This is a genomic window from Pseudomonas grandcourensis, assembly GCF_039909015.1.
Classification (GTDB): Bacteria; Pseudomonadota; Gammaproteobacteria; order Pseudomonadales; family Pseudomonadaceae; genus Aquipseudomonas; species Aquipseudomonas grandcourensis.
Window position 1 is genome coordinate 5,092,467 of sequence record NZ_CP150919.1, and the last position, 115,343, is coordinate 5,207,809.

At 58.5% G+C, this 115,343-nt stretch carries 106 protein-coding genes and 1 pseudogene; 22 read left to right on the top strand and 85 right to left on the bottom strand.

From position 1 onward, the window contains the following. Positions 1-118 precede the first annotated feature (118 nt). From AABM52_RS22690 to AABM52_RS22700, 3 genes are all read left to right on the top strand, one after another. A complete protein-coding gene (locus AABM52_RS22690) occupies positions 119-925 on the top strand; it encodes a TatD family hydrolase (RefSeq protein WP_223456267.1) in 807 nt (268 codons plus the stop codon). Positions 926-1,038: 113 nt separating this feature from the next. Continuing rightward, on the top strand, positions 1,039-2,520 hold the full coding sequence (locus tag AABM52_RS22695) for a methyl-accepting chemotaxis protein (RefSeq protein WP_347908116.1): 1,482 nt from the start codon (positions 1,039-1,041) through the stop codon (positions 2,518-2,520). 229 nt (positions 2,521-2,749) lie between these two features. Continuing rightward, positions 2,750-3,115: a terminase gene (locus AABM52_RS22700; RefSeq protein ID WP_347908118.1), complete on the top strand. Its 366-nt coding sequence runs from the start codon at positions 2,750-2,752 to the stop codon at positions 3,113-3,115. Here AABM52_RS22700 and AABM52_RS22705 read toward each other — a convergent pair whose 3' ends face one another. The 3 genes from AABM52_RS22705 to AABM52_RS22715 form a co-directional block, all read right to left on the bottom strand. Continuing rightward, positions 3,116-3,913 carry an acyl-CoA thioesterase domain-containing protein gene (locus tag AABM52_RS22705; protein ID WP_347908120.1) on the bottom strand — a complete coding sequence of 266 codons (798 nt, stop codon included), beginning with the start codon at positions 3,911-3,913 and terminating at the stop codon, positions 3,116-3,118. 169 nt (positions 3,914-4,082) lie between these two features. Beyond that, a complete protein-coding gene (locus tag AABM52_RS22710) occupies positions 4,083-4,841 on the bottom strand; it encodes a CHAD domain-containing protein (protein ID WP_347908122.1) in 759 nt (252 codons plus the stop codon). A 100-nt stretch (positions 4,842-4,941) separates the two neighbouring features. After that, positions 4,942-5,220 carry a hypothetical protein gene (locus AABM52_RS22715; RefSeq protein WP_008000319.1) on the bottom strand — a complete coding sequence of 93 codons (279 nt, stop codon included), beginning with the start codon at positions 5,218-5,220 and terminating at the stop codon, positions 4,942-4,944. A gap of 221 nt (positions 5,221-5,441) precedes the next feature. On the opposite strand from AABM52_RS22715, the gene AABM52_RS22720 reads away from it, so the two are divergent. Next, on the top strand, positions 5,442-6,479 hold the full coding sequence (locus tag AABM52_RS22720; RefSeq protein ID WP_347908124.1) for a patatin-like phospholipase family protein: 1,038 nt from the start codon (positions 5,442-5,444) through the stop codon (positions 6,477-6,479). A gap of 87 nt (positions 6,480-6,566) precedes the next feature. Here AABM52_RS22720 and AABM52_RS22725 read toward each other — a convergent pair whose 3' ends face one another. The 6 genes from AABM52_RS22725 to kdpF form a co-directional block, all read right to left on the bottom strand. Next, the gene (locus AABM52_RS22725; RefSeq protein WP_347908126.1) at positions 6,567-7,256 is read right to left on the bottom strand and encodes a response regulator; all 690 of its coding nucleotides are present in this window, start codon (positions 7,254-7,256) and stop codon (positions 6,567-6,569) included. Positions 7,257-7,304: 48 nt separating this feature from the next. After that, positions 7,305-9,956 carry a sensor histidine kinase KdpD gene (locus tag AABM52_RS22730; RefSeq protein WP_347908128.1) on the bottom strand — a complete coding sequence of 884 codons (2,652 nt, stop codon included), beginning with the start codon at positions 9,954-9,956 and terminating at the stop codon, positions 7,305-7,307. A gap of 117 nt (positions 9,957-10,073) precedes the next feature. After that, the gene (kdpC, locus tag AABM52_RS22735) at positions 10,074-10,619 is read right to left on the bottom strand and encodes a potassium-transporting ATPase subunit KdpC (RefSeq protein ID WP_347908130.1); all 546 of its coding nucleotides are present in this window, start codon (positions 10,617-10,619) and stop codon (positions 10,074-10,076) included. Between the two features lie 113 nt (positions 10,620-10,732). Next, entirely contained in the window at positions 10,733-12,790 is a 2,058-nt protein-coding gene (gene kdpB, locus AABM52_RS22740; protein ID WP_347908132.1) for a potassium-transporting ATPase subunit KdpB, read from the bottom strand. Between the two features lie 10 nt (positions 12,791-12,800). Continuing rightward, positions 12,801-14,495 (bottom strand): potassium-transporting ATPase subunit KdpA, encoded by a 1,695-nt coding sequence (kdpA, locus tag AABM52_RS22745; RefSeq protein ID WP_347908134.1) that lies wholly within the window; start codon positions 14,493-14,495, stop codon positions 12,801-12,803. 8 nt (positions 14,496-14,503) lie between these two features. Then, positions 14,504-14,593: a K(+)-transporting ATPase subunit F gene (gene kdpF / locus AABM52_RS22750; protein ID WP_007899818.1), complete on the bottom strand. Its 90-nt coding sequence runs from the start codon at positions 14,591-14,593 to the stop codon at positions 14,504-14,506. 397 nt (positions 14,594-14,990) lie between these two features. Between kdpF and eat the strand changes: the two genes are divergently transcribed. The 3 genes from eat to AABM52_RS22765 all read left to right on the top strand — a co-directional run bounded on the left by eat (position 14,991) and on the right by AABM52_RS22765 (position 17,388). Continuing rightward, on the top strand, positions 14,991-16,355 hold the full coding sequence (gene eat, locus AABM52_RS22755; protein ID WP_347908136.1) for an ethanolamine permease: 1,365 nt from the start codon (positions 14,991-14,993) through the stop codon (positions 16,353-16,355). Positions 16,356-16,496: 141 nt separating this feature from the next. After that, positions 16,497-16,664, top strand: a complete 168-nt coding sequence (locus tag AABM52_RS22760; protein ID WP_007985427.1) for a DUF2897 family protein — start codon at positions 16,497-16,499, stop codon at positions 16,662-16,664. A gap of 166 nt (positions 16,665-16,830) precedes the next feature. Further along, on the top strand, positions 16,831-17,388 hold the full coding sequence (locus AABM52_RS22765) for a TetR/AcrR family transcriptional regulator (protein ID WP_347908138.1): 558 nt from the start codon (positions 16,831-16,833) through the stop codon (positions 17,386-17,388). On the opposite strand, the gene fabF (AABM52_RS22770) is transcribed toward AABM52_RS22765, so the two are convergent. The 28 genes and pseudogenes from fabF (AABM52_RS22770) to mtnA form a co-directional block, all read right to left on the bottom strand. Beyond that, complete coding sequence (gene fabF / locus AABM52_RS22770; protein WP_347908140.1) at positions 17,385-18,659, bottom strand: beta-ketoacyl-ACP synthase II; 1,275 nt, start codon at positions 18,657-18,659, stop codon at positions 17,385-17,387. The genes AABM52_RS22765 and fabF (AABM52_RS22770) overlap by 4 nt on opposite strands. A 31-nt stretch (positions 18,660-18,690) precedes the next feature. Then, positions 18,691-19,485, bottom strand: a complete 795-nt coding sequence (locus tag AABM52_RS22775; protein WP_347908142.1) for an SDR family oxidoreductase — start codon at positions 19,483-19,485, stop codon at positions 18,691-18,693. 240 nt (positions 19,486-19,725) lie between these two features. Beyond that, positions 19,726-20,061: a ComEA family DNA-binding protein gene (locus tag AABM52_RS22780; protein ID WP_347908144.1), complete on the bottom strand. Its 336-nt coding sequence runs from the start codon at positions 20,059-20,061 to the stop codon at positions 19,726-19,728. Positions 20,062-20,173: 112 nt separating this feature from the next. Further along, positions 20,174-22,162: a nucleoside-diphosphate sugar epimerase/dehydratase gene (locus AABM52_RS22785; RefSeq protein ID WP_347912675.1), complete on the bottom strand. Its 1,989-nt coding sequence runs from the start codon at positions 22,160-22,162 to the stop codon at positions 20,174-20,176. A 79-nt stretch (positions 22,163-22,241) separates the two neighbouring features. After that, positions 22,242-23,258 (bottom strand): glycosyltransferase family 4 protein, encoded by a 1,017-nt coding sequence (locus AABM52_RS22790; RefSeq protein ID WP_347912676.1) that lies wholly within the window; start codon positions 23,256-23,258, stop codon positions 22,242-22,244. Further along, positions 23,258-24,241 carry an SDR family oxidoreductase gene (locus tag AABM52_RS22795; protein ID WP_347908146.1) on the bottom strand — a complete coding sequence of 328 codons (984 nt, stop codon included), beginning with the start codon at positions 24,239-24,241 and terminating at the stop codon, positions 23,258-23,260. The genes AABM52_RS22790 and AABM52_RS22795 overlap by 1 nt, the downstream gene beginning before the upstream one ends. After that, entirely contained in the window at positions 24,238-25,428 is a 1,191-nt protein-coding gene (locus tag AABM52_RS22800) for a glycosyltransferase (RefSeq protein ID WP_347908147.1), read from the bottom strand. Before AABM52_RS22800 ends, AABM52_RS22795 begins: the two co-directional genes overlap by 4 nt. A 108-nt stretch (positions 25,429-25,536) precedes the next feature. Next, positions 25,537-26,499, bottom strand: coding sequence for an NAD-dependent epimerase/dehydratase family protein (locus tag AABM52_RS22805; RefSeq protein WP_347908149.1), 963 nt, complete (start codon positions 26,497-26,499; stop codon positions 25,537-25,539). Positions 26,500-26,513: 14 nt separating this feature from the next. Beyond that, positions 26,514-27,587 carry an EpsG family protein gene (locus AABM52_RS22810; protein ID WP_347908151.1) on the bottom strand — a complete coding sequence of 358 codons (1,074 nt, stop codon included), beginning with the start codon at positions 27,585-27,587 and terminating at the stop codon, positions 26,514-26,516. Between the two features lie 40 nt (positions 27,588-27,627). Then, the gene (locus tag AABM52_RS22815; protein ID WP_347908153.1) at positions 27,628-28,536 is read right to left on the bottom strand and encodes a glycosyltransferase; all 909 of its coding nucleotides are present in this window, start codon (positions 28,534-28,536) and stop codon (positions 27,628-27,630) included. After that, positions 28,536-29,831 (bottom strand): O-antigen translocase, encoded by a 1,296-nt coding sequence (locus tag AABM52_RS22820; protein WP_347908155.1) that lies wholly within the window; start codon positions 29,829-29,831, stop codon positions 28,536-28,538. Before AABM52_RS22820 ends, AABM52_RS22815 begins: the two co-directional genes overlap by 1 nt. After that, a complete protein-coding gene (gene rffA, locus AABM52_RS22825) occupies positions 29,815-30,960 on the bottom strand; it encodes a dTDP-4-amino-4,6-dideoxygalactose transaminase (protein WP_347908157.1) in 1,146 nt (381 codons plus the stop codon). The genes AABM52_RS22820 and rffA overlap by 17 nt, the downstream gene beginning before the upstream one ends. After that, positions 30,957-31,517, bottom strand: a complete 561-nt coding sequence (locus AABM52_RS22830; protein ID WP_347908159.1) for an acyltransferase — start codon at positions 31,515-31,517, stop codon at positions 30,957-30,959. Before AABM52_RS22830 ends, rffA begins: the two co-directional genes overlap by 4 nt. Before the next feature lie 39 nt (positions 31,518-31,556). After that, complete coding sequence (gene rfbA / locus AABM52_RS22835; RefSeq protein WP_347908161.1) at positions 31,557-32,435, bottom strand: glucose-1-phosphate thymidylyltransferase RfbA; 879 nt, start codon at positions 32,433-32,435, stop codon at positions 31,557-31,559. A 214-nt stretch (positions 32,436-32,649) separates the two neighbouring features. Continuing rightward, positions 32,650-33,711 carry a Wzz/FepE/Etk N-terminal domain-containing protein gene (locus AABM52_RS22840; protein WP_347908163.1) on the bottom strand — a complete coding sequence of 354 codons (1,062 nt, stop codon included), beginning with the start codon at positions 33,709-33,711 and terminating at the stop codon, positions 32,650-32,652. 431 nt (positions 33,712-34,142) lie between these two features. Then, positions 34,143-34,265 (bottom strand): annotated as a pseudogene (locus AABM52_RS22845) (dTDP-4-dehydrorhamnose reductase); the annotation flags it as partial. After that, a complete protein-coding gene (gene rfbB / locus AABM52_RS22850) occupies positions 34,262-35,338 on the bottom strand; it encodes a dTDP-glucose 4,6-dehydratase (protein WP_347908164.1) in 1,077 nt (358 codons plus the stop codon). The pseudogene AABM52_RS22845 and the gene rfbB, both read right to left, overlap by 4 nt. Positions 35,339-35,562: 224 nt before the next feature. Beyond that, the gene (locus AABM52_RS22855; protein WP_347908165.1) at positions 35,563-35,802 is read right to left on the bottom strand and encodes a lipopolysaccharide assembly protein LapA domain-containing protein; all 240 of its coding nucleotides are present in this window, start codon (positions 35,800-35,802) and stop codon (positions 35,563-35,565) included. Positions 35,803-35,829: 27 nt separating this feature from the next. Continuing rightward, entirely contained in the window at positions 35,830-36,126 is a 297-nt protein-coding gene (ihfB, locus tag AABM52_RS22860; protein WP_150673561.1) for an integration host factor subunit beta, read from the bottom strand. 149 nt (positions 36,127-36,275) lie between these two features. Next, positions 36,276-36,563, bottom strand: a complete 288-nt coding sequence (locus AABM52_RS22865; RefSeq protein WP_347908167.1) for a hypothetical protein — start codon at positions 36,561-36,563, stop codon at positions 36,276-36,278. Positions 36,564-36,773: 210 nt separating this feature from the next. Beyond that, positions 36,774-38,465: a 30S ribosomal protein S1 gene (rpsA, locus tag AABM52_RS22870; RefSeq protein WP_007973639.1), complete on the bottom strand. Its 1,692-nt coding sequence runs from the start codon at positions 38,463-38,465 to the stop codon at positions 36,774-36,776. 120 nt (positions 38,466-38,585) lie between these two features. Then, positions 38,586-39,275 carry a (d)CMP kinase gene (gene cmk, locus AABM52_RS22875; RefSeq protein WP_007973641.1) on the bottom strand — a complete coding sequence of 230 codons (690 nt, stop codon included), beginning with the start codon at positions 39,273-39,275 and terminating at the stop codon, positions 38,586-38,588. Continuing rightward, on the bottom strand, positions 39,272-41,479 hold the full coding sequence (locus AABM52_RS22880) for a bifunctional prephenate dehydrogenase/3-phosphoshikimate 1-carboxyvinyltransferase (protein ID WP_347912677.1): 2,208 nt from the start codon (positions 41,477-41,479) through the stop codon (positions 39,272-39,274). Before AABM52_RS22880 ends, cmk begins: the two co-directional genes overlap by 4 nt. Positions 41,480-41,507: 28 nt before the next feature. Continuing rightward, positions 41,508-42,620: a histidinol-phosphate transaminase gene (gene hisC, locus AABM52_RS22885; RefSeq protein ID WP_150726238.1), complete on the bottom strand. Its 1,113-nt coding sequence runs from the start codon at positions 42,618-42,620 to the stop codon at positions 41,508-41,510. A gap of 13 nt (positions 42,621-42,633) precedes the next feature. Continuing rightward, positions 42,634-43,728 carry a prephenate dehydratase gene (gene pheA / locus AABM52_RS22890; protein ID WP_007939916.1) on the bottom strand — a complete coding sequence of 365 codons (1,095 nt, stop codon included), beginning with the start codon at positions 43,726-43,728 and terminating at the stop codon, positions 42,634-42,636. Next, positions 43,728-44,813 carry a 3-phosphoserine/phosphohydroxythreonine transaminase gene (gene serC / locus AABM52_RS22895; protein WP_347908170.1) on the bottom strand — a complete coding sequence of 362 codons (1,086 nt, stop codon included), beginning with the start codon at positions 44,811-44,813 and terminating at the stop codon, positions 43,728-43,730. The genes pheA and serC overlap by 1 nt, the downstream gene beginning before the upstream one ends. A 312-nt stretch (positions 44,814-45,125) precedes the next feature. After that, entirely contained in the window at positions 45,126-47,780 is a 2,655-nt protein-coding gene (gene gyrA / locus AABM52_RS22900; protein WP_347908172.1) for a DNA gyrase subunit A, read from the bottom strand. 425 nt (positions 47,781-48,205) lie between these two features. Continuing rightward, a complete protein-coding gene (mtnA, locus tag AABM52_RS22905) occupies positions 48,206-49,282 on the bottom strand; it encodes an S-methyl-5-thioribose-1-phosphate isomerase (RefSeq protein ID WP_347908173.1) in 1,077 nt (358 codons plus the stop codon). Between the two features lie 108 nt (positions 49,283-49,390). On the opposite strand from mtnA, the gene AABM52_RS22910 reads away from it, so the two are divergent. From AABM52_RS22910 to AABM52_RS22930, 5 genes are all read left to right on the top strand, one after another. Next, the gene (locus AABM52_RS22910) at positions 49,391-50,725 is read left to right on the top strand and encodes a TRZ/ATZ family hydrolase (RefSeq protein WP_347908174.1); all 1,335 of its coding nucleotides are present in this window, start codon (positions 49,391-49,393) and stop codon (positions 50,723-50,725) included. Between the two features lie 58 nt (positions 50,726-50,783). Next, positions 50,784-51,482 carry a bifunctional 2-polyprenyl-6-hydroxyphenol methylase/3-demethylubiquinol 3-O-methyltransferase UbiG gene (gene ubiG / locus AABM52_RS22915; protein ID WP_103397011.1) on the top strand — a complete coding sequence of 233 codons (699 nt, stop codon included), beginning with the start codon at positions 50,784-50,786 and terminating at the stop codon, positions 51,480-51,482. 4 nt (positions 51,483-51,486) lie between these two features. Next, positions 51,487-52,158, top strand: coding sequence for an N-acetylmuramic acid 6-phosphate phosphatase MupP (gene mupP, locus AABM52_RS22920; protein WP_347908177.1), 672 nt, complete (start codon positions 51,487-51,489; stop codon positions 52,156-52,158). A gap of 111 nt (positions 52,159-52,269) precedes the next feature. Then, a complete protein-coding gene (locus tag AABM52_RS22925) occupies positions 52,270-53,010 on the top strand; it encodes a YciK family oxidoreductase (protein ID WP_007999919.1) in 741 nt (246 codons plus the stop codon). A gap of 377 nt (positions 53,011-53,387) precedes the next feature. Further along, entirely contained in the window at positions 53,388-54,314 is a 927-nt protein-coding gene (locus tag AABM52_RS22930; protein WP_347908178.1) for a GGDEF domain-containing protein, read from the top strand. 135 nt (positions 54,315-54,449) lie between these two features. Here the strand turns inward: AABM52_RS22930 and AABM52_RS22935 are convergent, their stop codons facing one another. From AABM52_RS22935 to AABM52_RS22965, 7 genes are all read right to left on the bottom strand, one after another. Continuing rightward, the gene (locus AABM52_RS22935; RefSeq protein WP_347908180.1) at positions 54,450-55,244 is read right to left on the bottom strand and encodes an iron-containing redox enzyme family protein; all 795 of its coding nucleotides are present in this window, start codon (positions 55,242-55,244) and stop codon (positions 54,450-54,452) included. Positions 55,245-55,287: 43 nt separating this feature from the next. Continuing rightward, on the bottom strand, positions 55,288-57,747 hold the full coding sequence (locus AABM52_RS22940) for an EAL domain-containing protein (protein WP_347908182.1): 2,460 nt from the start codon (positions 57,745-57,747) through the stop codon (positions 55,288-55,290). A 188-nt stretch (positions 57,748-57,935) separates the two neighbouring features. Next, positions 57,936-59,753 carry an ABC transporter ATP-binding protein gene (locus AABM52_RS22945; RefSeq protein WP_347908184.1) on the bottom strand — a complete coding sequence of 606 codons (1,818 nt, stop codon included), beginning with the start codon at positions 59,751-59,753 and terminating at the stop codon, positions 57,936-57,938. Next, positions 59,746-60,381, bottom strand: a complete 636-nt coding sequence (locus AABM52_RS22950; RefSeq protein WP_347908185.1) for a DsbA family protein — start codon at positions 60,379-60,381, stop codon at positions 59,746-59,748. Before AABM52_RS22950 ends, AABM52_RS22945 begins: the two co-directional genes overlap by 8 nt. A gap of 3 nt (positions 60,382-60,384) precedes the next feature. After that, entirely contained in the window at positions 60,385-61,326 is a 942-nt protein-coding gene (locus AABM52_RS22955; RefSeq protein ID WP_223456217.1) for a rhodanese-related sulfurtransferase, read from the bottom strand. Positions 61,327-61,428: 102 nt separating this feature from the next. After that, complete coding sequence (locus AABM52_RS22960; RefSeq protein ID WP_218427580.1) at positions 61,429-61,728, bottom strand: BolA family transcriptional regulator; 300 nt, start codon at positions 61,726-61,728, stop codon at positions 61,429-61,431. A 12-nt stretch (positions 61,729-61,740) separates the two neighbouring features. Beyond that, positions 61,741-62,265: a DUF2059 domain-containing protein gene (locus AABM52_RS22965; RefSeq protein WP_007997268.1), complete on the bottom strand. Its 525-nt coding sequence runs from the start codon at positions 62,263-62,265 to the stop codon at positions 61,741-61,743. A gap of 191 nt (positions 62,266-62,456) precedes the next feature. Between AABM52_RS22965 and AABM52_RS22970 the strand changes: the two genes are divergently transcribed. Beyond that, positions 62,457-63,851, top strand: coding sequence for a class II fumarate hydratase (locus AABM52_RS22970; protein WP_347908187.1), 1,395 nt, complete (start codon positions 62,457-62,459; stop codon positions 63,849-63,851). A 97-nt stretch (positions 63,852-63,948) separates the two neighbouring features. Here AABM52_RS22970 and AABM52_RS22975 read toward each other — a convergent pair whose 3' ends face one another. From AABM52_RS22975 to pap, 3 genes are all read right to left on the bottom strand, one after another. Beyond that, positions 63,949-64,902: a DMT family transporter gene (locus AABM52_RS22975; RefSeq protein ID WP_223541102.1), complete on the bottom strand. Its 954-nt coding sequence runs from the start codon at positions 64,900-64,902 to the stop codon at positions 63,949-63,951. A gap of 195 nt (positions 64,903-65,097) precedes the next feature. Then, positions 65,098-66,282 (bottom strand): thiolase family protein, encoded by a 1,185-nt coding sequence (locus AABM52_RS22980; RefSeq protein WP_347908189.1) that lies wholly within the window; start codon positions 66,280-66,282, stop codon positions 65,098-65,100. A gap of 102 nt (positions 66,283-66,384) precedes the next feature. Continuing rightward, entirely contained in the window at positions 66,385-67,908 is a 1,524-nt protein-coding gene (gene pap / locus AABM52_RS22985; RefSeq protein WP_347908190.1) for a polyphosphate:AMP phosphotransferase, read from the bottom strand. 152 nt (positions 67,909-68,060) lie between these two features. Here pap and mnmC point away from each other — a divergent pair, with 152 nt between their 5' ends. From mnmC to AABM52_RS23010, 5 genes are all read left to right on the top strand, one after another. Next, on the top strand, positions 68,061-70,040 hold the full coding sequence (gene mnmC / locus AABM52_RS22990) for a bifunctional tRNA (5-methylaminomethyl-2-thiouridine)(34)-methyltransferase MnmD/FAD-dependent 5-carboxymethylaminomethyl-2-thiouridine(34) oxidoreductase MnmC (protein ID WP_347908192.1): 1,980 nt from the start codon (positions 68,061-68,063) through the stop codon (positions 70,038-70,040). 170 nt (positions 70,041-70,210) lie between these two features. After that, on the top strand, positions 70,211-71,983 hold the full coding sequence (locus tag AABM52_RS22995; protein WP_347908194.1) for an N-acetylglutaminylglutamine amidotransferase: 1,773 nt from the start codon (positions 70,211-70,213) through the stop codon (positions 71,981-71,983). A 3-nt stretch (positions 71,984-71,986) separates the two neighbouring features. Further along, positions 71,987-73,732, top strand: a complete 1,746-nt coding sequence (gene ngg, locus AABM52_RS23000) for an N-acetylglutaminylglutamine synthetase (RefSeq protein WP_347908196.1) — start codon at positions 71,987-71,989, stop codon at positions 73,730-73,732. Between the two features lie 96 nt (positions 73,733-73,828). Beyond that, the gene (locus tag AABM52_RS23005) at positions 73,829-75,016 is read left to right on the top strand and encodes an osmoprotectant NAGGN system M42 family peptidase (protein WP_347912678.1); all 1,188 of its coding nucleotides are present in this window, start codon (positions 73,829-73,831) and stop codon (positions 75,014-75,016) included. A 211-nt stretch (positions 75,017-75,227) separates the two neighbouring features. Further along, positions 75,228-75,455, top strand: coding sequence for a YheU family protein (locus tag AABM52_RS23010; RefSeq protein WP_347908197.1), 228 nt, complete (start codon positions 75,228-75,230; stop codon positions 75,453-75,455). Between the two features lie 5 nt (positions 75,456-75,460). On the opposite strand, the gene csrA is transcribed toward AABM52_RS23010, so the two are convergent. From csrA to AABM52_RS23025, 3 genes are all read right to left on the bottom strand, one after another. Further along, the gene (gene csrA / locus AABM52_RS23015; RefSeq protein WP_046042574.1) at positions 75,461-75,646 is read right to left on the bottom strand and encodes a carbon storage regulator CsrA; all 186 of its coding nucleotides are present in this window, start codon (positions 75,644-75,646) and stop codon (positions 75,461-75,463) included. A 154-nt stretch (positions 75,647-75,800) separates the two neighbouring features. After that, entirely contained in the window at positions 75,801-76,133 is a 333-nt protein-coding gene (locus tag AABM52_RS23020; protein ID WP_008004345.1) for a YnfA family protein, read from the bottom strand. 64 nt (positions 76,134-76,197) lie between these two features. Next, positions 76,198-77,013, bottom strand: a complete 816-nt coding sequence (locus tag AABM52_RS23025; protein ID WP_008048965.1) for an SDR family oxidoreductase — start codon at positions 77,011-77,013, stop codon at positions 76,198-76,200. Between the two features lie 279 nt (positions 77,014-77,292). Here AABM52_RS23025 and AABM52_RS23030 point away from each other — a divergent pair, with 279 nt between their 5' ends. Further along, the gene (locus AABM52_RS23030; RefSeq protein WP_177318803.1) at positions 77,293-77,451 is read left to right on the top strand and encodes a DUF3309 family protein; all 159 of its coding nucleotides are present in this window, start codon (positions 77,293-77,295) and stop codon (positions 77,449-77,451) included. Between the two features lie 59 nt (positions 77,452-77,510). Here AABM52_RS23030 and AABM52_RS23035 read toward each other — a convergent pair whose 3' ends face one another. The 10 genes from AABM52_RS23035 to AABM52_RS23080 form a co-directional block, all read right to left on the bottom strand. Continuing rightward, positions 77,511-79,604 carry an LTA synthase family protein gene (locus tag AABM52_RS23035; protein ID WP_347908200.1) on the bottom strand — a complete coding sequence of 698 codons (2,094 nt, stop codon included), beginning with the start codon at positions 79,602-79,604 and terminating at the stop codon, positions 77,511-77,513. Positions 79,605-79,941: 337 nt separating this feature from the next. Then, positions 79,942-80,547 carry an START domain-containing protein gene (locus tag AABM52_RS23040; protein ID WP_347908202.1) on the bottom strand — a complete coding sequence of 202 codons (606 nt, stop codon included), beginning with the start codon at positions 80,545-80,547 and terminating at the stop codon, positions 79,942-79,944. A gap of 96 nt (positions 80,548-80,643) precedes the next feature. After that, positions 80,644-80,898 (bottom strand): YkgJ family cysteine cluster protein, encoded by a 255-nt coding sequence (locus tag AABM52_RS23045; RefSeq protein ID WP_347908203.1) that lies wholly within the window; start codon positions 80,896-80,898, stop codon positions 80,644-80,646. A gap of 166 nt (positions 80,899-81,064) precedes the next feature. Beyond that, a complete protein-coding gene (locus tag AABM52_RS23050; RefSeq protein WP_347908205.1) occupies positions 81,065-81,544 on the bottom strand; it encodes a translation initiation factor 2 in 480 nt (159 codons plus the stop codon). Positions 81,545-81,624: 80 nt separating this feature from the next. Next, positions 81,625-83,064 (bottom strand): PLP-dependent aminotransferase family protein, encoded by a 1,440-nt coding sequence (locus tag AABM52_RS23055; protein ID WP_347908207.1) that lies wholly within the window; start codon positions 83,062-83,064, stop codon positions 81,625-81,627. Positions 83,065-83,265: 201 nt separating this feature from the next. After that, positions 83,266-84,078 (bottom strand): OmpA family protein, encoded by an 813-nt coding sequence (locus tag AABM52_RS23060; protein WP_347908209.1) that lies wholly within the window; start codon positions 84,076-84,078, stop codon positions 83,266-83,268. Next, positions 84,075-84,431 carry a DUF4398 domain-containing protein gene (locus AABM52_RS23065; protein ID WP_150726212.1) on the bottom strand — a complete coding sequence of 119 codons (357 nt, stop codon included), beginning with the start codon at positions 84,429-84,431 and terminating at the stop codon, positions 84,075-84,077. Before AABM52_RS23065 ends, AABM52_RS23060 begins: the two co-directional genes overlap by 4 nt. 9 nt (positions 84,432-84,440) lie before the next feature. Then, the gene (locus tag AABM52_RS23070; protein WP_347908210.1) at positions 84,441-85,289 is read right to left on the bottom strand and encodes a transporter substrate-binding domain-containing protein; all 849 of its coding nucleotides are present in this window, start codon (positions 85,287-85,289) and stop codon (positions 84,441-84,443) included. A gap of 80 nt (positions 85,290-85,369) precedes the next feature. After that, positions 85,370-86,299: an FAD-binding protein gene (locus AABM52_RS23075; RefSeq protein WP_347908212.1), complete on the bottom strand. Its 930-nt coding sequence runs from the start codon at positions 86,297-86,299 to the stop codon at positions 85,370-85,372. A 16-nt stretch (positions 86,300-86,315) separates the two neighbouring features. Beyond that, positions 86,316-87,065, bottom strand: a complete 750-nt coding sequence (locus tag AABM52_RS23080) for an electron transfer flavoprotein subunit beta/FixA family protein (RefSeq protein WP_150744440.1) — start codon at positions 87,063-87,065, stop codon at positions 86,316-86,318. Between the two features lie 548 nt (positions 87,066-87,613). Here AABM52_RS23080 and AABM52_RS23085 point away from each other — a divergent pair. Then, entirely contained in the window at positions 87,614-89,278 is a 1,665-nt protein-coding gene (locus AABM52_RS23085) for an electron transfer flavoprotein-ubiquinone oxidoreductase (protein WP_347908215.1), read from the top strand. Positions 89,279-89,398: 120 nt separating this feature from the next. Here AABM52_RS23085 and AABM52_RS23090 read toward each other — a convergent pair whose 3' ends face one another. The 6 genes from AABM52_RS23090 to AABM52_RS23115 all read right to left on the bottom strand — a co-directional run bounded on the left by AABM52_RS23090 (position 89,399) and on the right by AABM52_RS23115 (position 95,202). Next, complete coding sequence (locus AABM52_RS23090) at positions 89,399-90,202, bottom strand: IclR family transcriptional regulator (RefSeq protein ID WP_056727198.1); 804 nt, start codon at positions 90,200-90,202, stop codon at positions 89,399-89,401. A gap of 60 nt (positions 90,203-90,262) precedes the next feature. Beyond that, positions 90,263-91,573, bottom strand: a complete 1,311-nt coding sequence (locus AABM52_RS23095) for an MFS transporter (RefSeq protein ID WP_347908217.1) — start codon at positions 91,571-91,573, stop codon at positions 90,263-90,265. A gap of 171 nt (positions 91,574-91,744) precedes the next feature. Further along, positions 91,745-92,893: a galactonate dehydratase gene (dgoD, locus tag AABM52_RS23100; RefSeq protein WP_102671668.1), complete on the bottom strand. Its 1,149-nt coding sequence runs from the start codon at positions 92,891-92,893 to the stop codon at positions 91,745-91,747. 48 nt (positions 92,894-92,941) lie between these two features. Next, positions 92,942-93,562 carry a 2-dehydro-3-deoxy-6-phosphogalactonate aldolase gene (locus tag AABM52_RS23105; protein ID WP_347908220.1) on the bottom strand — a complete coding sequence of 207 codons (621 nt, stop codon included), beginning with the start codon at positions 93,560-93,562 and terminating at the stop codon, positions 92,942-92,944. Between the two features lie 19 nt (positions 93,563-93,581). Next, positions 93,582-94,574: a 2-dehydro-3-deoxygalactonokinase gene (locus AABM52_RS23110; RefSeq protein ID WP_347908222.1), complete on the bottom strand. Its 993-nt coding sequence runs from the start codon at positions 94,572-94,574 to the stop codon at positions 93,582-93,584. A 145-nt stretch (positions 94,575-94,719) separates the two neighbouring features. After that, entirely contained in the window at positions 94,720-95,202 is a 483-nt protein-coding gene (locus tag AABM52_RS23115) for a GNAT family N-acetyltransferase (RefSeq protein WP_008047047.1), read from the bottom strand. 215 nt (positions 95,203-95,417) lie between these two features. On the opposite strand from AABM52_RS23115, the gene AABM52_RS23120 reads away from it, so the two are divergent. Together AABM52_RS23120 and AABM52_RS23125 are read left to right on the top strand one after the other, a co-directional pair. Further along, on the top strand, positions 95,418-96,623 hold the full coding sequence (locus AABM52_RS23120; RefSeq protein WP_347908224.1) for an MFS transporter: 1,206 nt from the start codon (positions 95,418-95,420) through the stop codon (positions 96,621-96,623). An 81-nt stretch (positions 96,624-96,704) separates the two neighbouring features. Further along, complete coding sequence (locus tag AABM52_RS23125) at positions 96,705-97,034, top strand: hypothetical protein (RefSeq protein WP_347908226.1); 330 nt, start codon at positions 96,705-96,707, stop codon at positions 97,032-97,034. A 205-nt stretch (positions 97,035-97,239) separates the two neighbouring features. Here the strand turns inward: AABM52_RS23125 and araH are convergent, their stop codons facing one another. The 19 genes from araH to fabD all read right to left on the bottom strand — a co-directional run bounded on the left by araH (position 97,240) and on the right by fabD (position 115,275). After that, a complete protein-coding gene (gene araH / locus AABM52_RS23130) occupies positions 97,240-98,208 on the bottom strand; it encodes an L-arabinose ABC transporter permease AraH (RefSeq protein ID WP_347908228.1) in 969 nt (322 codons plus the stop codon). A 12-nt stretch (positions 98,209-98,220) separates the two neighbouring features. Next, on the bottom strand, positions 98,221-99,765 hold the full coding sequence (gene araG, locus AABM52_RS23135; RefSeq protein WP_347908230.1) for an L-arabinose ABC transporter ATP-binding protein AraG: 1,545 nt from the start codon (positions 99,763-99,765) through the stop codon (positions 98,221-98,223). A 64-nt stretch (positions 99,766-99,829) separates the two neighbouring features. Continuing rightward, entirely contained in the window at positions 99,830-100,834 is a 1,005-nt protein-coding gene (locus AABM52_RS23140) for a substrate-binding domain-containing protein (RefSeq protein WP_347908232.1), read from the bottom strand. 143 nt (positions 100,835-100,977) lie between these two features. After that, positions 100,978-101,796: an SDR family oxidoreductase gene (locus tag AABM52_RS23145; protein WP_095944005.1), complete on the bottom strand. Its 819-nt coding sequence runs from the start codon at positions 101,794-101,796 to the stop codon at positions 100,978-100,980. A gap of 273 nt (positions 101,797-102,069) precedes the next feature. Next, positions 102,070-102,945 carry an SMP-30/gluconolactonase/LRE family protein gene (locus AABM52_RS23150; protein ID WP_347908234.1) on the bottom strand — a complete coding sequence of 292 codons (876 nt, stop codon included), beginning with the start codon at positions 102,943-102,945 and terminating at the stop codon, positions 102,070-102,072. A gap of 45 nt (positions 102,946-102,990) precedes the next feature. Beyond that, positions 102,991-103,707, bottom strand: coding sequence for a FadR/GntR family transcriptional regulator (locus AABM52_RS23155; protein ID WP_347908236.1), 717 nt, complete (start codon positions 103,705-103,707; stop codon positions 102,991-102,993). Positions 103,708-103,808: 101 nt separating this feature from the next. Then, positions 103,809-104,369: a DUF1285 domain-containing protein gene (locus tag AABM52_RS23160; protein WP_347908238.1), complete on the bottom strand. Its 561-nt coding sequence runs from the start codon at positions 104,367-104,369 to the stop codon at positions 103,809-103,811. 16 nt (positions 104,370-104,385) lie between these two features. Continuing rightward, a complete protein-coding gene (locus tag AABM52_RS23165) occupies positions 104,386-104,994 on the bottom strand; it encodes a DUF4823 domain-containing protein (RefSeq protein ID WP_223545539.1) in 609 nt (202 codons plus the stop codon). A gap of 171 nt (positions 104,995-105,165) precedes the next feature. Then, positions 105,166-106,134, bottom strand: coding sequence for a radical SAM protein (locus AABM52_RS23170; protein ID WP_347908240.1), 969 nt, complete (start codon positions 106,132-106,134; stop codon positions 105,166-105,168). Between the two features lie 137 nt (positions 106,135-106,271). Beyond that, positions 106,272-106,910, bottom strand: coding sequence for a TetR/AcrR family transcriptional regulator (locus tag AABM52_RS23175; RefSeq protein WP_007977040.1), 639 nt, complete (start codon positions 106,908-106,910; stop codon positions 106,272-106,274). 342 nt (positions 106,911-107,252) lie between these two features. Continuing rightward, the gene (locus AABM52_RS23180; RefSeq protein WP_347908242.1) at positions 107,253-108,038 is read right to left on the bottom strand and encodes a TatD family hydrolase; all 786 of its coding nucleotides are present in this window, start codon (positions 108,036-108,038) and stop codon (positions 107,253-107,255) included. Between the two features lie 72 nt (positions 108,039-108,110). Next, the gene (locus AABM52_RS23185) at positions 108,111-109,097 is read right to left on the bottom strand and encodes a DNA polymerase III subunit delta' (protein ID WP_347908244.1); all 987 of its coding nucleotides are present in this window, start codon (positions 109,095-109,097) and stop codon (positions 108,111-108,113) included. After that, on the bottom strand, positions 109,090-109,722 hold the full coding sequence (gene tmk / locus AABM52_RS23190) for a dTMP kinase (protein ID WP_347908246.1): 633 nt from the start codon (positions 109,720-109,722) through the stop codon (positions 109,090-109,092). The genes AABM52_RS23185 and tmk overlap by 8 nt, the downstream gene beginning before the upstream one ends. 19 nt (positions 109,723-109,741) lie before the next feature. Next, positions 109,742-110,974, bottom strand: coding sequence for an endolytic transglycosylase MltG (gene mltG / locus AABM52_RS23195; RefSeq protein WP_347908248.1), 1,233 nt, complete (start codon positions 110,972-110,974; stop codon positions 109,742-109,744). 3 nt (positions 110,975-110,977) lie between these two features. After that, positions 110,978-111,793 (bottom strand): aminodeoxychorismate lyase, encoded by an 816-nt coding sequence (gene pabC, locus AABM52_RS23200; RefSeq protein WP_347908250.1) that lies wholly within the window; start codon positions 111,791-111,793, stop codon positions 110,978-110,980. Next, a complete protein-coding gene (gene fabF / locus AABM52_RS23205) occupies positions 111,793-113,037 on the bottom strand; it encodes a beta-ketoacyl-ACP synthase II (RefSeq protein WP_150717480.1) in 1,245 nt (414 codons plus the stop codon). The genes pabC and fabF (AABM52_RS23205) overlap by 1 nt, the downstream gene beginning before the upstream one ends. Before the next feature lie 109 nt (positions 113,038-113,146). Then, positions 113,147-113,383, bottom strand: coding sequence for an acyl carrier protein (gene acpP, locus AABM52_RS23210; protein WP_003175607.1), 237 nt, complete (start codon positions 113,381-113,383; stop codon positions 113,147-113,149). 196 nt (positions 113,384-113,579) lie between these two features. After that, positions 113,580-114,320: a 3-oxoacyl-ACP reductase FabG gene (fabG, locus tag AABM52_RS23215; RefSeq protein ID WP_007997043.1), complete on the bottom strand. Its 741-nt coding sequence runs from the start codon at positions 114,318-114,320 to the stop codon at positions 113,580-113,582. 16 nt (positions 114,321-114,336) lie between these two features. Next, positions 114,337-115,275: an ACP S-malonyltransferase gene (fabD, locus tag AABM52_RS23220; RefSeq protein ID WP_347908252.1), complete on the bottom strand. Its 939-nt coding sequence runs from the start codon at positions 115,273-115,275 to the stop codon at positions 114,337-114,339. Between the last annotated feature and the right edge of the window lie 68 nt (positions 115,276-115,343).

Sequence of the window (115,343 nt, forward strand, 5' to 3'; positions counted from 1 at the left end):
CTACCAACCCTGCCTGGTCCACGGCTCAAGAGACAGCGTTAACCCGTTGTAGTTCTTGGCTTTTCTTATAAATCCACGGCTCTGATATGCTTTCCGGCCTTTGGGCCGAGGTAGCACCATGCAACTCATCGATATCGGCGTCAACCTGACCAACGCCAGTTTTGCCGACAAACACCAGGCTGTGCTCGACCGCGCCTACGCGGCCGGCGTGTGCCAACTGGTGCTGACCGGCACCAGTGTCGAGGGCAGTGAACAGGCCCTTGAGCTGTGCCAGCAACTGGACGAAAGCGCCCAGCGCCTGTTCGCCACCGCCGGTATTCACCCCCACTGCGCCAGCGACTGGAACGCCGACAGCGCCCGACGTTTGCGCAGCTTGCTCAACGAACCGAATGTAGTGGCCGTGGGTGAATGCGGGCTGGATTTCAACCGTGATTTCTCGCCGCGCCCGCAACAGGAGAAGGTCCTCGAAGAACATCTGGCCATGGCCGTCGAATTGCAGCTGCCGGTTTTTCTGCACGAACGCGACGCCAGCCAGCGTTTGCTGGAAATCCTGCGCGACTTCCGCGACCGACTGCCGGCCGCGGTGGTGCACTGCTTCACCGGGGAGCAGAAAGCACTGTTCAGCTATCTCGACCTGGATTTGCACATCGGCATTACCGGCTGGATCTGCGACGAGCGCCGGGGCACGCATTTGCATCCGCTGGTCAAGGAGATCAAGCGCGGGCGCCTGATGCTCGAAAGCGATGCACCGTACCTGCTGCCGCGCAGCCTGCGCCCCAAGCCGAAAAACGGGCGAAACGAGCCGGCGTACCTGACCGAAGTACTGCGCGAAGTGGCACTGCATCGCGGGGAAAGCCAGGAAGATCTGGCGGCGCACACCACAGCCTGTGCGCGAGCGTTTTATGGCCTGCCATTGATCTCCTGATCACCATAAATCCCACAGACTTGAAGTTGATCTGCATCAAGAATCAGCCACCTGAGTAGCGGCACAATGATGGCACCTTGCCAAAACTGTTTCCGCTATCAGAGAAGACCTCCATGGGTGCCTGGCTTAGCAATATCTCGCTGAAATACAAATTCTGGGCGGTCAACGCTGTCGCTTTCATCACCACCCTGTTGCTGGTGCTGTACGCCGTGCAACTCGAACAGCAGGCCCGCAGTCACGCCGCCCAGGCTTCGGTCCAGGCCCAGGCGCGATTGCTCGAAACCTGGCCCGCCGGGCAACCCCTGCCCCACGCCGACAACCTGCTGACGTTCAATCGCGGACAGGCGCCGTCGCTGAATGAACAACCCGTTCCGGAACTCATCAATGCAAACGGCTGGGTCGAGATCAACTTGATGCCGCTGTTCGGTGACAATCCGTTGATGGGTGCCGAAGTGTTTACCCGTGCCGACGGCCAGCAGGTCGCCGTAATTGCCCACGGCCCAAGCCTGAGCCAGGTATTCAATGAGCGTTTTGCCAACTACGCAGCGGCCGTGTTCATCCTGATGCTGGCAATGCTCGGCGCATCGCAGTTATTGATCCGCTTCCTGCTCAGCCAGCTCAACACCTTGAAAGACGTCATGTTGCACGTGGAGAAAACCGGCGACCTGTCGGCCCGCGTGCCATTGGCTTGCAGCGACGAAGTCGGGCAAATGGCCAACGCCTTCAACGCCATGCAAGCCGGTTATCAACGTGTGGTCAACACCGTCGCCAGCACCGCCCGGCAACTGGACATCGGCGCCGCGCGGCTGGCGGCCAGCATGAATGAAGTGCGCCACGGCATGCTGGGCCAGCAAAGCGAAACCGATCAGGCCGCCACGGCGATCAATGAAATGACCGCCACGGTCTATCACATCGCCCAACACGCGGGTGCCACCCGTGACCTTTCGCAATCGGCCAATACCCTGGCCGGCAGCGGGCAGGAGGTCGTGACACGGGTGCAGCGCTCGATTGCCGGATTGTCCACTGGCGTCCAGCAGACCGCCGAGATGATTCAACGCCTGGCCGAGGACAGCCAGAAGATCAACGGCGTGGTCAACGTGATTCACAGCATCGCCGAGCAGACCAACCTGTTGGCATTGAATGCCGCCATCGAAGCGGCCCGGGCCGGCGAAATGGGTCGCGGCTTCGCGGTGGTCGCCGATGAAGTACGCAACCTCGCCAAGCGCGTGCAGGCCTCCACGGATGAAATCACCCTCATGGTCTCGGCGTTGCAGGCCGGCACGCGAGACGCCGTGGACTTCATGCAAGAGAGCTCGTTCAAGGCCGACGACTGCGTACAACAGGCGCAAGAGGCCGGCGCGGCATTGGCCGAGATCACCGGCGCAGTGGCGCAGATGCGTGAAAGCAACACGCAGATCGCCGTGGCGGCCGAACAGCAGAGCCAGGTGGCGGAAGAGATGAACCGGGCGGTGGTGAGCATCCGTGACGTGACCGAGAACACGGTGCAGCAGACGGTGACGTCGGCGACCACCAGCAATGAGCTGGCGGCGTTGGCTGGGGAGTTGAGCAAGGCTATCGGTCAGCTGAAACTTTGAGGGCCTCTTCGCGAGCAAGCCCGCTCCCACAAGGGATCTATGTATGCCCAGAATCTGATGGTCACCGAAGATCAATGTAGGAGCGAGCCTGCTCGCGAAGGCGTCAGAACCGGCACCATCAACTCCAGTCATGGCACCTATCAAGTCAATAGCCAGCCTTGATTCGCCGCCAGCAAGGACCGGGCCTATTCTTCCTGCATGTATTCAACATGGATCGAGGATCGGCATCATGGGCAAACGTCACCCCAACCTTCCCGCCTGGCAATGGCGAGCGTACCCGAACAATCATCAGCACCCGACCAATCTGGTGTTGCACCTGATCGCGGTGCCGCTGTTCATCGTGGCATTTCTGCTGATTGTGTCCGGGGTGTTCAGCCTGAGCCTGGCAAACATCGCCATCGGTGTGATCGGTGTGATTGCAGCGCTGGCCTTGCAACGCCACGGCCACAGCCTGGAAACCCAAGCCGCCGAACCCTTCAGCGATCGCAAGGATGCGGTATCGCGCCTGTTGGTCGAGCAGTTCCTGACGTTCCCGCGGTTCTTCCTCAGCGGCGGCTGGTGGCGCGCCTGGCGTGAGCGCCACCGCCGTCACTGATCAGGCGAACACCGTCACCGTCTGCCGGCTCATGGCGATCAACCGGCCATCCGCGCTCCACATTTTTGCGGCGGCATGCCCGTAGCCGTCGGCGGCGTATTCGGTTTCGACGAGGTATTTGCACCAGTCCAGTGTGGTCAGCTCCAGCAGCGGTTGCACGAACTCGATGGTCCAGGTCAGCGTGCTGCCCATTGCCGGTTTCTTCAAAAACGGCATCAGGGCCGGCGGCCAGGCGTCCACCAGCGCGAGGATATGCGCCTCGCCGATAGCTTCTTCCTTTACGTCGCCGCGCAAGCGTACCCAGCCACCCATTTGCCGGGATGTGCTACCGCTGAACGGCAGCCCGCCGACACTCCAGCGCATCGCCAGATGCCGCATGAATTCCGGGATGACACCTTCGACGAAAGGCAATTCCTGGCATTCGTCCCAGTGCTTCATTTCCGGTGCCGGTTCAGCGGCCACCGCCACTTCCGAAGGGCGCGAGGCGCCGAAACTGCCTTGGATCAACGTCACTACCTGACCCCTCTGCACCACCCGGCCCAGCACCTGGCTGACGGCCTTGCCTTCGCGCAGTACGTCGACTTCAAAACTGACCGGCACCTCGGGCTCTACCGGGCCGACAAAGGTGATCGCCAACGAACGCACGGGCCGATCCGCCGGAACCCGGGCGCGCATGGCTTCGTACTGCAAAGCCGCTACCAGGCCACCGAAGCTGGCCCGACCCTGGGCCCAGGAGGCCGGGATAGAGAGCTCCAGTGGCTGGCTGCGGACAGCGTCGAGCAGTTCGGAAAAACGCATGAAAACCTCAGGGATCGGAAAAAGATGAAGGGATCTTAACCATCTGGCGAAGTTGATACATCGCCTATTCCGGCCAAATTGACTGACAGATGAGCCGCACAAGGCTCGTGCCGAACATAAAACCTGTAGGAGCGAGCCTGCTCGCTCCCACAATGGATCTCGAGAGGTCTCAGGATTTGAAGCAATCGCGACTGAGTTTTTCCAGCACCCGGTCCGCACGGCTTTCAGCCTCGGCCATGGTGGCTTGCCACACGGCAACGCAAGGCTTCAAATCCGCTTCCCGTTCAGCCATCGCCAGCCATTGCACGCAATCGTGCCAGTCACCCAGCGCGCCCTGGGCCGATTTCAACCGGGGCATGGCCGCTTTCGGCAAACGGTCCAGCTCGGGGTAAGCGTCAATGCCATAGCGCACGCGCTTGATCAGCAGGCGCAGCCGATGACGATCGTGGGTTGGGTCGTGCAGTGCCTCGTCGAGTTTTTTCCACTGCTTGCCCAGGCGTTTTTCGATGCGCTTGCGTAGGCCCTTGAGCAATCCCTGGCGCTGGGCGGCACGCAGAAATCGCGGAAACGCATCAAGGACGATCAGCATTTGCGCGAGTTCGGGACTGGCCGCCACGGCCGGATAGGCCTCGGCCATTTGCGCCATGCGCCACTGTGCGGCTTGGGGTTGATGGTGCTGGAGCAAGTACGCCGCCAGCACTTCGCGATCACGTAATGGCGTGGTCAGATCACCTACCCGGGAGGCCGCCGCCTCCAGTTGTTCGACACCGGGCAGCCCGCGCAAGGGCCGCAACAGGCTGCGTAACCGCCGCATGGTTGTGCGCAGATCGTGTAACGCTTCAGGGTCTGTACGCTCTTTCAAGCGGGCCTGACAGGCCAGCAGACGAACTTCCAGGCCCAGTACCTGAGCCACCAACCGATCGATCATGGGGGTTCACTCCGTAAACAGCGCCAGGTTGCAAGCTCCGGGCTGCAAGCTCGATGGCTCTTGCAGTTTGCAGCTTAGAGCTTGTAACCGCTTTCCGCTTTTAACGCCCCGCGCGCGACTCACGAATATAGAAACGAGCCTTCTCGGCTTTGGTGGTGCAGCCTTCGAACCCCTCGAATTGCTGCTGGGTCTTGGCCGCGGTCAACAGCGACAGGGCCTTGGAGTAGCTGACGGTCCCGGCGAAACCTTCGGCTTTGGCCAGGTCCAGTTCGTGCCATGCCGCATCCAGGTTACTACCGCAGCTATCGCGGTACGCGGTTTTGCCGGCACAACCGGCGAGCGCCAGGGCAATCAATGGCACGCAGATCCAGGCTTTCATCACTCACTCCTCAAGAATAGGTCAACAGTCATGCAGGTAAGACGTTGTGGCACCTGAAAAGTGCCGTTGGTCCGCTGTGCAAACTATAGCGCCGACGAGAATAACCATGTGCCGCCATGGAGTGTCGAAAATACGACGCTCTTGCCCCATCGAACGACCATGGCGATTGAAGCATGGCCCTCGATGGGTGCATTGTTGAACCATTCAAACGAGGGCGATTCATGAAAAAGCGTGTCGCACTGGTATTGGGCTCGGGTGGAGCCCGGGGTTATGCACATATCGGGGTCATTGAAGAGATCGAACGGCGCGGCTATGACATTGCCTGTATCGCCGGATGCTCCATGGGCGCGGTGGTGGGGGGGATCTACGCCGCCGGCAAACTCAATGAATACCGCGACTGGATCGAGAGCCTGGATTATCTCGACGTGTTGCGTCTGGTGGACGTCAGTTTTCGTCTGGGGGCAATTCGCGGCGAGAAAGTCTTCGGGCAGATCCGCAAGATCGTCGGCGAGATCAACATCGAAGATTTGCGCATCCCCTACACCGCCGTTGCCGCCGACCTGACCAACCAGCAGGAGATCTGGTTCCAGGAAGGTTGCCTGCACCAGGCCATGCGCGCCTCGGCAGCGATTCCCAGCCTGTTCACCCCGGTGATGCAGGGCAACCGCATGCTGGTCGATGGCGGCATTCTCAACCCGCTGCCGATTGTGCCGGTGGTGTCGAGCCATTGCGACTTGATCATCGCCGTCAACCTCAACTCCACCAACCAGCGTCACTACCAATTGCCGGTCATCCAGCGCCCCGCCGCGTTCAAGACCCGCTTCGACAGCCTGATCAACTCACTCGGCTCGAAGCTGCCGTTTCGCCGCAAACAGGCCGAGCAATTGTTGATCCTCGAGCAGGAAGCCCTGAGGGCCGAAGGGGCGGACCTCAATCCGTGGATCGAATCCGCCGAGCCCGAAGCGCAACAACCCGCCGCCGCTCCGGAAGCCAGTGGCGCGCCCCGCTCCGCCACCGGTTCGTTCATCATCGACAACGTCGGGCCGGCGTCCTTGCTGGATTTGATCAACCAGAGTTTCGAGGTGATGCAGACGTCGCTGGCGCAGTACAAGATTGCCGGGTATCCACCGGACATCCTGATCAACGTGCCCAAGCGCGTGTGTCGGTTTTTCGAGTTCTACAAGGCGCCAGAGCTGATCGCGCTGGGACGGGAGATTGCGCGGGATACGCTGGACCGGTATGAGAATGAGCAGAACTGAACGTCTGAAAACTCTCGATTGAATGCAAGGGCCTCATCGCGAGCAAGCTCGCGATGAGGCCAGATCAGTCACCACAAGATTTCAAAACTATTCACTCAACAACCGATACCCCACCCCTGCCTCAGTGACGATGAACCTGGGTTGGGTCGGGTCATCCGCCAGTTTCTGGCGCAAGTGCCCGACCACGATACGCAGGTAGTGAGTGTCTTCGGTATGGGTCGGCCCCCAGATGTCCTTGAGCAATTGCTGCTGGGTGATCACCCGTCCGGGATGCCGCGCCAGTTGCGCCAGCACGGCGTATTCCTTGCGGGTCAGCGCGACTTCGACATCGTCGAGCAGCACCCGTCGATACGCCAGGTCGACCGTCAACGGACCGAAGTTCAGCGCGGCTAGTTGCGCCTCGCCTGCGGGCGCCTGGCGCAACAACGCACGGATCCGCGCGAGGAATTCCTGAATGCCGAAAGGCTTGGTCACGTAGTCATTGGCGCCGCCATCCAGGGCCTCGACTTTCTGCCCTTCACTGGCGCGCACGGAGAGCACCAGCACCGGCACCGTCGACCACTCGCGAAAGTCGCGCAATACCTGTTGGCCGTCCATGTCCGGCAAGCCGAGGTCGAGCACCAGCAAGTCCGGTTTGTTCAACGCGGCTTGCGCCAATCCTTCGCTGCCGGTGCCCGCCTCCAGCACTTTGTAGCCCTGGGAAGCGAGGCTGATGCGCAGGAATTTACGGATCTGCGGTTCGTCGTCAATGACCAAAATGGTCGCGGTCTGGCTCATGAATTCACATCAACACAAAGAAGTGGCAAGAGAGTAGCGCAAGCGCGATCAGGCTTCACTTTCGTATCCCGGCTGAGCCTGTAGCGGCAGGTGCAACGTGATGCAGGTGCCGCGCCCCTCAATGCCGTCGGCGACGCTGATACGCCCGCCATGGGCACCGACCATGCCCTGACAAATCGCCAGCCCCAGCCCGGTACCCTGCCCGCCGCGATCACCCCGCGCGGCGGTGTAAAACATGTCGAAAATCTTCGCCCGCTCCTCTTCCGGTATCCCCGGGCCCTCATCGCAGACCGAGAAAAACAGCTCAGTGTCATCGGCCCCGGCACGCAATTGCAAGCGCCCGTGGGGTGGCGAAAACCGCGCGGCGTTTTCCATCACGTTGATCAGTGCCTGTTCGATCAGCGCGGCATGCACGTACAGCAGCGGTAATTCGGCCGGCACCTCGGTGTTGACCTGCAACGACGCAAGGACTGCCCGCAGGCGATTGAGCGCACTGCCGACGATGTCCGCCGGCGACACCCAGTCCCGCGCCAGCTTCAAGGCACCGTGGCCGAGGCGGGTCATGTCGAGCAGGTTTTGAATGTAGCGGTCCAGGCGCTCGGCTTCATCGCGGGTGCCTTCGAGCAGTTCACGTCTGTCCTCCAGCGGGATCGCTTCACCCAGGGCCAGCAGGCTGTCGATACTGCCGCGCATGGATGTCAGCGGTGTACGCAAATCGTGGGACACCGACGCCAGCAAGGCACTGCGCAGTTGCTCGGTTTCGCCGTGCAGCCGTGCCGCCTCCAGATCATCGGCCAGTTGCGCCCGGGCCAGCGCCTGGGCCAGCGGCTGGCTCAGGGCAGTCAACAAGCGTCGGCGCTGGCCGCTCAGGGTCTGGCCTTCCCTGGCGCACACGCCAAGCAACGCCAGCGGGCCGTCTTCCACCGACAATGGCCACCACCACCAGCGGCCGAACGGCAAGGTGCCGGTGCCCGCACCCGCGGGTTGATCGTGCTGCCAGGCCCAGTCGGCGGCGGCGCGCTCGGCTTCGTTGAACTCCAGGGGGCCACCGGTTTCGACTTTCCAGCCGTTTTGCCCGTCGCGATTGAGCAGGCACAGTTGCACATCGCTCCAACCGTTGAGGTGCTGGGCGGCCGCACTGACCACGGCCTGGCGGTCGGTGGCGGCGGTGAGTTTGCGTGACAGGTCGAGCAGTTCGGTGGTCTCTTCCTGGGTATCGCGCAATGCCTGCAATTGCCTGCGCTGGCGCGCCGCGAGGTTGCCGGTGAGGGCCGCCATCAGCAGGAAGAACAGCAGGGTCAGCACGTCTTCTTCGCGCTGGATTCTGAAAGAGAAATTCGGTGGAATGAACAGGAAGTCATAGGTCAGGAACGACAGCGCCGCACAGGCCAGCGCCGGCCCGAGGCTGCTGCGCACCGCCACCAGCAACACCGCCGCAAGGAACACCAGGGAGATGTTCGGCAGTGGCAGAACGCTCGCCACGGCCCAGGCCAGAGCGCTGGCCAGAACCGTCGCGACCACGGCCAATGCGTAGTCGAACCAGACCAGTGAATGCATCGACCGCTGATGGGGTTGATGCTGTTGTTGATCGCTGTCGAGAACGTTGATCTCCAGTCCGCGTGCATTACGCAGCAGTCGCGCCGCCAACCCGCCTCCGAACAGACGTCGGCGCAAACGTGGCCGGGACTGGCCGACCAGCACCAGGCTGGCGCGGCGTTCGGCGGCATGCTGGATCAGGGTTTTCGCCACTTCACCGGCGCGCAGCAACACCACTTCGCCGCCCAGGCGCTCGGCCAGTTGCTGGGCGCTCTGCAGTCGCAGGCGGGACTGCTCGTCACGCACTCTGCCGTTGTCCACGTGCACCAGGCTCCAGGGCAGGTGCCGCCGCTGGGCCACGCGACTGGCATGCCGTACCAGGCGCTCGGCCTGGGCATCGCCGTCGACCCCAACAAGCAAACGCCCGCGCACGGCCGGCGCCGCTTGCCCCAACTGACGATACCCTTGGGCCAGATCGTTATCGACCTGAGCTGCCGCGGTTTGCATCGCCAGTTCGCGCAGGGCCGTGAGGTTAGTCTGGGAAAAGAACGCGTCGATGGCCGCCCGCGCTTGCTCCGGCACATAGACCTTGCCGTCGCGCAGGCGCTCCAGCAGTTCCCGAGGCGGCAAGTCGATCAGCAGCAGTTCGTAGGCTTCCTGCAGCACCCAGTCCGGCAGGGTCTCGCGGACCTGCACGCCCGTGATGCCGCGCACCTGGTCGTTGAGGCTTTCCAGGTGCTGGACGTTGACCGTGGTGTACACATCGATGCCGGCGGCAAGCAGTTCCTGAATGTCCTGCCAGCGCTTTTCGTGACGGCTGCCCGGTGCGTTGGTGTGCGCCAGTTCGTCGACCAGCACCAGCTTCGGTTTGGCGAGGAGCAGACCGTCGAGGTCCATTTCTTCGAGCAACACGCCACGGTACTCGGAGCGTACCAACGGCTGCTGCGACAAGCCGCCGAGCAATGCTTCAGTTTCGGCCCGGCCGTGGGTTTCGACGACGCCGGCAATGACTTTCACCCCTTGGCGCAGCTGGGTGTGGGCCGCTTGCAGCATGGCGTAGGTCTTGCCGACACCCGGCGCGGCGCCGAGAAATACCTTGAGCCGGCCACGGCCATCGCGGGGCAGGTCTGCTAACAGCGCGTCGGCGCGGCCGGAGTTGCTCATGTTTGAAGTTCTCGTTCTTCTGATGTTGATGTAGTGCCTTTCAGGCCGTCATCGCGAGCAGGCTCGCTCCTACATTTGGAATGCGTACTCCTGCTCGCGAATGGCAGCACCGCGGACCTAAAGTTTTTCCAGCGCCCGATTCAACTCAAGCACATTCACCACCGGCGGGCCTATCAGTGGTTGCTCGATGTGGGCGTCCAGCAGTTGCTGCAGTGTCGCTACCGGCAGATTGCGCGCCGTCGCGACACGCGCCAGTTGATAGGCAATCGCCGCCGGTGGCAAGTGCGGATCGAGTCCGCTGCCGGAGGTAGTGAGCAGCGCTAGGGGCACGGGTCCCTGGCCGGGCACCAGCAGTTTGCTGGCATCGTCGATCACCCGCGTCGCCAGCGCCGGATTGCTCGGCGACAGGTTGCTGGCACTGCTCGACACGGTGGCAAAGGCACCGGCCGAAGGGCGCGGGTGGAACCAGGCGTCGCCGACGAAATCCTGGGCGATCAGCGAGGAACCGCGGACCCTGCCCTCGGCATCCCGCAACAGGCTGCCGTTGGCCTGATCCGGGAACGCGACCTGGGCCACGCCAGTGACCACCAGTGGATAGGCGACGCCGGTGATCAGCGTCATCAGGACCAGCAGGCTCAGGGCCGGGCGTATCAATGTGGACATTTCACAATCCTCGAATTCGTAAAGTCAGGTGCACCACAGAACCCTGTGGGAGCGGGCTTGCTCCGGGCGGCGTTCCGACGAAGGCGGTGTGACTGACACACCGCCATTCAAGGTCAAACCAGATGCAACGCCGTTAACAGCATGTCGATCGCCTTGATGCCCACGAACGGCACCAGGATCCCGCCCAGGCCGTAGATCAGCAGATTGCGTCGCAACAACGCCGCCGCACTCGCCGCGTGAACCCGCACACCACGCAGCGCCAGCGGAATCAGCACCACAATGATCAGGGCGTTGAACACGATCGCCGAGAGAATCGCGCTCTGGGGACTGCTCAGGTGCATCACGTTGAGCACGCCTAGTTGCGGGTAGATCGCGGCGAACAGCGCCGGCAGGATCGCGAAGTACTTGGCCACGTCGTTGGCGATGGAGAAGGTCGTCAGCGCACCGCGGGTGACCAATAACTCCTTGCCGATCTGCACCACGTCCAGCAGCTTGGTCGGGTCGCTGTCGAGGTCGACCATGTTGGCCGCTTCACGGGCCGCTTGCGTGCCGTCGTTCATCGCCATGCCGACGTCCGCCTGGGCCAGGGCCGGGGCATCGTTGGCGCCGTCGCCGCACATGGCGACCAGACGACCGTCGTTTTGCTCATGACGAATGCGCGCCAGTTTTTTCTCCGGCGTGGCTTCGGCCAGCACATCGTCCACACCCGCTTCAGCGGCGATGGCAGCGGCGGTCAACGGGTTGTCGCCGGTGACCATGACGGTGCGGATCCCCAGCTTGCGCAACTCGGCGAAACGTTCGCGGATACCGGGCTTGACCACGTCCTTGAGGTGGATCGCACCCAGCAACTTGCCGTCGGCACACACCAGCAACGGGGTGCCGCCGCTTTGGGCGATCTTGTCGATTTCACGGGACAAGGCCGGTGCCAGGTCAGCACGCTTGAGGCCAACGAACGCCAGCAACGAATCCACCGCGCCCTTGCGGTACACGCGCCCTTGATAGTCGACACCGGACAAGCGGGTTTCGGCACTGAAAGGCACGGCTGTCAGCACGTCAGCGGATGGTTCCGGTTGCGGATGGGTGCCGCGCAGGTATTCGACGATCGACTTGCCTTCCGCGGTGTCGTCGGCCAGCGAGGCAAACAACGCGCCTTCAGCCAGTTCCTTGGCTGTGACGCCCGGCGCGGCATACACCGCTGAGCAACGACGGTTACCGAAGGTGATGGTGCCGGTCTTGTCCAGCAGCAGAACGTGCACGTCCCCCGCCGCTTCCACCGCACGACCGGACTTGGCGATCACGTTCAGGCGCACCAGGCGATCCATCCCGGCGATACCGATGGCCGACAGCAAACCGCCAATGGTGGTCGGAATCAACGTGACCAACAGCGCCACAAGGAACACCAGCGGCAGGCTGCCGTTGGCGAAGTGGGCGAATGGTTGCAGGGTCACCACGACCAGCAGGAAGATCAGGGTCAGGCCGATCAGCAGGATATCGAGCGCCACTTCGTTTGGAGTCTTCTGGCGTTTGGCGCCTTCGACCAGGGCAATCATGCGGTCCAGGGTCGACTCGCCGGGGTTGGCAGTAATCTTCACCAGTAGCCAGTCGGACACCAGCCGTGTGTTGCCGGTAACGGCCGAGCGGTCGCCGCCGGACTCACGAATCACCGGGGCCGATTCACCGGTAATCGCCGCTTCGTTGACCGCCGCGATGCCTTCGATCACCTCCCCGTCACCGGGGATCATCTCCCCTGCTTCGACGCGCACCACATCGCCTTTGCGCAGGTTTGCGGCGGGCACCACTTGAAAGCTGCCGTTGCCGGTTCTACGCCGGGCGCTGAGGCCTTCGCTGCCGGCCTTGAGGCTATCGGCGCGAGCCTTGCCACGGCCTTCGGCCAAGGCTTCGGCAAAGTTGGCGAACAGCACGGTGAACCAGAGCCACACCGCGATTTGCGCGGCAACGAAGGTCGGTACTGCCGTGTCGGGAATGAAGCACAACACGGTGGTCAGGATCGCCGTCAGTTCGACCACCAGCATCACCGGCGCACGCTGTAATTGCCGTGGGTCGAGCTTGACGAAGGCTTGCACTAGCGCCGGGCGCCACAAGGCCGAGATCGCGGTTTTCGTTTGTTCCGGTGCCTTGGTGGCGACGGTTTTGATTACGGGCATATTCATCATTGACTCCTTAGAAGCCCATGCTCAGGTGTTCGGCGATTGGACCTAGCGCCAAAGTCGGCAAGAAGGTCAGGCCGCCCACCAGCAAAATGGTCACGGTCAGCAGGGTGACGAACAGCGGGCCGTGGGTCGGAAAGCTGTTCTGGCCAATCGGCGCGGTTTTCTTCATCGCCAGGCTGCCGGCCAAGGCCAGAACCGGGAGGATGTAGCCAAAGCGACCGATCAACATGCCCAGGCCCAGCATCAGGTTGTGGAAAGGTGTGTTGGCGCCGAAGCCAGCGAAGGCGGAACCGTTGTTGGCGCTGGCCGAGGTGTAGGCGTAGAGCAGCTGACTGAATCCGTGAGGCCCAGGGTTGCTCACCGCGGCCACCGGGCCAGGCAGGCTGGCGGCAATCGCGCCGAGCACCAGTACGCCAATCGGCATGACCATCAGGGTCACCACCAGCAATTGCACTTCCCTGGCTTGCAGTTTCTTGCCGAGGTATTCCGGAGTACGACCGATCATCAGGCCGGCGAGGAACACCGCGATCAGCACGTTGAGCAACATGCCGTAGAGCCCGGCGCCAACGCCGCCGAAAATCACTTCGCCCACCATCATGTTGACCAGCGCCACCATGCCGCTCAGCGGGTTGAGGCTGTCGTGCATACCGTTCACCGAACCGTTCGAGGCAGCAGTGGTGGTCACCGACCACAACACTGTGGCGGTAGTGCCGAAGCGCGCTTCCTTGCCTTCGAGCGGCGCAGTCTGTTCGACGGCGACATTGTTCAGGGCCGGGTTCGGCTGGTATTCAGCCCACAACGAGGTGGCGCCGCCGATCAGGAACAACGCCAGCATGCAGGCGATGATCGCCCGGCTCTGGCGCAGGTCCTTCACGTAATGGCCGAAGGTGAACACCAGCGCGACGGGGATCAGAATGATCGAGGCCATTTCGAACAGATTGCTCCAGGCCGTCGGGTTCTCGAACGGATGCGCCGAGTTCACGCCGAAGAAACCACCACCGTTGGTGCCCAGTTGCTTGATCGCAATCTGACTGGCAGCAGGTCCCAGCGGTATCACCTGGTCAACACCCTGCATCGTCACCGCATTTACGTACTGCGCGAAGGTTTGCGGCACGCCCTGCCAGACCAGATACAGCGCCAGCATCACGCACAGCGGCAGCAAGCCGTAGAGGGTGGCACGGGTCATGTCGACCCAGAAGTTGCCCAGGGTCCGGGTGGACTTGCGACCGATGCCGCGACACAGCGCGACCAGTACCGCCAGGCCGGTGGCGGCGCTGACGAAGTTCTGCACGGTGAGGCCGACCATCTGGCTCAAGTAGCTCAGGGACGCTTCGCCGCTGTAGGCCTGCCAGTTGGTGTTGGTCATGAAGCTGACAGCGGTGTTGAACGCCAGCGTCCACTCCTGACCCGGCAGGTTCTGCGGGTTCAGCGGCAGGTGGTCCTGGAACAGCAGGATCGCGAACAGCAGCAGGAAACCCGCGAGGTTGAAGGCGAGCAAGGCCAGCGTGTATTTCTGCCAGCTCTGTTCGGCCTGCGGATCGACGCCGGCCAGACGATAACAACCGCGTTCGACCGGACCGAGAACCGGCGTCAGCCAGGTGCGCTGCCCTTCCATCACCTTGTAGTAGAAGCGCCCGAGAAACGGCGCCGGGACCAATACCAGGGCGAAAAACCCGAGGATCAGCCAATAGTCATAACTGTGCATAGCCGCTCCTAGTTCCGGTCCGCGCGCAGCAGCGCAACCAACAGATAAATGAACAGCCCCACTGCCAGCAGCAGCGACACCCCATCCAGAACGCTCATGGAAGTTCTCCGTGTTACGGCGTATTGCCGCGTGTGGAGTCATTGTCGGAAAGGAGGCTGTAAAGGAACGAGACCGAGGGTGCCTGCGGGGCATAAAGAAAGCGTAAAGAGTGGGTTTATGGCTTTGTTACAGCGAGGGTTGATGGCGGATGCAAGCTCGCTCCCACATTTGAGATGCGTCAGCCCATATGACATGGCTCCACTGTGGGAGCGAGCTTGCTCGCGATGGCGGCAAAACAGACAAAAACGCACCCAACTGGCGCATCAAAAAGCATGCATCCAGCAGCGATCATCCCCGATACGACAGCTTTCAGCGCTTTACGACGCAACATCACAAAATGGCACGCCCACTGCACTGCCCTCCCCGAGCTTTCCAAACCACTCAGGGAGCAACCCCATGAACACACAACTCAAACCCACTCTGGGCACCTTGCACCTTTGGGGCATTGCGGTCGGGCTGGTGATTTCCGGAGAGTATTTCGGCTGGAGCTATGGCTGGGGCGTGGCCGGAACCCTGGGCTTTCTGGTGACCTCATTCATGGTCGCCACCATGTACACCTGCTTCATCTTCAGCTTCACCGAACTGACCACCGCCATTCCCCATGCCGGCGGTCCCTTTGCCTACAGCCGTCGCGCCTTTGGCGAGAAAGGCGGATTGATCGCCGGGCTGGCGACACTGATCGAATTCGTCTTTGCCCCACCGGCGATTGCCCTGGCCATTGGCGCCTACCTCAATGTCCAGTTTCCAGCCCTGGACCCGAAACACGCTGCAGTCGGTGCCTACATCGTCTTCATGGGCCTCAACATCCTCGGCGTGAAACTGGCAGCCACCTTCGAACTGGTGGTCTGCGTGTTGGCGGTCGCCGAACTGCTGGTGTTCATGGGCGTGGTCGCCCCGGCATTCAGCTTCAGCCATTTCGCCCTCAATGGCTGGGCCGGTTCCGATGTATTCGGTGCTCCGGCGATTGCCGGGATGTTTGCGGCGATCCCCTTCGCCATCTGGTTTTTCCTCGCCATCGAAGGCGCAGCCATGGCCGCCGAAGAAGCCAAGGACCCGAAACGCACGATTCCCAAGGCTTACATCAGCGGTATCCTGACCCTGGTGCTGCTGGCGATGGGGGTGATGTTCTTCGCCGGTGGCGTCGGCGACTGGCGCACCCTGTCGAACATCAACGACCCGCTGCCCCAGGCGATGAAAACCGTGGTCGGCGAAAGCTCGGGCTGGCTGCACATGCTGGTGTGGATCGGCCTGTTTGGTCTGGTGGCGAGCTTCCACGGGATCATCCTTGGCTACTCGCGGCAGTTCTTCGCCCTCGCCCGGGCCGGTTACCTGCCGGCGTCCCTGGCCAGACTGTCACGTTTTCAAACCCCGCACCGGGCGATCATCGCCGGCGGTGTCATCGGCATTGCAGCCATCTACAGCGACGGCTTGATCAACCTCGGCGGCATGACGTTGACCGCCGCGATGATCACCATGGCCGTGTTCGGCGCCATCGTGATGTACATCATGAGCATGCTCAGCCTGTTCAAACTGCGTAAAACCGAGCCGAACTTGGAGCGCACCTTCCGCGCCCCTTGCTACCCGCTGGTGCCGTTCATTGCACTGATGCTGGCGGTGGTGTGCCTGGTGGCGATGGCCTGGTTCAACACGTTGATCGGCCTGATCTTCCTGGGCTTCATGGCGGCAGGTTTCGTGTACTTCATGCTCACCGCACAACTACGCGCCGACGCGCCGGCAGATGCGATGCTGACCGGACATTGAAAGCGTTCGAGTGAACCTCGAGCAACAGGCATAGAATGGGGATGATAGCGATGGAACTGCGATGAAACCCCATCACTCAAAACGGTATGCACGTTCGGTTGGCGAACCCTCGCCGACCGCCTGCTTTTCAAGGAGAGTCCTATGCCCTGGTATGCCTGGTTGATTCTGGTCGTTGCCATCGGCTCGATCGTTGGTGGTCTGATGCTGCTGCGCGACACCGCCAACAAGGTCGAACTGACCGAAGAACAACGCAAGCGCGTCGCCGAACGCAATGCGGAAATGGACGCCAAGGAAGCGCAAGACCGCTGACTGAAAACCCCGCCTTGCACGGCGGGGTTTGTTTTTGCGTGGAAACTCCCGAAATCACGCCGCTTTGCACCCATATCGAAGCATCTGCATGTTTTTTAGAAGTAGAAGTACAGTCACCATGCAATTTTCATTGGTTAATATGGCCGCATTGATGCGGAGATATCAGATGCGTTACTCGCAGGACCATAAAGCCCAGACCCACAAACGCATAATCAAGGAAGCTTCAGCGCGATTTCGACGCGACGGTATCGGCGCGACCGGACTGCAACCCCTGATGAAAGCACTGGGCCTGACCCACGGTGGCTTTTACTCGCACTTCAAGTCCAAAGACGAACTGGTAGAAAAAGCCTTGCAGGAGGCTGGCGCACAAGTCGACGAGTTGTGCGCGCAAATCTTCGCCGAAGAACAGCCACTCAAAGCCTTCATCGACACCTACCTGTCCGAATGGCATCAATCCTCCCCCCACGAAGGTTGCCCGCTGCTGACCATTTCTTCGGAACTGGGACTGCGTGGTCAACCGAGTCCGACCAGCGACGTCGTGCTCCAGGCGCGACTCGATCAGATCCAGCACACCCTTGAGGGTGAGCGCAGCGCCGATCGCAGCATCGTCATCATGTCTACGCTGGTCGGCGCCTTGCTGTTATCGCGCAGCGTTGCCGACGCCGAGTTTGCCCAACGGATTCTCGACGTCGCACGCGAACACCTCAAGCACTCGCAGGATTAACCCTGCCAACGCTTGAACAGTACACTGGCATTGACCCCGCCAAATCCGAAGCCGTTGGACAACGCGTACTCGATGGCCATTGGCCGCGCTTTGCCATGAACGATATCCACGCCTTCAGTGGCAGGATCCGGGTTCTCGAAATTGAGGGTCGCCGGTGCCACCTGGTCACGGATCGCCAGCAGCGTGAAGATCGCCTCGATTCCCCCCGCAGCACCGAGCAAATGCCCGGTTGCCGACTTGGTCGATGTCACGGCAATGCCGTTTTGCGCACCGAACAACGCCTTGATCGCCGCCAGCTCACCCAGATCCCCCACCGGAGTCGAGGTTGCATGAGCATTCAGATGCTGAACCTGAGCCGGTGAAACACCAGCCTGTGCCAATGCCAACGACATCGCCCGCCGCGCACCGTTGCCGTCCTCGGGGCCGGCGGTCAGGTGATAGGCATCGGCGCTGGTGCCGTAGCCGACCAGCTCCGCCAGGGGCTGGGCGCCCCGGGCCAGCGCATGGTCCAGAGACTCGATGACCAGCAGCCCGGCCCCCTCTCCCATGACAAAGCCATCGCGACCACTGTCGAAAGGTCGCGAAGCGCGCTCAGGCGTTTCGTTGTAAGCGCTGGACAAGGCGCGAGCAGCCGCGAACCCGGCAAGGCTGACCCGATCGATCGCCGCTTCCGCGCCACCGCACACCGCGATATCCGCCTCACCCGCACGAATCAGCCGCGCCGCATCGCCAATCGCCTGAACCCCGGCGGCGCATGCCGTGACCGGCGCGCCCAATGGCCCCTTGAAGCCATGCTGGATTGACACATGACCTGCCGCGAGATTGACCAGAAATGAAGGGATAGTGAATGGAGACAAACGCCTCGGACCACGGCTATCAGTGGTGCGCACCGCGTCGGCAATCGCGCCGAAGCCACCCACACCCGAACCGATGATGGTGGCCGTGCGCTCCTGGGCATTGGCATCCAGCGCTTGCCAACCAGCTTGCTCCAGTGCCTGACGCGCCGCTTCCATGGCGAACAGGATGAAGCGGTCCATCTTCTTCTGCTCCTTGGGTGGGGTTGCCCGGTCCGGATCGAACCCTGCCTCCGGATCGTCAGCCAGCGCAGGCACTGCACCGCCGACCTTGGCCGGCAGATCGGCAACCACGTCATCCGGCAAGTTACGCAGGCCGGAGCGCCCGGCCAGCAGCCGCGCCCAGACTGCTTCGACACCGCTCCCCAATGGCGACACCAGGCCCATGCCCGTTACAACCACTCGACGATCACTCATACCAAATACACCTCAAACCGATTGATGGCGCTTACCGATAACGGGCTGCGGCCTTGCTTTTCGAAAGGTTAGGCGCCATCACATGACGCGCCGCCACGAACGCATCCCAATCCGCCGCATCAGGCAGCGAAGGAATGGTGATCAGTTCACCCTGATCCAGACCCGACAACGCAGCATCGACCATCTCGCCCGCCTCCATCACCATCTCCTCAGGGATTTGCGATGCATCGATACCGGAGCGCTCCCAGATCTCGGTTCGTGTCACACCGGGCAGCACCGCCTGGATCTTCACTCCAGTGCCATTCAGCTCGGCGTTCAACGATTGAGTCAAGCTCAATACATAGGCCTTGCTGGCGCTGTACGTCGCGTTGAAACGCTCGGGAAACAATGCCACCACCGATGCGATATTGATGATCGTGCAGCGCCCGGCCTTGGTAAAGCTGGCCGCAGCCGCCGAGGCCAACCGCGTAACCGCCGTGATGTTAAGTTGAATCAAGCGCTCGAGTTGGTCCATATCGGCATTGGCCAACAAACCATCCGCCGCCACACCTGCGTTATTGAGTAGCAGGCTGATGCTCGAATCACTTCGCAGACGCTGCTCGAGCTTGAGTAGGTCCTCCTTTTGAGTCAGGTCCGCTTTAAGCACCTCTACCCAAACACCATACTCGGCGCGCAGCTTGCTCGCTGCAGACTCCAATCGATCCTGATCGCGAGCAACCAGTAGCAGATCAAGACCGCGTGCCGCCAAACGCTCGGCGTAAACCGCACCGATACCCGACGAAGCACCGGTGACGAGGGCCGTACCTGGGGACTGAACAGAATTCATGGCAGTGCTCCTGAGAAACGCAAAGAGAAAACCAGCGCCTGTGTTTCAGGACGCGGTGTCGAAAGGCCAATTGATTATAGGCATAATTTATTCACCATATGATAGTCGTAATTTTATACTGCTGCCAAAGGGTGAGTCTCAATGATCGGGGCCAGGAACAGTCAACGCGCGGAGTGTTCCCATTTGCCAAAATGCAAAAAGGCCGGTCAATGACCGGCCCCTTGGCGTTGATTTACAAGCTTAGTTCACCTCAAGCTTCTCGCGGTTTCTATCGAGAATGGCTTTGCCGATACCCTTGACCTCAAGCAGTTCGTCAATTGAAGCAAATGGCCCATTATCCTCACGATACGTAACAATCGCTTTCGCCTTGGCCTCGCCCACACCAGACAGTTCGCGGTGCAGTGTCGCTGCATCCGCCGCATTGAGGTTGATTTTGCCGGACTGCTCTTTCTCTGAAGCTTCCATCACCACAGGAGGATTTCCAGCTTCCTGTTTGACTGCAGGTGCAGCTACGACTGCAATTGAAGTGCTGGTCAGCAGGGCAAAAACGAGAGAGTAGAAATAGCCAGTACGCATAAATGACGCTCCATGACATCGATTGAGAAGGCAGCTTTTCCAAAGCTGCCCTCAAAACTTAGGTGATGTCTGGAGCGTGTCAAAAATGTGTCTGTTGCAGAATGTGAAACAATCAGGGTTCGAGGCGACGCTGCTGATAGATCCAGTCAACAATCTCGCCGTCTGGGGTATAGCCGCTGACGGTTTCGCGCAGGAGTTGGCGGACGCAGGAGTAGTCATCCTGCTCAACTGCGGCCAGCAATTCCGCCAGCTTGACTTTGAGAACCTCCCAGGAAAGGTAGTCCTCAGTGGCGGTCATGATCATTGGATGAGGAGTTGCGGCTACGTTGTCGCCGATCAACAACTCTTCATACAGCTTTTCACCAGGGCGAAGTCCGGTGAACTCAATGGAGATATCTCCATGGGGATTTCTCTCCGAGCGCACACTGAGACCGGACAGATGGATCATTTTTTCCGCCAACTCGACAATCTTTACCGGTTCGCCCATATCCAGAACGAAAACGTCGCCTCCCTGCCCCATTGAACCAGCCTGAATCACAAGCTGGGCCGCTTCGGGGATCGTCATGAAATAGCGAGTGATCTTCGGATGCGTAACCGTCAGTGGGCCACCGAGTTGAATCTGCTTGTGAAATAGCGGGATGACTGATCCTGAAGAGCCCAGGACGTTGCCGAATCGAACCATCGTAAAACGGGTTTTATTCACCCGCGAAACATTCGAGGCGTCCCCGAACAAAACAGGTGCCAACTCCTGGCTCAATGCCTGAAGCGTCATCTCAGCCAAACGCTTGGTGCTACCCATGACGTTCGTAGGCCGTACTGCCTTGTCCGTTGAGATGAGTACAAAATTGGCAACATTGGACTGCAACGCAGCTTGCGCAGTATTGAGCGTACCGATGACGTTGTTGAGTACGCCTTCAGCGATGTTGTGCTCAACCATTGGGACATGCTTGTAAGCTGCAGCGTGGTAAACCGTATCGACACGCCACGTCTTCATCACGTCCAGCAGTTTTTCCTGATTACGGACAGAGCCAAGGATCGGCAGCAACTTTACAGGTAAAGACTCGCGTGCAACCCGCTGCTCCAATTCGGACATAATGCTGTAAAGATTGAACTCACTATGCTCAAACAGCAAAAGAGTAGTGGGTCGCAGCACCAGTATCTGCCGGCAAAGCTCAGAACCGATCGATCCACCTGCCCCCGTCACCAGCACGACCTGGCCCCTGATGCAGTGCTCGAGCAGATCGCTTTGCGCAGGCACGGCATCGCGCCCGAGCAGGTCCGCAATATCCACTTCCTGAATGTCGTCTACTTTTACACGACCGCTCGCCAGATCCATAAAGCCGGGAACACTTCGGACATGCAGCGGAAAGCCTTCCAGGTACCCCAATATTTCACGACGCCGCGCGCGATTTGCCGACGGGATGGCCAAAAGGATTTCCTGAGCCCCGGTAACATCGATCATCTTCTCAATATGCTTGGGCTCGTAGACATGCAATCCCGAAATGACCCTGTCAGCAATACTGGTGTCGTCATCGATGAACGCGACAGGTCTCATTAATCGTCCCATGCGAAGCGCCGCTACCAACTGGTTTCCCGCGGCTCCTGCGCCGTAGATTGCAACCTTTGGCAACCCCTTGTCTCTATTCGTAAACGGGACATGCTGAGCAGCAGTAAGCCAATCGCCAAGAAAATACTGGCGCATTGCTAGTCGCAACCCACCAATCATCAATAAGCTTAGCCACCAATAGTTAAAAATGATCGAGCGGGGAATAACAGTCTGATGATTGCTATACCAATAAACCACGAGCCCGAGGATCAGCGACGAGAGACTAACCGCCTTCACGATTTCAATCAGTGCGTCGTTTCCGAAGTAGCGTAAAACCGCCCGATACAATCCGAAACGAATGAACAGCGGAATCGCGATAATCGGTGCACACAGGAATAACCAGGTGTGCGCTTTCAGCGGATTTACGATCTCGTCAATACCCAAGCGAACGACGAATGCCAACCAAAGCGCAGCCCAGACCAGGAAAATATCGGTCGCAACTTGCATCAGCCTTTTTTGGCGTCGCGGAAGCTGCAGTAGCCATTGGCGAAGCATCTCAATATCCTTTTCAAATAAAGCAAACGACAAGCTTAAAGCTCAAGCGTGTTTATCTCAAACAACTTCAAGCGACACATCACACTTCGCGCTGACCAGCTTTGAATCGCAATGCCAGCAGAAGCAAGGGGGCATAAGCTACCAACAATCCGACGAGGCCATCGAGCAGGCCTATCGCCACTAACATGGCAATAGGTAACAGCCAAACCACATTTATGCCGGTTACCGAAAGCGTTACAGGTAAATGGCTGCCGTACTGTCGTGACGCGTACTGATAAGCGTGACTGCGATGCGCCTCGTAGACCTTGTCGCCTCTAATCAGTCGAACGAAAAGCGTGCATGTCGCATCGACAATGAATGCTCCCAGGAGAATCAGCCATCCCCAGAACAAGGCAGGGTTTACCCACGCTGCCTGCAATGACAGAAAACCTAGCGTTATGCCCAGGAATCCGCTACCGGCATCGCCCATGAAAATTCGCGCCGGAGGAAAATTCCAATACAAGAAACCGGCAACAGCCAGCGCGAGCGCAACCGGCCCCCACACAAAACCGGGATTTCCTGAAAGGATGTACAGGACTGCTCCACCCAGGCAAACAAAAATGGCTTCCATACTCGCCAACCCATCGATCCCGTCCATAAAGTTGTACAGGTTCAATAACCAGACCAGATAGAAGCTTCCAAACAAATACGCCGCCCACCCTAGATCAATGGCCATGCCGAACAGGTGAATCGCCGGCATTCCATTGAAAATCACCATCCCGATGATTGCCGAAGAAAAATGGCCGAGCAGTCTCCAACGTGCCGGGACATGACCGTGATCGTCGAGAAAACCAATGATCGCGACAAACCCGCCGGGCACCAGGACAGCCAAGGCGACGGACCATTGAATCTGTTCAGTTACAGCAAGAAAAATCGCACTCAAAAGGAAGGAAACCACGATCGCGACCCCTCCTCCCCTGGGGGTGGGCAGCACGTGCGAGCTCCGCGCGTTAGGGACATCAATAAGGCTATTGGACAATGCGTATCGACGTAGAACAGCAGTGCCTACCAGAGCGCCAACAAACGCCAAAGGTAAAATCCAATATAAATTCGTCATCATTGATGTTCCAAAAATTCTTTGGCTGTTTTGTCTAGAGCGTCTTCGACTGATACTGCTGGGTGCCATCCAAGAAGATGCCGGGTCTTGTGTATGTCGACTTGTAGTGATCCACACAAACGCTGGGAAAGTGATCGACGTCCCAAGGCAACAGCAAAAAATGCCAACATCTTTGCAGGTACCGGAACCAGCCGACTCTTGACCCCTAGCGCCTTGGCAGTGCGTTGTAATAATTCAGTTGTAGACAAATCAATACCATCACTGACCAAAAATGTTTGTCCAGCGGCATTGGGGTGTTCAACGCAAACCATGATCAAACTGACGAGATTATCGAGTGAAACCAAACTTCGTTTGTTATGAATAGAACCAAATGGCAGCGGAACACCCTTGTGGAGCCAAGTCATCATATTTCTAAAATTAGCTTTTACACCTGGGCCATAAACCAAGGTAGGCCGAATGATGACAACCTCCATACCCGTTTCTTTCGAAATAACACGCAATGCGTCTTCGGCTTCTTTTTTGGAGACACCATAGGCATCGGATGGGGCAGGCTTATCGTCAGCGGTAAACGGTTTACCGAAATCTGTCTGTTCCCCATTTACCTTTATGGAACTGATGAAAATAAAACGTTTAACTCCCGCGGCAGCGGCCTGCCGAGCAAGATTGATTGTGCCTTCAACATTAACCCTCCTGAATTCGGCTAATGCATCCCGTTCTACTTCCTTCATCACGTGAACCCGTGCGGCAGCATGAACAACTACAGCAGCGTCCTTTACTCCAGCACTCCAATCGGTTGCAGAGGATATATCCGGAACTGAGAACACCGATGAAGAATGTTTTTGGCTATCTTTTTTTGAACGTACGACAGCCACTGGAAAATATCGCTCAACTTTATCCAGCGCGCGTACCACCGCGGATCCGACAAAGCCACTTGCCCCGGTAATTACGATACGCTGGGGGACCTGAACTGAATCAATAGTCAATTAAAAAACCTCTTATATTCGTTAATCAACAGTTCGGAGCAGGTACTCGCACTGAATTCGGTAATGGCCCGCACCCTGGCAGCCTCCCCCATCGCCTCCAATATACGAGCATCACTCAATATCGAAACAATGGCTTGCTCAAGTGAAGCAGGATCCCTGACAGGAACCAAAATTCCCGTCTCACCATTTACTATCGCGTCAGACAAACCGTAAATATCGGTACCTACCGTTGGTGTCCCCATAGCCGCAGCCTCAATGACAACGGTGCCGAAACCTTCGCGATAGCTGGGTAGACATAGCAAGTCCGCCAGCGCCATATACTTTTCAGGCTCGTTTGAATAACCGATAATTTTAAGGTTGCGACTTAAGTCATCCGTAGAGGCACTAGCGACAATTTCTTCGGCATCGGCTTCAAATGGTCCTACCAGAATGAGAAATACACTTCTATCGGCTCGTACAATTTCACCAAACGCAGACAAAAGCTCTCTGATACCTTTGTCCGGAGTAACTCTCCCGACAAACAAAAGTATTTTGCTACCCTCTGGAATACCAAGACCACTTCGCAAATCGGCCAACTCCTCCTCGCCATAACGAGAAGAATCAAACCGATCAAGATTTATGCCTGCCAAGGATCCACTTCCTAGAACGGAAATTTTTTCAGCTTTTATTATACCGTTGGAAACAAGAAAATTCTTTTGGCTTATACTATCGGCATAACAGTGTGTATTCAGCACCCCTATGATTTTATCACAAAACTTCAGTATTGATTTTTTGACTCCGCCCATCGTTACCCAAGGCTGTCCAGTAAAGGTATGCAGACGAACTTCAGTGCCCGATAAAAAACCTGCAATTGCACAAAGCAATCCAGCCTTTGGCGTCGTAGAATGAATGACATTGAATTTTTTGTTTCTGAAAACCTTAATCAGCGATATCAAACTTAACAAATCCTTTACAGGATCTATCTTACGCTCAATATTTACTGGTATATAATTCGTACTTTCCGCTAGCTGATTACTCATTTCATCGTGACTAGCAATAACAGTAACCGCAGCACCAGAAGCAGCCAATGCGTCAATCTGCGCTTTCAACTGCGTTAGAACAAAAAAAGGAACAGTTGAAACTCGAGCAATTTTTAAGTTTTTATCCTGCACTATGAATCCCTCTCTTAACACCTTGGCTACGTCCATTACCCCGCGTCGAGACAATCAAACCAATAGCTGCACCCATAGGCTGCAAAAAAATACGAACGATATTTTGGAGTGCTTGGTTGCGAAACATAAAGACTACTCCATTTATCAGGCTATCGGCCGTTTTGTAAAAAGCTCACTGATAGCCTCTGGCACATTTTTTTCAGGAACAAAACCGAGAGTGTCACGAATCTTGGTGGCTGGATAAGTTGTTTTGGACACCAGTGCGTCAATACGTGCTGGAGTGACGGGCAGACGCAAAAAACGATTGGCGACGGTAACCATTACGCGTAGCAGAGTTTCTGAAACGCTCCATTTCGGACGAGATACATGTTGTGCGTCGGCCATTCCGTTTATCAAATCAGACAATGGACAGTCATTAGAAATATTAAAAATCTCACCTCTAGCCAAGGGGTGAAATCCACAAAGCATCAAAGCAGAGGCAACGTCCTCAACATGGATATATGTAGCGACGGCATCTCTCCTGGCAGTTCCGATGTAAAAAAACAAGCCTTTCTGTACAATTCTACCAAGCTGACGAAGTGAATTGTTCGTCATGTTTTCACCAAATACGTTAGAAGGCCTCAATATCGAGTAACTAAAAAACTCACTACCCCCACTTTTCATTACCAGTGAGTCGGCTACCGTCTTGGTTTCTTCGTAGGCTCCTTGAGGATTTTCTTTTGTTGTTTCACTTACAATACGGAGCGCACCCTGGGCAGGGCCATATGCTCCAACACTACTTAATTGAACAAAGTGAATGGGGTGCTCCGGAGATGCCTGACGATTAACAGCTGCAATCAAACGACCGGTGGCATCGACATGAAGTGATCGCATGGCCTTTTCATCGCGGATTTCACCCGCGCAATTGAAAACGACCTCACAACCGGATACCAAAGAGTCGTAATTCGTATCAGGGTTCGTCAGATCAGCCAGCACAACCTCCACGCCGCTGAAACTACTTTCAAAGGAGGTACGGGTTACAACCCTGACTTTATGACCCGATGCACACAGGCGCGCGAGCAATTGGCTTCCAATAAAACCCTTAGCACCTGTCAGTAATACAAACATCTCACCTCCCCCTATTACAAAAACACATTTTCGTTTCCAGCTTTTTTTGGTCGTTTTCCAGTTGCTAAACTGGCACATGCGAGGCGAATGACGTACCCGATCTCCAAGGGGTAAAAAATCCAGGCATAAATGCCAAATCTGTCATTATAAGCCACATCAAACATCGCGATATGCAAACAAGAAAGAAACGCACAGATATAAAATATATACGTTTCATTTTTTCGCTCTCTTTCTAGCAGTTTAAGCACCATCAACAACATAATGGAAAACGATGAAAACGCCCAGAAATCCCATCTAAACCCTATGAGATAGTCAATATTATCGACATCAGTATAGTTTATTGACAAACCATAACCTGACAACAACTCAAACAACATGGTCACCAACAAAGAAAAAATCTTAAAATAGGATGCCATAGACACCAACACCCAAAAAACCACTACACCGAAAACACCAATACTCATAATTTGCTTTCGAAAAAGCACAAAGGGAAAGTAAACCAATGAGGACTTATGAAATAATGTTGCCAACAACGAAAAAACTAGACCTCGACGCCAATAATCCTTCACACAACAAACCAAGGCAAAGTTCACAAAGCAAAGAGCAAAACCTTGACGAATAATGTTTGCCGTCAATGAAAAGAAGAATGGATAAAATAACAAAAATCCAAAAACAGGGAGCGCCCAACTAGAGCCATTGCCAAATACAACTTTCAGCAAAAGGTAATAGGACCATAAAAACATAAACGCAACAAAGAAGAAAAAACACTGATAGCTCAAACCAAGAAAACCAAAAAAACTGACTACCCCGATAAAGCCAGGCTCAAAGGTTTGAAATGGATTTTCAAGACCAGAATTAAAACCGTTATAAAAATTTATATAGACCTCAGTATCACCCTCCATATCAAATGGTCGATTAGATATATAATAGGACGCTATGACAATCGCAAGAAAAACGATAGAAGCCTCTAGCGTGCGAAACAGATTGTCCGCCCTATTATCAGGCACCAACGCTCTCACTGCAGTCAATAAAAGCAGGAAAACACTTATTACATACAGTGGCGTGCCATACAACTCTAAACCTGCCATTCTCTCGCCTCGATCAGCCTCATATCGCACCGCTCTCTAGTCAACGAACTTTGCTCTCAGGGCCTACATGCTTTCTGACGCTTACCGTATCCATAAATTTGTGTAGTCGAAAGTAGTAAAAATTCCGCAATAGAAAAATCACCCCCTTGAATGTGCATTTATGAGTAGATTTCGCCATCGCCAGAAACGTGACAACAAAATTAGAATATAGATCTTTTCTCAGCTCTGGTAGCTGATAAAAATATCGATACAAATCATCAAAATAAATCGTATACGATTTTATTTTCCCTTTGGTCGTCGACAAATAAGAACCCGCAGATGGATTACACCGATATTTGACTAACGGAGAATTTATGTAGGCCGCCCTACCATTAGGAAGTAAAGAATCGATAACGAAGAACCACTCCATAAATTCTCGAGTAATGACTGCCTTCCTGGAAGTTCGACGATAGGCGTAAGAACTGTGAACCGCGATCGCTCCCCACCGAGCCATTTCCTGAAGCGAGATAAAAGAAACCAGGCCTGCGTCAGAACTTGGGTACTGAGTTTCAGAAGCGTAAGAACCGTCATCAGAAAAATAAATGGCTTTGTGGAACACGACATTTACATCCGCATTCTCTTTAAAAATATTATACTGCTGCTGAAGCTTCCCCGGCAGCATGACATCATCACCATCAAAATGATAAACAACATCTCCGGACGCCATCTTGTGGACACCATGGTAATTCAAGGCGGCGCCAACGTTTTTCTCTCTCAGCAGCAGCTTTATTCTACCTTCGTGCTTGCTTGAGTACTCACGAAGTATTTCCTGCGTTCGATCGGTTGAGCAATCATCCGAGACAATAATTTCGCAGTCAAAATCTATATCCTGAGAAAGGATACTATCCAGACACTCCTCTATGTAATCCTGCTGATTATAACAAGATACAACTACACTCCCGGATAACATCAGGCATTTCTCCTTTTATAAATCACAAAACCAAAAACCGAAACGATAAAATAAATTACATTCATTATTAAATTAGCGATAAAAGCGCCTTCGACGCCCTGTCCACTATTCAAAAAAAACAGACTTAAACTGCAAAACACTACACCCTGAGTCAGTTCACTTAGCAAGTATATTTTGAGTGCCGCCCGTGCTACTACGACGAAGCTTATCACGTACGTGATAACACGGAAAAAATCTGCTAGCAGTTGATACTTAATAAGACCTTCAAGCTCGGAAAACTCGGATGAAAGCAGTAATGGAATTACGTATTGACGAAGAGCGAAAAACACCGCTCCACCCAGTACGAAAAGCACCATAACGAGCTTCATAAACTTAAAAACCAGAGGTGTAATGTCCGACACTCTGCTCTTTTCTGAAACCATTGGCATAAAATAAACAGCGAGAAAAATCGTAAAAAAACCCATATATGCACTGGATATCTTTATCGATGCCTGCCAAATACCTGCTGCTACAAATCCAACATGCTCAATAATTTGCTCACGAATAATAATTTCGACCAATGGAACACTGATTGCTCCAACTGTTGCCATCAATGTAAAGGACAGCAATCGTTTAAAACCTTGTTTCTCAAACTTGAAACCGATGGGCAACTTCAAGAAAATAGATTTACAGTAAAAATACAGTGCCGGTATCGAATAAAACGAGAAAAAAAGCACCATCGATATTGCTGCACCGACAAAATTAAATCTCTGAATCAAGATCCAACTTACCGGGAGAACCAATATATTTCCGACTATTTGAATGACCGCAAAAGTCTTGGTATCGCGAAGACCATTTGCGACGCCCGTCACTAGATTGGTAAAAGCAAACCCAAACTGAGAAACAGAAAGAAATACTACAATCCAATAATAATCAGGCGTCTTAAAAATATAGCTAGAGATAACCCTGGAAAAAGAAATCCCCAACAAACACACAACAACACAAAAAGTTAAGGAGTAAGCTTTGGAAACCGCGATCGTCTTCAGCAGTTCCTTCGGTTGTTTTTTGTACTGTGCAACATATTTAATAAGGCCGTTTACAATCCCTCCTCCCGCAAGAAGAGAAAGCATGGTGACAGCACTCATAAAATGCCCCAACTGCCCCATACCCTCTGCACCAAGGTATACAGCAACAAGCTTAATGAAGGCGAAACCTACTCCGATTTTCGAAATTTGGGCAAGAGTAGTTAAAGCGGCGCTAATTAGCGCACGCTTACTATCAGAGAATTTTTTTGCTACTTTACTGGTCGGATGCATGAACCGCACCGATGACAACAGAAGTTACTCGATCTATGTCCTTCTTTTGCATTCCGTACCAAATTGGCAGACGAATCAGGCGCTCACTCTCAACTGTGGTGCAGACATCTTTGCCATGAAAACGACCAAGCCGCAATCCCGCAGGCGCTGAGTGGAGTGGAATGTAATGGAAAACTGCACCGATCTCTTGATCTTTGAGTAAGCCCAGTACTTTTGTTCGAACGTCGATATTCCGAACTTTTATATAGAACATATGGGCATTGCCGACACATCCATCAGGTGTCGTGGGGAGTTCGATATAGCCAGCATCGGAGAGTTCTTTTAATGCCAGATAATAACTTTCCCAGATATGACGTCTTGCACTATTTATCTCGTCAACTTTTTCGAGTTGACCGAATAGATAAGCCGCTTGCAGTTCTCCTGGGAGATAACTACTACCCACATCGACCCAGGTATATTTATCAATCATGCCGCGGAAAAACAGGCTGCGATTAGTTCCTTTCTCTCGAATGATCTCTGCCCGCACTATAAACTGTTCATCATTTATCAGCAGCAGTCCTCCCTCACCGCCACTTGTATAGTTCTTTGTTTCATGAAAACTATAGGCTGCCATGTGGCCAATGGTACCTAACGCCTTGCCTTTATAGGTCGACATCATACCTTGTGCGGCATCTTCGATGACAAACAAGTTATGTTGCTTTGCGATGGACATAATTGTGTCCATTTCGCATGCAACCCCCGCGTAATGGACAGGCACAATAGCTTTGGTTTTGTCGGTAATTGCAGCCTCAATAAGCGTCTCATCAATATTCATAGTGTCAGGGCGAATATCAACAAATACGATTTTTGCACCGCGCAATACAAAAGCATTAGCTGTGCTAACAAACGTATAACTAGGCATGATCACTTCATCGCCCGGCTGAATATCGATCAGCAGAGCAGCCATTTCAAGCGCCTGAGTACACGAAGGTGTTAACAATGCTTTTTTGCAGTGTAGTTTTCCTTCAAACCAACGCTGACAACGAAGGGTGAACTCCCCGTCACCAGACATCTTTCCGCTGCGCATTGCGGAAATGACGTATTGGTCTTCATTTCCGGTATAAGGTGGTTTATTAAATGGAATAGTCATTTTTGTTCATCCAGAAACATTTGTTCGAGTGCCAGGAGATCTCGCTTACGCTCCTTCACTCGCTCAGCAGGAACACCAACGTAAATCCCCCATGGATCAGTGCTTTTCGTAACCAGTGCCATAGCACCTATCGAGCAGCCCTCTTTAATAGTGACTCCAGGCATCACTATTGCTCCCGCACCGACTATTACATGACGCTCCAGCTTAACCTTCTCGAATATTTCATTTTTATACCTCTTTGGAACCAACGAGTTAGTAAGTGTGGCACCACTGTAATCGTCTGATTGCGAGAAAATTTTGACACCATAAGCCAACGTGCAGAAGTCGGAAAATTCAATACCTGGCACTCCACCAGCAACGAGGCACATTGGTGTAATATGATTGTACTTACCAAACACCACGCGCCCCGACACCACGCAAAAATCATCTATTCGCGTGTAATCCCCAAGGTCAATCAACTCTGGATTATAGATAGCAGCCTTATCACTGATTTTTACTTCTTTCCCGAGGGTTCTGAAACCTAGTTCACTCAACTGTATTGCGCTCAAGTATGCCATAGGCCACCCATGTAGAACTTAACTCAAACTCTAAACAAATTACTTTTCATCAATCTCGTCAACCAGACTCAACAAGTACTGCCCATAACTGTTTTTCTTCAGTTCATTGCCAGTACTTTTGAGTTCTGCAACGGTCAACCATCCATTATTAAAGGCAATTTCCTCTAAACAGGCGACCTTGTAACCCTGGCGTTTTTCTATTGTTTCAACAAAATGCGAAGCCTCGAGCAAGCTTTCGTGCGTACCGGTATCCAGCCACGCAAATCCTCGCCCCAGAAGTTCAACGTGCAAACTTCCTCGTTCCAGATATGCCTGGTTTATGCAGGTAATTTCCAACTCGCCGCGTGCAGAAGGCTTGACGTGCTTTGCAATTTCAATCACGTCATTGTCGTAGAAATACAACCCGGTTACTGCGAAATTGGACTTTGGCTTGAGTGGCTTTTCTTCAATTGAGATCGCTTTACGATTTTCATCGAACTGAACTACACCAAATCGCTCCGGATCCTTCACCTGATAACCGAATACTGTTGCGCCGCTTTTACGCTTCGTTGCCTCTTGAAGCATGGGCGTAAACCCCTGACCATAAAAAATATTATCGCCAAGTACCAAACATACCGAATCCTTACCAATAAATTCTTCACCGATAAGAAATGCTTGTGCAAGACCATCGGGACTTGCTTGAACTGCATATGTGAGGTTGACACCGAACTGCTTGCCATCAGCAAGCAGACGTTGAAATCCAGCTTGATCTTCAGACGTCGTGATAATCAGGATGTCACGGATCCCGGCGAGCATGAGCACAGAAAGCGGGTAAAAAATCATCGGCTTGTCGTAAATCGGAAGCAGCTGCTTGGATACCCCTTTCGTCAGAGGGTACAAACGAGTTCCCGAACCGCCTGCCAGAATGATGCCTTTCATACTCTTCCCTCGTGCCTGATCCTAGGCTTCTGATCAACATTGATACAAACAATCTACCGGCTAAACATAATCGTACACCTGTTTAGTGCTATTTTTCCGATAGACGAACATAAGGCCGTCCCGCAATACGATCAGCGCCACTCAATAGCCCCGACAAAACCAAACACCCATCACGATAAATAAAATCTATCAAAATCAGCGAAATCGCTGTGTGTTATAGGCCTTTCTGTACGGACACCTTATTGGCCACAAGAAAGTCCCGAACAACTGCAACAACCATCCCAAAAACAAGACCTAAAAACATACCTGCCAGGATTACAAATAAGAATTTTGGCTTGACTGGTGCGCCCGATTTTTCTACGAGCCCATCTATCCTGAAAGCTTTAGCTTCTCGATGGCCTTTTGAAAGTCGACTATAAAAATTGTACTTCGTTTCTATCTCTCGCAATTTGCCGATAAATGGATCGTCAGACTTCCTTGCTTTCAAATTTTCTATTTCAGCCGTCAGTGCTTTCGTGCCGCGCATATAGGTAAGATCACCCTCCATGTTACCTACAATACCCATCGAGGCTTTCGAGTCGCTGCCAACGGCAGGTGGCTTTTCAAGACCAATCGCTTGGGCAACTACCAGGGCCTCACGAAGTTTAATCAAGCTATCTTCTCTTGTCTTGTCTCCAACTTCCCGCAGCGAGACTATTTCTTGAAGAAGATTTTGAGATTCAATATCATACTCACTAGAGATATTTTTATTAATCTCTTGCATCGCTAATTGCTGCGCACGCTCCAACAATTGCTCAACCCACTTGGCGCCGATTTCCGGATCATTATTCAGGATAACAACAGAGTATCGATCCATCGCATCTTTACCAACTATGGAGACAACAAGATTCTTCGAAAGCTTCTCATATAACTTTCCCTTGGGATCCTCATTCTTACCCTGTGCAGCTAAATATGTACTTTTGAAAAACTCACGACGAAGTGATTCACTTTGCAAGTTTTTCAAAAAAACCGAATAAACTTCTTTTACCGTAAACTGAGGCAACTTTGACTGATCGATGCGACCGTAGTTTAAGTTCTCGATGTCATTTTGGGTAGGCGGGATCACAAAAGCCTTCGCTTCGTACAAAGGCTCTGCGAGGAATGCATAGGTAGCGGCTACGAATGCCCCCAGCAGCGCAGCACACAAAATCACCAGCTTTTGTCGCCAAAGTGTATAAGCAAGCGCGTGCAAATCGAGACCATCATTGACTACAGAACTACTTGAACCAACCTGCATATCCTAAAACCCTTGAAATAAAAAAACTATAGCCTCAACCATGTAAAACACCTTCAGCTCCTCTCTGCACGCGCGTCACTTACTCAAATCAGTGCCCTTCAATGAGTTTAGTCAAACATAGAGGTGAAAACATTTTATTTAAGCATGGCAAAAATCTTTAAAACCATGACAGCTAGAATAACAAATTGATATTCATTGAAAACTACAGTCCTATTTTTGTGTTTATTAGTCGCTTATGAGCCCCCTGAGCATCTCGGCTTATGCCCGCGTGCCAGCTTGGCAAGTACATAGCGGATACCCGACAACTCTTTCCGAGTCTGAATTTGCAGAATCGCCAATGTGGTGACATCGGCGATCGGATCCGCACCTGTCGCAACCCCTATCTGATCAGCAATGATGCTTAAAGTTTCAAGCTCTTTGGAAGGGCATAACAGATCAGGCAAGTCTTCGAAGAGACCATCAACCTTCTGACGATCCAGCTCGCCCAGTGGCGCGAGTGATCGCTGCTGCTCCCGGCCGACCTGGCTGTTTTTCCCGAGCAGGAGGACTTTCATACCGTACTCGAACGACCCGCGTAATTCTGTTCGATCCACTGCTGGTAGCTACCGCTCTTCACATGCTCCACCCAATCAGTGTTCTTCAGATACCACTCTACCGTCTTGCGGATGCCCGTTTCGAATGTTTCTTCCGGTACCCACCCAAGCTCACGCTGAATTTTGCTGGCATCAATTGCATAACGCTGGTCGTGACCTGGACGGTCCTGAACATAAGTGATCAGGCTAGCGTGGGGACGGTGAGCAGAGTCTGGACGCAGTTCATCGAGCAACGCACACAGCGCAAGGACGACTTCGATATTCTGCTTTTCGTTATGACCACCAATGTTGTAAGTCTCACCGATGACGCCTTCGGTCACAACTTTGTAGAGTGCGCGGGCATGATCTTCGACATAGAGCCAGTCACGAACCTGATTGCCTTTGCCATAGACAGGTAGAGGCTTGCCTTCCAAAGCATTGAGAATGATCAGCGGGATCAATTTTTCAGGAAAATGGCAAGGGCCGTAATTGTTCGAGCAGTTCGTGATCAGGGTTGGCAGACCGTAAGTACGGCTCCAGGCGCTGACCAGGTGATCGGAACTGGCTTTGCTGGCCGAGTAAGGCGAGCTTGGCTGATAGGCTGTAGTTTCAGTGAACAAGTCTTCCGGACCTTCCAGGTCTCCGTAAACTTCATCAGTCGAAATGTGGTGAAACCGAAAACTGGCTTTGCGTGTATCGTCCAGCGCCATCCAATATTGACGAGTAGCTTCCAGCAAGGTGTAGGTGCCGATGATATTGGTCTGGATGAAATCGGAGGGCGTCGAGATCGAGCGGTCAACGTGCGACTCTGCAGCCAAATGCATGATAGCGTCGGGTTGAGACTCAAGCAGTACGCGATCGATATGGTCACGGTTGCAGATATCAACGCGCTCGAATACATAGCGCGAGCTCTGACTGAATTCCGCTAAAGACTCGAGATTACCGGCATAGGTAAGTTTATCGACGTTAACAACAGAATCGGCGGTATTCGAAATGATATGACGAATGACTGCCGAGCCAATAAATCCGGCTCCGCCGGTTACGAGAATTTTCACGCGAAACCATACCCTTGAGTTGCTGACGGAGCTGCACATCGGTGCTGCCAAATCCATGTATAAAAAGCCACCAAAAATGCGGCTTCTGTCAGAGCTAGTCAAAATCGATGTGGAGATAGACCACTCTCGAACAAGCGCAACATTTTACAGCTTAATGACCGATTTACTAAGGGATGTAGAGAATCTGTGACGCGAGCTCTCTGAGCACTTCTTACTTGATGTTACTAGACCAGCCACTTGCGCAAAATCCTGGACGATCGTCCTAGAATCCAACCAAGTAACGGTCCGATGACCATCCCTGCCAGCAAAGCCAGAACTATTACCAAAGATACTGGCAGTTGCGGGCCGGCCCAACCGAGAAAAAACAAGGTCACTGATTGCTGATTCTCCAGCACGAACGCCAGGATCATCAGCACCAGAAAAAGGATTAACACGCCAAGCAGCACTCGCATGAGATTACGCATGAAGAGCTCCTTGATCGGCAGCGACTGTCAAAGCACATCCTCCTCTTCTTCATTCACCCGGTCACGTAGCTCTTTACCTGGCTTGAAGTGAGGAACGAATTTGCCGTCGAGACTGACAGACTGGCCGGTTTTCGGATTGCGCCCTACTCGTGGCGCGCGATAGTGCAGAGAGAAGCTGCCAAACCCCCGGATCTCGATACGATCCCCGGTAGCCAGACATTGGGACATTTGCTCAAGCATGGTCTTGATGGCCAGCTCCACATCCTTGGATGAGAGCAGCCCTTGATGGGTGACAATTCGTTCGATCAACTCCGACTTCGTCATATTTTTCCCTTCTTTTTCAAGCAGCTAGATCAGCGCTTCAAAGGTTTTAGCACGCCTGAACGATTTTGAACAGCCTGACTTTTAGCATCTATCCCAGCCCCTCAAAATGCTTGATTCCGGGAACGGGAAGACTCTGGACGATCACCCTGTCATCGGCAAATCACCAGCATGGTGCGCGTCAGGAAACCCGCCGGGTTGAACCCAAAAAGCCCCCCCTCCTCCTCTTCCTTAAGATCATCAGACCGTGTCAAAACCTTGTAGCCCGCACCCTTACACTCCTTGGCCGCGCGCTTGTAACACTTCTCCCATTTCGAACCGAGCCCCGAACAATCAACCTCAATACCGCTAACCCCACGCACTACGTGAGTCTTGGCGTTAGTGGTACAACCCGCCAGTGCCAGTGCCAGTGCTGCTACTGCGACAATGAGCTTGTTCATTCACGTCCTTTTGCCAGAAAGCCTACCGGGCGATCATTAGTCTCAGGCTAAAGACTAGCTGTAAATAAGCGTTTGATCCGACTAAACAATCAGACCTTCTTTCGGCGTTTTTGGTTCACGATCCTAGCGGCTACATCCACAGGTAACTCACCAAACGCCAGGCACAAAAAAGGGCGACCAAAGTCGCCCTTTTTTACAGAAAGTCAGAACTTAGTTCTGTTTTTCCATTTGTGCACGCAGCAGGTCACCCAGAGTGGTGGCCACAGGAGCATCAGTAGCTACTGGCTTGTCGCGCAGGCTCTGGATTGCTTCTTTCTCGTCTTCAACGTCTTTCGACTTGATCGAGAGCTGAATTACACGGCTCTTGCGGTCAACGCTGATGATCTTGGCTTCTACTTCTTCGCCTTCTTTCAGAACGTTGCGCGCGTCTTCAACGCGGTCACGGCTGATTTCGGAGGCTTTCAGAGTCGCTTCGATATCGTCGGCCAGAGTGATGATGGCGCCTTTAGCGTCAACTTCCTTCACGATGCCTTTAACGATGGCGCCTTTGTCGTTCTCTTGAACGTACTCGGAGAACGGATCGCTTTCCAGTTGCTTGATACCCAGGGAGATGCGCTCGCGCTCTGGGTCAACCGACAGGATAACGGTGTCCAGCTCGTCGCCCTTCTTGAAGCGGCGAACGGCTTCTTCGCCCACTTCGTTCCAGGAGATGTCGGACAGGTGAACCAGACCGTCGATGCCGCCGTCCAGACCAATGAAGATACCGAAATCGGTGATCGACTTGATGGTGCCGGAGATTTTATCGCCCTTGTTGAACTGGCCAGAGAAATCTTCCCATGGGTTAGATTTGCACTGCTTGATGCCCAGGGAGATACGACGACGCTCTTCGTCGATGTCCAGAACCATAACTTCCACTTCGTCGCCGACTTGTACGACTTTCGAAGGGTGGATGTTCTTGTTGGTCCAGTCCATTTCGGAAACGTGTACCAGACCTTCAACGCCTTCTTCCAGCTCAGCGAAGCAGCCGTAGTCGGTCAGGTTGGTTACACGCGCGGTAACGCGAGTGCTTTCCGGGTAACGAGCTTTGATAGCAACCCATGGATCTTCGCCCAGTTGCTTCAGGCCCAGGGAAACACGATTGCGCTCGCGATCGTACTTCAGAACCTTGACATCGATCTCGTCGCCAACGTTGACGATTTCGGAAGGATGCTTGATACGCTTCCAAGCCATGTCGGTAATGTGCAGCAGGCCATCGACGCCACCCAGATCGACGAATGCGCCGTAATCGGTGAGGTTCTTGACGATACCTTTGACTTGTTGGCCTTCCTGCAAGGATTCCAGCAGAGCTTCGCGCTCGGCGGAGTTCTCGGCTTCCAGGACGCTACGACGGGAAACGACAACGTTGTTGCGCTTCTGGTCCAGCTTGATGACCTTGAATTCCAGCTCTTTGCCTTCCAGGTGCGTGGTGTCGCGCACTGGACGGACGTCAACCAGAGAACCTGGCAGGAACGCACGGATGCCGTTAACGTCGACAGTGAAGCCGCCTTTAACCTTACCGTTGATAACGCCCTTGACCACTTCTTCGGCTGCGAAGGCTGCTTCCAGAACAATCCAGCATTCAGCGCGCTTGGCTTTTTCACGGGACAGCTTGGTTTCACCAAAGCCGTCTTCAACCGAGTCCAGAGCAACGTGAACTTCGTCACCGACGTTGATGTTCAGTTCGCCAGCGTCGTTGTAGAACTGCTCAAGCGGGATGAGTGCTTCAGACTTCAGGCCAGCGTGAACGGTTACCCAGCGAGCCTGGTAATCGATATCAACGATAACACCGGTGATGATGGAGCCTGCCTGAAGGTTCAGGGTTTTTAGGCTTTCTTCAAAGAGTTCCGCAAAGCTTTCGCTCATTTTAATTCCTGTTGATGAGGGCGAAGAATACGCCCATCTCCACACCCCAGACGGTGTGGGTTAGTTTCATTTAAAAGAAGCCACCGCAGGACTATGACTGGTCCCCTGCGGCCTTCTTGGTCACCCGGCGATATCGCGAATGGCGATCTCGCTCATGATGCGTTCCAGCACCTGGTCGATGGATAATTCCGTGGAATCCAGCTGTATGGCGTCAGCCGCCGGTTTGAGCGGGGCTACCGCTCGCTGGGTGTCACGCTCATCGCGCGCACGTATCTCATCTAGCAGACTCGACAGACTAACACCCTCGACCTTGCCCTTCAACTGCAAATATCGACGGCGTGCCCGTTCCTCGGCGCTGGCGGTCAGAAAAATCTTCAGCGGCGCGTCGGGGAAAACCACTGTGCCCATGTCGCGACCATCCGCCACAAGGCCCGGCGCTTCCTGAAAAGCACGCTGGCGCTGCAGCAGCGCCTCGCGTACAGCGGGCAGCGCAGCCACCTGGGAAGCGCCGGAACCGACGCTTTCGGTGCGAATGACATCGCTGACTTCATCACCTTCCAGAATGATGCGTTGCAACTGACCGTCCGTCGCCGCGATGAACTGCACATCCAGATGAGCGGCGAGTTTCTTCAGCAGCTCTTCATTGGTCAGGTCGACACCGTGGTTATGCGCGGCGAAGGCCAGCAATCGGTACAACGCACCGGAGTCCAGCAGGTTCCAGCCCAGGCGCTTGGCCAGAATCCCGGCTACCGTGCCCTTGCCCGAACCGCTTGGCCCGTCGATGGTGATGACCGGTGCAATGTTGTTCACGACTGCGCCTCTTGTGCCACGCGAATACCGACCTGTGCGCACAGCGCCAGGAAATTCGGGAACGATGTCGCGACGTTGGCGCAATCATGAATGCGGATCGGCGCACTGGCGCGCAGCGAAGCAACGCTGAACGCCATGGCAATACGGTGATCACCATGACCGTGCACTTCACCGCCGCCGATCTGGCCGCCGTCGATGATGATGCCATCCGGGGTTGGTTCGCACTTGACGCCCAATGCCAGCAAGCCATCCGCCATGACCTGGATGCGATCCGACTCCTTGACCCGCAGCTCTTCAGCGCCACGCAACACGGTGCGCCCTTCGGCACAGGCAGCGGCGACGAACAGCACCGGGAACTCGTCGATCGCCAGCGGAACCAGCGCCTCGGGAATCTCGATACCTTTGAGTTTAGCTGCACGTACGCGCAAGTCAGCTACAGGCTCGCCACCCACTTCACGCTGGTTTTCCAGGGTGATGTCGGCGCCCATCAGGCGCAGGATGTCGATCACACCGGTACGGGTCGGGTTGATGCCGACGTGTTCCAGCACCAGTTCCGAACCTTCAGCGATCGAGGCCGCCACCAGGAAGAACGCCGAGGACGAAATATCACCCGGGACTTCAATGTGGGTCGCGGTCAGCTTGTTGCCGGACTCGACCGATGCGGTCGCGCCGTTGACCGTTACCGGGTAGCCGAAGCCACGCAGCATGCGCTCGGTATGGTCGCGGGTCGGAGCAGGCTCGGTAACCGTGGTCTTGCCTTCTGCATACAGACCGGCCAGCAGCAGGCAGGACTTAACCTGGGCGCTGGCCATCGGCATGGTGTAGGTCAGGCCCTTGAGCTTGCTGCCGCCACGAATGGTCATCGGCGGACGACCTTCGGCGGCGGTTTCGATCACCGCGCCCATTTCACGCAGCGGATTGGCCACGCGATTCATCGGGCGCTTTGACAGCGAAGCGTCGCCGGTCAGGGTGCTGTCGAAGTTCTGCGCAGCCAGCAGGCCGGACAGCAGACGCATCGAAGTGCCGGAGTTGCCCAGATAGATCGGGCCCGGTGCAGGCTTCAGGCCATGCAGGCCAACGCCGTGAATGGTCACGCGACCGTGGTGCGGACCTTCGATGACCACGCCCATGTCACGGAATGCCTGCAAGGTCGCCAGGGCATCTTCGCCCTCGAGGAAGCCTTCGACTTCGGTGACGCCTTCGGCCAGGGAGCCAAGCATGATCGAACGGTGGGAAATCGATTTGTCACCCGGTACGCGAATCCGACCGGACAGGCGGCCACCAGGTTGAGCCAGGAAAATCAGATCGTTGGAATTCATAGCGTCCACATAGGCCCTGCGGGCCAGGATTTTACTGAAATGCTCGCGGGCAACCCGGGCGCGAGTGAAAACGCCCAACAATTGGTGCCCATCCCCTGCATCGACCGCGTCGCGCAAGGCGTCGAGATCGCTGCGAAATGTATCGAGTGTGCGCAGGACAGCTTCGCGGTTGGCGAGGAAGATGTCGTGCCACATGACCGGGTCGCTTCCGGCGATTCTTGTGAAATCGCGGAAACCGCCCGCAGCGTAACGGAAGATCTCAAGATTTTCATTGCGCTTGGCCAACGAATCGACCAAGCCGAACGCCAGCAAGTGCGGCAGATGACTGGTCGCAGCCAGCACTTCATCGTGACGCTCGACCTGCATGTGCTCGACATCGGCGCCCAGTTCGCGCCACAAACGGTCGACTACCGCCAGGGCAGCAGGATCAGTCTGATCCAGCGGCGTCAGGATCACTTTGTGGCGACGGAACAGCTCGGCGTTGGAGGCTTCCACCCCGCTCTGCTCCGAACCGGCAATCGGGTGCCCCGGCACGAAGCATGACGGCATCTTGCCAAATGCCTCGGTGGCCGCACGCACCACATTGCCCTTGGCACTGCCGACATCGGTCAGGATCGCCTGCCCCAGATCCATGCCCGACAGACGCGCGAGCACTTTTTCCATGGCCAGGATCGGCACCGCCAGCTGGATGATGTCGGCGCCCTGACAAGCAACGCCCAGGTCTTCCTCGCAGCGATCCACCACACCCAACTCGACCGCGAGCTTGCGCGATTGCGGATCGAGATCGACCCCGACCACTTCGCGGCACAGACCGCTTTCACGCAACCCCTTGGCAAACGAACCGCCGATCAACCCGAGACCGACTACCACCAGGCGACCGATCATAGGTTCAGCAGATTGCAGTGCAGTGACATCAACCACGAGCCAGAACCTTGGTCAGCGCTTCCAGGAAGCGGCTGTTCTCTGCCGGCAGGCCAATGGTGATGCGCAGGTGATTCGGCATGCCATAGTTGGCCACCGGACGCACAATTACGCCTTCACGCAGCAAGCCCTGGAACACCGGGGCCGCGACCTGGCCGAGATCGACGCAAATGAAATTGCCCTTGGACGGAATCCAGCTCAGCCCCAGCTCACGGAAACCGGCTTCCAGTTGCTGCATGCCGGACTCGTTCAACTGACGGCTTTGCGCCAGATACTCTTCGTCCTTCAACGCCGCACAGGCCGCGGCCAGGGCCAGACTGTTGACGTTGAACGGCTGGCGTACACGGTTCAGCACGTCTGCGACTACCGCCGTGGACAAGCCATAACCCACACGCAGCGCCGCCAGACCATAAGCCTTGGAGAAGGTGCGGGAAACCAGCAGGTTCGGATAAGCCGCCAGGAAGTCCAGGCCATCCGGCAGATCGCTGCCTTCGGCGTATTCGATGTAAGCCTCGTCCAGTACGACCAGCACATGCTCCGGAACATCCTGCAGGAACTCGTCCAGCGCCTCGGCGTCGAACCAGGTCCCCGTCGGGTTGTTCGGGTTGGCGATGAACACCACGCGGGTGTTGGCATCGATCGCCGCCAGCATGGCAGGCAGGTCATGCCCCCAATCCTTGGCCGGAACCACCTTGGCCTGCGCGCCGACCGCCTGGGTGGCAATCGGGTAGACCGCGAACGCATGCTCGCTGAACACGGCATTCAGGCCCGGTGCCAGATAGGCGCGCGCAACCAGCTCCAGGATGTCGTTGGAACCGTTGCCCAGCGTGACCTGATCGAGTTCGACGCGGCACTGCTCGGCCAACAGGCTCTTGAGCGCAAAACCGTTGCCGTCCGGATAACGGGTCAGCTCAGGCAGCGCATCGCGGATCGCCGCCAGCGCCTTGGGGCCAGCGCCCAGCGGGTTTTCGTTGCTCGCCAGTTTGACGATGCTGGCTGGATCGAGGTCCAGCTCACGCGCCAGTTCGTCCACGGGCTTGCCCGGAACGTAAGGCGAAAGTTGTTGCACGCCCGGCTGTGCCAGAGCGAGGAAATTGCCACTCATTTGCTACCGCCCCTTAAAGAACTGCTTTCGGGTAGGAACCCAGCACCTTGAGTGCCACTGCTTCCTGACTGATCTTTTCCAGCACACCTTTGACCAGCGGGTCGCGGTGGTGGCCGACGAAGTCGATGAAGAACACGTAGGTCCATTTACCGCTGCGCGACGGACGAGTCTCGATTCGCGTCAGGTCGATGCCATTGTCGTGGAACGGCACCAGCAACTCGTGAAGCGCACCCGGCTTGTTGCTCATCGAAACGATGATCGATGTCTTGTCGTCGCCGGTCGGCGGCACTTCCTGGTTGCCGATCATGAGGAAGCGCGTGGAGTTATCCGGACGGTCCTCGATCTTCTCGGCCAGACGGGTCAAGCCGTACAGGCCGGCCGCCATGTCGCCGGCAATCGCCGCCGAGTTCCACTCACCCTTGACCCGCTTGGCCGCTTCGGCGTTGCTGGACACCGCCACGCGCTCGACATTCGGGTAATGGGCGTCCAGCCACTTGCGGCACTGGGCCAGGGACTGGGCGTGGGAGTAGATGCGACTGATGCTGTCGGTCTTGGTATTTTCACCGACCAACAGGTGATGGTGGATACGCAGCTCGACTTCGCCGCAGATCACCATGTCATGTTCCAGGAAGCTGTCGAGGGTGTGGTTGACCGCGCCCTCGGTGGAGTTCTCCACCGGCACCACGCCAAAATTCACCGCCCCCGCCGCCACTTCACGGAACACTTCGTCGATCGCCGCCATCGGCTTGCTGATCACCGCATGGCCGAAGTGCTTCATGGCCGCCGCCTGGGTGAACGTGCCTTCAGGGCCGAGATAAGCCACTTTCAGCGGCTGCTCCAGCGCCAGGCACGAAGACATGATTTCACGGAACAACCGCGCCATCTCTTCGTTGCCCAGCGGCCCCTGATTGCGCTCCATGACACGCTTGAGCACCTGAGCTTCACGCTCAGGACGATAGAACACCGGCACTTCGCCTTCGGCCAGCGAGGCCATCTTTACCCGCGCGACTTCCTGGGCGCAGCGCGCGCGCTCACTGATCAGCTCCAGGACCTTTTCGTCCAGGGCATCAATGCGCAGGCGCAGTGCCTTGAGTTCTTGCTCAGACATTAGCCATGTTCCTTCTCGAACTCTGCCATGTACGAAATCAGCGCGTTGACGGCGTTGATGTCGACGGCGTTATAGATGGAGGCGCGCATGCCGCCCACGGAACGGTGGCCCTTGAGGTTCAACAGGCCACGCTCGTCGGCACCGGCCAGGAACGGCTTGTCCAGACGATCATCAGCCAGGCGGAACGGCACGTTCATCCACGAGCGGTCCGACTTGTTGATCGGGTTGCTGTACAGGCCGCTGGCATCGATGAAGCCGTACAGCGTGCGCTGCTTGACTTCGTTGAGCTTGCCGATGGCCTCGACGCCGCCCTGCTCCTTGAGCCACTCGAACACCAGGCCGGACAGGTACCAGGCCAGGGTCGGCGGGGTGTTGTACATCGAACCGTTATCGGCCGCGACCTTGTAGTCGAGCATGGTCGGGCACAGGGAACGGGCCTTGCCCAGCAGGTCTTCGCGAACGATGTTGACGACGATACCGCTCGGGCCGATGTTTTTCTGGGCGCCGGCGTAGATCATGCCGAAGCGCGAAACATCCACCGGGCGCGACAGGATGTCCGAAGACATGTCGGCGACCAGCGGTACATCACCGGTTTCCGGAATCCATTGGAATTCCAGGCCGCCGATGGTTTCGTTCGGCGCGTAATGGACGTAGGCCGCGTCTTTCGACAGCTTCCATTCGTTCTGGCCGGGAATGGCGAAATAGTCGTAAGGCTTGGCGGTGCCGGCAACATTGACGTGACCGTAGCGCGAGGCTTCTTCGATGGCTTTCTGCGACCAGATACCGGTGTCGATATAGTCGGCCGAGCCGTTTTCCGGCAACAGGTTCAGAGGAATCTGAGCAAATTGCTGGCTGGCGCCACCTTGCAGAAACAGCACTTTATAGTTCGAGGGGATATTCAGCAGATCACGCAGATCCTGCTCGGCCTTGGTGGCAATGGACACGAACTCATCGCTGCGATGGCTCATTTCCATGACCGACAGACCCTTGCCGTGCCAGTCGAGGAGTTCACCCTGGGCGCGCTGCAGGACAGCTTCGGGAAGCGCCGCAGGACCGGCACAGAAGTTATAGGCTCTCTTGCTCACATCCAATCTCGCTCTGATTTGGTGGTATCACGCAATAAATCACAACATCAATCGCCACGAAACTCATGTGGGAGCGGGCTTGTGTGGCGAGGGGGCTTGCCCCCGTTCGATTGCGAAGCAATCGTAAATCGGTCACTGCTTTCCAGAGCAAGACCGCGACGCCTGGTTTCAGGGGCGCTTCGCACCCCAACGGGGGCAAGCCCCCTCGCCACAACAAGCCCGCCCCCACATTTGATCTTCGTGGGTGTCGAAATTTTCTCATCGGACAAACAACAAGGGGGCGAATTTTCATCCGCCCCCCTGCTTACCCGCTTATTCCTGTGGTTCTTCGTCAGCGGCGGCGTCGAGCTGCTGATCATCAACGACGTCGTCGATCACGACTTCGCCGTCGAACACTGCACCCTCTTCACCCTCCAGCTCTTCGCCCTCGACTTCCGACGGTTCCTGAACCCGTTCCAGGCCTACCAGCGTTTCATCGCTGGCCAGCTTGATCAGGGTTACGCCCTGGGTGTTACGACCCAGACTGGAGACTTCGTCGACACGGGTACGAACCAAAGTACCCTGGTCGGAAATCAGCATGATCTCCTCGCCGTCGAGCACCTGGACCGCGCCGACCAGACGGCCGTTGCGGTCGTTGCTGACCATGGCGATAACGCCCTGGCCGCCACGCTTGTACTCAGGGAACTCGGTGATCGCCGTGCGCTTGCCGAAACCACGGGCCGAAGCCGTGAGGATCTGGCTGCCTTCTTCCGGGATCAGCATGGAAATCAGCTTCTGGCCTTCCGGCAGACGCATGCCGCGCACACCGCGAGCGGTACGACCCATGGCGCGAACGTCGGTTTCCTTGAAGCGAGTCACCTTGCCGCCGTCGGAGAACAGCATGACTTCACGACTGCCATCGGTAATGGAAGCGGAAATCAGCACGTCGCCTTCATCCAGTTCCAGCGCGATCAGGCCGACGCTGCGTTGACGGCTGAAGGATTCCAGCGGGGTCTTCTTCACGGTGCCTTTGGCGGTAGCCATGAAGATGAAGTGACCTTCGGTGTATTCCTCGACCGGCAGCATGGTGGTGATGTATTCATCACTGTCCAGCGGCAACAAGTTGACCAGCGGACGACCACGGGCAGCGCGGGACGCTTCAGGGATTTCGTAGGTTTTCAGCCAGTACACCTTGCCCTTGCTGGAGAACAGCAGCAGCGTGGTGTGGCTGTTGGCAACCAGCAGGTGAGCGATGTAGTCCTCATCCTTGACGCCGGTCGCCGACTTGCCTTTACCGCCACGACGCTGGGCCTGGTACGCAGCCAGCGGCTGGGTCTTGGCGTAGCCACCGTGGGAAATGGTCACGACGCGCTCTTCTTCCGGGATCATGTCACCCAGGGTCAGGTCGAGACGGGCATCGAGGATTTCGGTGCGACGCACATCGCCGTATTCGGCACGGATCACTTCCAGCTCTTCGCGGATCACTTCCATCAGGCGCGTGGCGCTGCTGAGGATGCGGATCAGCTCGCCGATCTGGTTGAGGATCTCTTGATACTCGGCCAGCAGTTTTTCGTGTTCCAGACCGGTCAGGCGGTGCAGACGCAGTTCCAGAATGGCTTGCGCCTGCTCTGGCGACAGGAAGTACTTGCCTTCGCGCAGACCGTATTGCGGGTCCAGGGTCTCTGGACGGCAAGAGTCGGCACCGGCACGCTCTACCATCGCGACAACGGCGGAGGATTCCCAAGGCGTGCTGATCAGCGCTTCCTTGGCTTCCGACGGCGTTGGCGAGGCCTTGATCAGGGCGATGACCGGGTCGATGTTCGACAGGGCAACCGCTTGACCTTCAAGGATGTGACCACGCTCGCGCGCCTTGCGCAGTTCGAACACGGTACGGCGGGTCACCACTTCGCGACGGTGACGGACGAAGGCTTCCAGCAGGTCCTTGAGATTCAGGATCCGCGGACGGCCGTCGATCAGCGCGACGATGTTGATGCCGAACACCGCTTGCAGCTGGGTCTGGGCGTAGAGGTTGTTGAGGATGACCTCAGGCACTTCGCCGCGACGCAGCTCGATCACGACGCGCATACCATCCTTGTCGGACTCGTCGCGCAGTTCGGTGATGCCTTCGAGCTTCTTCTCTTTTACCAGCTCGGCGATCTTCTCGATCAGACGCGCCTTGTTCAGCTGGTAAGGGAGCTCGGTGATGACGATCTGCTGGCGGCCACCGACCTTGTCGATGTCTTCGATCATCGAGCGGGCGCGCATGTAAATGCGGCCGCGACCGGTGCGGTAGGCTTCGATGATGCCGGCGCGACCGTTGATGATCGCGGCGGTCGGGAAGTCCGGACCGGGGATGTATTGCATCAGCTCGTCGACAGTCAGCTCTGGATTGTCGATGAGCGCCAGGCAACCGTCGATGACTTCACCGAGGTTGTGCGGCGGAATGTTGGTCGCCATGCCCACGGCGATACCGCTGGAGCCGTTGACCAGCAGGTTGGGAATACGGGTCGGCATGACCGCCGGGATCATTTCGGTGCCGTCGTAGTTCGGCACCCAGTCCACGGTTTCCTTATGCAGGTCAGCCAGCAGCTCGTGCGCCAGCTTGGTCATGCGCACTTCGGTGTATCGCATGGCCGCGGCGTTGTCGCCGTCCACCGAACCGAAGTTGCCCTGGCCGTCTACCAGCAGGTAGCGCAGGGAGAATGGCTGCGCCATCCGAACGATGGTGTCGTACACCGCGGTATCACCGTGGGGGTGATACTTACCGATCACGTCACCGACAACACGGGCAGATTTCTTGTACGGCTTGTTGAAGTCGTTGCCCAGCTCGCTCATCGCGAACAGCACGCGCCGGTGCACGGGCTTCAAGCCATCGCGCGCATCCGGCAGTGCCCGCCCGACAATTACGCTCATCGCGTAGTCGAGGTAGGACTGCTTCAGCTCGTCTTCGATATTGACCGGGAGGATTTCTTTGGCCAGTTCGCCCATGAGAAGCCTGATTCCTTTTTCTGGTGAAACCTCGTCACATCCATATGGGACGAACGAAGCTCGCCGATACAGGCTGAGTGCCATGCACCGACTTACGACAAATCAACGAGTTATGCCATGGATCTGCGCAGTACGGGTCGCCACTTCGGGCAACCCTGGAAACCGCCGGATGTTATCACAAGAGCCGCCACGCACCTATCCCCCAGATGCGCATGGAGAGTAGTTAGTTGACCGGTGACAGGCCTGAAGGGGACGAGAGAGGCTTAGAGCCGTGTTGAATGGAGAATTTGTGGCTGATTCAGGTTGATTCATTGGGTTTGACGGCCCCATCGCGAGCAAGCTCGCTCCCACAGGTTTTGTGTGTACCGCAAACACTGTGGGAGCGAGCTTGCTCGCGATGGCGACTTACCAGACACCAACGATTATCAATGCAGACGCTTACGGCACATCAACTGCGCCATTTTCGCCGTATCAGGGCGCTCGACGATGCCTTTTTCGGTGACGATCGCATCGATCAGGTCTGCCGGCGTCACGTCGAACACCGGGTTAAAGGCATTGACATCGGCACCGACACGCTTGCCGCCGACCTCCAGCAACTCGCGACCATCACGTTCTTCAATCGGGATCTCATCGCCATTGGCCAAGTTCATGTCGATGGTCGAACTCGGCGCCACCACCATGAAGCGCACGCCGTGGTGCATGGCGTTGACCGCCAGCTGATAGGTGCCGATCTTGTTGGCCACATCGCCGTTGGCGGTAATCCGGTCAGCGCCGACGATGACCCAGGTAGGGCCTTTGGTCTTCATGATATGTGCCGCGGCGGAATCGACATTGAGGGTCACTGGAATGCCTTCATTGGCCAGCTCCCACGCAGTCAGTCGCGAGCCCTGCAGCCACGGGCGTGTTTCGTCGACATAGACCTGCTCGACCATGCCCTCGAGAAATGCGCCACGAATCACCCCCAGCGCTGTGCCAAAGCCGCCCGTGGCCAGCGCGCCGGTGTTGCAGTGGGTCAGGATCGCCTGGGCGTTGCCCTGATGCTTGCGGATCAGGTCCACACCCAGTTGCGCCATGGTCAGGTTGGCTTCGCGATCACTTTCATGAATGGCGATGGCCTCGGCCTCCAGCACCGCCAGCGGATCGGCATTTTCTTTCAGGCGATCAAGCCGGTCGTGCATGCGGCCCAGCGCCCAGAACAGGTTAACGGCTGTAGGACGGGAATCGGCCAGCAACATGAAATCCTCTTCCAGCGCAGCGTACCAGTCACCACCCTCGGCAATCCGGGCACGAGCTGCCAGTACGATGCCATAAGCCGCGCTGATGCCGATGGCCGGCGCGCCACGCACCACCATCGAGCGGATTGCCTCGGCCACACCCGCTGCACTGGTGTAGGCAATCCAGGTTTCCTCGAACGGCAAAATACGCTGATCCAGCAGATGGAGAGCGCCATCACGCCAATCGATGGCCTTCACCTTCTCCGCAGCCAACAGTCGATCGCGCATCCCACACCCCGCACTCATGAACAAAAGCCGCCGATTATAGCGATCCCCCCGCGAAGACGCTCGGGTATACTTCGCCATCCTTTACAAAAGCACTGGAACCAACCCTCGATGCCGAACACTGCCGCTGCGCTCGACCTGTTATTGCTGCCGACCTGGCTGGTACCCGTCGAACCCGCTGGTGTTGTCCTCAAGGAACATGGCGTCGGCATCCGTGATGGACGCATCGTGTTTATCGGCCCACGTTCCGCTGCACTGAAGCTTAACGCAACCGAAACCCGCGAATTGCCCGATATGTTGCTCAGCCCCGGCCTGATCAATGCCCACGGGCACGCGGCGATGACGCTGTTCCGTGGCCTGGCCGATGACCTGCCATTGATGACCTGGCTGGAGAACCACATCTGGCCCGCCGAAGCCAAGTGGGTCGATGAGGACTTCGTGCGCGACGGCACGGATCTGGCCATCGCCGAGCAAATCAAAGGCGGCATCACCTGTTTCTCTGACATGTACTTCTTCCCGAAGGTTGCCAGCGAGCGCGTGCACAACAGCGGTATTCGCGCGCAGATCGCGATTCCGATCCTCGACTTCCCCATTCCCGGTGCCGCTACAGCGGACGAAGCCATTCGTCAGGGCGTCGAGTTGTTTGGCGATCTCAAGCATCACGAGCGCATCAAAATCACCTTCGGCCCCCATGCACCCTACACCGTAGGTGACGAAAACCTGGAAAAAATCCGGGTGATCGCCGAAGAACTGGACGCCTCGATCCACATGCACGTGCATGAAACCGCCTTCGAAGTGCAGCAATCGGTCGAGCAGCGCGGCGAACGACCGCTGGCCCGACTGGCGCGCTTGGGCTTGCTGGGGCCGCGCTTCCAGGCAGTTCACATGACCCAGATCAGCGAAGAAGACCTGGCGCTGCTGGTAGAAAGCAACAGCAATGTGATTCATTGCCCGGAGTCGAACCTGAAACTGGCCAGCGGGTTCTGCCCGGTCGAGCGCTTGTGGCAGGCCGGGGTCAATGTCGCTGTCGGTACCGATGGCGCGGCCAGCAACAACGACCTGGACCTGCTCGGCGAAACCCGCACCGCAGCCCTGCTGGCCAAGGCTGTCGCCGGCTCGGCCACCGCGCTGGATGCCCATCGTGCCTTGCGCATGGCCACCCTCAACGGTGCCCGGGCACTGGGTATCGAGGCCGAAACCGGCTCGCTGGAAATCGGCAAAGCCGCGGACATGGTGGCTTTCGATCTCTCGGGCCTGGCCCAGCAGCCGGTCTATGACCCGGTTTCGCAGCTTATATACGCCACCGGCCGGGATTGCGTGAAACACCTTTGGGTTGCCGGCAAGCAGTTGCTCGACGACCGTCGCCTGACACGCCTGGATGAACAACAACTAAGCGCTGTCGCAAAGGCCTGGGGCCAGCGCATCAGTGGCCGCACCGAATCGTAAGCACCCTGGAGCACAATCCGGGGCAACAGGATTTTTCAAGTTTTAGAGGACTTAAACCATGAGCAACGTCGACTACGCCGAAATCGCCAAATTCGAAGCCCTGGCCCATCGCTGGTGGGACCGCGAAAGCGAATTCAAACCGCTTCACGACATCAATCCGCTGCGGGTCAACTGGATTGACGAGCGGGTGAACCTGGCCGGCAAGAAGGTCCTCGACGTCGGTTGCGGCGGCGGCATCCTCAGCGAAGCCATGGCTCAGCGCGGCGCAACCGTGATGGGTATCGACATGGGCGAAGCGCCATTGGCGGTTGCCCAGTTGCATCAGCTGGAGTCGGGCGTAAGCGTCGAATACCGGCAGATCACCGCCGAAGCCCTGGCCGAGGAAATGCCCGAGCAGTTCGACGTGGTCACCTGCCTGGAAATGCTTGAGCACGTACCGGACCCGTCGTCGGTCATCCGTGCCTGCTTCCGTATGGTCAAGCCCGGCGGCCAGGTGTTCCTCTCGACCATCAACCGCAACCCGAAGGCGTACCTGTTCGCCATCGTCGGCGCCGAATACATCATGAAGCTGCTGCCGCGCGGCACCCACGATTTCAAGAAATTCATCCGCCCTTCCGAACTCGGCGCCTGGAGCCGCATGGCCGGCCTGACCGTCAAGGACATCATCGGCCTGACCTACAACCCGCTGACCAAGCACTACAAACTGGCCTCCGACGTGGACGTCAACTACATGATCCAGACCCTGCGCGAGGAGTAAGCCGATGCCAATCAGAGCAGTTCTTTTCGACATGGACGGCACCCTGCTCGACACCGCGCCGGACTTCATTGCGATCTGTCAGGCGATGCGTGCCGACCGTGGCTTGCCACCGATTAACGACAAGCACATTCGCGACGAGATTTCCGGCGGCGCCAAGGCGATGGTCGCGGTGACCTTCGCCATGGACCCTGAATCGCCGGGGTTCGAGGAACTGCGCCTGGAATTCCTGGAACGCTACCTCGTGGGTTGCGCCGTTCACAGCAAGCTGTTCGACGGCATGAGCGAACTGCTGGCGGACATCGAGAAGGCCAACCTGATCTGGGGCGTGGTCACCAACAAGCCGCTGCGCTTCGCCGAACCGATCATGCAACAGCTGGGGCTGGCTGAACGCTCGGCGCTGCTGATCTGCCCGGATCATGTGAAGAACAGCAAACCGGACCCGGAGCCGCTGATTCTGGCCTGCAAGATGCTCGACCTGGACCCGGCCAGTGTTCTGTTCGTCGGCGACGACCTGCGCGACATCGAGTCGGGCCGCGATGCCGGCACCAAGACTGCCGCGGTGACCTTTGGCTATATCCACCCGGATGATAATCCACGGCTTTGGGGGGCGGACGTGGTGGTCGATCATCCGCTGGAGTTGCGCAAGGTGCTTGATAGCGCGCTTTGCAGCTGCTGATTAAAGTCAACAGATCGCAGCCTGCGGCAACTCCTATAGGGGACCGCGATCGACGTAGGAGTTGCCGCAGGCTGCGATCTTTTCCAGCTTTTTAATGGATTGAGGTTTTTTATGTTTGATTATTCCGCCCGCCCCGAACTGCTCAAGGATCGGGTCATCCTGGTCACCGGCGCAGGACGCGGCATCGGCGCCGCAGCGGCAAAAACCTACGCGGCCCACGGCGCAACCGTGTTGCTGCTGGGCAAGACCGAAGCCAACCTGACCCAGGTCTACGACGAAATCGAAGCCGCCGGCCATCCACAACCGGCAGTCATCCCCTTCAACCTCGAAACCGCCCTGCCCCATCAATACGATGAGCTGGCAGCCATGATCGAAAGCGAATTCGGGCATCTCGACGGCCTGCTGCACAATGCTTCGATCATCGGCCCGCGCACGCCGATCGAGCAGCTTTCCGGCGAAAACTTCATGCGGGTCATGCAAGTCAACGTCAATGCCATGTTCATGCTCACCAGCACACTGCTGCCGCTGCTCAAGCTGTCGCAGGATGCCTCGGTGGTGTTCACTTCCAGCAGCGTCGGCCGCAAGGGACGTGCCTACTGGGGCGCTTACGGCGTCTCCAAGTTCGCCACTGAAGGCCTGATGCAAACCCTGGCTGACGAAGTCGATACCGTGGCCCCGGTACGCTCCAACAGCATCAACCCGGGCGCCACCCGCACCAGCATGCGCGCCCAGGCTTACCCGGGTGAAAACCCTCTGAACAACCCGACGCCCGAGGAGATCATGCCGGTCTACCTCTACCTGATGGGCCCGGACAGCACTGGTATCAATGGCCAGGCGTTCAACGCCCAGTAACGACCGTACGTCGCTTTCTGGTGCCGCGCCAGCTTCCTGTCGCGGCACTTGAAGACTCCCGGATTCGAGCCAGGCACCTGTCAAACAAACGTCACACTCTGCACCACACAGGTAGCAGACAGACCGCAACTAGTTGATTTAACACAGATTTTATTCGGATGAACCGAATGGCACGACTTTCGCTCTAAGTTTGCTCAGACACGTATCGTGAAAGCAGACGGGGGTGAAGCTTGAGTGCAGAGATTACTCTTCTTCTACAAAGCGGATTAAACTTGTACGAAATGTCCTACGGGACTGACGGACCAGTACGACGCGCAGCCCTAAGCCGCTCTCACCCTGCTTGTAAGACAGCCTTACTGCTTAGGGGCGCACGCCTTATGAAACCACCCTCCCAGACCAACGCAATTGACTTCGATAGCGCCAAATTGCAGCGCCTGGGCTTTGGTCAGCAGCCGCCCCTCCTGGAAAGACCTGTCAGTCTTGCGCAATTGCGCCAGCAACTGAGCCTGCAGCTGCAAACCAGTCTGGAGCCGCAACGCATTCTTGGGACTTTCTATCGTGAGATTCAGCGGTTGGTGCCGTTGGACGCCTTGTGCTACCTGCATAAGAGCAGTGACCTGCGCCTGGAGTTCGGCCAACGCGGCCACCACTCCATCAGCTACAGCCTCAGCCACGAAGGCGAACACTTGGGTGAGCTGATCTTCCGTCGCAATCAGCGTTTCAGCGAACAGGAACAGGGCAATCTCGAATCACTGCTGGCCGCGCTGCTTTTCCCGATGCGCAATGCGCTGCTTTACCGTACCGCCACCCAAAGCGCACTGCGCGACCCACTGACGGGCGCCGGTAACCGCATCGCCATGGACCAGACGCTGCAAAGGGAAATCGAGCTGTCCCGGCGCCATCTGCAACCGTTGTCGGTGCTGATGCTGGACATCGATCATTTCAAGCTGGTCAATGACACCCACGGCCACAGCACTGGCGATGACGTGCTCAAGGCGGTCGCCACCACGATCAAAAACCAGCTGCGCAACGTGGACATGGTGTTCCGCTATGGCGGTGAAGAGTTCCTGATCCTACTGTCCAATACCTGTCGCGAGGCCGCGGCCATGGTCGGTGAGCGGCTGCGGTTTGCAGCGCAGTCTGAAGAGTACCTGGCCGATGGTCACAGGATCCTGCTGACGGTCAGCCTCGGCTGTTCGACCCTGTTGCCCGGCGAGTCTGCCGAAAGCCTGTTGCGGCGGGCAGACAGCGCGTTATATGTGGCCAAGCGCGAAGGTCGTAACCGGCTGGAGATGGCGGGCTGATTTTTCAGCCACGATACAAATCAATGTGGGAGCGAGCTTGCTCGCGAATGCGGAGTATCAGCGACATCCATGCCGCCTGATACACCGCTTTCGCGAGCAGGCTCGCTCCCACAGTTGTTTCAAGCAGACGTTGGATCAGCCTTCGGCCAGTGCCATCCGCTCACGCACGACCGGTGCCCGCTCTGCGTGCTCCATTTGCATGCAACGTTCGAGGAACAGGTACATGTAGTCGTAGCTCTTGCAAACGGCCTGACGCAGCTCCACCTGCAGGGATTTGCCCGGGTTGGTGCCCGCCAATGTGCAGATGATCTCCAGGGCTTCCCATGGATGGGCATCGTCGTACTGGGCATGCATCTTCAGCCACTTCATCGCCCGCTTGCGATCTTCCTCGGGGAACGAGGCGGCGTAGATACCGTTGGAACACACTACCGCCGACCATTCCCCGGTCGCCCCTTCGATGGCGTAGTTGGTGGCGGCAATCCCGACGATCAGCGAGTCGGCGGAACTGGTGTGCCAGCACCAATGGCTCAGGGCGTGAAGCTCCGGGGGAACCTGCTGAGCCTGCAGCTCTTCCAGGCTGACACCGTGCGCGCGACTCCAGTGCACCCAGTAATCGGCGTGGTTCAGTTCGACGCGGATGTTGCGCATCAGCCAGCGACGAGCCATGTCTTCGCCGGGATGACGGGCAAAGCGGGTCTTGGTCAGGTTTTGTGCCATATACAACGCGAACTGTTCGACCACCGGCCAGCCACCGATCAGGTACTGGCGCATGGTCTTCGCACTGAGTTTGTTGTCTCGCATGCGTTGGTACAGTTCGTGTTCGACAACCCGGCGCTTGCTCTCGCTGCAATCCTGGATCAGGCGCTGGGCCCAGGCAGGGTAACTTGCAGCTTCCATGAGCGGTCCGGTTCGGTTGAATGTATCGATCACTGTCGAGCTCCTTTTGATTGTGATTGTCAGACCGGCAGGAGTTTCAACGGAACGTGCCAGGCGCCTTGAACAACAGCGGCTGAGGCCTGGCAGGGCGACTCAGCAAGCTGTCGCAGGTAAACAACTGCGGGCGTTCAATCACATACCCTTGAGCGTAATCTACCCCGATCTCGAGCAATGCCTGCTCGATCTGGGGCGTTTCGACAAACTCGGCAATCGTGCGCTTACCCATCACATGGCCAATGTGATTGATCACTTCGACCATGGCGCGGTTAATCGGGTCGTCCAGCATATCCTTTACGAAACTCCCGTCGATCTTCAGGAAGTCTACAGGCAAATGTTTCAGGTACGCGAACGAGGACATTCCGGCACAAAAATCGTCCAGGGAAAAATGGCAGCCTAAGCCTTTGAGTTCATTAATGAATCGAATGGCGCTGCCAAGATTTGAAATAGCACTGGTTTCAGTAATTTCAAAACAAATCATTTCAGGCGGAATCGAATACCTCACAAACTGTTCGCGCAAGAAGTCCAGGAACGCCTCATCCCCGATCGTCGTGCCTGACAGATTTATCGCACACATGGCCAGCGGCCCGTTGCCTTGCTCTGCCCGGCATTGGGCGATGATCTTGAACACGTTCTGCACCACCCAACGATCAAGCGAGCTCATCAGGCCATAGCGTTCAGCTGCCGGAATGAAGCTGTCGGGCAAAATCATCCGCCCGGCTTCATCATGCAATCGCAGCAGAATTTCAATATGTCCGCCGTCCTGATCGACATGACCCAAGGGGACAATTTCCTGGGCGTACAGGCAGAAGCGGTCTTCCTCCAACGCCATGTGCAAACGCTGCACCCAGGCCATTTCGCCGAAGCGCAGAGACAATTCCGAGTCATCCGGATGATAGACCTGAACCCGGTTACGGCCCTTTTCCTTGGCCATGTAGCACGCCATGTCAGCAGCGCGCAGCGAGGCTTCGAGCGTCGTCGGATTCTGCGCGACATGGACCAGCCCGATACTGACAGTGGTCACGAAAGGCCGGCCCTTCCAGACAAAATGCAGATTCTGCACAGTCTGGCGCAGGCTTTCGGCAATTTTCTCCGCCGCTTCCGGTGCGCAGTTTTCCAGCAGGATGCCGAATTCGTCGCCACCCAGGCGCGCCAGGGTGTCGCCTTCGCGCAGCCCGGATTGCAACAGCGCGCAGATGTGCCGCAACAGCTCATCGCCCGCCGCGTGGCCGCAGGTATCGTTGACCAGCTTGAACTGATCCAGATCGAGGAACATCAGGGCATGGCGGCCCGCGTAGCGGGTCAGGTTGTGTAGCGCCTGCTCCAGGCGATATTCGAATTCGCGACGGTTGGCAAGGCCGGTCAAGGCATCGTGGGTCGCCTGCCACGACAGATTGGCGATGTATTGCCGTTCCTGGGTCATGTCATGCAGCACCAGCACCGTCCCGCTGACTTTACCGGCATTGCGGATCGGCGCGCCCACCAGCGTGACCGACACCGTGCTGCCGTCCAGGCGTTGAATCAGCTTGGAGTGTTCACTGCCGCCACTGAGTTGGCCGCTCAGAATATGCTCGATCAGGGTGAAGCCATCGGTCTGGGCGTTTTCGTCCAACAGGTTGAACAGCGCCGCCAGCGGCAACCCTGTCGCCTGCTCGGCCTTCCAGTGGGTCAACGCCTCGGCGGCCGGATTCATGTAGGCGATCGCACCGGAAACATCCGTGGTGATCACTCCGTCGCCAATCGATTGCAGGGTGATCTGCGCCCGCTCTTTCTCCGCTTGCAACGCATCGGCGAAGGCATGGCGCTGCTTGAGCAGTTTATGGGTGCGCATCAAGGCCAGCGCAATCAAACCCAGGGCGGTGGCCAGATTCGTCACCAGCAACAAACGCAGAATCACCCGCGAACCTTCACCCAAGGCATCGCTGAACGCCTTTGCCGCCGGCGTCACGCCTTCGTTGATGGCGAAGATCTGCTCCTTCCAGCGCTGCACATCCACACCGGAGACCGGGCCGGCAGCGATGTGCTGATGCATGTCCTGCGCAACGTCATCGAGTTGGACCAGATAGGCATCCCCCACGGTCCAGAGGTTGATGGCTTTTTCGAGGTAGCTGAAATGACGAAAGTTGAGGTACAGCCAAATTAGACTGGAAACGTCATCCGGATGGTTGCCGCCCTTGAGGATCGCCACACGTGCCGCCTCGATATTCGGCGGTTGATGATCCAGCGCCACGCGCAACTCATGCCCGCCATGAGGCACGGAAATGGCCTGCTGGTATTTGCGAAAAATCGCTTCGTCGCCGCTATCGGCGTAGAGGTTGAGGTAATAGATGGCGTCTTTCTGGCCCTTGGACCAGAGACTTTCGCCGGCAACATAGCCGCGAACCGCCGACAGCACGTAAAGGCTAACGCCGCCCAACAAGGCTTGAAACACCACAACGGCGATAAATGGCCAGACGATGCCCAACAACCGTGGCGTTCCGAGAGTCCGCGTTTGATTCATGAGGTCCCTTGCATTAGCACTGCTTGTTCGTCTTCCGGACGAAATCGCTTTAGCTAGACTAGGTTGCGATTCCGATCCCGGCAAGCGACAAGCTTTGCCCGGAGGGCGTATCGCGGCCACTGAATCCGGTCGCGATGATGTTTTTTTATAGTATTGAACTGGCGCCCTGCAATTTTGATCTCATCTCCCTACAACCGCTGTAAATGACCGTAAAGCTTGGCGTACAGGCCCCCCTCGGCAATCAGTTGCTGATGATCGCCATCCTCTGCGATCTGCCCGCCATCGAACACCAGCACACGGTCGGCCTGTTTTACTGCCGAAAGTCGGTGGGCGATGATCAACGTGGTGCGGTTGCTCAGGAACCGCGCCAAGGCTTGGTGCAGGTTGTACTCAGTGGCGGCGTCCAGCGCAGAGGTGGCTTCGTCGAGGATCACCACCTTGGGCTCGGCCAGCACCATCCGGGCGATGGCCAGGCGTTGACGTTGCCCGCCGGACAATCTCACCCCGGAGCGCCCGACGATGCTGTCCAGCCCATTGGGCAAATCCCGGACCGTGCCGTGCAACTGGGCGATTTCCAGCGCCTGCCAGCAAGCCTCGTCACTGCGTTCGCGGCCCATGGTCAGGTTGGCCCGGATGGTGTCGTTGAACAGCGCCGGATGTTGCAGGACCACGGCAACATTTTCCCGCACGGTTTCCAGGCCGATCTCCTGCTGGGTCGAACCACCGAAGCGAATGGTTCCGGCCAACGGCGTGTACAAGCCCAGCAGCAGTTGCACCAGCGTGCTCTTGCCGCCGCCACTGGCGCCGACGATCGCGACCTTTTCGCCGGGGGCGATGGACAGGTTCATCTGGTTCAGGACCAGTTCATCGCCGTAACCGAAACTCAGCCCTTGCACTTCCAGCCCGACCGTCTCACGACCGACGAAAGGGTCGACGCCGCCCGGGTATTCGGGCTCATCGGCTCGGGCCAGCAGTTCGTTGATCCGCGACAGCGCACCGCCGGCAGCGTAGTAGGCATATTGCAGGTTCAGCAGCTGTTCAACCGGACCGATCATGAACCACAGGTAGCTGAACACCGCGAGCATCTGGCCGATTGAAAGGTCGGAAAACAACACGGTGAGCATCGCCGCGGCGCGGAAAATATCGATGCCGAACTGGAACAGCAAACCGCTGGCCCGGTTCGACGCATCGGTTTTCCATTGCGAATTCACCGCATAGTCACGCACGTCCCGGGCGCGATGCCCCAGGCGACCGAGGAAAAATCCCTGACGGTTGCCAGCGCGAACTTCCTGGATGGCATCCAGCGTTTCGGTCAGCGCCTGGGTAAAGCGCGAAGTGCTGTCGTTCTCGAGTTTCTTCAGGTGCTTGACCCGCTTGCCCAACTGCACTGTGGCGTAGATCACCAGCGGGTTGAACAGCAGAATCAGCAATGCCAGCTTCCAGTGCATCCACATCAGAATGCCCGCCGTGCCGACCAGGGTCAGCATGGCCACGAGGAAACGGCTGAGGGTTTCGCCGACGAACTTGTCCAGCGTGTCCAGGTCGGTGACCAGGTGCGTGGTCACCGTGCCGCTACCCAGGCTTTCGTATTCGCCCAGGGAAATACGCTTGAGACGCTCGATCAGGCGTATGCGAATGCGGTAGACGATGTCCTTGGCCAACCCGGCGAACAATTTCGCCTGCACCACGTTGAACAGCAACGCCGAGCAACGCAGGGTCAAGGTCACCACCAGCATCAGGCCGATGTAGCCCGCTGCCTTCTGCCAGCCGTCGGGCAGCACGTGGTTCATGATCTTCAGAGCGGCATCACCATGTCCCAGCAACACCTCGTCCACCAGCAACGGCAGGAGCAAGGGAATCGGCACGCTGCACAAGGTCGCCAGCACGGCCACGCCGTTGGCGATCCACAGGGACTTCTTGTGATGCAGGGCCAGACGGCGGATTTCCGCCCAGCTCAGACGGTCGACACGTTTAGCGGGTGCGACATCATCAGGCAGGTCATGCACAGGCAGCACGCTCCAGCCAGCGGCCGAGCAGCGGGGACAACTCGCTCAACGGCTGATAGCCATTGGTCAACAACGCCAGTTGGCCGTTACGCTCGGCCAACAGAGTGGGGAAGCCGGCAATGCCCAGGTCCTGGACCCAGGTGAAATCGGCTTCAGTCGCCGTGTGCATGTCGGCACGGTCGAACGCGGCGGCGAATTCGATGCGCGGCACGCCGGCTTGCTCGGCCAGCTCCACCAGCACGCTGGCGCGGGTGACGTCCCGACCTTCGACATAAAATGCATGCTGAATCAGCCCGAGCAGCTTCCAGGCACAATCCGGCGCCAGTGCGCGCGCCGTCACCAGAGCCCGACAGGCAGGCTCGGTGTCGTAGACAAAGCCATCGGGTAACGCGCCTTCAAACTTGAAGGGCTGGCCGGTGGCCTCGGTGACCGCCTGCCAGTGCTCAAGGATGTAGCGGCGGGTGGTCGGTTCCAGCGCCGCACCGCTGCCGGTGCGCAAACCACCCACGATCAGATGCACCTCCACACCCGCGGCTTGCGCCTGCTCGACCAGTGCGTTGGCCACCGGGGCAAACCCCCAGCACCAGGAGCACATCGGGTCCATCACATAGAGCAGGCGCGCAGACATGGTTCAGGCCTCGGAAGATGCTTGCTTGTAGTTGAAGCCGATCGGGTGAGGCTGGTTACGAGCCTTGGCCAGTTCGATCTGCTTCTGCCGGTCGATCGCGCTGCGACGGGTCTTCTCACTCAGCTTATCCCAGCAATGCGGGCAACTGATGCCGGCCACGTAATGCTCGGACGCGCGGTCTTCCACGCTCACCGGCGTACGGCAGGCATGACATTGATCGTAGTCGCCTTCGCTCAGGTCGTGACGAACGGTCACGCGGTTGTCGAACACGAAGCAGTCGCCCTGCCACTTGGTTTCTTCCTGCGGCACCTCTTCGAGGTACTTCAGGATGCCACCCTTGAGGTGAAAAACCTCACCGTAGCCCTCGCTGAGCATGTAGCTCGACGCCTTCTCGCAGCGGATGCCACCGGTGCAGAACATCGCGACCTTCTTGTGCACGGCCGGGTCGAAGTTGGCTTTGATGTAATCAGGAAATTCGCGAAAACTGGTGGTTTTCGGGTCGATGGCGCCTTCGAAGGTACCGATCGAGACTTCGTAATCGTTACGGGTGTCGATCAACAGCACTTCCGGGTCGCTGATCAGGGCGTTCCAGTCCTGCGGATCGACGTAGGTGCCGACCTTTTTGTTCGGGTCCACGCCTTCGACGCCGAGGGTGACGATTTCTTTCTTGAGTTTGACCTTGGTGCGGTAGAACGGCTGATCAAAGCAGTACGACTCTTTATGGTCGATGTCGTCCATGCGCGGGTCGTTCTTGAGCCAGGCCATCAGCCCGTCGATGCCTTCGCGGCTGCCGGACACGGTGCCGTTGATGCCTTCCTCGGCAATCAGCAGCGTGCCTTTGATGCCGTTGTCGACCATCGCTTGCAGCAGGGGCTCGCGCAGGGCGACGTAATCTTCCAGGGTGACGAACTTATACAGTGCCGCCACGACAATCTGTTGTGTCATGGGTAAATCTCCAGGTGGCTACCCTCGTAAGGGGTGAACCGGATGCGAAAAAAAACGCGCCGGGTCAGCGGCGCGTTGGGCATTCTAACAAAAAACGGGGGTTTAGTGCTTGCTGCCGCCGGCACAGGTCGGCGAGGCCGGAGCCGCGTCGATCTGTGCCCATTCCTCTGGCGTGTAGGTATGCAGCGCCAACGCATGGAACTCTCCCATCAGCTCGCCGAGCGTGCCGTAGACCTTCTGGTGGCGCTTGACCCGGTTCAGGCCTTCGAACTGCGCACTGACCACCACAGCCTTGAAATGGGTTTGCAACCCACGGCTGTGCATATGGCTTTCATCCAGTACTTGCAGATGCTCGGGCTGAAGCAGGGCCAGCGTCGATTCGATGCGTTGTTGCATGGTCATACCGAACTCCGCTTAAGGCTTTTTCTTGGCTGGAGCGGCCGCGTCTTTCGGCGTCAGCTCGGCGGTCATGTCAGCCAGCAGCTTGTTGACTACAGGCACTGCGCTTTCCAGCTTGGCCTGGGTCATCTGGGCCGATTGCTGGGTCAGCTGAGGCATTTTTTCCAGGACTTTCTTGCCCAGTGGCGACTGGTAGAACGCAACCAGGTCCTTGAGCTCGGATTCGGTGAAGTTGGTGGTGTAGAGCTTGACCATGTCCGGCTTCAGCTTGTTCCAGCCAATGGCCTGGTCCAGAGCGGCGTTGGCCTTGGCCTGGTAGGTTTCCAGCACGGCCTTTTTCGACTCAGGGGCTTTAGTCTGTTCGAAACGCTGGGCAAACATCTGCTGTACTTGCATGTACACCGGGGTGCCCAGTTTGTCAGCGTGCGCCATGGTCAGGAAAGCCTCGGCACTGGCGTTATGGCTGGCGGTGTCGGCAAGAACCTGGCCGCTGGCGCAGACCAAAGCAACGGCGGTACAGATGGCACGAAGACGAGTCATCGAGTTTCCTTTTCTAGCTGGCGAGGTAAGACCCCAAGGGCGTCCATTCTGCGCCTAAAAAAGTGTGTCGCTCAACCCCAAGCCTTGTCGCACCTGATTTAGAGGGGTTGAATGGTCAAATTCAGACTGATGGAACCACGGCCGTCGATCACGGCCTAAACTGCGCAATCGGACCTACAGGAGTGAGCAAGATGAGCCGTATCGAAACCGACAGCCTCGGCCAGGTTGAAGTCCCGGATGAAGCCTACTGGGGCGCTCAGACGCAACGCTCGCTGATCAACTTCGCCATCGGCAACGAACGCATGCCGCTGGCCGTGTTGCATGCCCTGGCGCTGATCAAGAAAGCCGCGGCACGGGTCAACGATCGCAACGGCGACGTGCCCGCCGATATCGCCCGCCTGATCGAGCAGGCGGCCGACGAAGTACTCGCCGGCGACCACGACGACCAGTTTCCGTTGGTGGTCTGGCAAACCGGCAGCGGCACCCAGAGCAACATGAACGTCAACGAAGTGATCGCCGGTCGCGCCAACGAGCTGGCCGGCAACCCCCGTGGCGGCAAGTCCCCGGTGCACCCCAACGATCACGTCAATCGCTCCCAGAGTTCCAACGACTGCTTCCCCACCGCCATGCACATCGCCGCCGTCCAGGCGGTGCAACAGCACTTGCTGCCGGCGATCAGCGAACTGACCGGCGGGCTGGCCGAGCTGGCCGCCCGCCACATGAAACTGGTCAAGACCGGCCGAACCCACATGATGGATGCGACACCGATCAGTTTCGGCCAGGAAATCTCGGCCTTCATCGCGCAACTCGATTACGCCGAGCGGGCGATCCGCAGCGCACTGCCTGCGGTCTGCGAGCTGGCCCAGGGCGGAACGGCCGTCGGTACCGGGCTCAATTCACCCCACGGCTTCGGTGAGGCCATCGCCGCAGAATTGGCCGCCCTCTCCGGATTGCCGTTTATCACCGCGCCGAACAAGTTCGCCGCACTGGCCGGCCATGAGCCGCTGACCACGCTGTCCGGTGCGCTGAAAACCCTCGCCGTGACGCTGATGAAAATCGCCAACGATCTGCGCCTGCTGGGTTCCGGCCCGCGCGCCGGCTTCGCCGAAGTCAGGCTGCCAGCCAATGAACCGGGCAGTTCGATCATGCCGGGCAAGGTCAACCCGACCCAGTGCGAAGCGCTGTCGATGCTGGCTTGCCAGGTGTTGGGCAACGACGTCGCCATCGGTTTTGCCGCCAGTCAGGGCCACTTGCAGTTGAACGTGTTCAAACCGGTGATCATCCATAATCTGCTGCAATCGATCCGTTTGCTGGCTGATGGCTGCAGCAACTTCCAGCAGCACTGCGTGGCCGGTCTGGAGCCGGATGCGGCAAAAATGGCTGAACACCTGGAGCGTGGCCTGATGCTGGTGACGGCGCTCAACCCGCACATCGGCTATGACAAATCGGCGGAGATCGCCAAGAAGGCCTACAGCGAAGGCCTGACCTTGCGCGAGGCTGCGTTGCAGCTCGGGTATCTGACTGATGAAGAGTTCGATGCGTGGGTGAGGCCGGAGAACATGCTGGAGGCTGGGGCCAAGGGCTGAGATTTGCAGTGAAGCGAAAAGATCGCAGCCTGCGGCAGCTCCTACAGGGATAGGCATTTACATGTAGGAGCTGCCGCAGGCTGCGATCTTTTGATCTTCAGGCCATCCGTAACTTCCGCGCCTTCAACCCGGCAATCAACGATGGCCCCAACGCCACCAGCGCCGACCCCAGCACCACCAGCACTGCGCCGCCATACCCCAGACCATTGATCGTCTCGGCATGCACATAGTCGGGCCACAACCACGCAGCCATGGCAACTGCGGCAAAAGTCACCAACGGTGTGATGGCCAGTGTCGCGCTGACCCGGGAGGCTTCCCAATGGGCCAGGGCCTCGGCAAACGCACCATAGGCAATCAGGGTGTTGAGGCAGCACGCCAGCAGCAACCAACCCTGCAAGGGGTTCAATTGCAACGCTTCGAGCGGATGCACCCACGGCGTCAACAGCGCCGCGCAGAACAGGTAGATCACCATCATCACCTGCAGCGAATTCCACACCGTCAGCAATTGCTTCTGCCCCAGGGCATAGAAGGTCCAGACCGTGGACGCCAGCAGCACCAGCAGCACGCCGGCGGTGTAGTCGGTCAGCGACGTGAGCAACTCACTCAAGCGCTGGTTGAAAAACAGCGCAAAGCCGATCAGCAGCACCAGCAGGCCAATCCCCTGCCCCAGGCTGAAACGTTCCTTGAACACAAACAGACTGGCGATCAGCAGCATGATCGGGCCCATCTGCACCACCAGTTGCGCCGTGCCGGGGCTGAGCAGGTTCAGGCCCATCAGATACAACACATAGTTACCGACCAGGCCGAGCACCGCCATCAGCACCAGCCAGCCACCACGAGGACCGAGCACCTTGCGGCTGGGCAGGCGCCTGGTGGCCGCCAGGTAAATGAACAGACAACCGCCGGATACCAGCAGGCGAAACCAGGTCACCGTCACCGGGTCCATCACCAGCAACACTTGCTTGAGCTTGATCGGCAGGATTCCCCACAACAACGCGGTCAACAAGGCCAGGAACAGACCGTAACCCCAGCGACCCGATGAAATGTGCATGTGAACCCCAACGCCAACTGACAGGAGTCGTCATTCTAGGCCTGGAGCGGTGGCGTACACAGGGACAGTTTCGGGCTGGCCGCGAATGAAACTGTGCGGGTCGTAATCTTTGAAGGGGATTTTTTACAACCGAGGTGCGCCCATCGCGAGCAAGCTCGCGATGGCTATCTTACTGACAACGAGAAATATCGAGGCTTACCGAACCGCTTCAAACAACCCGGTCGCCCCCATCCCGCCACCCACGCACATGGCGACGATGCCGTAACGCAGATTGCGTCGCTGCAATTCACGAATCAGATGCCCGACCTGGCGCGAGCCGGTCATGCCGAACGGGTGACCGATGGAGATCGAGCCGCCGTTGACGTTATATCGGGCGTTGTCGATTTCCAGGCGATTGCGGCTGTACAGGCACTGCGAGGCGAAGGCTTCGTTGAGTTCCCACAGGTCGATGTCGTCAATCCGCAAGCCTTTGGCCTTGAGCAGTTTCGGTACCGAAAACACCGGGCCGATGCCCATCTCGTCCGGCGCGCAACCGGCCACGGTAAAACCGCGGAAGAACGCTTTCGGCTTGAGCCCCAGTTCCAGCGCCTTCTCCAGGCTCATCACCAGGGTCATGGACGCGCCGTCAGACAGCTGCGAAGAGTTGCCCGCCGTGACCGAGCCATCTTCGGCAAACACCGGTTTCAACCCGGCCAGACTTTCCAGGGTGGTGTCCGGGCGGTTGCAGTCATCGCGATCGACGATGCCGTCGAGGATCTGTGCCTGACCTGTGGCCTTGTCTTCGACGCGATATTTAACCGCCATCGGCACGATTTCATCGGTGAACAGCCCGGCGGCCTGAGCATCTGCGGTGCGCTGCTGGCTTTGCAGCGCATACAGGTCCTGCTCTTGGCGGCTGACGTTGTACCGACGCGCGACGATTTCAGCCGTCTGGCCCATCGGGAAGTAGATGCCCGGCACCTGTTCCTTGAGCAGCGGGTTGATCAGGTTGTCGGTGTTGACGCTCTTCATGGTCAGGCTGATGGACTCGACGCCGCCGGCGACGATGATGTCGCTGCAACCCGAAGCGATCTGGTTGGCGGCAATGGCAATCGCCTGCAAGCCCGAGGAGCAGAACCGGTTGAGGGTCATGCCGGCCGTGCCGATGCCCAGGCGCGAGAGCACCGCGACGTTGCGCCCGATATTGAAACCCTGGGCGCCCTCGTTGGAGCCAGCGCCGACGATGCAGTCCTCGACGCTCGCCGGATCGATACCGGTGCGCGCCAACAGTGCATCGACACAGTGTGCCGCCATGTCGTCGGGGCGGGTCATGTTGAATTTACCGCGAAAGGATTTGGCCAGGCCGGTCCGCACGCTGTCGACGATCACCACTTCACGCATGGCATACCTCATTGTTGTTATCGGTTGAGAGTGGACCGAGCATAAGTCCAGCTCTTCGCCGACCGCGACAATCATTCACCTCGCGTATGCGTAACCATCGCTTCAATCCTTGTCCTTACGCTTCTTGTCTTCATGCCGGTCGGATCTTTCGAAGGCCTCTTCCAGTGCCCGGTTGATGGTGCGCAGCACCTTGACCCGTGCCCAGCGCTTGTCGTTGGCTTCCACCAGGGTCCATGGCGCAATCTCGGTGCTGGTACGGTCGACCATGTCACCGACCGCCGCGCGATAGTCATCCCATTTTTCACGGTTGCGCCAGTCGTCTTCAGTGATCTTGAAACGTTTGAAGGGAATCTTTTCGCGCTCCTCGAAGCGCTCCAGTTGCGTCTGTTTGTCGATGGACAGCCAGAACTTGACCACGATCACACCGGCGTCGGTGAGCTGTTCTTCAAAATCGTTGATTTCACCGTAGGCACGCAGCCAGTCTGCCGGGCTGCAAAAACCTTCGATGCGCTCCACCAACACCCGGCCATACCAGGAGCGGTCGAACACGGTGAACTTGCCCCGGGCCGGCAGGTGCCGCCAGAAGCGCCACAAATATGGCTGCGCCCGTTCTTCCTCAGTGGGCGCGGCAATCGGCACGATGCTGTACTGGCGAGGATCAAGCGCTGCCGCTACCCGGCGGATCGCCCCGCCCTTGCCTGCCGCGTCATTGCCCTCGAACACCGCCACCAGCGCGTGGCGGCGCATGCGCTTGTCACGCATCAACCCGGAAAACCGCGCCTGCTCGGTGATCAGCTGTTCTTCGTAATCATCCTTGTCCAGGTGCAGGGTCAGGTCCAGGCTGTCGATCAGGTTCACTTGATCGACACTGGGAAACACTGGCGCGGCACTGACCTTTTCCGGATGGATCGTCGGCCGCGTCAATGCGCCCTGCAGGCCCGCCAGCAGGATCCGCCCCACGGCCAGGCTGCGATAATGGGCATCCGCCCCGGCGATGACATGCCAGGGTGCATAGTCGCGGCTGGTGCGGCGCAGCACCCGCTCGCCATACTTCACGAACCTGTCGTAGGTTTGCGACTGCTGCCAGTCCAGCGGGCTGATGCGCCAGCTGTGCAGCGGGTCGTCGGCCAATGCCTTGAGGCGAGCCTTCATTTGCTTCTTGGAGAGGTGAAACCAGAACTTGAAGATCAGCGCGCCTTCATCGCAGAGCATCTTTTCCAGGCGCTCGGCGGCATTGATCGCCTGGTCCAGTCGCGGATCCTTGAACTCGCCATGGACCCGCCCCTGCAGCATCTGGCTGTACCAGTTGCCGAAGAAAATCCCCATGCGCCCCTTGGCCGGGAGCATCCGCCAGTACCGCCAGGCCGGCGGCCGCGCCAGTTCTTCGTCGGTTTGCTGATCGAACGTGCGGACCTCGATCAGGCGCGGGTCCATCCACTCGTTGAGCACCTTGATCGTCTCACCCTTGCCGGCACCTTCGATGCCATTGATCAAAATGATCACCGGAAAGCGGCGTTGCTGCTGCAATTCAAATTGCGCTTCGAGCAACGCCTCGCGCAGGGCCGGGATTTCGGCGTCGTAGGTTTCTTTGTCGATGGCGTGATCGATTTCGGCGGATTCAAACATGAGCGGCTCCCTTCCAGATTGAGCAAGACTAGCGGATTGAACTGAAGGCCAGCAGAGATTTTCCCTGCCTCGGCCAATGCATGCCTTGCCACGGATCAAGCACCACGCCGTCGATCGGCTAGAATGGCGGCCTTGCCGTTGCCGAGCCTGCCATGAAACCTGTATTGCCCCACGCCCAGCTCGACTGGGACGACCAAGGTCGCCCGTATTCGCGAGTGTTCGACGATGTGTATTTCTCCGACAAGTCGGGGCTGGACGAAACCCGCTATGTCTTTATTGAGCAGAACCGATTGGCGGAGCGCTTTGCGGCCTTGCCCGAGGGCGGGCGGCTGGTCATCGGGGAAACGGGGTTCGGCACCGGGCTGAATTTTTTGTGCGCCTGGCAGGTGTTCGAGCAACACGCGGCGGCCAGTGCGCGGCTGCATTTTGTCAGCGTCGAGAAGTACCCGTTGAGCCCCGATGACTTGCAACGGGCCCTGGCGCTGTGGCCGGAACTCAAGGTGTTTGCCGATCAACTGCTTGAGCAATATGTGGCCATCCATCAGGGTTTTCAGCGCCTGACACTGGACCACGGCCGCGTGACCCTGACGCTGCTGATCGGCGATGCACTGGAGCAACTGCCGCAACTCGATGCCCGAATCGACGCCTGGTTCCTCGACGGTTTCGCCCCGGCGAAAAACCCCGACATGTGGACCGCCGAACTGTTTGCCGAACTCGCACGCCTGGCCGCCCCCGGTGCTTCCATCAGCACCTTCACCAGCACCGGTTGGGTGCGACGCCTGCTCAACGCCGCCGGCTTCAAGATGAAACGCACCCCCGGCATCGGCCACAAATGGGAAATCCTGCGCGGCGAGTTCCTCGGCTGGCCCCAGGAAATGCCGGCCCCGGCCCTGGATAAACCCTGGTTTGCCCGCCCGACCCCGTTGACCGGCGAGCGCCAGGCATTGGTGATCGGTGCCGGCCTGGCCGGTTGTGCCAGCGCCGCCAGCCTCGCCGCGCGTGGCTGGCAAGTGACTGTGCTGGAGCGCCACGACGCCATCGCCCGGGAAGCCTCGGGCAACCCGCAGGGCGTTCTCTACCTGAAGTTATCCGCCCACGGCACGGCACTGTCGCAAATGATCATCAGCGGATTCGGCTACACCCGACGCCTGCTCGAACACTTGCAACGGGGCCGCGACTGGGACGATTGCGGCGTGTTGCAACTGGCCTTCAACGCCAAGGAAGCCGAACGCCAGGCGCAATTGGCCGCAGCGTTTCCAGCGGACTTGCTGCACCTGCTGGATCAACCAGAGGCACAGGCCGTGGCCGGTGTCGGGCTGGCACAGGGGGGCCTGTTCTATCCCGAAGGCGGCTGGGTCCACCCACCGGCGCTGTGCCAGTGGCAGGCTGCGCATCCACAGATTCAATTGCTCACCCATCACGATGCGCTGGAACTGCGCAAGGTTGAAGGCCGTTGGCAAGCCTGGGACGGCGAGCGCTTGCTTGCCGACGCCCCCGTGGTGGTGCTCGCCGGCGCAGCCGAAATCCAGCGTTTCCCCGAGAGCGCCGGGTTGCCGCTCAAACGCATACGCGGGCAAATTACGCGCCTGGTGCAAACCCCGCAAAGCCAGGCCCTGAGTACCGTGGTGTGTGCCGAAGGCTATGTCGCCCCTGCCCGTTTGGGCGAACACACCCTGGGGGCCAGTTTCGATTTCAAGAGCGACGACCTGACGCCGACCACGGCAGAACACCTGGGCAACCTGGCCATGCTCGAAGAGATTTCCCACGATCTGGTCGAGCGTCTACAGGCCGATAAACTGGCGCCTGAAAGTCTCCAGGGTCGCGCTGCCTTTCGCTGCACCAGCCCCGACTACTTGCCAATCGTCGGCCCATTGGCCGACACCCAGGCATTCACCCAAGCCTATGCAGCGCTGGGCAAGGATGCCCGGCAGGTGCCGGACGTCGAATGCCCATGGCTTGACGGCTTGTACATCAACAGCGGTCACGGCTCGCGCGGCCTGATCACCGCGCCGCTGTCCGGAGAACTGCTGGCGGCGTGGCTGGACAACGAACCCTTACCGTTGCCCAGAAGCGTGGCCGAAGCCTGTCACCCCAACCGGTTTGCCCTGCGGCGCCTGATCCGGGGCAAGTAGTCGATACAGCAGCCGAAGTCGCCCTCACGGGGCGATTCGGCCGTGGTCTGTCGCGCATATAACTCATCGATCTAAAACTCCCCTTACCGAGGAGGGTCACTTTCTGAGTACCCGCTGTTTCGGCGCGGTATCGATTGACCCTCCCCAACGGAAAAACCGGTAAGGAATTTATGTGCGGATTAGCTGGCGAGTTACGTTTTGATCATCAACCTGCAGACCTTGCAGCCATAGAACGAATCACCCATCACCTGGCCCCTCGCGGCCCCGACGCCTGGGGATTTCATAGCCAGGGGCCGGTTGCCCTGGGCCATCGGCGCCTGAAAATCATGGACCTGTCGGACGGCTCGGCACAGCCGATGATCGACCCGCAACTGGGCCTGTCCCTGGCCTTCAACGGGGCGATCTACAACTTTCCTGAACTGCGCACGGAACTGGAAAGCCTGGGTTACGCCTTCTACTCCGGTGGCGACACCGAAGTGTTGCTCAAGGGCTATCACGCCTGGGGCGAAGCGCTGCTGCCAAAACTCAACGGCATGTTTGCCTTTGCCGTTTGGGAGCGCGATGCCCAGCGTCTGTTCATCGCCCGCGACCGTCTCGGTGTGAAACCGCTGTACCTGTCGCGCACCGGCCAGCGCCTGCGCTTCGCCTCGGCGCTGCCGGCATTGCTCAAGGGCGGCGACATCAACCCGATCCTCGATCCTGTGGCCCTCAATCACTACCTGAATTTCCACGCCGTGGTCCCGGCACCGCGCACCTTGCTGGCGGGCATTGAAAAACTGCCGCCGGCCACCTGGATCCGCATCGAAGCCGATGGCCGCACCGAGCAGAAAACCTGGTGGACCCTGCCCTACGGCCCTCACGCCGATGAGACGGATTTGACCCTCGAAGATTGGCGCGACCGCGTGCTCGACAGCACCCGCGAAGCGGTAGCGATTCGTCAGCGTGCGGCGGTGGATGTCGGCGTGCTGCTGTCCGGTGGTGTCGACTCGAGTTTGCTGGTGGGCCTGTTGCGGGAAGTCGGCGTGGACAATCTGTCGACCTTCTCCATCGGCTTCCAGGACGCCGGCGGCGAGCGCGGTGACGAGTTCCAGTATTCGGACCTGATCGTCCGACACTACGGTACGCAGCATCACCAACTGCGCATCGACGAAAAGGAAATCATCGAACAGCTGCCCGCCGCATTCCGCGCCATGAGCGAACCGATGGTCAGCCACGACTGCATCGCCTTCTACCTGTTGTCACGGGAGGTGGCCAAACACTGCAAAGTCGTCCAGAGCGGCCAGGGCGCCGATGAACTGTTCGCCGGTTACCACTGGTATCCGCAAGTGGACGGCGCGAGTGATCCGTATGCCGCGTACCGCGAAGCATTTTTCGACCGCAGTTACGACGACTACGCCGCCACCGTGCAACCGAAATGGCTGACCGCGAATGACGCCGCCGGTGACTTCGTCAAAACCCATTTCGCCCAGCCCGGTGCAGATGCGGCGGTGGACAAGGCCTTGCGCCTGGACAGTACGGTGATGCTGGTGGACGACCCGGTCAAACGCGTCGACAACATGACCATGGCCTGGGGCCTGGAAGCGCGCACGCCGTTTCTCGACTACCGCCTGGTGGAGCTGTCGGCACGGATTCCGGGGCGTTTCAAACTGCCGGACGGCGGCAAGCAAGTCTTGAAAGAAGCTGCGCGACAAGTGATTCCCAGCGAAGTGATCGACCGCAAGAAAGGTTACTTCCCGGTGCCGGGCCTCAAGCATTTGCAGGGCGATACGCTGGAGTGGGTGCGCGAGCTGCTGCTCGATCCCAGCCAGGATCGCGGCCTGTTCAACCCTGCGATGCTCGACCGTCTGCTGACTGATCCACAGGGGCAATTGACGCCGTTGCGCGGCTCCAAGCTGTGGCAACTGGCGGCCCTCAACCTGTGGCTCAGCGAACAAGGAATCTGACCGATGAAACCTCACGCCACGGCTTTCAGCCAACGCCTGTTGCGCGGCCAGTCGCCATCCTACGAACGCTTGCAGGCACGTCTGGCCGAGGATGGCAGTGAACTCGGCGGGGCGCCGATTGCCGTGCATTGCGGCTGGGGCCGCTTGCTGATCGGCCATACCTTTGCCGATGCCGCGAGCCTCGCAGGCGAGTTGCTCAACGAGCAGCCCGGCGAGCGGGACATTGCCCTGTACGTCGCCGCGCCCCAGCAAGTGCTGGGGCTGGAGCCGACGCAGCTGTTCCTCGACCCGTCCGATACCTTGCGCCTGTGGTTCAGCGACTACCGTCAGGCGACCCGGGTGTTTCGCGGTTTTCGCATTCGACGCGCGCAAAGCGATGCCGACTGGCAGGCGATCAACCAGCTGTATCAGGCCCGCGGCATGCTGCCGATCGATGCCACCCTGCTCACTCCGCGCCATCTGGGCGGCCCGGTGTACTGGCTGGCCGAAGACGAGGACAGCGGCGCGGTCATCGGCAGCGTCATGGGCCTCAATCACCACAAGGCCTTCAACGATCCGGAAAACGGCAGCAGCCTGTGGTGCCTGGCGGTCGACCCGCATTGTGCGCGGCCGGGTGTCGGTGAAGTGTTGGTGCGGCATTTAATCGAACACTTCATGAGTCGCGGGCTCGCCTGCCTCGACCTGTCAGTGCTGCACGACAACCGCCAGGCGAAAAGCCTTTACGCCAAGCTCGGTTTTCGCAACCTGACGACCTTCGCCATCAAGCGCAAGAACGGCATCAATCAGCCGCTGTTTCTCGGGCCCGGCCCGGAAGCTGCGTTCAACCCCTACGCACGGATCATTGTCGAGGAAGCACACCGTCGTGGCATCGATGTGCACGTCGATGACGCCGACGCCGGGATGTTCACCCTCAGCCATGGCGGGCGCCGGGTACGTTGCCGCGAATCCCTGAGCGACCTGACCAGCGCCGTCAGCATGACCCTGTGCCAGGACAAAAGCCTGACCCACAAAGTGCTCAAGGCGGCCGGCTTGAAACTGCCGGCGCAGCAACTGGCGGGTAACGCCGATGACAACCTGGCGTTCCTCGATGAACACCAGCGCGTGGTGGTCAAGCCACTGGATGGTGAACAGGGCCAAGGGGTGGCGGTGGATTTGCGCACCATCGAGGAGGTGCAGCAAGCCATGGAAGCCGCTAGCCACTTCGACAGTCGCGTGTTGCTGGAAAGTTTCCACGAAGGCCTGGACCTGCGCATTGTGGTGATCGGTTTTGAAGTGGTCGCCGCCGCCATTCGCCGGCCTGCCGAAGTGGTGGGCGACGGCCAGCACTCCATCGGTGCATTGATCGAAGCCCAGAGCCGACGGCGACAAGCGGCCACGGACGGCGAAAGCAAGATCCCGCAAGACCAGGAAACCCAGCGCACCTTGCGTGCCGCCGGATACGACTACACCAGCATTCTGCCGACCGGTGAGCACCTGTTCGTACGGCGCACGGCGAATCTTCATACCGGTGGCGTGCTTGAAGACGTCACGGCAATCCTGCACCCGACGCTGGTGGACGCCGCCGTCCGCGCGGCCCGGGCTCTGGACATTCCCATGGTCGGCCTCGACCTGATGGTGTCCGCCGCTGACCAGCCGGACTATGTCTTTATCGAAGCCAACGAACGGGCCGGGCTGGCCAATCACGAACCGCAGCCGACGGCGGAGCGGTTTGTGGATTTGTTGTTTCCGTACAGTCAGCCAGCGGTTTGACACACCTGTGTTGCCTGCTCGCGAAGGCGGACTGACAGGCAACACAAATCCCTCATCGAAACCATCGGTGCGCTCAACTCATCAGGAGTTTCCATGATCAGCAAAATCCCCGAACCGGACCTCGGTTACCTGCAAAAAGTGCTGCTGGAAATGCTCGCCATTCCCAGTCCCACCGGGTTCACCGACACCATCGTGCGCTACGTCGCCGAACGCCTTGAAGAACTCGGCATTCCCTTCGAGCTGACCCGTCGCGGCACCATCCGTGCCACGCTCAAGGGCAAGAAGAACAGCCCCGACCGCGCCGTTTCCGCCCACCTGGACACCATCGGCGCGGCGGTGCGTGCGGTGAAGGACAACGGCCGCCTGAGCCTCGCGCCCGTCGGCTGCTGGTCCAGCCGCTTTGCCGAGGGCAGCCGGGTCAGCCTGTTTACCGACAATGGCGTGATCCGCGGGAGCGTCTTGCCGCTGATGGCTTCCGGTCACGCCTTCAATACCGCCGTGGATGAGATGCCGATCAGTTGGGATCACATCGAGTTGCGCCTGGACGCCTACTGCGCCACCCGTGCCGACTGCGAGTCGCTGGGCATCAGCGTCGGCGATTTCGTCGCCTTCGACCCGCTGCCGGAGTTCACCGAAAGCGGCCACATCAGTGCCCGTCACCTCGACGACAAGGCTGGGGTGGCCGCACTGCTGGCGGCGCTCAAGGCCATCGTCGACAGTGGTGAAGAGCTGATGATCGACTGCCACCCGCTGTTCACCATCACCGAGGAAACCGGCAGCGGCGCGGCGGCGGCATTGCCCTGGGATGTCAGTGAGTTCGTCGGGATCGACATCGCACCGGTCGCGCCTGGCCAACACTCCAGCGAGCACGCGGTGAGCATCGCGATGCAGGATTCCGGTGGGCCGTATGACTATCACCTGTCGCGCCACCTCTTGCGCCTGGCCAGCGACAATGAGTTGCCGGCACGCCGCGACCTGTTCCGCTACTACTTCAGCGACGCCCATTCGGCGGTGACCGCCGGTCACGACATTCGTACCGCCCTGCTCGCCTTCGGCTGCGACGCCACCCACGGTTACGAGCGCACCCACATCGACAGCCTCGCCGCCCTGAGCCGCCTGCTCGGTGCCTACATTCTCAGCCCGCCCGTGTTTGCCAGCGATGCACAACCGGCCAAGGGCTCACTGGACCGCTTCAGCCATCAGCTCGAACATGACACCCAGATGGAAAGCGATACACGGGTGCCGTCGGTGGACAGCCTGGTGGGGCAGCGGTCGGAGAGCTGATCCAGGATCTTCATCGCCAGGTATAACGCTATCGCGAGCAAGCTCGCTCCCACAGTTGATCGGTGGTGAACACTAATATCCGGTCCGCCGCTGAACCCTGTGGGAGCGAGCTTGCTCGCGATGGCGGCGGATCGGACAACATAAAACGACCAAACTAGCGGCAATCTCGCATTCGCCGTAGCATCGCGCCATTGATCCAACCGAGGTGCCTATGCTGATCCCCCATGAACAACTTCAAGTCGACACCCTCACCCGCCTGATCGAGGATTTCGTGACCCGCGACGGCACGGACAACGGTGACGACACCCCCCTGGAAACCCGCGTACTGCGCGTGCGCCAAGCGCTGACCAAGGGTCAGGCACTGATTGTCTTCGACCCGGAAAGCGAGCAATGCCAACTGATGCTCAAGCACGACGTGCCCAAGCACCTGTTTGACTGAAGCTTTCAGCGCCCCTTGGTTTTCGCCAGTTTGTTCTGGATGCGTTCGTAGATTTCGCAGCGGTGCACATTGACGTCCTGAGGCGCTTCGACGCCAAAGCGAATGTTGTTTCCGTTGATCGCGAGAACGCGCACGGTAATGTTGTCACCGATGGAAATGGTTTCGCCCACAACGCGAGTGAGTACAAGCATGAGGAGTGTCCTTCAGGGGTTTCTGGCCCTTGAAGATGCCCGGCCCGACGTACACCCACAATGCTCCGACAGCCAACCAGAACGGGCTGACAACCCTTGACGCACACCACTTACGGAAAGGTCTGACAGGCCGGCTGAATGTAGGGCCGATCTGTCAGGACGCGGAGAATCGCGGCCCGAACAGAATGATGCTCGCGCCGATCACACACAGCGCCACACCGAGCCAGTCCGAACCCAGCGGACGAATCCGCTCGACCACCGCCAGCCAGCCAATCGAAGCAATGATATAGATGCCACCGTAAGCGGCGTAGGCGCGTCCGGCGTAGGTGGCTTCGATCCGGGTCAGCAGCAGGGCGAACAGGGTCAGGCTCAGGAGTGCCGGCACCACCCACCACATGCTTTTACCCTGGCGCAGCCACATCCAGAAGGCAAAGCAACCGGCAATTTCGAACAGCGCTGCGAGGAAAAACCACAGGTAATTGAGCATGCGAGCGTCTCGCGAGGATGGCCGAAAGAGGCCACCCTAACCACAGCGTTGCCTGTGGGCAAGATCAGCTTGCCGATTGCCTGGCCTTGGCGCGCATTTTATCGGCCATGGCGGTCATTTCGTTGTAGAGCAATTGCGGGTTCTTCTGCTTGATCGCCCAGGCCATGCGCCCCTGTTCGTGGGGCAGGATCATGAACTCGCCGGCGGCGACCTGCCGGTAGATGTAGTCGGCGATGTCGGCGGCGCTGATCGGCGAGCTTTCCAGCAACTTGCCGACCTGGGCTTTCATGGCCGGGGTCGGGCCGCGGAAGGAGTCCAGCAGATTGGTCTGGAAGAACGACGGGCACACCACATGCACGCCGACTTCCTGATGCGCCAGCTCGATCAGCAGGCTTTCGGATAACGCCACCACGCCCGCCTTGGCCACGTTGTAGTTGCTCATCGCCGGGCCTTGCATCAGTGCGGCCATGGACGCGATGTTGATGATCTTGCCTTTGCTTTTTTCCAGCAGTGGCAGGAACGCCTTGCAGCCCTTGACCACGCCCATCAGGTTGATCGCGATCTGCCAGTCCCAGTCCTCCAGGGACAGTTCACTGAAAAAGCCGCCAGATGCTACACCCGCGTTATTGACGATGACATCGATGCCCCCGAGCTTGACCTCGCAGGCCTGGGCGAACGCTGTCAACTGGCTGTAGTCGCGTACGTCACAGCGCTGGATAAAACCGTCGCCGCCCGCTTCGCGGACCAGCTTGAGGGTTTCCTGCAAACCGGGCTCGCTGACGTCCGACAGGGCCAGTTGCCAGCCTTCACGCGCCCAGCGCAGCGCGATTTCGCGACCCAGGCCAGAGCCTGCACCAGTGATCATCATGCGATTTTGCATAGCAAACAGCCTTGTTGTTCTCGGAAGATGCACGGAGTGTAGCGAAGGAAATTGCCCGACCCACGCTCCATCAGATTGCTGAATGGCCCGAGCAAACTGCGGGAGCGTCTGACGCAATCAAGGCAACTACAAAAGAAATAAGACCCCGTGCGAAATACTTCAAAAAAACCTGGAATTTTCCTGCATGCGCAAGAGTCGGATTTTTTAAGCAGCTCGAATTTACTTCATTCCCGCTGACCTTGATTGGCATGGTCAATCCACTGCATTTTCGACAAGGAAATAGACATGGGCACAATACTGATCATCATTCTGATCCTGTTACTGATCGGTGGTTTACCGGTCTTCCCGCACTCCAGAAGTTGGGGTTACGGTCCGTCCGGAATCCTCGGCGTCGTATTGGTGGTGCTGTTGATCCTGCTCTTGCTCGGCCGAATATAACTATCCGCCAGGCAAAAAAAGAGGCCCTTTGAAGGGCCTCTTTTCTATTGCGTCACAACTTAGTCCGGCTTGCCATCAACGACACCGGCGGTGTTGTCCAGCAGGCTCTTGGTCGCTGTTTGCAGGAACGCTTCGAGCTTGAGTTTCAACTCGGCGGTACGCGGGGCATCAGCAATGACTTCGGCGTGAGGGTTGGCACCCAATTCATACTGATACAACTTCGGCGCCATGTCCTTGTCCTTCGGCAGGACCAGAATCTGGTCTGCGGTGAGGATGGCCGTGGTCTGCTCGCTGCCCGACGGCTTGATCACACCGATACCGGCGTCGCCTTCCGGCAGGTTGAGCAGGTCGCGTCCCCAGCACTGATGACGCACTTCGCCACCGATGCGGCCCATGATGGTCGGCACGATGTCGATCTGAGTGCCCACGGTGTGGTCACGCTGACCGAATTTTTCCTGGATGCCCGGCGCGATCATCAGCATCGGTACGTTGAAGCGGCCCAGGTCCATTTCGGTGATCTGCTGTTCGTTACCAAAACCGTGGTCACCGACGATGACAAACAGGGTTTCCTTGAAGTACGGCTCCTTGCGGGCCTTTTCAAAGAACTGGCCCAGCGCCCAGTCCGCGTAACGCATGGCGGTCAGGTGTTCGTTCAGGCTGCCACGATCGGTCACGCGCTCGACCGGCAATGGCGTCGGCAAGGCGTAAGGCGTGTGGTTGGACAGGGTTTGCAGCAAGGCATAGAACGGCTTGCCGTTTTCCCGTGCCTTGAGTTCGACCAGGCCACGGTCGAACATGTCCTGGTCGGACACGCCCCAGGTAGGATCAGAGAACACCGGATTCACGAAATCGTTACGGCCGATGAAGTTGGTCATGCCCTGGTTGCTGAAGAAACCCGACTGGTTGTCCCAGGCGAAATCGCCGTTGTAGACATACACGTCGTCAAAGTCGCGGGCGCTGAGCAACTGTGGCAGACCGGACAGCTTGTGGCTGCCTTCCGGGGTCTGCATCAGGTATTCGAAACCCGGCAGGTTCGGGAAGCAGGCCATGGTGGCGAACATGCCCTGGTGGGTATGGGTGCCGTTGGAAAAGAAGCGGTCGAACAGCAAGCCTTCCTTCGACAGTTTGTCGAGGTACGGCGTGATGTTGCCCGGCCCACCCAGCGCACCCACCGAGTGACCGGCCATGCTTTCCATCAGGATCACGACGACGTTCTTGATCGGCAGGGTCTTGTCGGCTGGCGGGGTGTAATCGCGACGTACCGCCGCGATGTCGGCATCCACCAGTTTTTCGGCCGGCAGCACCAGCATGTCACGCACAACCTGCTGGGCTTGTGGCTGTGGCAGGGTCGCCTTCCAGATATTGTCGCGATCTTCAGACATCCGGCTCTTGGCTGCGGCTACCAGCGACAGCGTGCCGTTGAGGCCCAACTGGTTGGCGAAATTCGAGTCGGTGGTATAGACATCACCCCAACGCAGCGGCGGGCCCTGGCGCAAGGTGCCGCGGGCGGCGACCACGCAAACCAGCAAGCACACCATGAACACCGCGATACGCGCATACCACGGCGCAACCTGGCGCGTGCCGATGCTGCCGCCACTGAACGGGCCACGAGGACGGGTCGCACGGTCGGCGCCCTTGAATGCCAGGCTCAGGATCCAGGTACCCACGGCCCAGGCCAACAGGTAACGGACCACCGGAAAACCGTACCAGAGCATGCTCATCACGGTTTTCGGATCTTCCTTGACGTACTGGAAGACCAGGCCGTTGAGGCGCTGGTGGAACTCACGATAGAAGTCCATCTCCATCAGGCCCAGGAACAGCGCAATGCTGGAGACCACCGTCAGCCACAGACGGAACAGCCCGCGTGCCGCCATGGCCCGGGCGCTGAACAGTGCCAGCAGCAACGGAATGCTGAGATAGACCACCAGACGCAGGTCGAAACGCAAGCCATTGGCGAATGCCTCGAGGAAAGTCGAGGCCGGCGTGTCGAGGATCATCGAGCGGTTGTAAGCCAGAAGCGCGACGCGCAGCAGGCTGAACATGACCATCATGACCAGGGCACACAACAGCGTGTAGGCCAGATGCGATTTGACGGTCGGTTGCAGCAGGCGACTAGAAGCTCGCTGCTGATTCAGGGCGTCCGGGATTGCCATGTCGTTTTAGGACCCATTGGAAGTTGAAGTTTCAAAAATACAGCTGCGTCTTGCCCTCTTTTCGGCCCGTACCAGGCCCGGGGGATTACGCGGTGCGCAAATGTTGCACGATCAACGGCAGCATTGCCATTGATAACTACCCTCATTCCGACTCTTTCATCCTGCACTCAGGCATACGCAGCGTGTTGCGGGAGAGCCGGCGAATTGTCTTGGAGACTTGGTGAAAATTTCGTGCAACGCATATCCGGAAACAAATTAAAGTCTGCGCACCGTTCAAAAACGCAAACGCCCCGATCCAGTCGGGGCGTTACGAAGTCACCTCAAAAGAGCGACTCAGTTACTTCTCGGCGCGTTCCTTGAGGGCTTTCAAGGTATTGAACGGGGCATCCACCACGAACTTGTTGGCCACCATCGACGGCACGCTGCCGCCCGGCTCGGTGTGCACCTGATAGGTCACTTCGATCTGGTCGCCCTTGGGTACGAACTTCCAGAAACCGTCGACCTTGGCGACCCGGACGAAGCCTTTTTCTTCAGGAATGTATTTCGGTACACCTTCGAGCTTGCGGGTCAGGCTGCCATCGGCGCCTTCGATGGTGGTGACGTGCAACACCGAATCTCGGGGAGTAACCGGCCACGGGGTATTGAACTGAGTGTAGGTCCAGCTCTGGTCACCTTCGTGCTTGAGCAGCTTCTGGGTTTTGCATTCGTGAATCCAGGCGCAGGCTCCGGACACGTCTTCCTGCAACGCACGCAGCTTGGCCATGGTGGTCTTCATCAACGTGACGCCCTGGTAGGCCTTGTAGTCGGAGCCGGCTACTTCACTCAGGGATATCTTGATGCCGTCTTCGTCTTTCTTGACTTTCCAGTCTTCGGCCTGGGCCGTCGAGGTAGCCAGCACAACCGTCAAACCACACAGCACAGCCATACGATGCAGCGAACCCATAGTCTTATTCCTTATTGTTGAAGTTCAGTTCGTTGGGCTTGCACCTCCGATCACCTTCAGGTTTTTCGGAGGTGACCGGAGGTGCAAGCCCACACATCACGCCGCCGTCATTTGCTCCCACCAGCCAATCAACCGGATGGCTTCTACGCTGCTGCTTCCGCACACCTCGGGGTCGGCCTCGAAGGCAGAACACACCGCCGGCCGTTCCGGCTGGCCGAAAATACTGCACAGGTTATCGGAGGAAAGTTGCAGGCAACGCTGCCCCGCGGCCTTGCCGTTGGGCATACCGGGAATCGGCGAACTGATGGAAGGGGCAATGCAACAAGCGCCACAGCCCTCACGGCATTTCATGACGACAAGCTCCTCGCGACGAGCAATGTGTTAATGGACGGGGCACAGAGTACCCGCTTAAACAGTTGTTTTAAATTACCTGCGAGCGGGTTTTTCAACGCAAGCGGGCATGACCGGCCAGTCTCCGACAAAGCGTCTGGCCTGCGGCTCGCGGATCCTGACGGGGTTACTGCTTGAACTCGAAATCCAGTGCCGCGCCTTCGACCTCGTGGCGCACTTCATTTCGCAGTTGCAGCTGCATTTCATTGCTGATCAGGCGGCCGTTGAGCTGGAACTCGCTGCTGCCGCTTTTGTCACCGAACATCTGGGGTAACAACGGTTCGCGCCTGACCAACGGCACCGATCCGACCGGCTTCAGTTCCTGAACCATATCCTTGGGCAAGCTCAGATCCAGTTTGGCAGATGGAAGCTCAGTCTTTGCCACCTCGCTGGCCGGTTTCGATTTGGAGGCAATGGGTGGATGTTTTTTCACGGGCGCAGCCTGCTTACTGGCCGCCGAGGCTTTTTTCGCAGGTGCGGCTTCTATCGGTGCGACGTGGAAACTGCCGGTAGTCTGATCCTGCTCGGTAGCGGCCACGGCGGATGCCGGCTGAATACTCGCAATCAGGCAGAGCAAAAGCCAGGCGGCAGGAAAAGTCGGTTTCATGTATCCAACGGTGGGTGCAAACGGCAGAGATGCATATGCTCGCCTGTTGCAGCCCACAAGACAAGCGCAGTAGCAGCCTGTTACAAACCGCTGGCCATTTCCTGGCAGAGTTGGGTGGCCAGCATGCCCAGGGTCATCAATGCACGCTCGGCTTCACGGTTCCACGGGATGCCGCAGTTGAGCCGGATGCAGTGATTGAATTGCTCGGTATTACTGAAGATCAGTCCCGGCGCGATACTGATGCCCTGTTGCAATGCCCGCACGTGCAACTCTTGCGTGTTGACCCGCCCCGGCAGGCTGACCCACAGAATGAAGCCGCCGGTAGGCCGGGTCATCTGCGTGCCTTCCGGGAAATACTGCTGCACCGCCAGTTGGAAGGCACTGAGGTTTTTCCGGTATTCCTGGCGGATGAAGCGCAAATGCCGGTCGTACCCGCCATTTTCCAGGTACGCGGCAATGCCCATCTGGGTCACGCTGCACGCGGAATGCGTGCTGAAGGTCTGCAAGCGCTGGATTTCCTGCTGATACTTGCCGGCAATCATCCAGCCGATCCGCACGCCTGGCGACAGGGTCTTGGAGAAGCTCGAACAATAGATCACCCGGTCCAGCCGATCGTAGGCCTTGAGGGACTTGGTGCGCCCCTGCTCGAACATCAGCTCACCGTAGATATCGTCTTCGACAATCTGGATATCGAAATCCGACGCCAGGCGCAGCAATTGTTTCTGCCGCTCCTCCGGCATGGTGCCGCCCAATGGATTGCTCAGTCGGGTGGTCAGCACCAACGCCTTGATCGACCATTGGTTGGCCGCCAGTTGCAGTGCTTCCAGGCTCATGCCGGTGGCAGGATCGCTGGGGATCTCGATGACCTTGAGGCCCAATAGGTCAGCCAGTTGCAGCAAGCCGTAATAGGTCGGCGACTCGGCGGCGATCAGATCGCCCGGACGGGTCAGTACACGCAAGGACATCTGCAGCGCGTCGACGCAGCCGTGGGTGATCACCACTTCCGACGGATCGACCACCACGCCGGCATCGCGCATGCGGATCGCCACCTGTCGGCGCAACGGCTCGAAACCGGGGCTGAACATGTAGCTGAAGGCCCGCGGGCTATGGAAACGGGTGACCTTGGCCAATTGCTGATGCAGTGCCCGCACCGGCAAATAGTCGACACTCGGCACCGCTGCGCCCAGCGGGAAGACACCTTCACGACGGGATTCGACCAGGACTTGCTGAATGATGCTGCTGCGGGTGACCAGGCCGGGGCGTTCGACCCGGGCGATGTCCGGCGTCGGCGCGGTGAGTGCCGGCGTCTGGTGCACGTAGTAACCCGACTGCGGCCGGGCGCGGATCAGCCCCTGATCCTCGAGATTGGCATACGCCTGCAACACCGTCGCATGGCTGACATTGAGCTGCGAGCTCATCTTGCGCACCGAAGGCACGCGCTCTCCCGGCTGATAGACCCCACGGCGGATGTCTTCGGCCAGTTGTTGAGCAATACGTTGATAGAGCAAAAGATTGGTCATGACGCAGCACTCGATTTCACGGGCATTTTATTCTTGTGTGAAACAATACCGGAACAGTTTAGAAGTGTACGGGAACAGTTGCCACAATAGTCGACCGTACAGTGCAGTGTCAGCAAAATCTGTACTGTTTTGTGCGGTGATCGGTAGGTATAAAAAAACCCGGCGCTGCATGGCAGGCCGGGCTTTCCAGCGACGCAACCCTTAGCGGGCAGCGCCGAGCTGGCCCTTTTCGTCGGAAAACACAATTTCCACCCGACGATTCTGCGCCCGGCCCCGTTCCGACGCATTCGCGTCCACCGGATACTCGTCGCCATAACCCTCGACCTGGATGCGCTTGTCGTCGATACCCAGATCCATCAGCACGTCAGCCACCGATTGCGCGCGGTCGCGGGACAGCTTGAGGTTTTCCTGCTTGCCCCCGGTACTGTCCGTATAACCTTCGATCCGCACCACACGCTTGGGGTTGAGTTGCAGGAACTGCACGATCTTCAACACCACGCGGTTGGCCGACGGTTTCAATTCCGCTTCGCCCGTATCGAACAGCATGTCGCCCAAGGTCATCACCAACCCGCGGTCGGTCTGGCTGGTGGTCAATGCCAGGATCTGCTCTTCGAGCCATTTGCCTTGCTGCTGCACGCTGAACAGTTTGGATTCACGCAGCGCCAGTTGCAGGCGCTGCCGTTCCAGTTCGAGTTTCGCTGCTTGCTCTTCGTTGAGCGCCTGATTGGTGTGTTCCCGGGCAATGGCGCTATAACGCTGGCTCAAGTAGGCGTTATGCACCACGTCCGAACCGCTGCCCCAATAGCTGGACAGGCGATCGGCACGGGCCAGGGACTCACCGGCGCGAATCACGTCCTTGGGGGCGATTCGCAGCACATTGGAGTCTTCCTTGACCTTCTGAAAGTCGGCACCGGCCTGCTGCAATGCAGTCTCGCTGTGCTGGCTGGCGCAGCCAAAGAGGCTCGCGCAGCCTGCCAGGATCAAACCGCCGAGGGCTTTGCTCTTGAGGCTCATTCGGCATCTCCCAGTTGCTTGCGCAGGCGGGCGATGCGGGTGTTGAGCACGTTCAACTGTTCCTCGCTCTTGGCCGTCAACACCTTGGCTTCAGCCAGGCGCGCATCGAGTTCGGCCTGTTCGGCGCGCATGCGTGCGTTTTTGAAGGATTGATCGGTCATGTTGCCCTTGGCGCGGTTGAACTTGTCTTCGGCCAGTTTCATTTCCGGCACATCGTCGGCCGTGGCGCCCACGGCCTTGGCCTGTTCGAGTGCCTGTTCGGTCAGGCGAATCTGTTCATTGGGCGCAGGATCGGTTGCACAACCCGCCAGGGCGGCAAAGGCCACGGCAGCGAAAAGAGGTCGAATACTCACTGAAAATCCTTACTGTTTTGGGGTACTGACGGGTTGTTGCGGGGGGATTGGCTGTGGTTGTGAGCGTTGTGTCTTCCATCGCTCGATATTGCGCATCAGCACGGCCTCCGTCAGTCCGGACGCGGGCAATTCTGTCATCTTTTTGGCCAACTGTCCGCGCAACCACGGATCGTTGCAGGCCGAGTCATGGGAAATCGCCAGGTACAGGCCAGGCTTGTCGACCGGTTGCGAGCGCGCGACCAGGTCAGCGGCCATGCCCAGTGTCTGTGCAGTCGCCATGCCCGAGTAACGCCCTGCCAGTACAAATTCGACCTCGCCCAACAGCAGCTTCTGAAAGGCCTGGGTCAGGCTGGACGTGCGCGTGAGGGTCAGTTGCTGTCCGGCAAAGGTGCTGAACTGCGGGGTCAATCGGGCCTTTTCCGATACGGCACCGGGATGGCCGTGCAGGTCCTGCACTTCGTTGTAGACCAGGGTCGAGTCCTTGCGAGTCCAGACCAGATAGTCGTTTTCCAGCAAGGCTGGATGGATGTAGTCCAGGGTTTCCAGGTCGCTGACGGTCAACGTCGCGTCCGCCAGCATGTCCATGCGCCCGCTGCGCACTTCGTCCAGGGCCTGGGTACGTTTGCCGGCATAAAGCAGTTCGACCTTGAGTCCCAACTCCCCCGCCACTTGCTGCAGCAAATCGGCGCTGGCACCGATCAGGTGCTTGGGATTCTGCGGGTCTTGCCACAGGTACGGCGGCGCGTCCGGGCTGCCGGTGACCACTAGGCGTTCACATTTACCTGCGGCGAAAGACAGCGTCGACATAGCCGACAGTCCCAGCAGCAACGACCAGCCGCACAGGCGACGCAGATCCATGGCATCACACTCCCATTCAAATCCGGAACAAAAAAAAGCCCGACCAAAAGGCCGGGCTCTTTATAAGTGAAGCCGCCGGATTAGACCAGCTTCTCGAACTCAGGGATGGCTTCGAACAGGTCCGCCACCAGGCCGTAATCGGCCACCTGGAAGATCGGCGCTTCTTCGTCCTTGTTGATCGCAACGATCACTTTGGAGTCTTTCATGCCGGCCAGGTGCTGGATCGCGCCGGAGATACCGACGGCGATGTACAGCTGAGGAGCAACGATCTTGCCGGTCTGACCGACCTGCATGTCGTTGGGAACAAAACCTGCGTCGACCGCGGCGCGCGAAGCACCGACGGCAGCGCCCAGCTTGTCGGCCAGGGCGTACAGGTGTTTGAAGTTGTCGCCGTTCTGCATGCCGCGGCCGCCGGAAACGACGATCTTGGCAGCGGTCAGTTCCGGACGATCGGACTTGGCCAGTTCTTCGCCAACGAAGCTGGAGATGCCAGCGTCGTGGGCAGCAGCAACGGCTTCAACGGCAGCGGAGCCACCTTCTGCAGCTACCGGGTCGAAACCGGTGGCACGCACGGTGATCACCTTGACCGCAGCGTTCGACTGAACGGTAGCGATGGCGTTACCAGCGTAGATCGGGCGCTTGAAGGTGTCGGCGCTTTCTACCGAGATGATCTCGGAGATCTGGTCAACGTCCAGGGCAGCGGCAACGCGCGGCAGGATGTTTTTGCCGTTGGAAGTAGCGGCAGCCAGGATGTGGCTGTAGCCCTTGCCCAACTCTGCGACCAGCGGAGCAACGTTTTCCGGCAGCTGGTGAGCGTAGGCAGCGTTATCGGCTACCAGCACTTTAGCCACGCCAGCGACTTTCGCAGCGGCTTCAGCCACAGCGCCAACGCCCTGACCTGCAACCAGTACGTGCACGTCGCCGCCGATTTTGACAGCAGCGGCCACGGTGTTCAGCGTGGCCGGGGCCACTGCTTTGCCGTCGTGTTCAGCGATTACCAAGATGGTCATGATTAGGCTCCCCAATTCAAAGCACCTTCGCTTCGTTTTTCAGTTTCTCGACCAACTCAGCGACAGACTTGACCTTGATACCCGCGCTGCGTGCAGCCGGCGCTTCGACTTTCAGGGTCTTGTTGGTGGAGGCGGTGGAAACGCCCAAAGCGTCCGGAGTCAGCACTTCGAGAGGCTTCTTCTTGGCTTTCATGATGTTTGGCAGAGACGCATAACGCGGCTCGTTCAAACGCAGGTCGGTGGTGACGATGGCCGGCAATTTCAGGGAAACCGTCTGCGCGCCGCCGTCGACTTCACGGGTGACAGCAACGCTGTCGCCGCTGATTTCGACTTTGGACGCGAACGTGCCCTGACCATAGCCGCTCAATGCAGCAAGCATCTGGCCAGTCTGGTTGTTGTCGCTGTCGATGGCCTGTTTGCCAAGGATCACCAGCTGAGGCTGTTCCTTGTCGACAACAGCTTTCAACAGTTTGGCAACAGCCAGGGAAGTCAGGTCTTCGGCGGACTCGACGAGGATGGCGCGGTCGGCACCCAGAGCCAGCGCGGTGCGCAGTTGCTCTTGAGCGGTGGACGGGCCTACGGAGACGACGACGATTTCAGTCGCAACACCCTTTTCTTTCAGGCGTACGGCTTCTTCCACGGCGATTTCGCAGAACGGGTTCATCGACATCTTGACGTTGGCAAGATCGACGCCGGAATTGTCCGCCTTGACGCGGACCTTGACGTTGTAATCCACAACGCGTTTGACAGCTACAAGAACCTTCATGGATTCCTCGTTACTCTCCGGTGAAAAGAAAGTCGCCTAGGCGAACCTGGCGGTTGATGCTCATCGGGCGCAAGGGCACCTCCAAAAACGCCGGCAAACGTGTCAAGTGACCATCGCTCATGATCTGGATGACCGTTCGTCAGTGGTGACTGACGAGTCATTCAACATCGCGGCGTGTAAACTGCGCATCAAACCCGCGCAGCGCATCACTCTCTACTGCCATCGCCCTGTCTTTAGAGGTGCTCTTGAAACCAACAGTCAGCCTACGGCGAGCGCAAAACCGCCCGTATCTTGACCGGAACGCCTATTCCGGTCAATACGCCAAAATGGCCGTTCATAAGGCGCGTGACTTTGATTTCTCTGGCTTTGAGCCAATTCAAACAAACGTTTGTATTGGACGCTGAGAGTGGTGTAGATATAATGCGCCACCCAAAGAGAAAGGTGGTCAATCGATTGTCCGCTCCCGGCGCTGTGCTGGGATTCATGGATGCGACACCCGACTTCCAAATTAGAAAAAAAACTGTTGAGCCTTGAGTAGGAGATAACCTGTGGAACGCGAATACATGGAATTCGACGTGGTCATCGTCGGTGCCGGCCCCGCTGGTCTTTCCGCCGCCTGCCGCTTGAAGCAGAAGGCCGCTGAAGCCGGTAAGGAAATCAGCGTCTGCGTGGTCGAAAAAGGCTCCGAAGTCGGTGCTCACATCCTGTCCGGCGCCGTGTTCGAACCACGGGCCCTGAACGAACTGTTCCCGAACTGGAAAGAACTCGGCGCGCCGCTGAACACGCCGGTGACCCGCGACGACATCTTCGTTCTCAAGAACGCTGAAAGCGCGCAGAAAATTCCAGACTTCTTTGTGCCCAAGACCATGCACAACGAAGGCAACTACATCATCTCCCTGGGCAACCTGTGCCGCTGGCTGGCCCAGCAGGCCGAGAACCTGGGCGTGGAAATCTACCCGGGCTTCGCCGCTCAGGAAGCGCTGATCGACGAGAACGGCGTGGTGCGCGGGATCATCACCGGCGACCTCGGCGTCGACCGCGAAGGTAACCCGAAGGAAGGCCTGTACACCCCGGGCATGGAACTGCGCGGCAAGTACACGCTGTTCGCCGAAGGTTGCCGTGGCCACATCGGCAAACAGCTGATCAAGCGTTTCAACCTGGACACCGACGCTGATACCCAGCACTACGGCATCGGCCTGAAAGAAATCTGGGAAGTGGACCCGGCCAAGCACCAGCCTGGCCTGGTGGTGCACACCGCCGGTTGGCCGATGGACATCATGGGCACCGAGAACACCGGTGGTTCGTTCCTCTATCACCTGGAAAACAACCAGGTGGTTGTCGGCCTGATCGTCGACCTGTCCTACAGCAACACCTACCTGTCGCCGTTCGACGAGTTCCAGCGCCTCAAGCATCACCCGGTGCTTGCTCAGTACCTGGAAGGCGGCAAGCGCATCAGCTACGGCGCCCGCGCCATCTGCAAGGGCGGCCTGAACTCGCTGCCGAAAATGGTGTTCAAGGGCGGCGCGCTGATCGGTTGCGACCTCGGCACCCTGAACTTCGCCAAGATCAAAGGCAGCCACACCGCGATGAAGTCCGGCATGCTCGCCGCTGAATCCGTGGCTGACGCGCTGTTCGCAGAGAAGGACGGCACCGAAGAGCTGACCACCTACGTCGACGCGTTCAAGAAGAGCTGGCTCTACGAAGAACTGTTCGCCAGCCGCAACTTCGGCCCGGCGATCCACAAGTTCGGCGCCATCGTCGGTGGTGGTTTCAACTGGCTGGACCAGAACATCTTCGGCGGCAAACTGCCGTTCACCTTGCACGACACCAAGCCGGATTACGCTTGCCTCAAGCTCGCGGCCGACTGCAAGAAGATCGACTACCCGAAACCGGACGGCAAGATCAGCTTCGACAAACTCAGCTCGGTGTTCATCTCCGGTACCAACCATGAAGAAGAACAGCCGTGCCACCTGAAGCTGACCGACCCAAGCATCCCGATCAGCAAGAACCTGCCGCTGTACGATGAACCGGCACAGCGTTACTGCCCGGCCGGCGTGTACGAAGTGATCACCAAGGAAGACGGCGAGAAGCGCTTCCAGATCAACGCCCAGAACTGCGTTCACTGCAAGACCTGCGACATCAAGGACCCTGCACAGAACATCACCTGGGTGACGCCGGAAGGCGCTGGCGGCCCGACTTACCCGAACATGTAAGCCGAACCGCGAACATCAAGGCTCCCGACATGGGGGCCTTTTTGTTGCCCGCAATTCAGGGCAGCACACCCATCACCTTGTGGGAGCTGGCAAGCCAGCTCCCACAAGGGTGGGTCGTGTTCAGACCTTGAGACCCAGCTCTGCCGACAGCCGCGCCGTGACGCCCTTGATCAACGGAATCAACTCGGCCATTTTTTCCAGCGGCATGTAAGGCACGGTACTGGCGATGCTGATGCCGGCAACGATGCGTTTGCTGGCATCACGGATCGGCGCCGCCACGCAGCGGATCGACGGTTCGTTGTCTTCCAGGTCGAAGGCATAACCGCCGGCTACGTACTCGACCATGCGCTGCTCGAACTGCTCCCAGGATTGCTCCGGGTGCTGCGGCCAGAACTGGTTTTTCCCACCCACCGGCAGGCTGACTTCGTACAGGCGCTGCCACTCTTGCGGCGAATCATCGAGCATCAGCGCCTTGCCGATCCCGGTGCGCGCCAACGGCATGCGATGGCCGACCCGCGAACGCATTTCCGGGCCATTGCGCCCCGGATTCTTGTGCAGGTACAGCACCTCGTCACCTTCACGAATCGCCAGGTGAATAGTGTCGCCGGTCAACGCCGACAACTCATCCAGATACGGCCCGGCCAGGGTCACCAACGGCAACTCTTCACGGGCCTGAAAGCCCAGCTCGATCAGCTTCGGCCCCAGCAGATAACCGACTTGCGGCACCACCCGCAGATAACGCTCGTCCACCAGGCAGCTGGCCAGGCGATGGGTGGTGCTGCGCGTGGTGCCGATCAGCCGGGCGATTTCCTTGAGATCGCGGGCGCCGCTGGCCACGGCATGAACCACACCCAACCCTCGAAGCAGGGTCTGGGTGCCGGTCGGCGCGGCGTCCTTGGCGATTTTTGGGGCGTCTTCCTGCATATCCAGCCTTTACCGTTGAGCGAGTGAACGGGCGGCATTATGGTCGCCCGAATGCCACGACTACAACTTGATACGCTCGACCTTGCCCACCAGCAAGATGTAGGACAGTGCGCCAATCAACGCCAGCACCGAGATGTAGGTGATTGCCGGGGCAAATGAATCACCCGTGGCGAGGAAGCCGATCACGATAGGTGTGGCAATCGCCGACAGGTTGCCGATGAAATTGAACACCCCGCCGGTCAGCCCGAGCAAGCGCGCCGGAGCCAAGGTCGACACCAGCGACCAGGTGATCGAAGCCAGGCCATTGCCGAAGAATGCCAGCGCGAGGAAGGCAATCACCAACGGCGTCGACTCGACGAAGTTGGCGCCGATGATCGAGGTGGAAATCAGCAGGCCGCTGATGATCGGCAACTTGCGGGCGAAACCTACCGTGTAACCGCGACGGATCAAAAAGTCCGAGAAGAAACCGGAACACAGCACACCGATAAACGCGGCGAGAAACGGCAGCGATGCCAACAGCCCGGACTTGATGAAGTCCATGCCGCGGTACTTCACCAGGTAGGTCGGGAACCAGGTCAGGAAAAACCACAGGGTCGAGTTGAGGCAGAACTGTCCGAGGTAGATGCCCCAGAGCTTGCGTTTGGTCAGGACGATTCCCAGGTCGGTCCAGCTGAATTTGGCTTTGACCTTGGCCTGTTCGGCCTGGATATCCACCAGCCCGCCGCCCTCGCGAATCAGATCAATCTCTGCGTCATTGGCGCCTTTGAAATCCCGCGGTTCGCGATACACCGCGTACCAGATCACCGCCCACAGAATGCCCACCGAACCCGTAGCGACGAACACCATGTGCCAGCCGAATTCATGCTGCAGCCAGGCCAGTACCGGCGTCAGGAAAGCCAGGCCGACGAACTGCCCGGAGGTGTAGAAACCGATGGCCGTGGCGCGCTCGCGCTCGGGGAACCAGGTGGTGACCACGCGGCTGTTGATCGGGTACGCCGGCGCTTCCAGGGCACCGACCGCCATGCGCAACACGAACAGCGCGATGAAGCTGGCGGCGAAGCCGAGCATCACCGTGGCCACCGACCACAGCAGCAAGGCGACGCTGTACAGAATCCGTGGCGGTACGCGATCCACCAGCCAGCCGCCGGGGATTTGCATGGCAGCGTAGGTCCAGCCGAACGCGGAGAAAATCAGGCCGACGTGGATCGGGTCGATGCCCAGGTCGCTGGTCAATGCCGGCGCGGCAATCGACAGGTTGCTGCGGTCCAGGTAGTTGATCACCACGGTGATGAACAACAGCACCATGATGAAAAAACGCTTGCGGCTGGGCGTCACCAACGACGCCTGCCCGGTGAGGGTTTGCGGATGCATGGGGGGTGCCTCTTTTTATGTTTATTGAGGTCGTTCTAAAGACTGACGCAGACCCCTTGTAGGAGTGAGCCTGCTCGCGATAGCGGTATGTCATGCAGCATTGATGTCGACTGACACACCTTCGCGAGCAGGCTCGCTCCTACAGGGGATTTGTGGTGGATCAGAGATCACTCACCACTCGGCAAAACTGCCATCGGCATGGCGCCAGATCGGGTTGCGCCAGCGGTGGCCGATGGCCGCGCGTTCGATCACGTATTCCTCATTGATCTCGATGCCCAGACCCGGGCCGTTGGGGATCTTCACGAAGCCTTTGTCGTAGTCGAACACCCGTGGGTCTTTCACGTAATCGAGCAAGTCGTTGCTCTCGTTGTAATGGATGCCCAGGCTCTGCTCCTGGATGAACGCGTTGTAGCAAACCGCGTCCAGTTGCAGGCACGCCGCCAGGGCAATCGGGCCCAACGGGCAATGCAGCGCCAGCGCCACGTCGTAGGCTTCGGCCATGTTGGCGATCTTGCGGGTTTCGGTGATGCCACCGGCGTGGGACGCATCCGGCTGGATGATGTCGACATAACCTTCACTGAGCACGCGCTTGAAATCCCAGCGCGAGAACAGCCGTTCGCCCAGGGCAATCGGCGTACTGGTCAGTGGCGCCAGCTCTTTCAGCGCTTCATAGTTTTCGCTGAGCACCGGCTCTTCGATGAACATCAGCTTGTACGGATCAAGTTCCTTCATCAGCACCTTGGCCATGGGCTTGTGCACCCGGCCATGGAAGTCGACGCCTATGCCAACGTTCGGGCCGACGGCATCGCGCACGGCAGCGACGTTGGCCAGGGCCTGGTCGACCTTGTCGAACGTGTCGAGGAATTGCAGTTCTTCGGTGCCATTCATTTTCACCGCGGTGAAACCACGCTCGACCGCTTCTTTCGCCGCCCGCGCGGTGTCCGCCGGACGGTCGCCGCCGATCCACGAATACACGCGAATCTTGTCCCGCACCTGGCCACCCAACAGGTCGCTGACCGACACGCCCAGCGCCTTGCCCTTGATGTCCCACAAGGCCTGGTCGATACCGGCCAGGGCGCTCATGTGGATCGCGCCGCCACGGTAGAAACCGCCGCGATAGAGCACGGTCCAGATGTCTTCGATGTTGCGCGGGTCTTTGCCGATCAGGTAGTCGGACAATTCTTCAACGGCAGCGGCAACGGTGTGGGCGCGGCCTTCGACCACGGGCTCACCCCAACCGGTGACACCCTCGTCGGTTTCGACCTTGAGGAAACACCAGCGCGGCGGAACGATGAAGGTGGTCAGTTTGGTGATTTTCATCTTTTAGCTCTCTTATTAGATGCAGCGCGCTCGGCGCTCAATGAAGTCTTAGCGAAGGGCTTTCCAGGCAGCGACGTAGGCCTTGGCATTGGCCGCCACTTGCGCAGGCGTCATGCCCGGTTTGAACAGGCCTGAACCGAGGCCGAAACCCTTGACGCCGGCGTCGATGAACGACTGCATGTTGTCCGGCGTGATCCCGCCGACCGGCGCCAGAATAGTTCCGGCAGGCAATACGGCGAGCCAGGCTTTGACGACCGCCGGGCTCATCTGCTCGGCCGGGAACAGCTTCAGCACATCCGCGCCTTCGGCCAACGCTGCGAAGGCTTCGGTCGGTGTGGCGACACCCGGCGACAGGTAAAGCCCGGCTGCTTTCGCTGCACGCAGGACTTTCGGATCGCTATGGGGCATGACGATCACTTGGCCGCCCGCCGCTTTTACCTGTTCGACCTGCTCCGGGGTCAACACCGTGCCGGCACCGATCAGGCAATCGGCGGGCAAGGTACTGCGCAGGATGCGGATACTTTCGTACGGCTCAGGGGAATTGAGCGGCACTTCGATGACGCGAAATCCGGCGGCGTACAGGACTTCGCCGATGGCCGCCGCTTCCTGCGGGCGCAGGCCACGCAGGATCGCGATCAGGCCGTTTTGCGCCAGGGCTTGTTTGAGCATGTCAGGACTCCAGTCAGGTTTAACGGGATGCGGTGCACGTGACCAGGCCGGCAGCCAGCGCCAGTTGCCACAATCCGCGTTCGGTGGCCTGTTCGGCCAGGGTCACCCGGGCAAAACCGCAGGCGTCGAGCGCACGGCTGTAGCGGGCACAGAGTTGGGTGTTGCCGATGAGGATGATCGAAGGCAGGTGCACGCTGTTGCGTCGGCGCCGCTGGACATTGGCCAAGGCCGTCAACTCGTGGCCGATCAGCAGGCCGGACAGATAGTCCGCTTGCGCCGCAGCGCTCAGTTCACCGGTCAGCCCGAGACTGCGGGCACTGAACATGGTCGACAGCGGACCGATTTCACCGTCCGCCGACAACGCGACCCGCACGCCGCGATCAAACGCATCGCCTTCGAAAGACCCGCCACATTGCTGGGTACGTCCGAGAATGCTGTGTTGACTGAGCACAGCGAAGACTTCGCCGGTCATGAAAGTGTCGAAGTGCACGATGCAGCCGTCGGCCACTTCCACCCATTTCGAATGGCTGCCCGGCAGGCCGATCAGCAGATCAGCACCCGCCTCGCTCGTCAGATTTTGCAGCACGCCGAGCACCTGGGTTTCTTCACCGCGCATCACGTTCGGCAAAGGCGAACGCTCGATGACGCCGGGCACGATGTGCACATCGACGCCGCGCAGGCTGCGCACGGTTTGCAAGGAAGTACCGAGGGTGGCGACGTTCGCCGGGGTGTCGCGGTAGGCCGCTTCGCTCCAGCCCTGGGCGCTGCCGACCATGCCGCAGGCAATCACCGGCAAATCCGGCTGGGCATCGAGCCAGTCGCCGCAAGCCTCGTCGAAGGCCAGTTCGAAACCATCGGCGCATTCCCGGCCGCCAATGATTCGTGGCGCTTTCGGCAGCTGCATGATCCCCGACGACAGCGAACGCTGCTCGAGCACTTGGCCGCCTTCAGTCAGTTTGTAAGCACGTAATGAGGTTGTCCCCCAGTCGAGCGCGATCAATTGCGCCTGCATCGCTTCACCTGTTTTGGTTTTTGGCAGTGAGTGAGCGGGACTATAAACCTGCGCAGGGATAAATCTCAATATATAAATATCAATCCCATATTGTGAGACACGACAAAAAAATCGCAGCGCGAAGGCTGCGATCTTTTAAAAGTGATCAGTTACCTGCTGCGAAATCCCGCAACACCGCCCCATCCATCCGATAGCGCACCCACTCCTCCTGCGGTTGCGCCCCCAGGGATTTGTAGAAATCGATGGCGGGCGTATTCCACTCCAGCACGCTCCACTCGAAACGGCCGCAGTCGTTGGCGCAGGCGATTTTCGCCAGATGCCGCAGCAGGGTCTTGCCCGCACCGCCGCCGCGTTGTTCCGGGGTGATGTAGAGGTCTTCCAGGTACAGGCAGTTGCTGCCAAGCCAGGTGGAATAGCTGAAGAAGAACACCGCGAAACCGATGGGTGCACCGTCGCGCAGGCAGATCAGGCCATGGGCGGTGGCACCTTCGCTGAACAGGCTGCGCTCGATATCGGCAACGCTGGCGATGACTTCATGGCGGGCACGTTCGTAGTCGGCCAGTTCAGTGATGAACGCGAGGATTTGCGGTGCGTCACTGGGGGTCGCCGGGCGGATTTCGATCGTCATGGACGTGCCTTGTCAAAAGTGGAAAACGCCATACTAAGTCGGCGCGGTACTTGTGGCGAGGGGCTCCCTCGCCACAAAAGCTGAATCACCGCGACAGTGCAAATGCATTACTCCGGCCAACACTAACCCTGGAATCGATAACCTCGGACCTAACATTTGGGCACTGCGTGGTTAGATAGCGGCGCTGCTCATTCAGCCGGCAAAGGAACCGCGTCATGTCTACCGCAACACCTCCAGTTTCAAGCAAGTTGTTCGGCCTGTTCTGCCTCGCCAGTTACCTGTTGTCGTTGTCCTACGGTTCGACCTTTTTGCTCTCATTGCTGATCGGTTCGCGCGGCGGTAACGAACACGACGCCGGAAGTGTGATTTCGGCGGCGATGCTCAGCACCTTTGCGGCGGTGATTGTTTCCGGTCATTTGTCCGACCTGTTCGGTGCCGCCCGTTCGGTGGCGCTGTTCGGTGTGTTGCTGGTAGCGGCTAGCCTGGGCTTCGCCCTGACCCCGGGCTTCGGTCAACTGCTGTTGTTTTTCGGGCTGCTGCTGGGCCTGGGCTGGGGCGTGTTCTACACCCTCGGGCCGATCATCGTGGCGAGTCTTGTGACACCCGCACAGCGCGCCAAATACTTCGCCCTGCTGTCGGGCAGCATGATGACCGGGATCGGCAGTGGCCCGTTGCTCGGCCGCGCGGCGAGTGCGCTCGGTTATCCGGCGACGGCGGCGTTTTACCTGGCGGCGCTGGCCAGCCTGATCGGCGTATTGCTGTTCTGGCGCCTGGATCGACAATTGAAACAGGAGCACGCGCAATCTGGCAGTGTGTCGCGGATTTCCTGGCGTGCAGCGGGTCAGGTGCTGTCGTCCAGGGCCGTGTTTCCGATCATCATGGTTGGCCTTGGCGGCTGCGTGTTCGGTGGTCTGTCGAGCTTTCAAACCAGTTATGCGGCGGCACGCTCACTCGACTATTCGCTGTTCTTCCTCGGCTTCATGAGCGCTGCGATCAGCGGCCGCATGCTGGTTGCCGGTTTCGTGGTCAAGCGCGATCCGTTCCGTGCGTCGTGCGTACTTTCGGGGTTGATGCTGGCATCGATCGTGATGTTCGGTTTTGTCGTCGACAGCAGTTTGAGCTACGTGCTCGCAGCGGTGATGCTCGGGATCGGTTACGGCCTGACCTACTCGGTGATAAACGGCCTGGCCGCCAATGAAGCGCCGAACGGCACCACCGCGCAATCCTTGCTGTTGTTCAGCCTGTCGTACTTCATCGGCGTGTTCGGCTTTCCATTGCTGGCCGGGAAAATCATCGTCGAGCAAGGCATGCCCACGCTGTTGCTCACGGTGTTGGCGGTTGCTGCGCTCAACTGGCTGATCACCGTGGGCCGGTTGATCTGGCGTAGGGCGACAGCGGTCAGGGCGCTGGAGCAAGCCTGAGCCGTTCGTCGCCAACAATGCACCCATCTGGATCGAGGGCGTACTAATCAGGTAAGGACTCTACTCGTTGGAGACACCGCCATGACCCTGTCCAGGCTGATCGCCCTCGCTCTCACTGCGCTTTTGTCCGCAGCCGCCTTCGCCGGGACCATCGGCTCGAGCACCGGCCCGACCAATCCGGTGGAAAAACCCAAGGCCCCCGCCATCCAGAGTGCCCCCGGCATGAATACCGATGGCACCACGATCGACCACAACCTGCCGCCCTCCACCGGCACCGACCCGCGGGTTCAAGGCAATGACGCGGGACGTCAGGGTGTTATGAATTTGCCAGGCAGCAAAACACCCAGCAGCGGCGGACTCGGCTCGACCACTAGCGGCAGCTCGGGTGATGACGACGATGACAGTCAATAGTAGCGGCCGGATCATGTGTTGAGTTTAAGGGCCTCTTCGCGGGCAAGCCCGCTCCCACAGGATCTGTGCCAGACCATAATTCGACGTGTGAACGCAGAACCCTGTGGGAGCGAGCTTGCTCGCGATGAGGCCGACACATCCAACATAAATGCTGGCTGATACTCCGCCATCGCGAGCAAGCTCGCTCCCACAGGTGTAATGGGTGTCAGCGCTGTTTCAGTCGGTCAATGACCACCGCCAACAACAAAATCGAACCCCGAATCACATACTGATAAAACGTATCGATGTTCTTCAGGTTCATCGCATTCTCGATGATTGCCAGAATCAACACCCCGGCGATCACGTGCCGGATCATGCCGATCCCGCCACTCAACGACACCCCGCCCAGCACGCAGGCCGAGATCACCGTCAGCTCGAAACCCTGGCCAATCATTGGCTGCCCCGAGGTCATGCGCGAAGCCAGGATCACCCCCGCCAACGCACCAATCACACCGTGCACCGCGAAGATGATGGTCTTGGTCCGGTCGACATTCACACCGGCCAGCAACGCCGCTTCCTGGTTGCCGCCAATGGCCATGGTGTTACGCCCGTAGGTGGTGTAGTTCAGCAGCCAGCCGAAGAACAGGAAGCAGACGATGGTGATCAGGATCGGCACCGGCACGCCAAACAGCTGGCCGTTGCCGAACACAAAGAACGATTCCTGGGACACCCCCACCGCCTTGCCGTTGGCGAAGATGTAGGCCAGGCCGCGCACGATCTGCATGGTCGCCAGCGTGGTGATCAGCGCGTTGACCCGCAGTTTGGCGATGACGATGCCGTTGATCAGACCGACGATCAGGCCCATCACCAGCGCCGCACAGACACCGAGGAACACACTGTTGGTGTCGCGCATCACCACTGCCGCAACCACCCCGGCACAGGCAATCACCGAGCCCACCGACAAGTCGAAATGCCCGGACGCCAGGCAATACAACATGGTGCACGCAGCAATCCCTGTGGTGGAAATCGCCAGGCCCAGGCCACGCATGTTCAGCGGTGACAGGAAGTTGTCGATCAGCAAGGTGCAGGCGACAAAGATGCCGACCGCCGCCAGCAGCATCACCCAGTCATCGAGGAAGCGCCGCAGGTCCAGCGGTTTGCGTGTGGTGGGCAGGGTGTTGTTTTGGGTTGTCATCATAGTCACCTCTCAGTTCGCCACGCCGTCGGCGCGTTGGCGCGGCAAAGCCAGTTGCAGCAGGTTGGATTCGTTGGCCTGTTCGCGGCTCAGCTCGCCACGCAGGGCGCCTTCGCACAGCACCAGGATGCGGTCGGAAATGCCCATGACTTCCATCAGGTCGCTGGACACCACAATCACCGCGATCCCCTCGGCGGCCAGGTTATGGATGATCTGGTAGATCTCGGCCTTGGCACCGATGTCGATGCCACGGGTGGGCTCGTCGAGCAGCAGCACTTTCATCGGCATCGACAGCCAGCGGCCGAGAATGGCCTTCTGCTGATTGCCACCGGACAGGTACATGATTTTCTGCGCCGCGTTGGGCGTCTTCACTTTCAGCGCCTTGATCTGCTGCTCGGCGTTGTCCTTCTCCCACAGGCCGCGCAACAGGCAACCGAAGGTGGAGTGGGCGCCGCGCGCACTGATGTTGATGTTCTCGGCGACGCTGGCCAGCGGCAGGATGCCTTCCTTCTTGCGGTCCTCGGGACACAACAGGATCCCGGCGGCAATCGCGTCACGGGGTGAACGCAGCTTCAGTTCATGGCCACGAAGTTTCAGTTGTCCGGCGCTGTTGCGTGCCAGGCCGCTGAGCAGGCGCAACAGCTCGGTGCGACCGGCACCAACCAGCCCGAACAGCCCGAGGATTTCGCCTTTGTGCACCTCGAAACTCACCGACTCGCGCAACCCCGGCCCGAGCAGACCGTCGACCTTGAGTGCCACCGCGCCGCGCTGGCGCGGGCGGTAATCGTAGATGTCCTGGATGTCGCGCCCGACCATGCAGGTGACCAATTGATCGTGGGTCAGCTGGCTCATGTCGTCGAAGGTGCGTACGTAACGCCCGTCCTTGAACACCGTCACCGCGCTGCAGATCCGGAACACTTCTTCCATCCGGTGGGACACGTAGAGCACCACTTTGCCCTCGTCCCGCAGCCGGCCGATGATCGCCATCAAGCGGTCGATCTCCCTTGCCGAAAGGCTGCTGGTGGGTTCGTCGAAGGCAATCACGTGGGCGCCACGGGACAACGCCTTGGCGATTTCCACCAGTTGCCGCTGGCCGAGGGACAGGCGCCCGACTTTCTCCTGCGGGTCGATTTCATCGGCCAGGCCCTTGAGACAGGCCAGTGCCTGCTGGCGCAAGGTGCTGCGATTGATCAGGCCGAAACTGGCTGGCAGATGCCCGAGAAACAGGTTCTCGGCCACGGTCATTTCCGGCACCAGATGCAGCTCCTGGTGGATCACCGCGACGCCACTGCCGATGCTGTCGGCGGTGGACTTGAAGTCCATCGTCCGCTCGCCGATCTGCAAGGCACCGCTGCAAGGCGTGTAGGCCCCGCCGAGGATTTTCAGCAGTGTCGACTTGCCGGCGCCGTTCTCGCCCATCAAGGCATGAACCTGCCCCGGATGGGCGACGAAGCTGATGTTGTCCAGCGCCTTCACCCCGGGAAAGGTCTTGCCGATCCCGTTGAAGCGCAAGCTGCCGGTAAGGCTGTGTTCGTGTTGGATTGTTTGCGCGTGCATAACCACCTCTTCACACCGATCAGGCAGCCCCGCCGCCGGGGCCGCCGCTGAAATCAAACGGCTGTCAGTTCCACAGGCCGATCTTTTCCAGCTCCTGCTTGAAGTTGTCGCGGGTGATCAGCGTCACGTCATCCATGGCGGTGTACTTCGCCGGTTCTTTGCCGGTGGTGACCCACTCGTACATCATGCTGGCGGTGTTGTAGCCCTCGATGTGCGGGCTCGGCAGCATCGAGCCGTAGAAACCGCTGTCGGGTTTCTTCAGCTCGCCGATGGCGTCGGTACCGTTGATGCCGATGCCGATCACGTTGGCCGCGGCGAAACCGGCGCTCTCGGTAGCGCGCACACCACCCAGCACGGTGTTGTCGTTCATGCCGCCGATGATCAGGTTCTTCGCCGCAGCCGGCAGTTTCACCAGGGCCGAATTGGTGGCGTCCATGCTACCCGGCACATCGAGGGTCTTGAGGGCTGCGAACAGGATGTGGTCTTTCGGCATGCCGGCATCTTCCAGCGCTTTCACCGAACCGTCGGTGCGCTTCTTGCCGGTGTCGAGTTCGTTGTAGGTGTTGATCACCGCATAGGTGTCTTTCCAGTCCCAGCCGCGTTTCTTCGCTTCGGTCGCCATGGCATGGCCTTGTTTCTGGCCGACTTCGAAAGCGGCCATGCCAAGGTACGGCACGTCTTCCATGAACTTGCCGCCAGCATCGACAAAGCGGTCATCGACGGCGATTACTTTCAACCCGTTGAGCTTGGCCTTGGCCATGATCGCCGGGCCGAGTGACACATCCGGCGGGCAGATCACGAAGCCCTTGGCGCCGTTGGCCGCGAGGCTGTCGATGGCGGAAAGGGTTTTCTCACCATCCGGCACGGCGATCTTGATCAGGGTGAAGCCCTTCTCTTTCCCGGCCTTTTCGGCAAACGCCCACTCGGTCTGGAACCAGGGCTCTTCCGCTTGCTTGACCAGAAAACCGATTTTCACTTCCTCGGCCGCCAGCAGCGTGCTGCTCAGGCTGACCGCCGAAACCGCCAATGCGGCACAGCAGAGGGAACGGATTGCATGACGACGATTCATAAGCTGACTCCTTGTTATTGTTCTTGAGCGTTCTTTGAAAGTGTTTTTTTGTTAATCAATGGGCGGTAAAACCGTACTGCCAATAGTCATATCGTATGATGATTGGATTTCAGACGTAGTAGTGCGCCTGAAAGCCCGATCACTCAGTCGTGGTACATCACCGAGCGCCCGCCATCGATAGTGATGCACGAGGCATTGATGAACGGCGCTTCATCGCTGGCCAGGAACACGGCGGTCATTGCCACTTCGATCGGTTGCCCGATGCGGCGCGGCGGGTGCAGGTCAAACGCACGCTGGCGTTCGGCGTGGGGGTCGGCGAAACCGTTCCAGTAATCGATGTTGATCTGGGTTTCGATATAGCCCGGCGCGATGGCATTGACGCGGATACCCTTGGACGCATATTCGATACCCAGCGCGCGGGTCAGACCCAGCAGGCCATGCTTGGCAACCGGGTACGGGAAGCAACCCGGAATGATGTGGGAGGAATGGGTCGAAGCAATGTTGATGATGCTGCCGATACCCTGCTCGATCATCTGCGGCAGCACCGCCTTGCAGCCGTACCAGGCGCCATCCAGGTCGATGGCAAAGCAGCGACGCCAGTCTTCCTCGGTCATTTCCAGCGGATCACGAAACACGTTGACCCCGGCGCAATTGACCAGCACATCGATCCGGCCATGCAGGTCGATCGCCAATCGGGCCATGGCGTGCAGATCCTGCTGACGCGACACGTCGGCCTTGATCGCCACCACATCGGCGCCCTGGTCCCGCCAGTGCGCCGCGACCTTCTCGACTTTCTCGGCCTGAATGTCGCTGATGATCAGCCTGGCCTGCTGGGACGCGAAGGTCGCCACAATCGCTTCGCCAATCCCCTGGGCGGCACCGGTCAGCAATACGACCTTGTTTTTCAGGCGTTCACCCTTGGGCGGTTCGGGCACCGGTGGCAATGACAGTGGTTCAGCCATGGATCAAGACTCCTGTTCGAAGACACGACGAAAACCGGGCATCTGTCGATGTCCGGTCAAAAGGCGCTGGGTAGGAAGCAGGTGAGTGCGAAAACGTTTCAGCTCGGAAACGTTCTGAGGCACAGGCTCCGCAAGGGAGCACGGGGGAACTTCGCTGCATCACTTCACCTGTTTTGTTTTTTTAAGTGTGAGTGCATGTAACTCGTGAGGCCGACTATAAACCCGGCTCGCGACAAATCTCAATATATATATTTACATCCCATATTATGGGATTTATCCAGCGAAACGCGCGCAATGCTTTCCACGCACATCCACTGCAATCGACAACACCGCCCCATCCAACGTATGGCCCAACGGACTCGCTGCGCTGGTGATGTACAGGGTTTTCAGGTCTGTACCGCCGAACACGCAACTGGTGGGTCGACTGACCGGCAGCTCGATGATCCGATCGATGTTGCCGTCCGGGCTCAATCTGAGCAGACAGCTACCGTCCCAACGGGCATTCCAGATAAAACCTTCGGTATCCATCGCCGAACCGTCCGGGCAGCCACGCCCGTGCGGACCAAACAAGACTTGCGGCGCATCGAGGGCTCCGTCGGTACGGATGAAATGTCGATACAAGGTGCCGTCGAGGCTGTCGCCGAAATACACGGTGGTGGCGTCATCGCTCCACAGCAGTGTGTTGGGAATGCCCAGATTGCGAAGCAACGGCACAACCCGCCCTGCGCGTTCGATGCGAAACAGTCCACCGGAACGGCAGACGATGGGCAGGTCTTCTCCGTGTTCTCCGAGGTTGTTTTGCATGGTGCCGAGCCAGAGTCGGCCCTGGGCGTCGCAGCGGGCTTCGTTGGGGCGGTTGCCCGGCTGCGGATCGGCAACGCAAAACAATGTCAGGCGCGGTTCCAGGCCGGGCGAATCGAGATCGAGGCGATACACCCCGCTGCTCAGTGTCACCAGCGCGTCGCCGCTTTCGCAGGGAATGAACGCCGATACGTGCTCCGGCATCTGCCAGATCTGCACGTTGGCGCCGATCAACCGCAACGCCTGTTTACCGGCGATATCCACCCAGTACAGGGCTTGGGTGGGCGCATCCCAGAACGGGCCTTCGCCCAGTTGTGCCCGATGTTCGGTCACCGCAATCCACGCCATGAAACCTCCTGCATTGTTCTTGTTTTTATGTGGGGATTTTCGATGTCAGCTGGCCTTTTTATCGGCCATGACTTGCGGGTAGTAGCGTTTGATCGCCAGGTCCGCGTTATCGATCAGGGTCATGCAGGCCCAGACACCCCGGGCGGTATCACGGGCCGCGATAGCCTCGGCCAGGTCCCGGTGAATCGGCAAGGTGCGACGCAGTTCATCCGGGTCGGCGGCGGACACTTCAAAGGCCACCGCCAGCAACGCGCCGAGGGCGGGAACCATTTGTTCGATGAATTGGTTGTGGCTGGCGGCGAGGATGCATTCGTGGAAGAGCTGGTCGGCACGGTTGTAATCGATGCCGCTGTCCACCGCCCGTTCCAGCGCGTTGCAGGCCAACAGGATCGCGTTCACCTGTTCGCCGGTTGCGCGCTCGCAAGCCCAGCGCACGGCCATCGGTTCGATGGTGCGGCGCAGGTCGAGCAGATCGTCGACGAAGTTTTCCGGCAAGCCGCTGCGCGACAACCAGCCGACGACTTGTGGGTCGAAGAGGTTCCAGCGCCGCACCGGCAAGACCCGCGTGCCGACTTTTGGCCCGACCTCGAGCATGCCTTTGGCAACCAGGGTCTTGATGGCTTCACGGATGACCGTGCGGCTTACACCAAGTTGTTCGCCGAGGTCGGCTTCGACCTTGAGTGACTCACCCGCCTTGACCTGCCCCGTGGCGAGCCAGCAACCCAGCCAGTCAACCGTCGATGCATGAAAGCTGCTGGACATGGACACCTCAAAGCCGTTCGCAATGGAGGCCCACGCTAATCATCATACGATTGGATGTCAATTTGAATTTACCGAGTACACAGAAAGCACCGGGTTATGTGTCAGGGTTCCAGACCGATGGGGAAGAACTCGCCGCCACTCCATACACCGAGCCAGCGCTGGCCGTCGATCTCGCGACTCACCGCCAGCTCTACCAATTGATAGAACACGTTGCGATGGATCAAGGCTTCAAGATTGCTGCGCACATGCACGTAAGGGGCTGGCTCTTGGGTTACCGGGTCGATGACCACGCGCATCGGGTGTCCGGCACCGGCCTCGGTGGTTTCATCGACGTTGGTGGTAAAGCGCAACAGTTGCGCCTCGCCCTCGCCTTCCACCTCCACCGCAATCGCCACGAACGGCACATCGTCGACCTTGATGCCGACCTTTTCCACCGGAGTGATCAGGAAATAATCATCGCCGTCGCGGCGAATGATGGTGGAGAACAGTTTGACCATCGGCTTGCGCCCGATCGGCGTGCCCAGGTAATACCAGGTGCCGTCGCGGGCGATGCGCATGTCGATGTCGCCGCAGAAATCCGGATTCCACAGGTGCACCGGCGGCAAGCCTTGGGTCTTGGGGATTTGCCCCAGCAGGTCGTTGGCTTTTTGCGGGCCACTCATGGCGTTCTCCTTGGCATTACTGGTCGCTGAGGCCCAGCAGGCTGCGCGCGTATTGTTCCAGCGGCGGGCCCATCAGGTCTTCGGGTTTTTTATCGTGGAACGTCAGTAAACCGCCACGACTCTTGATGGTTGCAGTATCAATCAAATACTGGGTGCTGGTCTCGATCAACATGATCTGAATCATACCGCTGTCGATGCCGAGACGATCCAGGGCTTCCTGGTCCAGCCACTCGTCCGAGTTGCCGATACGGTCGTCAGACTTGGCAAACCGGGTATAGAGCAGATAGTGCGCACCGGCGGCACGGGCTTCGCCCATGGCCTGGTCGAGGCCTTCCGGCGTACGGGCACGGCGGACCATAGGGAAGTATTCGACGAAGCCATCGAACGCGACTTCGGCGATCACGTTGGGTCGCGGGTAGACGTCGCTGCCTGGGGGCATGAAAGCGCCTTGGGCGATGTAGACGAACGAGTCCGGTTGAATGCGCAGGTTGTTTACGCGACGGCTGTCACTGTGGTCGAGCAACCCCGCATCGCTCATATGGTAACGAGTCCCTTCGGCCATATCGCTGACGTTCATGCAGCCACCAAGTGCCAAAACGGCCAGCAGCAAAACCAGGCTACGCATCCTATCCTCCAGAGGCCGGTGTCGGAAAACCGGCGAATGGCCGTAGGATGCAGCTTCCGCGCCAGCTCAAGTTGCGCGTTGCCTGATCAAACGCAATCGCGGGCAAGCCACGCTCCCCCAGGTTTTACGCAAAACCTTGTGGGAGCGTGGCTTGCCCGCGATGAGGCCGGTTCAGCCGCCGATGATTTTCATCACGGTAGCGCCACCAGAGAACGCTACTTCCTGCTTGTCCCCCAAGGCTTTCACCAGCAGCCGCTGCAGCGCCGGCAGGGCCTGATGGCGCGGTTTGTCCAGCAGGTCGCCGATGTAATGGCGATTGCTCGATGACAGGCAGCCGTGCAGCCACCCGGTGGACGACAAACGAAGGCGCGAGCAGGTACGGCAGAAAGGCACACTTTCGTTGGCGATCACGCCGAAATGGCCTTGCCCCGGAATTTCATAGCGCACCGCTGTCGCATCGACGGGCGCGTCGGCTTGCAGATACTCGTAGCGCTCGCCGATCAAGCTCAGCAATTGCTGGAGGCTGACGAACTGTTGCAGAAAGGCATTGGAGTCGCTGGCCAGGTGGCCCATGCGCATCAGCTCGATGAAGCGCAGTTCATAACCGCGATCCAGGCAGTAGTCGAGCAGCGGCATCACTTGATCGAGGTTCTGGCCGCGTAGCGGTACCATGTTGACCTTGATTTTCATGCCGGCTGCACTGGCCTCGCTCATGCCGTCGAGCACGGTGGCCAGGTCGCCGCCCCGGGCAATGCCGCGGAACGCACTGGCGTCGAGGGTATCGAGGGAAACGTTGAGGCGCCGAATGCCGGCGTTCACCAACAGCGGCAGTTTCTTCGTCAGCAACTGGCCATTGGTGGTCAGGCTGATGTCTTCCAGGCCCATCTGCCCGACCGCGGTCATGAACGCTTCGAGTTTCGGGCTGACCAGCGGCTCGCCACCGGTAATGCGCAGACGCTCGATGCCCGCCGCTTCAATCAGATAAGCCACGCCGCGCGCCATGGCTTCGGCCGACAATTCATCCTGCGCAGCCACCAGCCGCTTACCGTTGGGCACGCAGTAGGTACAAGCGTAATTGCAGGCTGAGGTCAGACTGATTCGCAAGTTGCGAAAACGCCTGCCTTGACGGTCAACGATCATGATCACTCCGGCGGAAGAATATCGGGCCGCTAAAACTTGACTCAGAAATCAAGTTTTAGCAAGTCCTCTACCTGAGTATATTCCTGCGGTACTGCGCCAAGTAGCAAAATCATGGCGCAATAAGGCAACTGAATGGCTCAGCTACCGGAAGTGTCGGTGTCGCGCTTGCGCTTGTTGCCCATGCGCACGCCGATGTCCATCAGGAACTGGAAGAAACCTTCCTGATCTTCCAGCACATTGCTCCAGAACGGCGAGTGATACAGCGCGACGGCACCGTGCACCAGCGCCCAGGACGCGCAGTAGTGGAAGTAAGGTGGCACGTCTTCCAGCTTGCCTTCGCTGATCCGGCCCTTGATCAGCAGGGTCAGGCGTTCGAAGTTCGAGGCACGGATCTTGTGCAACTCCTCGATCATCTCCGGCACCTGGTTGCCCTTGACCACTTTCTCTTCGAGGCGGTCGAACAGGCGATAGCGTTGTGGATCGCGCATGCGGAATTCGAAGTAGGCCCGGGACAGGGCTTCCTTGTCCTTGTCGACATCGGCCGAATGCAGCAGAGCGTTCAAATCGCGCTCGTAGTCGAGCATCAGGCGCAGATAGATTTCCGCCTTGGATTTGAAGTGCTTGTAGATCGTGCCTTTGCCGATACCGACGGCATCAGCAATCATCTCGACGGTGACACTGTCTTCACCTTGTTCGAGGAACAGCTTGAGCGCGGTATCGAGAATTTCCTGCTCGCGGCGACGGAATTCACGGACCTTACGAGGTTCTTTATGCATAAGAAAAGGTCTGTCGGGGTCAAAATTCGAAGCCGCGTATTATGCCTAACTTACGCAAAAATGCACGGATCATCCGACCATATCTGCGCTTTCTGGTCATTCCGCGTACGTTTACCGGGTGATGAGAACTCTTCCGAAGCGCACGTATTCCAAATTTGTTTAAAAACCCGGGCCGCTAAACTGGACGAGGCGCAATCCTGATCAATACTTGAACTGTCGGCGGGGCATCTCCCCCAAGTGTCACGCCGATATTGGTACCAACGGACCGCGTGCCATTGTTTTACTCCTAATGGTCTTAACCCGGATTCACCCCCCAGAACCCGGGTTTTTTTTGCCTGCGATTTAACCTTTTACGTGCGCCAGCGGGAACAGTCGCTTGAAATTCGCCGTGGTCTGCTCGGCAAACCGCTCGTAGGGCTCACCACGCAACATTGCCAGAAATTCCGCAACTTCACGCACGTACTGCGGCAGGTTTGGCTTGCCGCGATAGGGGATCGGCGCCAGGTACGGCGAGTCGGTTTCCACCAGCAATCGGTCGGCTGGTACCTTGCTGGCCACATCGCGCAACGCGTCGGCATTGCGGAAAGTGACAATACCGGACAGGGAAATGTAATAGCCCATGTCTAGCGCAGACTTCGCCATCTCCCAGTCTTCGGTAAAGCAATGCAGTACGCCCGCCTGGGGCAGCGCCGCTTCACGCAGCAAGTCCAGGGTATCGGTGCGGGCACCACGGGTATGGATGATCACCGGTTTGCCGGTTTGTTGCGCTGCCTGCAGGTGCAGGCGGAAGGATTCCTGCTGCAACTCTGCCGCTTCCGGCTCGTAGTGATAGTCCAGGCCTGTTTCGCCAATCGCCACCACACGCGGGTGGTTGAGTTCGTGCAACAGCCAGTCCAGCGCCGGCGCGGCCCCCGGCTGCACATCCAGAGGGTGCACGCCCACCGAGCAGTCGACGTCGTCATAACGCTCGGCCAGGGCCTTGACGTCGGCCGCGTTGTCCGCGCTGACACCGATACACAGAAAGTGCCCTACCCCGCGCTGCCTGGCAGCCTCCAGGGCAGCATCCAGGGAGCCGTCGTGGGCGGTCAGGTCGAGGCGATCAAGGTGGCAATGGGAATCTACGAGCATAAGGGGCTGCAACTTGTATCGAATGGGTGGGACGGTCGGATGTACCGATACTCAGAGTTTAGGCGCAGACAGTCATCGCTGGGCAGGCAACGACGCCCATTGCACCAGTAATGCCTCCAGCAGCAAGGCCGGGTTGAGGTTGGCCTTGCTCAGGACTTTCTGCCGCTGGGCGAGGATCCAGTCCTGGATATCGAGGACTTTGCCCTGGGCACTTTTCTGCGCCAGGTATTGCACGACCTTGCGCATGTCGGTCAGGCCCAGGCCGGCTTCGTCCTGGGTCAACTGATAGCGCAGGATCAGGCTCGACCAATCGCAGAACCAGTCGAACAGGCGCAACATCGGAATGTTTTTCCATTCTTCGGCAAGTTGCGTCGGCGACTGTTGTTGCTTGAGGAGTTTTTTCACCCCTTCCACCACTTGCGCGCGCTGTTCACGCACGCCCTGGCCCTGGAGATTGACCGCCGCCAACGGCGAACCGGCGGCCAGGGTCAGCAGTTCGACACGCTCGTCTTCGGAGCACTCCGGCAACGCCTGGGCCAGCCACTTCAAGCTCATGGCCTCGCCCGGCAGCGGACAGGCCTGCTGCACGCAGCGACTCTTGATGGTTGGCAACAAACGGCCCGGCTGATGGCTGACCAGCAGCAAAACGGTATCGCCGGACGGTTCTTCAAGGCTTTTGAGCAAGGCGTTGGCGGCGTTGATGTTCATCGACTCGGCCGGCTCGATCAGCACCACCTTGCGCCCGCCCAACTGCGCGGTCTGCACCACGAAACCGACCAGGTCGCGAACCTGATCGACCTTGATCGCCTTGTCGGCTTCTTCCGGCTCCAGGATGTAGTTATCCGGGTGACTACCTGCCTTGAGCAGCATGCAGGATTTGCATTCGCCGCAGGCTTCCAGCGCGTTCGGGCGCTGGCATAGCAAGCTGGCCATCAAACGCTCGGCCAGTGCCCGCTTGCCGATCCCGGCCGGGCCATGCAGCAGATAGGCGTGTGCATGCTGGGCGCGACCGGCCAGTTGCTGCCAGAGGGTTTCCTGCCACGGGTAGGCCTCAGCCACGGTTCAACTCCAGCAGGCGCGGCAGCAAGGCATCCAGCGATTGCTGGACCTGTGCCAACGGCTGGGCAGCATCGACCAGCACATAACGCGCCGGATCCGCCTTGGCTCGCTTGAGGAAGGCACTGCGCACGGCATCGAAAAAGGTCCGACCTTCGAGCTCAAAGCGATCCAGACGACCGCGAGCGCTGGCGCGGGCCAGACCCACTTCGACAGGCAGATCGAAAATCAGCGTCAGGTCCGGGCGCAGATCGCCCTGGACGAAGGTTTCCAGGGTCGCGATGCGCTCCAGCGACAAGCCGCGACCGCCGCCCTGGTAGGCATATGTCGAATCGGTAAAACGATCACACAAAACCACCGCACCGCGGGCCAGCGCCGGGCGAATCACTTCGGCGAGGTGTTGGGCACGCGCCGCGAACACCAGCAGCAACTCGGTGTCCGGGTTCATGACTTCATCGACCGGGGCCAGCAGCACTTCACGGATGCGCTCGGCCAGCGGCGTGCCACCAGGCTCGCGGGTCAGCACCACCTCGATGCCGGCGGCGCGCAGGCGCTCGGCCAGGTATTCGCGATTGGTGCTCTTGCCGGCGCCTTCCGGGCCTTCCAGAGTAATAAACAAGCCGGTCACAGGCAGTCCTTAGTCAGAGTCATTGCGAGCTTTTCGGTGCGTTGGCATCGAGTTCGGGCGTTTCAGGGGCTGGCGCAGGATCCTGCGGCGGCACTTGCGGCAGCGCCTCGGGAGCCGTGTTCGGTGAAGCGGCCGGGATCGGCGCCTGCTCCTGCGAAGCCTTGGCCTCCTGCGTACCGTTTTGCTCAGCCTGGGTTGGCGGCATTTCGGTCGCAGTAGCGGGAGCCGGGCTGGAGCGGTAGTCGGCGCGACGCTTGAGCTGGAACTCCTTCACGGCATTGTTGTGGGCATCCAGGTCGTCGGAGAACACATGAGTGCCGTCACCACGCGCCACGAAGTAAAGGCTGTTGCCCTCCACCGGATTGAGCGCCGCATGGATGGCTTCGCGGCCGACCATGGAAATCGGGGTCGGCGGCAGGCCCGCATTCATGTAGGTGTTATAGGGCGTCGACTCCTTGAGGTGAGCCCGGGTCAGCTTGCCGCTGTAGCGGTCGCCGAGGCCGTAGATCACCGTCGGGTCGGTCTGCAGCAGCATGCCTATCGCCATGCGGCGCACAAACACGCCGGCAATCTGCCCACGCTCCTGCGGTACGCCGGTTTCCTTTTCCACCAGCGAAGCCATGATCAGCGCCTGATAGGGCTCGGTGTACGGCACATCGGGAGAACGCTGTTCCCACTCCTTGACCAGAACTTCGTCGAGGCGGTCGTAAGCGGTTTTCAGCAGCTCGACATCGGACATGCCCCGTACGTAACGATAGGTGTCAGGGAAGAATCGCCCCTCCGGAAAAATCCCGGTGTGGCCGAGCTTGTCCATGACCTGGCTGTCGCTCAAACCGTCGAGACTATGGTCAAGCCTCTCTTCCTTGGCCAGCGCTGCACGGACCTGACGGAAATTCCAGCCTTCGACCAGGGTCAGGCTGTACTGAACCATGTCCCCGCGTTTCCACAGGTCGATCAGGCCTTCGACGGTCATGCCCGGTTTCATGCGGTATTCACCGCTGTGCAGGGGTTGTTTGGCGAGGTTGAAGCGCCAATACACCCGCAGCCAGAATGCGTCCTTGATGACGCCATTGGCTTCGAGTCGGTAGAAGGTGCGGGTCGGCGTGGTGCCCTTGGGCACATCCAGCAATTGTTCCTGGGCAATGTTCAGCGGCTGTACCAGCGCCGAATGAATTTTCCAGGCTGAAGCACCCATCAGCAGCCCTGCCAGAACCACTCCGGTTTCCAGCAGCAGCAAGAGTTTACGTCTCACGTATCAAGCATCCAGTAGAACACGGGCAATGGTTTGGAGTTTACGGGTGAGCGGCCCAACCGGCCAGTGAAGAGCAGCATAGGCGTGCACCGGCCAAATACCATACACGCTGTTGCAGACAAAGACTTCGTCAGCCCATTGCAGCTGTTCGAGGGGGATATCGGAGATTTGCGTGGGGATTCCCAACGACCTGGCCTGAAACAATATTTCGGCACGCATCACGCCTGCCACGCCGCAGCGCTTGAGGTCAGCGGTGATGAGCACGCCATCACGCACCAGGAACAAGTTGCTGAACACGCCTTCAATCACGCGTCCGGCCTGATCGAGCATCAAGCCTTCGGCATGCTCGGTGTCCTGCCATTCGGCTCGGGCGAGGACTTGTTCAAGACGATTCAGGTGCTTGATACCGGCCAGTAATGGCTGCCTGGACAATCGCGTGGCGCAAGGAAACAGACGTACACCCTGCTCGCCATGCGCAGCAGGGTAAGCCGCCGGTGGATTGCCTTGCAGAATGCGTCGGGCCTGAGCCGAAGGATCGGGGGCGTAACCGCGCAGACCGTCGCCACGGGTGAGAATGAGCTTGAGCACCCCGTCACCCAGTGCCGCGGCGTAGGCCAACAGTTCGCTGCGGATCAGCTCATGCTCGGCTGTTATCGCCAGGCGCGAACAGCCATCCGCCAGACGCGACAGATGCCGGTCCAGCAACACGGGCTGCCCGTTGCGCACGGCGATGGTCTCGAACAGACCATCGCCATAAGCCAGGCCGCGATCCTTCAGCGACAAAGCGTCAGCCGGCTGACCGTCGACCCAGCTGTCCATCAGCCTGCGAACCGGCGGAACACCAGCGAGCCGTTGGTGCCGCCAAAGCCGAAGGAGTTGGAAACGACCACATCGATATCCATGTTGCGCGCCGTGTGCGGCACGAAATCGAGGTCGCAGCCTTCGTCCGGCTCATCGAGGTTGATGGTCGGCGGTGCCACCTGGCCGTTGATTGCCAGCACGCTGAAGATCGCCTCGACCGCGCCCGCCGCACCCAGCAGGTGGCCGGTCATGGACTTGGTGGAACTGACGGCCAGCTTGTAGGCGTGCTCGCCGAACACCGACTTGATCGCATTGACTTCGGCCAGGTCGCCTGCGGGAGTCGAGGTGCCGTGGGCATTGATGTACTGCACTTGATCGCCATTGATTTTGGCATCGCGCAGCGCATTGGTGATGCAGCGCGCAGCACCCGCGCCATCGGCTGGCGGCGAGGTCATGTGGTAGGCATCGCCACTGGTGCCGAAGCCGATCAGCTCGGCGTAGATAGTCGCGCCACGCGCCTTGGCGTGCTCGAGTTCTTCCAGCACCAGCGCACCGGCACCATTGGACAACACAAAGCCATCGCGGCCCTTGTCCCATGGACGGCTGGCGCGGGTCGGCTCGTCATTACGGGTCGACAACGCGCGGGAAGCACCGAAGCCGCCCATGCCCAGACCGCAGGCCGCCATCTCGGCGCCGCCGGCAATCATCACGTCGGCTTCGTCGTACATGATGTTGCGGGCTGCCATGCCAATGCAGTGTGTACCGGTGGTACAGGCCGTGGCGATGGCGTAGTTAGGTCCCTGTGCACCGAGGTGGATGGACAGGAAACCGGAAATCATATTGATGATCGAGCCTGGCACGAAGAACGGAGAAATCCGTCGTGGGCCGGTCTCGTGCAGCGTGCGGGCGGTTTCTTCGATATTGGTCAGACCGCCAATACCCGAGCCCATGGCCACGCCGATACGCTCACGGTTGGCGTCAGTGACTTCCAGACCGGAATTGCGTACCGCCTGAAAACCTGCGGCCAGACCGTATTGAATGAACAGGTCGAGCTTGCGGGCTTCCTTGACCGACAGGTATTCCTCGACATTGAAGTCCTTTACCGAGCCGCCAAAACGGGTGGAATAGGCAGAAAGGTCGGTGTGTTCGATCAGACCAATGCCACTGCGGCCAGCCAGAATGCCCTGCCAACTGCTCGGCACATCCGTGCCCAGTGGCGACAACATACCCATACCGGTGACTACGACGCGTCTACGCGACACAGCACTCTCCTTTTTTCAAATGACGACTTTGCATCAGGCCTAAAGAAAAAACCGCACGCCATGATGGCAGTGCGGTTTTTCCATGACAGCGAGCAACGATTACAAACTATTACGCCTGATGGCTAGTAACGTAGTCGATTGCAGCTTGTACAGTAGTGATCTTCTCGGCTTCTTCGTCAGGGATTTCGGTCTCGAATTCCTCTTCCAGAGCCATCACCAGCTCAACGGTGTCAAGGGAGTCGGCACCCAGGTCTTCAACGAAGGAAGCAGTGTTGACCACTTCTTCTTCTTTAACGCCCAGTTGCTCAGCAACGATTTTCTTGACGCGCTCTTCGATGGTGCTCATACCTTGTTTTCACTCCTAATGGACAAATTCAGGCAGCTGGCCAGTGGGTAAGTGTATAGAAAGGCTTTTCAGCTTTTCAACTGAAAGCTTCACTCCTCGAACCCGGTGACCCTCTGCCTATAAATAGATTGCAGCTTTATAACGGATTTTAGACAGCTCGTATGACATTTTTTTGAAGCAATCCGTCACATTTGAATTACATGTACATCCCGCCGTTCACCGGGATTGTAGCTCCGGTAACGTAAGCCGCACCGTCCGACGCAAGAAAAGCGACCACGGACGCGATCTCTTGAGCCTGCCCCAAACGACCCAGCGGAATCTGCGTCTGCAAGGCTTCACGCTGTGCCTCGGGCAGTTCACGAGTCATATCGGTATCGATGAACCCAGGGGCCACCGAGTTTACCGTAATCGAACGCGAACCGACTTCACGCGCCAGAGCACGGCTGAAACCTTCCAGACCGGCCTTGGCGGCAGCGTAGTTTACTTGGCCTGCGTTGCCCATGGCACCCACAACCGAGCCAATACTGATAATTCGGCCCCAACGGGCTTTGGTCATGCCGCGCAAAACGCCCTTGGACAGGCGGAACAGACTGTTCAGATTGGTATCGACAACGTCGTGCCACTCGTCGTCTTTCATGCGCATCATCAGGTTATCGCGGGTGATACCGGCATTATTGACCAGAATCGCCGGCGCACCGAACTGCTCCTGAATGCTCGCCAGGACCGCAGCCACGGACTCGTCGCTGGTGACGTTGAGTTCCAGGCCAGTGCCCTGAATACCGTTTTCCTTCAGGGTCGCGGCAATGCGCTCGGCACCCGACGCGGAGGTCGCGGTACCCACAACGATGGCGCCCTGACGACCCAGTTCCAGGGCGATAGCCTGGCCGATGCCACGGCTGGCACCGGTGACCAGTGCAACTTTACCTTGCAGACTCATGCAAGCTTCTCCTGATTCAGGCCAACGCTGCACGGGCGGCAGCGAAAGCGTCTGGGGTATTGAGGTTGGATGTCGACACGCCTTCGGCGCAACGCTTGTTCAGACCGGCGAGTACTTTGCCCGGGCCACACTCGACCAGGTTGGTTGCGCCCTTGGCGGCCAGCACCTGGACCGATTCAACCCAGCGTACTGGCTTGTACAGTTGCTCGAGCAGATCGCGCTTGAGGGTTTCCAGATCGGCCGGCACCTGGGCACTGACGTTCTGCACCACAGGAATCTGCGGCGCCTGCCAGTCGATCGCGGCGATCGATTCGGCGAAACGCTCGGCAGCCGGACGCATCAGCTCACAGTGCGACGGCACACTGACCGGCAACGGCATGGCTCGCTTGGCACCACGCGCCTTGCAGCCTTCGATGGCGCGCTCGACGGCAGCCTTGGCACCGGCGATGACCACCTGGCCCGGCGAGTTGAAATTGACCGCGCTGACCACCTCGCCTTGCGCCGCTTCGGCACAGGCCGCCAGTACGTCGGCATCGTCCAGGCCCAGGATGGCGGCCATGCCGCCCTGACCGGCCGGAACGGCTTCCTGCATCAACTGACCACGACGCTCGACGAGTTTCACCGCGTCGCCCAGGCTCAGGCTGCCTGCCGCGACCAGCGCGCTGTATTCACCCAGGCTGTGTCCGGCAACGTAAGCCGGACGCGCACCACCTTCGGCCAGCCACAGACGCCACAGGGCGATAGAGGCGGTCAGAATGGCCGGTTGGGTTTTATCGGTTTGATTGAGTTGCTCTTCCGGCCCTTGCTGGGTCAGTGCCCACAGGTCGTAACCCAGTGCATCGGAAGCTTCTTTGAATGTTTCAAGGACAACCGGATGTTGCGCGCCCAGCTCGGCCAGCATGCCGAGGGACTGCGAACCCTGTCCTGGAAAGACGAATGCGAGGGAAGCAGACATGTAACAAGCCCCTAATGATCTTGTCGTCGGAGAGTTGGCGCCCCGCTTTGGGGACGCAAGAAACTGAC

What these genes read in the sequence shown, in the direction of transcription:
- AABM52_RS23145 (WP_095944005.1), bottom strand. Translation starts at nt 101,796, where the DNA reads ATGGCTGAACCACTGTCATTGCCACCGGTGCCCGAACCGCCCAAGGGT.
- AABM52_RS23055 (WP_347908207.1), bottom strand. Translation starts at nt 83,064, where the DNA reads ATGACCAATCTTTTGCTCTATCAACGTATTGCTCAACAACTGGCCGAA.
- eat (WP_347908136.1), top strand. Translation starts at nt 14,991, where the DNA reads ATGAACACACAACTCAAACCCACTCTGGGCACCTTGCACCTTTGGGGC.
- AABM52_RS23080 (WP_150744440.1), bottom strand. Translation starts at nt 87,065, where the DNA reads ATGAAGGTTCTTGTAGCTGTCAAACGCGTTGTGGATTACAACGTCAAG.
- AABM52_RS23070 (WP_347908210.1), bottom strand. Translation starts at nt 85,289, where the DNA reads ATGGATCTGCGTCGCCTGTGCGGCTGGTCGTTGCTGCTGGGACTGTCG.
- csrA (WP_046042574.1), bottom strand. Translation starts at nt 75,646, where the DNA reads ATGCTTGTACTCACTCGCGTTGTGGGCGAAACCATTTCCATCGGTGAC.
- AABM52_RS22690 (WP_223456267.1), top strand. Translation starts at nt 119, where the DNA reads ATGCAACTCATCGATATCGGCGTCAACCTGACCAACGCCAGTTTTGCC.
- AABM52_RS22950 (WP_347908185.1), bottom strand. Translation starts at nt 60,381, where the DNA reads ATGTCTGCGCGCCTGCTCTATGTGATGGACCCGATGTGCTCCTGGTGC.
- rfbA (WP_347908161.1), bottom strand. Translation starts at nt 32,435, where the DNA reads ATGAAAGGCATCATTCTGGCAGGCGGTTCGGGAACTCGTTTGTACCCT.
- AABM52_RS22940 (WP_347908182.1), bottom strand. Translation starts at nt 57,747, where the DNA reads ATGAATCAAACGCGGACTCTCGGAACGCCACGGTTGTTGGGCATCGTC.
- pap (WP_347908190.1), bottom strand. Translation starts at nt 67,908, where the DNA reads ATGTTTGAATCCGCCGAAATCGATCACGCCATCGACAAAGAAACCTAC.
- pabC (WP_347908250.1), bottom strand. Translation starts at nt 111,793, where the DNA reads ATGGACAGCTGGGTCGACGGTCAGCCGGCTGACGCTTTGTCGCTGAAG.
- AABM52_RS22730 (WP_347908128.1), bottom strand. Translation starts at nt 9,956, where the DNA reads ATGAGCAACTCCGGCCGCGCCGACGCGCTGTTAGCAGACCTGCCCCGC.
- AABM52_RS22760 (WP_007985427.1), top strand. Translation starts at nt 16,497, where the DNA reads ATGCCCTGGTATGCCTGGTTGATTCTGGTCGTTGCCATCGGCTCGATC.
- dgoD (WP_102671668.1), bottom strand. Translation starts at nt 92,893, where the DNA reads ATGAAAATCACCAAACTGACCACCTTCATCGTTCCGCCGCGCTGGTGT.
- ihfB (WP_150673561.1), bottom strand. Translation starts at nt 36,126, where the DNA reads ATGACGAAGTCGGAGTTGATCGAACGAATTGTCACCCATCAAGGGCTG.
- AABM52_RS23180 (WP_347908242.1), bottom strand. Translation starts at nt 108,038, where the DNA reads ATGCTCGTAGATTCCCATTGCCACCTTGATCGCCTCGACCTGACCGCC.
- AABM52_RS23165 (WP_223545539.1), bottom strand. Translation starts at nt 104,994, where the DNA reads ATGCGTAGCCTGGTTTTGCTGCTGGCCGTTTTGGCACTTGGTGGCTGC.
- AABM52_RS22880 (WP_347912677.1), bottom strand. Translation starts at nt 41,479, where the DNA reads ATGATCGGTCGCCTGGTGGTAGTCGGTCTCGGGTTGATCGGCGGTTCG.
- AABM52_RS23050 (WP_347908205.1), bottom strand. Translation starts at nt 81,544, where the DNA reads ATGAAACCGACTTTTCCTGCCGCCTGGCTTTTGCTCTGCCTGATTGCG.
- AABM52_RS22780 (WP_347908144.1), bottom strand. Translation starts at nt 20,061, where the DNA reads ATGCGTACTGGCTATTTCTACTCTCTCGTTTTTGCCCTGCTGACCAGC.
- AABM52_RS22765 (WP_347908138.1), top strand. Translation starts at nt 16,831, where the DNA reads ATGCGTTACTCGCAGGACCATAAAGCCCAGACCCACAAACGCATAATC.
- AABM52_RS22965 (WP_007997268.1), bottom strand. Translation starts at nt 62,265, where the DNA reads ATGACTCGTCTTCGTGCCATCTGTACCGCCGTTGCTTTGGTCTGCGCC.
- fabF (WP_347908140.1), bottom strand. Translation starts at nt 18,659, where the DNA reads ATGAGTGATCGTCGAGTGGTTGTAACGGGCATGGGCCTGGTGTCGCCA.
- kdpC (WP_347908130.1), bottom strand. Translation starts at nt 10,619, where the DNA reads ATGTCCACATTGATACGCCCGGCCCTGAGCCTGCTGGTCCTGATGACG.
- AABM52_RS23035 (WP_347908200.1), bottom strand. Translation starts at nt 79,604, where the DNA reads ATGGCAATCCCGGACGCCCTGAATCAGCAGCGAGCTTCTAGTCGCCTG.
- AABM52_RS23170 (WP_347908240.1), bottom strand. Translation starts at nt 106,134, where the DNA reads ATGATCGTTGACCGTCAAGGCAGGCGTTTTCGCAACTTGCGAATCAGT.
- AABM52_RS22700 (WP_347908118.1), top strand. Translation starts at nt 2,750, where the DNA reads ATGGGCAAACGTCACCCCAACCTTCCCGCCTGGCAATGGCGAGCGTAC.
- ngg (WP_347908196.1), top strand. Translation starts at nt 71,987, where the DNA reads ATGAAACCTCACGCCACGGCTTTCAGCCAACGCCTGTTGCGCGGCCAG.
- AABM52_RS22865 (WP_347908167.1), bottom strand. Translation starts at nt 36,563, where the DNA reads ATGAACAAGCTCATTGTCGCAGTAGCAGCACTGGCACTGGCACTGGCG.
- AABM52_RS22720 (WP_347908124.1), top strand. Translation starts at nt 5,442, where the DNA reads ATGAAAAAGCGTGTCGCACTGGTATTGGGCTCGGGTGGAGCCCGGGGT.
- AABM52_RS22705 (WP_347908120.1), bottom strand. Translation starts at nt 3,913, where the DNA reads ATGCGTTTTTCCGAACTGCTCGACGCTGTCCGCAGCCAGCCACTGGAG.
- AABM52_RS22805 (WP_347908149.1), bottom strand. Translation starts at nt 26,499, where the DNA reads ATGTTTGTATTACTGACAGGTGCTAAGGGTTTTATTGGAAGCCAATTG.
- mnmC (WP_347908192.1), top strand. Translation starts at nt 68,061, where the DNA reads ATGAAACCTGTATTGCCCCACGCCCAGCTCGACTGGGACGACCAAGGT.
- AABM52_RS23075 (WP_347908212.1), bottom strand. Translation starts at nt 86,299, where the DNA reads ATGACCATCTTGGTAATCGCTGAACACGACGGCAAAGCAGTGGCCCCG.
- AABM52_RS22995 (WP_347908194.1), top strand. Translation starts at nt 70,211, where the DNA reads ATGTGCGGATTAGCTGGCGAGTTACGTTTTGATCATCAACCTGCAGAC.
- AABM52_RS23025 (WP_008048965.1), bottom strand. Translation starts at nt 77,013, where the DNA reads ATGCAAAATCGCATGATGATCACTGGTGCAGGCTCTGGCCTGGGTCGC.
- AABM52_RS23095 (WP_347908217.1), bottom strand. Translation starts at nt 91,573, where the DNA reads ATGCATCCGCAAACCCTCACCGGGCAGGCGTCGTTGGTGACGCCCAGC.
- AABM52_RS22970 (WP_347908187.1), top strand. Translation starts at nt 62,457, where the DNA reads ATGAGCCGTATCGAAACCGACAGCCTCGGCCAGGTTGAAGTCCCGGAT.
- AABM52_RS23155 (WP_347908236.1), bottom strand. Translation starts at nt 103,707, where the DNA reads ATGTCCAGCAGCTTTCATGCATCGACGGTTGACTGGCTGGGTTGCTGG.
- AABM52_RS22855 (WP_347908165.1), bottom strand. Translation starts at nt 35,802, where the DNA reads ATGCGTAATCTCATGCGAGTGCTGCTTGGCGTGTTAATCCTTTTTCTG.
- AABM52_RS23110 (WP_347908222.1), bottom strand. Translation starts at nt 94,574, where the DNA reads ATGCAGGCGCAATTGATCGCGCTCGACTGGGGGACAACCTCATTACGT.
- AABM52_RS22925 (WP_007999919.1), top strand. Translation starts at nt 52,270, where the DNA reads ATGTTTGATTATTCCGCCCGCCCCGAACTGCTCAAGGATCGGGTCATC.
- mupP (WP_347908177.1), top strand. Translation starts at nt 51,487, where the DNA reads ATGCCAATCAGAGCAGTTCTTTTCGACATGGACGGCACCCTGCTCGAC.
- AABM52_RS22910 (WP_347908174.1), top strand. Translation starts at nt 49,391, where the DNA reads ATGCCGAACACTGCCGCTGCGCTCGACCTGTTATTGCTGCCGACCTGG.
- pheA (WP_007939916.1), bottom strand. Translation starts at nt 43,728, where the DNA reads ATGTCTGAGCAAGAACTCAAGGCACTGCGCCTGCGCATTGATGCCCTG.
- AABM52_RS22830 (WP_347908159.1), bottom strand. Translation starts at nt 31,517, where the DNA reads ATGGCATACTTGAGCGCAATACAGTTGAGTGAACTAGGTTTCAGAACC.
- ubiG (WP_103397011.1), top strand. Translation starts at nt 50,784, where the DNA reads ATGAGCAACGTCGACTACGCCGAAATCGCCAAATTCGAAGCCCTGGCC.
- kdpF (WP_007899818.1), bottom strand. Translation starts at nt 14,593, where the DNA reads ATGAGCGTTCTGGATGGGGTGTCGCTGCTGCTGGCAGTGGGGCTGTTC.
- AABM52_RS23120 (WP_347908224.1), top strand. Translation starts at nt 95,418, where the DNA reads ATGTCTACCGCAACACCTCCAGTTTCAAGCAAGTTGTTCGGCCTGTTC.
- rpsA (WP_007973639.1), bottom strand. Translation starts at nt 38,465, where the DNA reads ATGAGCGAAAGCTTTGCGGAACTCTTTGAAGAAAGCCTAAAAACCCTG.
- AABM52_RS22960 (WP_218427580.1), bottom strand. Translation starts at nt 61,728, where the DNA reads ATGACCATGCAACAACGCATCGAATCGACGCTGGCCCTGCTTCAGCCC.
- AABM52_RS22980 (WP_347908189.1), bottom strand. Translation starts at nt 66,282, where the DNA reads ATGCGTGAAGTGGTGATCGTCGACAGCGTGCGGACCGGCCTGGCCAAA.
- fabG (WP_007997043.1), bottom strand. Translation starts at nt 114,320, where the DNA reads ATGAGTCTGCAAGGTAAAGTTGCACTGGTCACCGGTGCCAGCCGTGGC.
- AABM52_RS23020 (WP_008004345.1), bottom strand. Translation starts at nt 76,133, where the DNA reads ATGCTCAATTACCTGTGGTTTTTCCTCGCAGCGCTGTTCGAAATTGCC.
- AABM52_RS23140 (WP_347908232.1), bottom strand. Translation starts at nt 100,834, where the DNA reads ATGAATCGTCGTCATGCAATCCGTTCCCTCTGCTGTGCCGCATTGGCG.
- hisC (WP_150726238.1), bottom strand. Translation starts at nt 42,620, where the DNA reads ATGAGTGGCAATTTCCTCGCTCTGGCACAGCCGGGCGTGCAACAACTT.
- AABM52_RS23010 (WP_347908197.1), top strand. Translation starts at nt 75,228, where the DNA reads ATGCTGATCCCCCATGAACAACTTCAAGTCGACACCCTCACCCGCCTG.
- AABM52_RS22975 (WP_223541102.1), bottom strand. Translation starts at nt 64,902, where the DNA reads ATGCACATTTCATCGGGTCGCTGGGGTTACGGTCTGTTCCTGGCCTTG.
- AABM52_RS22955 (WP_223456217.1), bottom strand. Translation starts at nt 61,326, where the DNA reads ATGACACAACAGATTGTCGTGGCGGCACTGTATAAGTTCGTCACCCTG.
- AABM52_RS22790 (WP_347912676.1), bottom strand. Translation starts at nt 23,258, where the DNA reads ATGACGAATTTATATTGGATTTTACCTTTGGCGTTTGTTGGCGCTCTG.
- mtnA (WP_347908173.1), bottom strand. Translation starts at nt 49,282, where the DNA reads ATGCGCGATCGACTGTTGGCTGCGGAGAAGGTGAAGGCCATCGATTGG.
- AABM52_RS23150 (WP_347908234.1), bottom strand. Translation starts at nt 102,945, where the DNA reads ATGGCGTGGATTGCGGTGACCGAACATCGGGCACAACTGGGCGAAGGC.
- AABM52_RS22725 (WP_347908126.1), bottom strand. Translation starts at nt 7,256, where the DNA reads ATGAGCCAGACCGCGACCATTTTGGTCATTGACGACGAACCGCAGATC.
- kdpA (WP_347908134.1), bottom strand. Translation starts at nt 14,495, where the DNA reads ATGCACAGTTATGACTATTGGCTGATCCTCGGGTTTTTCGCCCTGGTA.
- AABM52_RS22695 (WP_347908116.1), top strand. Translation starts at nt 1,039, where the DNA reads ATGGGTGCCTGGCTTAGCAATATCTCGCTGAAATACAAATTCTGGGCG.
- araG (WP_347908230.1), bottom strand. Translation starts at nt 99,765, where the DNA reads ATGCACGCGCAAACAATCCAACACGAACACAGCCTTACCGGCAGCTTG.
- AABM52_RS23160 (WP_347908238.1), bottom strand. Translation starts at nt 104,369, where the DNA reads ATGAGTGGCCCGCAAAAAGCCAACGACCTGCTGGGGCAAATCCCCAAG.
- AABM52_RS23040 (WP_347908202.1), bottom strand. Translation starts at nt 80,547, where the DNA reads ATGGGTTCGCTGCATCGTATGGCTGTGCTGTGTGGTTTGACGGTTGTG.
- AABM52_RS23060 (WP_347908209.1), bottom strand. Translation starts at nt 84,078, where the DNA reads ATGAGCCTCAAGAGCAAAGCCCTCGGCGGTTTGATCCTGGCAGGCTGC.
- AABM52_RS22800 (WP_347908147.1), bottom strand. Translation starts at nt 25,428, where the DNA reads ATGGACGTAGCCAAGGTGTTAAGAGAGGGATTCATAGTGCAGGATAAA.
- AABM52_RS23105 (WP_347908220.1), bottom strand. Translation starts at nt 93,562, where the DNA reads ATGCTCAAACAAGCCCTGGCGCAAAACGGCCTGATCGCGATCCTGCGT.
- AABM52_RS22840 (WP_347908163.1), bottom strand. Translation starts at nt 33,711, where the DNA reads ATGCAGGTTGGTTCAAGTAGTTCTGTAGTCAATGATGGTCTCGATTTG.
- AABM52_RS22810 (WP_347908151.1), bottom strand. Translation starts at nt 27,587, where the DNA reads ATGGCAGGTTTAGAGTTGTATGGCACGCCACTGTATGTAATAAGTGTT.
- AABM52_RS22715 (WP_008000319.1), bottom strand. Translation starts at nt 5,220, where the DNA reads ATGAAAGCCTGGATCTGCGTGCCATTGATTGCCCTGGCGCTCGCCGGT.
- AABM52_RS23125 (WP_347908226.1), top strand. Translation starts at nt 96,705, where the DNA reads ATGACCCTGTCCAGGCTGATCGCCCTCGCTCTCACTGCGCTTTTGTCC.
- AABM52_RS22820 (WP_347908155.1), bottom strand. Translation starts at nt 29,831, where the DNA reads ATGCATCCGACCAGTAAAGTAGCAAAAAAATTCTCTGATAGTAAGCGT.
- fabD (WP_347908252.1), bottom strand. Translation starts at nt 115,275, where the DNA reads ATGTCTGCTTCCCTCGCATTCGTCTTTCCAGGACAGGGTTCGCAGTCC.
- AABM52_RS22930 (WP_347908178.1), top strand. Translation starts at nt 53,388, where the DNA reads ATGAAACCACCCTCCCAGACCAACGCAATTGACTTCGATAGCGCCAAA.
- AABM52_RS22775 (WP_347908142.1), bottom strand. Translation starts at nt 19,485, where the DNA reads ATGAATTCTGTTCAGTCCCCAGGTACGGCCCTCGTCACCGGTGCTTCG.
- AABM52_RS23175 (WP_007977040.1), bottom strand. Translation starts at nt 106,910, where the DNA reads ATGCATAAAGAACCTCGTAAGGTCCGTGAATTCCGTCGCCGCGAGCAG.
- AABM52_RS22710 (WP_347908122.1), bottom strand. Translation starts at nt 4,841, where the DNA reads ATGATCGATCGGTTGGTGGCTCAGGTACTGGGCCTGGAAGTTCGTCTG.
- acpP (WP_003175607.1), bottom strand. Translation starts at nt 113,383, where the DNA reads ATGAGCACCATCGAAGAGCGCGTCAAGAAAATCGTTGCTGAGCAACTG.
- AABM52_RS23115 (WP_008047047.1), bottom strand. Translation starts at nt 95,202, where the DNA reads ATGACGATCGAAATCCGCCCGGCGACCCCCAGTGACGCACCGCAAATC.
- kdpB (WP_347908132.1), bottom strand. Translation starts at nt 12,790, where the DNA reads ATGAATATGCCCGTAATCAAAACCGTCGCCACCAAGGCACCGGAACAA.
- AABM52_RS22815 (WP_347908153.1), bottom strand. Translation starts at nt 28,536, where the DNA reads ATGTTATCCGGGAGTGTAGTTGTATCTTGTTATAATCAGCAGGATTAC.
- AABM52_RS23090 (WP_056727198.1), bottom strand. Translation starts at nt 90,202, where the DNA reads ATGCAGGAAGACGCCCCAAAAATCGCCAAGGACGCCGCGCCGACCGGC.
- AABM52_RS22785 (WP_347912675.1), bottom strand. Translation starts at nt 22,162, where the DNA reads ATGCTTCGCCAATGGCTACTGCAGCTTCCGCGACGCCAAAAAAGGCTG.
- araH (WP_347908228.1), bottom strand. Translation starts at nt 98,208, where the DNA reads ATGACAACCCAAAACAACACCCTGCCCACCACACGCAAACCGCTGGAC.
- rffA (WP_347908157.1), bottom strand. Translation starts at nt 30,960, where the DNA reads ATGACTATTCCATTTAATAAACCACCTTATACCGGAAATGAAGACCAA.
- gyrA (WP_347908172.1), bottom strand. Translation starts at nt 47,780, where the DNA reads ATGGGCGAACTGGCCAAAGAAATCCTCCCGGTCAATATCGAAGACGAG.
- AABM52_RS23045 (WP_347908203.1), bottom strand. Translation starts at nt 80,898, where the DNA reads ATGAAATGCCGTGAGGGCTGTGGCGCTTGTTGCATTGCCCCTTCCATC.